We start from the raw sequence: 115,343 nt of genomic DNA, 5'->3' as shown, positions 1-115,343 counted from the left end.
GCCCGCTTCTGTCAGGGCGTTGAACAGGGTGGATTTGCCCACGTTGGGCAGGCCGACGATACCGCAAGTAAAGCCCATGGTCTGGTTCCTGTTTGCTCGTTCAGCGATGGGTCGCGGTTGCGCCCATACGGTGTATTGTTTCCGGGAAAGCGATCGGGCGATCTATTTTGCCGCCGCTCTGGCGGAGTGGAGTTCCTTCATGGCTGCACCCCAGTCACCGGCGGCGGCCATGGGGGTAACGTCCACGGCCCGGTCGATGGCGTCTGCCAGTTGCTCCTGCTCGGTGCGCGGGGCCCGCTGCAGGACGAACTTGACCACTTCGCGGGCGCTGCCCGGGTGACCGATGCCCAGGCGCAGGCGCATGAAATCGCGGCTGTTGCCCAGGGCGGAGATGATATCCCGCAGCCCGTTGTGGCCGCCATGGCCGCCGCCGGCCTTCAGGCGCGCGGTGCCCGGTGGCAGGTCCAGCTCATCGTGAGCGACCAGGATCGCTTGCGGGGGAATCTTGAAAAAGTTCGCCAGCGGGCCGACGGACTGGCCGCTGCGATTCATGTAGGTGGTGGGGATCAGCAGGCGAATGTCCTGCCCACCGATGCGTACCCGGCCGGAGAGACCGTGGTACTTGCTGTCTGACGCGAGCTGGACGCCGTGGCGGCGTGCCAGCTCGGTGACATAGTCGGCACCGGCATTGTGGCGCGTCCGGTCGTACTCGGGACCCGGGTTGCCGAGTCCCACGATCAACTGGATGGGCGTGTCCGGTGCCTTCGACAAAGCGCTTACTCTTCGCCGCTTTCGCCTTCGGCAGCTTCGCCTTCGCCTTCTTCGGCTTCAGCTTCAACAGCGCCGCGGGGCTTGTGCACGGAAGCGACAACCAGGTCGTGGTCTTCGCCGTGGCTCAGGTCCACAGACTCGACGCCGGAAGGCAGCTTGATGTCGGAGATGTGCACGGTCTGGTCCAGCTCCAGGTCGGCCAGGTCTACCTCGATGAACTCGGGCAGCTTGGAGGCCGGCGCGCTGATGTCCAGCTCGGTCAGGGTGTGGGAGACGATGCCGCCTGCCTTGACGCCCTTGCAGCTGTCTTCGTTCAGGAAGTGCAGCGGCACTTTCAGGTGAACCTTGGTGTTGGCGGACACGCGCTGGAAGTCGGCGTGCAGCAGGATCTGCTGGGCCGGGTGGCGCTGCAGGTCACGCAGGATCACGGTCTCTTTCTTGCCTTCGATATCGAGGGTCAGTACGGAAGAGAAGAAAGACTCGCTCTCCAGGGCCTTCCACATCTGGCGGGCTTCAATGGAGATGGAGGCAGGCTTGGCCTTGCCGCCGTAAACGATGGCGGGTACACGGCCTTCCTCGCGACGCAGGCGGCGGCTCGCACCTTTCCCTTCGTCGCTGCGGACGGTGGCGTTCAGGGTGAAATCAGACATGGGGTAAACCTCTGGTTGTCTGTCCAGGGCGACCTGCGACCGGACCGCTCTGGCATTGCTGTAAACGGGTCCCGGGTACCCCGGGCCCAATAGTAAACGCCCGGTGGGGCCGGGCGGGCGCGTATTCTAAGGGAATCGCAGCGGCGGCGCCAGTGGCGCCTGCCGTTTTTCCGGACTTCGGGTCCGCCCCGGCGTCAGGACCGGAACATCGCCGACAGGGATTCCTCGTTGCTGATGCGGCGCACTGACTCGGCCAGCATGGCGGACAGGGTCAGCTGGCGGATTTTGGGCGCCTTCTGCATCTTGTCGCCCAGCGGGATGGAGTCGGTGACTACCAGTTCATCCAGCACGGAGTTGTTCAGGTTGTCGATGGCCGCACCGGAGAGCACCGGGTGGGTACAGTAGGCGACAACTTTCTTGGCGCCGTGCTCTTTCAGGGCGTTGGCGGCATTGCACAGGGTGCCGGCGGTGTCGACCATGTCGTCCACCAGCAGGCAGGTGCGACCGTTGATTTCGCCGATGATATTCATCACCTCGGCGACATTGGCGGCCGGGCGGCGCTTGTCGATGATGGCCAGGTCGCACTCGAGGCTCTTGGCCACGGCGCGGGCGCGCACGACGCCGCCGATGTCCGGGGAGACGACAACCAGGTCTTCATAATTCTGGCGCTCGATATCGTCCAGCAGCACGGAGGAGCCGTAGACGTTGTCCACCGGTACGTCGAAAAAGCCCTGGATTTGCTCGGCGTGCAGGTCCACGGTCAGTACCCGGTCAATACCGACGCTGACCATCATGTCAGCTACGACCTTGGCGGAGATGGGTACGCGCTGGGAGCGCACGCGGCGATCCTGGCGGGCATAGCCGAAGTAGGGCACAACTGCGGTGATGCGGCCGGCAGAGGCACGGCGCAGGGCGTCGACCAGCAGGATCAGTTCCATCAGGTTGCGGTTGGTGGGCTGGCAGGTGGACTGGACCACAAAAACGTCGCGGCCGCGTACGTTATCGGTGATTTCCACCGCAATCTCGCCATCCGAAAAGCGTTTTACCACGGCCTCGCCGAGGGGGATTGCCATCTGGTCAACAATTTTCTGCGCCAGTTCCGGGTTGGCATTGCCGGTAAAGACCATTAAGTCAGCCACTGCGTGTACCTTTTGATCCGATGAAGTTGATGTCGTTGAAGTTTAGATGCCTGCGGTTGTGAAAGCTTGTAGCGCGCAGTAGCGTCACCTTTTGCTGTGGCGGCACAGGCGCCGCGGAGGAAGTTGAACATCAGTTCTCTGTGGCACCGGGGAGTGCCGGGAGCGGCTTGCGGACATGTGCCGCAAACTGCGCTTTTCATCGAAAACACGGACGTTTTCGCTGAAACTTAAAAGTGGCTGGGGCGGTAGGATTCGAACCTACGCATGACGGGATCAAAACCCGCTGCCTTACCGCTTGGCTACGCCCCAGTGGATTGCGACTGTTTATTGAGTCGCCTTCGCGAGTCGCTCGTGGGCAGGGGAAATGTTCACGCCTGCCGCGACAAAGCCCTCCCACTTGGCCGGTAGTTGTCGCAGAACCTGTTGCGCTTCATAGGCGCTGTCGAATGCTGCGAAAACACAGGCCCCGGTGCCGGTCAGTTGCGCCCTGGCAAACTGTTGCAGCCACTGCCTGGCTGCACGCACCGCGGGGTAGAGGTCTTCCACCAGCGGCTGGCAATCGTTGCTGGAATGTCTTTCCAGCCAGTCTGTGTCCAGCCGCCCGTCGCGAAGGTGCGGTAATGTAATTGCGCCGGAATCTCTTGTCAAACGGGGGTGGCCGAAAACGGCAGCTGTGCTCACTGAGCAGCCAGGTACCACCACGATAAAGTGGCGTGTCGCTGTCTGCACCGGGACCAGTTCCTCTCCCACCCCTTCGGCCCAGGCAGTGTGGCCGCGCACGAAAACAGGGACGTCGGCGCCCAGTTGTCGTCCCAGTTCCGCCAGGGTGTCGACAGGCAGGTCGCATTGCCAGAGATGGTTGAGGCCCAGCAGAGTGGTGGCGGCATCGCTGCTACCGCCGCCGATTCCACCGCCCAGGGGCAGATGCTTGTGGAGGTGGATATGTGCACCATGGCTGCTGTTGCTGTGCTCCTGCAGCAGCCGTGCAGCCCGGTAAACCAGGTTGTCGGTAAGCGGGATGCCGGCGGCATCGCCGTCGGATGCCAGGGTAATGTCCTTTGCATCGGTTCGGGTAAGTGCCAGCTCATCCCCGAAATCCAGTAACTGGAACAGGGTCTGGAGTTCGTGGTAGCCGTCGGGCCTGCGGCCGAGAATGCGTAACAGCAGGTTAAGCTTGGCGGGGGCCGGCAGCACCAGGTCTGCCGGCGGCCGGTGTGTGTGTGGCTCTTCCAGGGGCATAGGGAATGGGCAATACGTGCGTCGTAAAAGGCGCAATCATAGCGCCTCCCGGCCCCCTGTGCATGGGCCGGGCGCCTGCACCCTTCCTAGGTCTGCCATTCCTTGATGACGAGGGTTACCTTCACCGGACCCGCCGCCTGGTTGGTGCGGGCCTTGATACGGGTGGGGAGGGTATAGCGGCCTACCCGCTGGTAGTCGCTGAACTCCAGTTGCCAGCCAGCCTGCTGCAGTGCCTGTAGCTGGCCGGCGGAATTGCGCTTTTCACCGGCAGTACCTCCCGGTGCCGGCAGGCCACGAACCCAGTAAAACATCTCCCGTACCGGCAGCGGCCAGCCCAGCATCTGCTGGGTGAGCTGGGCCGGGTTGGCGGCGCGCATGGGGGGCTCGCTGCCCCGCTTCAAGCTGACGCCACCGGAGTTACCGGTGATGATTGTGGCGCCGGCCCCCAGGGGACCGCTCAGGTGAATGCGGTAGTTGGCGGCGGCTTGCTGCTCCCAGTTGATGTTGGCGCTGCCATTGTCTGTGGGTGAGCGCACACCCAGCTTGCCGGCAATGGTAAAGCTCTGCAGTTGCTCCACCGAATGCCCACCAGTCCCGGGTACCGGTACGGGCAGTGGATTCTTTTGCTGCCCGGCGCAGGCGCCGAGCAGCAGTGCCACAAGTGCGATGGTTAGGTGGTTGAACCGGGCCCGATGCCAGTCAGCTATCCGAAACATGCTGCTCCATGGTGTCTCTGATCCGCAGCCGCTCCATGGCAGCCGGGATAATCTTGCTTTCCGGGTTGATCTCGAGCCCGCGTTTCCAGACCTTAACGGCCTGTTCACGATTGCCCTGCATCCACAGCACCTCACCCAGGTGGGCGGCGATCTCGTGGTCGGGCAGTTTTTCCAGTGCCTGTTCCAGGTACTTCACGGCCTCGGTGTGATTGCCCTGACGGTACTCTACCCAGCCCATGCTGTCGATAATGGCGGGGTCGTCCGGGCGCAGCTCCAGCGCCTTCTCGATCAGTTCCCGGGCCTCGTCGAGGCGGTCGTCATAGTCCGTCAGCTTGTACCCCAGTGCGTTGAGGAGGGTGGCATTGTCGGGATCCCGGGCAATCAGCTTGCGCATGCCCTGCTCGAATTCGGTCGCGTTACCCAGTTGTTCGTTCACCAGCGCCTGGGTATAGAGCAGCCGGCCGCTGTCGTTATGGTCCTCGACCGCGCGATCCAGCAGCTGCAGGGCTTCCTCCGGCCGGTCGTGGCGGCGCAGCAGGTCGGCCTCCACCAGGTAGAAATGCTCGGCCTGGTCCGGGTGACGCTGGCGCAGCTCGGCGAACCAGTCCCGGTTGTCGTTGGAGAGGCCGTTGGTTGCCAGCAGCTCGGTGCCGCGCTTGATGGCGTTGAGATAGTCGTTGCCCGGGCCCACCTGGCGATAGTGGGTCACTGCCTGCTCGAAACGCTGCTCATCCTCGGCAATACCGCCGAGGTAAAAATGCGCAGCGGACTCATGCTCTTCGAGTTCCAGCAGCCTTTCGAACAGGGGCTTGGCGGCGGCCAGGTCTTCGGTTTCGAAGCGGATCAGTGCCAGGGACAGGATCAGGTTGCCATCCCTGGGGCGTTGCCGCACCAGTTCGGTGAACTGCGTCTGCGCCCGCTCCAGATCTTCGCTCACCAGAAGCCGTGCATACTGCAGGCGCAGGCGGCTCTCCTGTGGGTAGAGTTCCACCAGCTTTTCCAGCATGGCGATGGCTTCCGCCTCCTTGCCCTGGTCAACCAGCAGGTGGGATTCCAGCAGGGGAGGATCCAGGAGGTCCGGGTGGCGCTCCTGGACCCGCTGCACAATGGCCAGGGCCTCGGCATAGTTCTCGGTGGCGCGCAGGGTCATGGCGTGGGCCAGGGCGGCCTCGGGATTTTCCGGGTATTTGTCCGCCAGGCGCTGGAAGGTGGGCTGGACCGACTCCGTCAGTTCGCGATTGGACACCGCGGTGGCAGCCAGGGATTGCAGCGGGGCATCGCCGCCCAGCGCCAGGGCCAGCTCGGCATGCTCGAGGGCGGTATCCAGTTCCCCGGCGAGGGTCAGTTCGGCAGTGACTGCCAGTTGTGCCTCGGCACTGTCCGGTTCCAGCTCCGCCCACAGGCGCGCAGATTCCAGCGCCGCGCGGCGGGCGTTGAGAAACCGGGCGATACGGGTGGCCCGGGCCGCGATGCCGGCATCCCGGGTGCTCGCCGCCTGGTGGTAGTAATTGGCCAGGGCGACATCATACTGCTCGCGATTGCCCGCCACTTCCGCCACCAGCAGTGTGTAGAAAGTCTCGATGGGGAAGGCGCGTGTTTCAGCCACATCCGCTCCAGCGGTCGCGGCCCCGGTGCCGGCTTCCCTGGCGGTGGACATTTCCGCCGCCTGCTGCGGCGCCTGGACGCAGGCCACCAGCAGGCATGAGGCGGTGAGGAGGCAGGCCAGGGGGTGAATCCGGGGGTTGCGGGAGAGGGGCGAAAGCCGAAGTGCTGGCATAGGGCGTATCCATACGTTGTCGCCGCGCCGGGAGGGCGTGGAAAGCGTGATCCGTGTGTCGGTAGCCGTATAATTCTAGTCGCGAATTGCCCGCCGGGCTTTGCTTCCGCCGCCATCCGCGGTGACGCGCAGAGCCCCGGCGCTTGCAAGGCGGGCTGCGGGGCCTGAAAATGCGCCACCCTGACAGCCCTTGCGACCCGGGCCGGTACGACTGTGGAATAAGACAGTCCGGCGGCCCGACTTGTTTCATTGCCAGCGAGAATTTATGCCGATCCTTGCCCTGGGTATCAATCACGACAGTGCACCAATCGAGGTGCGCGAGCGGGTGGCGTTTGCCCCGGAGGTGATGCCAGCGGCCCTGGAGGAGGCTCGCGCCGCGCTCGACTGTCCGGAGCTGGCCATCCTGTCTACCTGCAATCGCACCGAGATCTACGCCGACACGGATCCCGACCGGCTGCTGGGGTGGCTGGCGGAGTACCACGGCGTTGCGCTCGACCAGTTGCTGGGCTGTACCTACCGCCATACCGGCGAGGAAGCGGTGCGCCATATGATGCGTGTCGCCTGTGGCCTGGACTCGCTGGTGCTGGGGGAGCCCCAGATCCTCGGGCAGATCAAGTCGGCTTACGCCGTTGCGCAGGAGTCGGGCAGTGTCGGCAGCCTGCTGCACAGTGTGTTCCAGCAGGTGTTCGCGGTGGCCAAGCGGGTGCGCACGGAAACTGCAATCGGTGAGAATCCCGTGTCCGTGGCCTATGCCGCGGTGTCCCTGGCCTCGCGTATCTTCACCGACCTCACCCGGCAGACCGCGCTGCTGATCGGTGCCGGCGAGACCATCGAACTGGTGGCCCGCCACCTGCGGGAGCAGGGTATCGACAGGCTGATCGTGGCCAACCGGACCCTCAGTCGCGCCGAGCAGCTGGCGCAGGAGCTGGGCGCCGAGCCGATCCTGCTGGCGGATATTCCCGAGTACCTGCCGCGGGCCGACATTGTGATCAGTTCCACTGCCAGCCAGTTGCCGATCCTCGGCAAGGGCGCGGTGGAAACCGCCCTCAAGCAGCGCCGGCACCGGCCGGTCTTTATGGTGGATATCGCCGTGCCGCGGGATATCGAGCCGCAGGTGGAGCAGTTGGACGACGTCTACCTGTACACCGTTGACGACCTGCGCGGGGTGATTGATGAGGGGCGCCGCTCGCGCGAGGCGGCCGCCCGCGCCGCCTATGAAATTGTCGAGCAGGCGGCGACAGAATTTATGCGCCAGTACCGCTCGCTGGGTGCTGTGGACACGATCCGCACCTATCGCCAGCAGGCGCAGGAAATTGGCGATGCAGAGCTTGAGAAGGTGTTGCAGCTGCTGGACAAGGGCGGCGACCCGCGCCGCCTGATGCAGCAGCTGGCACGCTCCCTGACCAATAAACTGATCCATGCACCCACGGTGAACCTGAAGCGCGCCGCCGGAGGGGATCCGCAGCGCCTGCGTATCGCGCGGGAGATCATCGGCCTGGAGGCACCGGCCAAGCCGGGGCCGGAGAGCCGCAAACTGGAAGGCACCAAGAAGAACGGATGAAAGACTCGTTACTGAATAAACTGGAAAACCTCGTCGAGCGTCACGAGGAAGTTTCCGCCCTGCTCGGCGATGCCGATATCATCAGCGACCAGGCGCAGTTCCGCGATCTCTCGCGCGAGTTTTCCGAGCTGGAAGAGGTGGTGCAATGTTATGGCCGCTACCGGCAGGTGCGCGAGGATATGGACGCGGCCCGGGAAATGCTCGACGAGAGCGATGCCGAGATGCGCGAGATGGCGCAGGAAGAACTGCGCGAGGCAGAGGGCCAGCTGGAGCCCCTGGAACGGCAGCTGCAGACACTGTTGCTGCCGCGCGATCCCAACGACCGTAAGAATGTCTTCCTCGAAATCCGTGCCGGTACCGGCGGCGACGAGGCGGCGATATTCTCCGGTGACCTGTTCCGTATGTATTCGCGCTATGCCGAAAAGCAGGGCTGGCGTATTGAAATCATCAGTGAAAACCCCGGTGAGCACGGCGGCTACAAGGAGATCATCTCCCGTGTCAGCGGCGACGATGTATACGCGCGGCTCAAATTCGAGTCCGGCGCCCACCGGGTGCAGCGGGTGCCGGAAACCGAGTCCCAGGGCCGGATTCACACCTCCGCCTGTACGGTGGCGGTGATGCCGGAGCCGGACGAGCAGGATGCGATCGAGATCAACAAGGCCGACTTGCGCGTGGACACCTACCGTGCGTCGGGTGCCGGCGGCCAGCACGTCAACAAGACTGATTCCGCGGTCCGCCTGACCCACATTCCCACCGGGATTGTGGTGGAGTGCCAGGACGAGCGCTCACAGCACAAGAACCGCGCCAAGGCCATGGCGCTGCTGCAGGCGCGGCTCAGCAGTGAGCAGGAAGCGGCCGCCGCCCGGGAGATTTCCGACGCACGGCGCAACCTGGTGGGCAGTGGCGATCGCTCCGAGCGCATTCGCACCTACAACTTCCCACAGGGACGGGTCACCGATCACCGCATCGGGCTGACCCTCTACAAGCTGGATGAGATCATGCAGGGTGGCCTGGCCGAGGTCATCGAGCCCCTGCGCACCGAGCACCAGGCCGACCAGCTGGCGGCGCTGGGGCAGTAAGCCCGGTCCCGCCCGAACAGGCGGGCCGGGTTTGCCACAGGAATCCCGCGGACATTACGAGAAAACCGGCCATGGCCACCATCAAGCAGAATCTCGCCCGCAGTGGTGAACTGGAGCACAGTGACAGCGCGCGGCTGGATGCCGAGGTGCTGCTGGCGCACCTGCTGGGGAAAACCCGCACCTGGCTCTATACCTGGCCCGAATACGAGCTGGGCACAGAAGAACAGCAGCTGTTTGACCAGCTGCTGGCGCGCCGGGCGGCGGGCGAGCCGGTGGCTCATATCGTCGGCCGGCGGGAATTCTGGTCGCTGGACCTGAAAGTCGATACCTCCACCCTGATCCCCCGCCCGGAGACCGAGCTGCTGGTGGAGACCGCGCTGGAACTCTGTCCGCAGGAGCAACTGCGCGCGCTCGACCTGGGTACCGGCAGCGGGGCCATTGCCCTGGCGCTGGCCACCGAGCGCCCGGGGTGGCACCTGCTGGCGGTGGACAGGTCTGCCGCTGCGGTGGCTCTCGCGGACGAGAACCGCCGGGCGCTGGGGCTGGAGAATGTCGAGGTGCGACAGAGCGACTGGTTCAGCGATGTTCCCCGCGGGAAGTTCGGCCTGATCGTCAGCAACCCGCCGTATATCGACGCCGCTGACCCGCACCTGCAACAGGGCGATGTGCGCTTCGAACCGCGCTCGGCGCTGGTGGCTGAGAGAGGTGGATTTGCCGATATTGAGCGCATCGCCACCGCCTGTGGCGACTACCTGGAAAACGGTGGCTGGCTGGTGGTGGAGCATGGTTGGCAACAGGCCGCCGGCGCGCGCAGAATATTTACCGCGGCAGGGCTGCACGAGGTATCCAGCCGCAACGATTACAGCGGCCGGGAGCGGCTCACGCTGGGCCGGAAGTAGCCCGCGCGGCGCCCCCGCAATAATTTGAAGCCATCCAGGGAAGCAGCGGCGATGCACGAACACTCACACCATCATCACGGCAGCGGGCACCTGCGTCCCCTGGTCTGGGGGCTGGTGGTCACCTTCGCCTTCGCGCTGGTGGAGGCTGTGGGTGGCTGGCTCTCCGGGTCGCTGGCGCTGCTGGGTGACGCCGGCCATATGGCCACGGATGCCCTGGCCCTGGCCCTGGGCGCGGTGGCGGCCCTGCTGGCGCAGAAACCCGCCGACCGGCAGTTGTCCTATGGCTGGGGTCGCGCCGAGGTGCTGGCGGCGGTGGCCAACGCGGTCTTCATGCTGGTGATCATCATTGCCATCGGCGTGGCGGCCATCGACCGGCTGCGTTCACCGCAACCGGTGCAGGGGGGCATGGTGATGCTGATTGCGGCCATCGGCCTGCTGGTGAACCTGTTGGTGGCGTGGATCCTGCACCGCGGTGAGCAGACGCTGAATATCCGCGGTGCCCTGCTGCACGTGATGGGTGACCTGCTGGGTTCCGTGGCCGCGCTGGTGGCGGGGGCGGTGATTCACTTCACCGGCTGGACGCCGATCGATCCCCTGCTGTCCCTGCTTATCTGCCTGCTGATCCTGGTATCCAGCCTGCGCCTGCTGCGGGATTCTGTCGATGTGCTGATGGAGCGGGTGCCGCGGGAGCTGAGCCTGCCGGTGGTGGGCAAGGCGCTGGTGGCAGTGGAGGGGGTACGCTCGGTGCACGACCTGCATATCTGGCGACTGGATTCGCGCACGGTGTCGCTGTCGGCACATATTGTCGTCGATGACCTGGAGGCCTGGCCCGCTGTGCTGGAGCGGCTGCGGGATACATTGGTACGGCGCTTTGACATCGACCATATCACCCTGCAACCAGAGCCGCTGGGCGAACACCATATCCATATCATCGACCGGGTATCCGGCCAGCCCCGCGAGTGATCGCCGGGCCAGCCGTCAGAAACCGGGGGCCGGTAGTTACCTAGTCGTCCTCACCCTCGGGGCTGACCGCCTGGGGTTTGGCCATCTTTTCGGAAATCGGGCCCGGATCGGCGGACTCCTCTTCCAGTCCCTCTTCCTCCCCGGCGGCCTCCGCAGGCTGGGTCGCGGTTTCCTGCTGGCTGGATTCCAGCCCGGCAGCACTTTTCTCCGCAGTATCGGCGGTCACTTCCTCCGGCGGGCTGATCTGCTCCTGCGGTGCCTGGATGCCGATGTGATAGGCGGCAAAGCCGGGCTGCACCACCTGGTTCAGGGCCATACCCAGTATGCGGCCGTTGTGCTCCGAGCGAATTTCCTTGCGCACGTTGGTGATGGGGTTGGTGACGGTGCCCAGCAGGTCGCCTTTGCTGACCGTCTCCCCCAGTTCCACTTCACTGAAAATAATCCCGCCGGTAGTGGCGCGCTGCCAGGTGGAGTTGTAGTACACCGGTTCCGGGTCGCCCCAGAGGCGGAATTTGCTCACCATGCCCAACTGGTTCAGCAGGGTGCGGATGCCCTTTACGCTGTGACTGACCGAGGTCTCGTCCAGCACCATGGGGGCGCCGGCCTCCAGGGTGACGGTGGGGATGCCGGCCTCTACGGCCGCGCGACGCAGGGTGCCCTCGGCACCGTCACTGTGCAGAACCACGGTGGAGCCGAAGCCCCTGGTCATCTTCACCACCTTCGGGTTGCGGAGGTCACCGCGCAGCTGGGGCAGGTTGGTACGGTAGAAGGAACCGGTATGCAGGTCGACCACGGCATCGCAGTTGACAATGACCTCGTTGAAGAACGAGTGGGCGATACGGGACGCCGAAGAACCGTGCGGGTGACCGGGGAAGTGGCGGTTCAGGTCGCGGCGGTCGGTCAGGTAGCGCGAGCCGCGATGGAAACCCTGCAGGTTGACGATCGGCACACCGATCACGGCGCCACTGAGGCTGGCCGGCTCGAGGTTGTACAGCACCCGGCGAACGGTCTCGATGCCGTTCAGCTCATCGCCGTGGACGGCGGCGGTCAGGCACAGGGTAGGGCCGGGCTTGGCACCGTTTACCACCAGCACGGCGGTATTGCTGTAGACGCCCTCGAAATGCTGGCTGGGTGACCAGGCGAGCCGCGTGGCGGTGGCCGGCGGCACCTCGGACCCCAGCAGGCGCAGCGGCTTGGCAGCCACGGGCTCTGCTTCGGTCTCTTCCCCGGCTTCGCTGTTGTCGCCAGCGGCCGGCTTGTCTTCTGCTGGCTTTGCGGGTTCGGGGGCCGGGGCCTGCTGCGCGTCCCCGTCGTCACCAGGTTCCTGTTCCCGTGGCTTGTTCAGGGCCTCCTCGGTGGTGGGCTCGTCCAGCTTCAGGTTTTCAGCCTTGGGCAGGGGCACCTCCTGGGGATCGTCCGGGTCCTCGGTCAGGCCGAGGGCAAGGGTCGATGCCAGGGCGGTGGCGAGGAATAAAGCGTGGCGGGAATGGCGCATTGTCGAGCGCAGGGGCATGCAGTAACTCCGGTTGTTGGCATGTTGATGACCGGGCGTCGCGTAGAGGTTGCCGGCCTGTAATAAATTGGAGCGCGAGTATAGCGAAAGCGTTCCCTCAGGTTTGCGCGCCACTTGGCGAAATGCCCAGCCGGCCCCGGTGTTTGATCGCCATGCCACTGGTGCGCCAGAGGCGCGCCCCCAGCAGCACCGAGGCGACCCCGAGACCGATGCAGATGCCTGCCCAGTAACCGTAGACACCCCAGAAGCCCTCACCCAGCCAGCGGGCACTGGTGAGCCCCACCAGCCAGTAGGAGAGTATCTGCATATACATGGGTACCCGCGTATCTTTATAGCCACGCAGTGCGCCCCAGGCCATGGCCTGGGCCACATCCACCAGCTGGAAGGCCGCGCATAGCAGCAGCAGGTTGGTGGCTACCGCGATGATGTCCGCATCGCTGGTGTATACGGACACGAACGGATGGCGCAGGACGATCAGTACCAGCCCGGTGGCCAGGGCGTACAGGAGTCCGCCGGAAACCCCCACCGTGCTGCTAAAGCGTGCCCGTTTCGGCCGCCCCTGGCCCAGCAACTGGGCCACGCGGATACTCAGGGCCTGGGCCAGTGCCAGGGCCACCAGGTAGAAAATGGAGCCGATGTTCATGCCGATCTGGTGGGCGGCCACGATGGTGGCGCCATAGGGAGCCAGCAGCACCGTGAGGCTGGCAAAAAAGGTGACCTCGCTGCCGGCGCCGATACAGATAGGCAGGCCCAGGGCCAGCTGGTGGCGCAGTGTGGGCCAGTGGGGTTTCGGCAGCGCGAAGCGCAGGTCGAGGGCGCGATAGGTTCGGTCGTTGTTGGCATGCCAGAACAGCGCCAGGGCGATGGCCCAGCTCACCAGGCTGGTGGCCCAGCCACAGCCGGCCCCGCCCAGGGCCGGGAGTGGTCCCCAGCCGAAGACCAGCGCCATATCCAGGGGAATATTCAGCACTGCTGCGGCCAGGTAGATACGCATTACCGCCCGCACCTGGGCCATGCCCTCGCAGTAGCCGCGCAACGCGGTGCCGAGCGCAAACGGCAGGGTGGAGGTGGCCAGTGCCAGCAGGTAGTGCTGCATCACGCGGCGCACCGGTTCCTCGGTATCGATCCACTGGCTCCACCAGGGCACCGCCAGCAATGCGGCCACCACCACCAGCCCGCCGGCGAGTGCGATCCAGAACGCCTGTTGCAGCTCTGCCGCCGCGCCGACTTCATTGCGTGCGCCACGGAGGTGGGCCACCACCGGCGATACCGCTGCCAGCAGGCCCATCAGGGTTACTGCGCAAACGGCCCAGATGCTGGAACCCAGCGCCAGTCCCGCCAGGTCCACCTCGCCGGCGCGACCGGCAACGATGGTATCGGTGACCCCCATACTGATGACCGCCAGGTTGCTGATGACCAGCGGGCCGCCGAGGGTGGTAATGCGGGAGAGTTCGGTGGCGGTGGCCCGCTTGTAGATCTTGAACATGGCAGAGCGCCGCTGGGCTACCTTAATTCGGTGTGTAACAGGTGGGCCGGTTGACCGACCTACAGTGGACCATACGGACAACAGGTGACAGTCCGCGTCTCCCGAACACCCGGCCGGGGTGAGAAAACCTGGAATAGCACTGCTATGCCCGCGTTTTCCCGTCTTTTACCGGAGTGCCCCGAATGCGTTCGCCTGTTGGCGACGAGTCACCAGACTGCCCGTGCGGCCCACCAGCACAAACAATCGTAGAGGAGGGAGGGATTATGGAGCGCTCATCGGGTTGGTTCAATCGCCTGTACGGCAGCTTCCTGCGCCTGGCCAGTGCCACCGACTGGTTGGGGCCACTGGCCCTGCGACTGTTCCTGGCGCCGATCTTTATCCTGGCGGGAATAAACAAGCTGGGCCATATCGGTGACGTGGCGGCCTGGTTCGGCAATCCCGACTGGGGGCTGGGCCTGCCGGCACCGCAGTTGCTGGCCTGGATGGCTGCGCTGACCGAATTGCTCGGTGGTGTTGCGCTGCTACTGGGGCTGGGGGTGCGGCTGGCAACCGTCCCGCTGATGTTTGTGATGGTGGTGGCAGCAGCTACCGCCCACTGGCAGTACGGCTGGCACGCGCTTCCCGAGCAGACGCTGACCATGCCCTGGGAGTGGCGCGAGGACCTGATTGCGGAGGCCGTGGCGCGTAAGGACAAAGCGGTGGAACTGCTTAAGGCCCATGGCAATTACAGCTGGCTTACGGAGGCGGGCAGCTTCACCGTGCTCAAGAACGGGATCGAGTTCGCAGCCACCTACTTCGTAATGCTGCTGGCCCTGCTGGGAACCGGTGGGGGGCGCTATGCCAGCCTGGATTACTGGATTTGCCGGCGCTCTCACGGTCGCGGCCAGCCGCCGCAAGACGCTAACAGGTAGTCTTCGCCCATAGATGATATACTCGCCGATTATTTGAGCATGTAAGCGAGTATTTCACTTGATAGGAAAGTTGTTTCGCCGTTCATCTGCCGACGCGGCAGATGCCAGCAATGAAACTGACAATAGTCAGGACAGCAGCCGCCAGCGCGGAGATGCCGACAAGCCTGCCCGTGGCCAGCGGAATACCGGCAGCAAGGGCAGCGGTGAGTCGCGCGAGGCCAGCAGTTCCGCCAAGGGCAAGACTCGGGATAAGCCTCAAGGCAAGGGTCCCGGCCGGGGCAGGGATGAAGATGGCTCGCGGGGCGGGAAAGGCGGCAATAAGCGCCGCCAGTCACGCCCGGCGACCAAATGGTCGCTGGACCAGTTCCAGGTGCCGGAGCAGGAGGGCAAGGTCCGCTTCCACGACCTGGACCTGCCGCTGGACCTGATGCATGGGATTCACGACCTGGGCTTCGAATATTGTTCGCCGATCCAGGGCCGCTCGCTGCCCCACACCCTCAATGGCCACGACCTGGTGGGCAAGGCGCAGACCGGTACCGGCAAGACCGCGGCCTTCCTGATCACCATAATCGACGACCTGCTCAAGAACCCGTTCGAGGGCGAGCGCTACGCCGGTGAGGCCCGCTCACTGATCATTGCCCCGACCCGTGAGCTGGTAATGCAGATCGCCGACGATGCCAAGGCCCTGTGTAAATATACGGACCTGGAGATCCACACCCTCGTGGGGGGAATGGACTACGGCAAGCAGCAGCGCAACCTGAACGAGCGCCTTGTGGATATCCTGGTGGCCACGCCGGGCCGCCTGCTGGATTTCGCCAGCAACCGCGACTGCTACCTCGACCAGGTGGAAGTCCTGGTGATCGATGAGGCGGACCGGATGCTGGACATGGGCTTTATCCCCCAGGTGCGCCGGATCGTGCGCCAGACCCCGCGCAAGACCCATCGCCAGACCATGTTCTTCTCCGCCACCTTTACCCCGGAAGTGGATTCCCTGGTGGAGCAGTGGACTGACGAGCCGGTGATCGTGGAAATCGAGCCGGAGCGGGTTGCTACCGATTCCGTCGACCAGCGCGTTTACCTGGCTGCCAGCGAGGAGAAATACACCCTGCTGTATAACATCCTGCAGAGTGACGAGGTGGAAAGCCTGATTGTCTTTGCCAACCGTCGCGACCAGTGCCGTCGCCTGCACGAGAACCTGGAGGCGCACGGTTTCAAGGCGGGCCTGTTATCCGGTGAGGTGGCGCAGAACAAGCGCGTACGCACGCTGGAGGATTTCAAGACGGGCAAGACCCGGGTACTGGTGGCCACCGACGTGGCCGGCCGCGGTATCCATATCGATGGCATCAGCCACGTGGTCAACTTCACCCTGCCGGAAGAGCCCGAGGACTACGTCCACCGCATCGGCCGTACCGGTCGCGCCGGCAAGACAGGCACCTCGATCAGTTTTGCCTGTGAGGACGATGCCATGCGCCTGGAGCCAATCGAGGCGCTGCTGGGTCAGAAGCTGAACTGCGAACAGCCGCCCCTGGAGCTGCTGGAAGAGCCGCCCAAGGTCAAGGTTAAACGCAGCAGCGGCGGCGATGGCCGCGGCGCGCGTGGTGGCCGGGACAGCCGGGATGGTCGCGGAGGCGGCCGTCGCGGCGGCGGGAGCCGCGGGCCGCGTCGCTGACAGACTGTAATCCCGGTCGAACTCCTGCGGGAGTATCGCCGGGAGCCTGAAGGCCGGTAAGACCGGCCTTTTTTATTGGTGACATCCTTGTTGGTGACGTTTTACTGATCAAAAACGGGCGGGGAAGCCGGCACCGGCCCGGCCGGTAAACTCTGTTCCCCTGGTAAAGAATAATAATGCGTACTCTCTACCTGCATATCGGTTTCCACAAGACCGGCTCCAGCTCATTGCAACTGGCCCTGCACCGCTGCCGCGCGGCATTGCTGGATCGCGGGGTGGAGTTTGCGGCCCTCGGCAAGAAGGGCAATTCATCGGGAGCCATCGACGTGGAGGCGCGGGACACTGGCCTGCACTTTCACCTGAATGATCGCTTCCGCCAGCTGCTGGCAGCCACTCGCAACGATACCGTCATTGTCTCCGCCGAGCACTTCTCCTTTCTGTACCGGCCCGTGGATATCGAGCGGGTGCGGGACATCTGCGCGGAACATTTCGACCGCACTGTGGTGGTCGCCTACCTGCGCCGCCAGGACCTGCACGCCCGCTCTTTCAAGCAGCAGGGTGCGCGGGGCTGTGAGCGTGGGCGCAGCTCCTCAAGCAAGTTGCTGGGCCACGAGGCAGGCGCGCTGCCGCAACTGACGCCGGCGGTGCGCACTTATTACGATTACTTCAGCAAGCTGCGGCAGTGGGAGGCAAGTTTCGGGCGGGACGCGCTGCAGGTGCGCGAGTTCAGGCCTGCACGGCTGCAGGGGGGCGATATCGTCACCGACTTCGCGAGCCTGCTTGGCGATGGACTGGATATTCCCCCGTGTCGTGTCAACGAGGGCGTGGGGCGCCGGGAATTCCTGCTCACCCACAAGTTGATCGAGCTGGGTGCAGCGCCCGGCGATATCCGCCGGTTGAAACCCGGGATGCGCGGCGACAGCAGCCGTGTGACGCCGGGCCGGGACAACGCCCGGGCCTTTTTCGAGGCGTTTGCCGAGTCGAACCGCCAGTTGAGCGAGCGCTATCTCCAGCATGAATCCGGCCTGGCATTCAGTGATGATTTCTCCACCTACCCGGAAACGGGCAATGACCTGCTGTCCTGCGCCGATCTTGCGGAGTGGTCGGCAGATCTTCTGGGCTCGGGCATAGAGAATCCCCGCGGGCTGAGGGATGCGCTGCTGGACGATTGCATTCGCTCCCTGCTGGAAGACCCGGTGGCGGCAGGAACCCTGTCGCAGGGTGTGGCCGGGGAGTTGCAGGGTATCCGGCAGTGCCTTGCCTGCACCGCGGCCATCGCGCCGGCAAGGACTCCCTGGTGGAGTCGCCTCAGGAGGAAAAAACGCAGCGGCCGGTAAGATACCGGCGGCAACCGCAGGGACTGCATCGGGGGATCCACACAGGGATCCGCAAGTAACGAGCCAATCTGGATAACGATGACAGTGAACAGTGGTTACCGCCGGGATATCGACGGGTTACGGGCGCTGGCGGTGCTGCCAGTGGTTTTTGCCCACGCGGGCCTGCCGGGCTTTTCCGGCGGCTTTGTCGGGGTCGATGTTTTCTTTGTCATTTCAGGCTACCTGATTACCGGCATCCTGGTGCGGGAAATCCGCCAGGGGCGTTTCTCCCTGGCAGATTTTTACGAGCGCCGGGCGCGGCGGATCCTGCCGGCCCTTTTCACTGTACTGTCCGCCACCACCCTGGCCAGCTGGTTGGTGCTGCCGCCCGACCTGCTTGAGGGCTATGCACGATCGGTGCTGGCCACGGTGTTCTTTGTCTCCAATTTCTGGTTCTGGCGCAGTAGCGGTGACTACTTTGGCGCTTCGGCGGAATGGGAACCACTGCTGCACACCTGGTCGCTGGCAGTGGAAGAGCAGTTTTATGTGTTTTTCCCTCTGCTGTTGTGCCTGCTGGCGAGGCGATCCGGCTGGATGCTGGCGGTGGTCGCGCTGCTCTCCCTTGTTTCACTCTGTGCCTCGATGTGGGCCACGCAGGCCCAGCCATTCGCAAATTATTTCCTCACGCCCACGCGTATCTGGGAGCTGGGCCTGGGCGCCCTGCTGGCACTGGGCGCAGTGCCCCGTTGCGGGCGCCGTATCGTGGTGGAGGTGGTGGCCGCCGCCGGATTGCTGGCTATCGCCTGCAGCGTGGTTGCCTATGACAGCGCCACGCCATTTCCGGGACTCGCGGCACTACTACCCTGCGGCGGGGCGGTGGCCCTGATCTGGGCGGGCGCGCAGCGGCCGGTGTTTGCCACCCGCCTGCTGTCCCTGCCGGTTTTTGTCGGTGTGGGGCTGGTTTCCTATTCCCTGTACCTGTGGCACTGGCCGGTGCTGGTATTTGCGCGCCTTATCCACGGCGCGGCGGAATTACCGCTGCTCTCCGCCCTGCTGGCGGTGGTGGTGGCCGGAGGGCTGGCGTACGCCAGCTGGCGCTGGGTGGAGGGGCCCTTTCGCCGTCGCGGCGGTCGTTGGGGTTCACGCCCGGCGATTGTGCGGGCCGGGAGTGTGGCGGCAGTGGCGCTGGTGCTGGTGGCGGTGATTATCAACAGCGGCAAGGGGTTTCCCGGCCGGCTGCCGCCGGAGCTGCTGGCGATATATACCGAGGCGGTGGAGCGTACGCCGCGGCAGGAGCGCTGCATGGGGCGTTTGCCGGACGAGGGGTTGTGCCGCTTTGGTGACACGGCGGCGGACGGGCTTGCGGATGTGCTGATCTGGGGCGATTCCCATGCCGGAGCCTTCCTGCCCGGGTTTGATCTCTGGGTACGGGGACGGGGCCAGGCAGGGCTGGCGGCGGTCAAGTCTGCCTGCCCCCCATTGCTGGGGCTGGTGCGGGCTGATAAGGGTGAGTCCCATCGCTGTGACTTGTTCAACCGGCAGGTGATGGAATTTCTCGAGGCTCGGGATGACCTGGATACCGTTATCCTGGTGGCCCGCTGGGCACAGGCGGTGGAAGGTACACCGGCACCGGGAGAGGGCGGTGACAATGCGGTACTGCAACGCTCGGCTGATGCAGGGAATGATGGCCTGGTGGCCGGCGATGACCATCGCGAGACTAACGCGGAGCTGGTGCGGGGCAGCCTTGCCGACACCGTCCGGCGTATCCGGGCCACCGGGCGCCGGGTGTTGATTGTGAAGGGGGTGCCTGAAGTGGGTTTCTCTGTACCCCTGGCAGTGATCAACGCGGAATTTATCGGTACGTCGCTGGAGCACGCACCCACACGCAAAGAGGTCGAGCGTCGCAACCGTCGTGCCAACCACATTATCGACACCATTGCCGCGGAGCTGGGGGCGGACCAGGTCAGCCCGGTGCCGGAGCTCTGTTCGTCCGCCTGCCGAATCGAGGAGCGCGGGGTGCCGCTCTATCGCGACGATGACCACCTGAGTGCCTATGGTGCACGCATGCTGGTGCCGGGACTGCTCGACCTGGCACTGCTCGATAGCACCAGCCGGGGCTGAGCCTGCGGGAGAGATCCCGCATCCGTTTCCCGGCCCCAATCGCGGACGCTGGCAGGCGGTAAAACCGATATAATCGCGCCCATGCCGGAACTACCGATCAACGCCGCCCTGCCGGACCTCCTCGCAGCACTGGCGGGCCACAACAATGTCGTTCTGCAGGCGCCCCCCGGTGCCGGCAAGACAACCGCCGTCCCCCTGGCGCTGCTGGAGTGCGGCTGGCTGGCGGGGCGCAATATCATCATGCTGGAACCCCGCCGGCTGGCGGCGCGCACCGCGGCCAGGCGTATGGCTTCGCTGCTCGGTGAGCCGGTGGGCCAGACCGTCGGCTACCAGGTTCGCGGTGAGCGACAGGCCGGGGCAGGCACGCGCATCCTGGTCGTTACCGAGGGCATACTCACCCGCCTGCTGCAGTCGGATCCGGAGCTTGCCCGGACGGCCCTGGTCATCTTCGATGAATTCCATGAGCGCAACCTGCAGGCGGACCTGTCACTGGCGCTCTGCCTGCAATCCCAGGAAGTCCTGCGCGAGGACCTCAAGCTACTGGTGATGTCCGCCACACTCGATGCGGCGGGCGTGGCAAGCCTGCTCGGCGGTGCGCCGGTGGTGAGCAGCGAGGGGCGCAGCTATCCGGTGGAGACCCGTTACCTCGCCCCCCGGGAAGTGGTGGAAGACGCGCGCCAGTTGCCGGCGCTGATGGCGCGCAAGATCGGCGAACTGCTCGCTGAGGCCGGCGGCAGCCTGCTGGCTTTCCTGCCTGGTGTAGGCGAGATCCGCAGGGTGGGGGAGCTGCTGGCGGAAAGGGCCGGGGATGAGGTTTTCAACGATGTCGATATCGCCCCCCTGTACGGGGACCTGGGCCGGGAACAGCAGGACGCAGCCATTGCGCCCGCCCCGCAGGGGCGCCGCAAAGTAGTGCTGGCTACCAACGTGGCGGAAACCAGCCTGACCATTGAGGGGATTTCACTGGTGGTGGATTCCGGCCTGATGCGCGAATCCCGTTTCGACCCCAACACCGGTATGAACCGGCTCGAGACCACCACTATTTCCCGGGCGTCCGCCACCCAGCGTTGTGGCCGCGCCGGGCGACTGGGGCCCGGCACCTGCCTGCGCCTGTGGACCGAGTCGCGCCACGGGGGGCTGCCAGCCAAGAACACGCCGGAAATCCTCAACAGTGACCTGGCCCCGCTGGTGCTTGAGCTGGCGCAGTGGGGCGTGAGCGACCCGGATGAGTTGCAGTGGCTGGACCTGCCGCCGCCGGGGCCGCTGGGCCAGGCCCGCGACCTGCTGCAGCGTCTGGAGGCCCTCGACGCCGAACTGCGCATTACCGCACATGGTGCTGCGATGCTGGCACTGGGGACCCACCCGCGGCTCGCCCATATGATGCTGCACAGTTGCGACTGGGGCCTGCAGCGGGAAGCCTGCCTGCTGGCGGCGCTGCTGTCGGAGCGGGATATCTTTCGCGGCGAGCGACGCCTGGACCGGGACCTGCACCGGCGCATGGAATTGTTACTCGAGGGGGGCAAAGGGGACGGCACTGTAGATCGCGGTGCGGTGCAGAGAATCCGGCAGCAGGCCAGGACCTGGCAGGCACAGCTCGCCCGGATGGATGGATCCACTGCTGGTTCCGGGGGAAGCGCCATCGATACGGCCGACCGCACCGGACTGTTGCTGGCACTGGCATACCCGGACCGCATTGCCCGGAATCGCCATGACCGCGGCCGCCGCTTCCTGCTTGCCAGTGGCCGCGGGGCGCACTTCTCCCACGATGATGAACTGGCTGTAGCCGATTACCTGGTAGTGGCAGAGCTGGACGGGCAGGGGCGCGACGCGCGTATTCTGCTGGCTGCGCAGATCCCCGGTGAGTTATTGCCGGAATATTTCCCCCACCTGATTGAACAGGAAGAACAGGTCCGCTGGGATGACCGGGTGGGCCGGGCCGTTGCCAGCGTGCGCACCTGTCTCGGCCGGATCGTACTGGATGAAAGAGCGGCCGAAAATATTTCCCCGGATGCACTCAGCCGTGCATTGCTCGATGCGGTCCGGCAGAAGGGACTGGGGGTATTGCCCTGGACACGCGAGGCGAATGCGCTGCGCGCACGGGTGGGGTTCCTGCGGGCCCAGGCCGACAATTATCCCGACCTGCTGGCGGGCCTGTCACTGCCCCGGTGGAATGATGACTGCCTGCTGGAGAGCCTGGAAGACTGGCTGTTGCCACACCTGGCGGGGATGCGTAGCCTCGAGCAATTGTCCGGGCTCAACATGCACGGCATTTTGCAGGGGCAGCTGGAATGGGCGGACCTGCAGCAGATTGATGAGTTTGCACCCACGCATATTGTCGTGCCCAGTGGCTCGCGCATGCCGATCGATTACGGGGAGGATATCCCGGTGCTGGCAGTGCGCCTGCAGGAGTTGTTCGGGCTGGCACAGACACCGGCGATCCTGCAGGGCCGGTTCGAACTAATGATTCACCTCTTGTCGCCAGCACAGCGGCCGGTACAGGTTACCCGCGACCTGGCAAGCTTCTGGCAGAATACGTACACGGAAGTCAAAAAGGAATTGCGCATCCGTTACCAGAAACATTACTGGCCCGATGATCCGCTCAGTGCACAGGCCACCAGTAAAACCAGGAAACGCATGTGACCCGGTCATTGCCCGGTTGGTCCGGGGGAGGCCAATCAGGCTGCAGAGGGAGGAATGGGCGATGAACAGTGGTACTGGCACCATTGTCACCTGGGACGACGCACGGGGGTTTGGCTTTATCGAACCGTCCGGTGGCGGCAGGCAACTGTTCCTGCATATCCGCGATTTCAGCCGGCAGCATCGGCGGCCAGAGCAAGGATTGATCGTGAGCTTCGCTGTTTCGGCTGACGACCGGGGGCGGCCACGCGCCATCCGGGTGAGGCCCCGACGGGGACATCACCGCCCTGTCGTTGCGGGCGGCCGGGGCGGTCGTGCAGTTCTATTCTGCCTGGTTTTCTACACGGTACTGGCCGCATTGGTGCTGGCGGGGCGGTTTCCGCCACTGGTGCCACTATGGTTCCTGGCACTGGGCCTGCTGACTTTTGTGCTCTACGCGAAAGACAAGTCGGCGGCACGTAACGGCCGCTGGCGCACGCCGGAGAACACCCTGCACCTGTTTTCAATCACCGGCGGCTGGACCGGCGCGCTCGTGGGCCGGGAAATATTCCGGCACAAGACATCCAAGGCGTCTTTCCGGATGCTGTTCTGGTTAACCGTGCTTGGCAACCTGGGGGCGCTGGTATGGCTGCTGTCGCCCGCCGGCAGCGGTACACTGGCCTACCTGTGGGCGCTCTGGCAGGACGTCCAGTATTTTACCGGCTGGGGGTAGGCTGCGTGCCGGCCGGGTGTAATTGCCTGGGACCGGCGAAACTTGCACTGCGTGCAGAAATTGGTTTCTGCTTGGGGCACAAACCAGCAGGCCTGCGATTCCCGCGTCAATCAGGAAGTATCCCAAAATTTAGAACAACGGGTGCTTGCCATGCAAAATCCTGCTACTCCTGCGGCTGCCGTCGGGCCGCTAACGTCCAGGCCCGCTGCGGAGGCCTCTGATACCCGGGCCGGGCGGCTGGTGTCGGTGGACTTTGCCCGGGGCCTGGTGATGGTCATCATGGCCCTGGATCACGTCCGCGACTTCACCACCGCAGCGCGCTTCGCCCCTGAGGAGCTGGGGGAGACCTCTCCCGCCTACTTCTTTACCCGCTGGATTACCCATTTCTGTGCGCCATTGTTCGTACTCCTGGCGGGAATGGGAGCCGGGTTTATGCGGGCCAGCCGCTCACCGCGGGAGTTGAGCCTGTTTCTGCTCTCCCGGGGATTCTGGTTGATCCTGATCGAGCAGACGGTAATGTCATTTGGCTGGAGTTTTGTGCAGCCACAGGGCTACGCACTGGTGTTGACGACCCTGTCGATGATCGGTTTCTGCATGATCTTCATGGCGCTTTTCATTCACCTGCCGCGATATCCCCTGCTGGTGCTTAGCGTCGTCATTATTGCCGGGCACAACCTGCTTGATGGTCGCCTTGTGATGCCGGAAGAGGGGCCACCGCCGGTCTGGTATGCGCTGCACGAGGATATCTTTACCCGTATTGCCGGCCTCCCGCTGGTGGTGGTCTACCCGCTGCTGCCCTGGTTGGCGGTGATGCCGCTGGGTTACCTGCTGGCCGGCCTATACCGAGAGCCCGCGGTGCGCCGCAGGAGGGTACTGCTGGCCCTCGGTTTCGGCGCAGTGGTGTTGTTCCTGGTTCTGCGCGTGGGCAATTTTTACGGTGACCCGGTTCCCTGGATGTCGCAGGCGAGCTATGGCATGACCCTGGTGTCTTTCTTCAATGTCGATAAATACCCGCCATCACTACTGTATCTACTCATGACCCTGGGGCCGGGGCTGCTGTTGCTGGCCTGGTCCGAGCGCCTGCGGGGCCCGCTGGTGGATATCATCAATACCTTCGGGCGCGTGCCTTTTGCCTATTACATCCTGCATATCTACCTGGCCCACCTGCTGGCGCTGGCCATCGCCCAGTGGCAGGGATTTGGCTGGCGTGCCGCAGCGGGAGGCTGGTGGGGGCTGCCGGACGGTTACGGGGTTTCCCTGCCAGCGGTCTATGTAACCTGGCTGGCGGTCGTCGCACTGCTGTATCCATTCTGCCGCTGGCTAGCAGGGGTCAAGGCGCGGCGCAGCGACTGGTGGTTGAGTTATCTGTGAACACACCCGTTTTTACGGGGTTAACGCACGTCTCGTCCCAGCCCGAGAGGCAAGATCACATCCGGAGGCTCCCTTGTTCCCAAGCAGACGTCCCGCCCTCTTGTTGCTTGCATTGATAGTCGCACTTCCCGGATGTGCGCCGACAAGGATTCACCTGCACACGAAGTATTTACCTGAAGACCGGGTCCTCCAGGTAACCCAATCCCTGGAATCGTCAGGTTTTGAAGTCATTGCCCGCGATAACCGCCATCCCGCCACGTTGCTTGGCAGTATCCTGGTATACCAGCCGGGCAGGTTTTCGGAGAGGCATGTTGCCAAAGTGACTGAAGCTGTCGCAAAAAGCGGTTTTTCCCTGAATGGGGCCTATCCTGCAGAAGTCAGCGGCCATCGCTACACCGAGGGTAATATGGGGTTATACCTGGTGGATAGCGCGATGACCCGGGTTGACTGGGATGGTCCGCGACAGGGGGAGGTTGAGTTCTCCATTACGGACTTCGAGCTGAAAAGCACGGACTGCGAGCGTCGCTACCTGTTCCGCTTCAAGGAGAGTGGCGAGCTGGCACTGAACGAGCTGACGGCAGGGAAAAGCGCGAGGGAAGGCTTGCGATGGGAACAGGAATCCCCCGCGTCGATCGCTGTTTATGATGGCCATGATAAATACCTGTTCCGCTACCTCCGTTACCAGCGGGAGAGGACCAGCGGGAACAGGGAAGCCCGGGACTATTTTGTAGAGCTGGAGCCGGAAGGGTTTTATCCACTGCCGTATGCCTGCAGTTTTCGTGCAAAGCTGGGTGCACTGGTTTATTAGCGCTAGCGAGAGCCTTGAGAATTACTTCAGGGGCAGCGCGGGAAATGAAACCGGACCCGGGTCGTGTGCCCTGGTGATTCACGGGTGACGATACCGCAAAAAAAATGGCGAGCTGTTTGGCTCGCCATTTTTATTGTTCCCCTTATTTGCGCGGGGTCAGTCCATGTAGCTCTCTACCGGCGGGCAGGAGCAGATCAGGTTGCGGTCACCGTAGACATTGTCGATGCGGTTGGAAGCCGGCCACACCTTGTGTTCCTTCAGCCACGCTGCCGGGCGCCCCGCTACATCGCGGGAATAGCCGTGGGCCCACTCGTCGACCATCACGTCCTCGAGAGTGTGGGGGGCATTGTGCAGCGGGTTGTCCTCTGCGCTGTACTTGCCATTGGCTACATCTTCCACTTCCTGGCGAATGGTGGCCATGGCGGTGACAAAGCGATCCAGCTCCTCGCGGGACTCACTTTCCGTGGGCTCGATCATCAGGGTGCCGGCCACCGGGAAAGACATGGTGGGCGCGTGGAAACCGAAATCCATCAGGCGCTTGGCGATATCTTCCTCGGAGATGCCTGCCGATTCCTTGAGCGGCCGCAGGTCCACCAGGCATTCGTGGGCAATAAAGCCATTGGTGCCGGTATACAGCAGGGAATAGTGCTCGCTCAGGCGCTTGGCCACATAGTTGGCATTGAGGATCGCCACCTCGGTAGCACGCTTCATGCCGGTCTTGCCCATCATGCGGATATACATCCAGCTGATCGGCAGGATGCTGGCAGAGCCCCAGGGTGCCGCGGAAATGGTGCCATTGGCCGTATCGGTCTCCGGTACCTCGCTGACCGGGTGGCCCGCCAGGTAGGGCTTCAGGTGTTCGCCGACGGCAATCGGGCCCATGCCGGGACCGCCACCACCGTGGGGGATACAGAAGGTCTTGTGCAGGTTCAGGTGCGAGACATCACCACCGAACTTGCCCGGTGCGGCGACACCAATCAGTGCGTTCATGTTGGCGCCGTCGATATACACCTGGCCGCCGGCATTGTGGATCAGCTCGCAGACATCGCGGATGCCTTCCTCGAACACGCCGTGAGTGGACGGGTAGGTGACCATCAGCGCGGCGATGCGATCGCCGTGTTCTTCCACCTTGGCCCTGAGGTCATCCATGTCCACGTTGCCCTTGTTGTCGCAGGCAACTACCACCACCTTCATGCTCACCATCATGGCGGAAGCCGGGTTGGTGCCATGGGCAGAGGCGGGAATCAGGCATATATCGCGCTGGGTCTCGCCCCTGGCCTCGAAATACTTCTTGATCGCTACCAGGCCGGCATATTCACCCTGGGAGCCGGCATTGGGCTGCAGGCTGACGGCGTCGTAGCCAGTACAGGCGGCCAGCATCTGCTGCAGCTGGCGGAACATCTCGGCATAGCCCTGGGCCTGGTCAGCGGGGGCAAACGGGTGCAGCTTGCCGAATTCCGGCCAGGTCACCGGAATCATCTCCGCAGTGGCGTTCAGCTTCATGGTGCAGGAGCCGAGCGGGATCATGGAGTGATTCAGTGCGATGTCCTTGGACTCCAGCATCTTCAGGTAACGCAGCATCTCCGTTTCGGAGTGGTAGGTATTGAAGACCGGGTGGGTCAGGAACTCGCTTTCGCGAACCAGGGCCGCGGGGACGCCCAGGGGGCCCTTGGCGGCGATCTCACTGTCGAGCTCGTGCAGGTCCAGGCCGTGCTCGCCACCGGTGAAGGCCTGCAGGATGTCGGACACATCAGCGAGGCTGGCGGTCTCGTGCAGGCTGACACCCAGCGCGTCCTCACCCACCTTGCGCAGGTTGATCTCCGCATCCAGGGCGCGCTGGTAAATGGCATCGCGCTGGTCACCGGCAGTGATGGTCAGGGTGTCGAACCAGCTGTCGTGTGCCAGGTCGAAACCCTGCTTTTTCAGTCCGGCGGCGAGGATGTCGGCCAGGCGCTGGATGCGCGTGGCGATGGTCTTCAGGCCCTCGGGGCCATGGTAGACAGCGTAGAAGGCGCTCATCACCGCCAGCAGTACCTGGGAGGTACAGATATTGGAGTTCGCTTTCTCGCGGCGGATATGCTGCTCGCGGGTCTGCATGGCCATGCGCAGGGCGCGTTTGCCCTTGCTGTCCACGGAAACGCCGATGATCCGGCCGGGGGCGGAGCGCTTGTAGGCCTCGCGGAAGGCGAAGAAGCCTGCGTGCGGGCCACCGTAGCCCATGGGAATGCCGAACCGCTGGTTGCAGCCAACCACTACATCGGCGCCCATTTCACCGGGTGCTTTCAGCGCCACCAGGCTCATCAGGTCGGCGGCCACGGTTACCAGGCCATTGGCCTCGTGCACCTTGTCGATGATGCCGGTCAGGTCGCGCACCACGCCGGTGGAGCCAGGGTATTGCAGCAGCGCGCCGAACAGCTCGGCCGGCAGGTCCTGCTCCGGGTTGCCTACCACAATCTCAAAGCCGAAGTGCTCTGCGCGGGTCTTCACCACCGCGATCGTCTGCGGGTGGCAGTCCCCGTCCACGAAGAAGATGTTGGACTTGTTGCGCTTGGCCTGGCGCTTGCACATCGCCATGGCCTCGGCGGCGGCGGTGCCCTCGTCGAGCATGGAGGCGTTGGCCAGCTCCATCCCGGTGAGGTCCATGATCATCTGCTGGAAGTTCAGCAGGCCCTCAAGCCGGCCCTGGGCAATCTCCGGCTGGTAGGGGGTGTAGGCGGTGTACCAGCCCGGATTCTCCAGCACATTGCGCAGGATGACATTGGGTGTAATCGTGTCGTGGTAGCCCATACCGATAAAAGTGCGGTAAATTTTATTCCGCTGGGCCAGCTGGCGAAGCTCACCGAGAGCCTCTTCCTCATTAACCGCGTCGTCCAGGGCCAGTTCGTCCTGTTTGCGAATGGAGGCGGGGACGGTTTTCTCGATCAGTTCATCTAGGCTGGCCACGCCGAGCGTTTCCAGCATCTCTTTGATCTGCGCCTCGTCGGGTCCGATATGGCGGTGAATGAAGGCGTCGTGTTGTTCCAACTGCAGCAGAGATGGCTGGGTCATAAACGTCGTTTCCTGTATCGCAGGGATAGGTCGCTGGAATTGCGCCCGCCGGCGGGGTCTGGCACCGGTTAAAAAAATAGCAGAGCGGCCCGGGCGCCATTTGCGTACCGGGGTTGCCGGCACGGACGCGGGATCGCTGCGCGGCGGGATGGCCGCGGTGCCACGGGGAGTGGCAGCCTGCTGCTCGGGGCGCTTGTGGGCCTCGTGAGCCGCGCGCATCTTAGCAATCGCCGGGCTGCCGGGCAATCGGCGGATCTGCAGCGCTGGAAAAGCTATTTTGCGCTGATTTTTGTGATTTAAATCCAGAAACGACCGAGTTGGCGCTATTTTAAACTGCTATGGGCCGCCTCGCGGGAATCACGGCAGGGTGGCTTGATCATACTTGGTATACCCGGAGGGAGCCGGCTCCTGCCCCGGGGCAGGTTGCCCACCGGTGCGATTTGGGTAATGGGCAAGGGCATCCCCGGGCTGAAAGACCACAACAGAGAATAAATGACCGGTTAGGGAATGGCCGGTGGGAGCCGCGGGGCTCCGTATCCAATCAGGGCAGAGGCGGGAGTTGCGAGGGATATGCAATTACACAGTCTGCGGTTCAGGGTCGGCATATTTTCCCTGGCACTGGTCATCGCCATGTGCCTGTTCTTTATTTGGCTGGATCACCGCAGCCTGCACTCCCTGCTGGAAAAGAACCGCGAGGGTCGTTACCTCACCTACCAGTACCAGATTTCCGGCCTGCTGAAACAGTCGCGCGAAGACCTGAACCAGCTCACCGACCTGTTTGTGCTGTGGCGCGGTGGGCTGGCACCCAATTCCGATATCCTCCACAAACTGTTTGACCAGCAGTGGGAGCATCTGCGCGACAGCTGGGGGCTGGAGTCCCTCAAGCTATACAGCCCGGGCCAGAGACCGCCGAGGGTATGGGGCGCGACCACCCGGCGCCTGACGCCGGAACAGGTCCGGGATGTGATCGTCAGCGGCGAAACACGGGAGTCGGTCTATTGTGCCGAGTCCTGTGTACAGAGCCTGGTAATGGGTATTACCGCCGGCGACCTGTCAGAGGAATATGTCCTGCAGGTGGACCGCTCCCTCGCCGATGAGCTGCTGGCATTCCGCCAGATCACCGGCTCCGATATCGGCATCCTGTCGGCGACCGGTGACGAAGGGGACAAGGTGGTCGATGCCTACCTGGATGGCTGGAGCCGGTCTGTTATCGCCCTGACTTCGCACGAGCGGATGATGCCGCTGTTGCGGGAGGTGGCAGCGCAGGGGGCGCAGGTGCCGGAACTGCGGTTCTCGGGCAGTTATGACTTTGGTCCGGCCAGTTACGATGTCCGCACCTTCCCGTTGCAGGACGGCAACCCCGGTGGGGCCCGCTTTGTCATCATTGACGATGTAACCACACAGGTGCGCCATATCGAGGACTCACTCAAGCTGCTGTTCTGGTTTGCGGCACTGGGTTCGGCCACGTTTATCGCCGCACTGGTGGGAATGTTATGGAGCCCGATTTTCCGGCTGCGTCGCCTGGCCGAAGCGCTGCCGCTGCTCAGTGATGGCAATTTCGACCGCGCGCGGCAACTGATTCGCCCGGTGCGCAAACCCCGGACCCACTTCGATGAGATAGACGTACTGGACTATACCGGCCTGGCGGTCTGCGACCAGCTGGAGGTGATGAAGGAAATCGTTGCGCAGAATACCGCCGAGCTGGAGCATATCGCCATGCACGACACGCTTACCGGCCTCGCCAACCGCCATGCACTGGTCGACAAGCTCGAGCAATACCTGCACAGCGAGTCCCACCTGCAGAACACGGGGTATGTCTTTTTTATCGACCTGGATGATTTCAAGCGTGTCAACGATTCCCTGGGGCACCAGCGTGGCGACGACCTCCTGCGGGTGCTGGCCCAGCGACTGGTAAGCGTGGTGCGCCAGGGCGATACGGTGGCCCGACTCGGCGGTGATGAGTTCTGCGTGTTTGTGCCCTCTGCCGGCGGCGATGATGCCTGCCGTGTGCTGGCGGAGAAGCTGCTTGGTGTGGTGGCACAACCGGTGAAAATTGGCGACCAGGTGCTGCGGGTGACTCTCAGTATCGGCATTGTTGCCATTCCGGAACATGGGCACACGCTCGAGGCGATCCTGCAGCGGGCCGATGTGGCCATGTATCACGCAAAGTATCGCGGCAAGAACAATTACCAGATCTATTCCGACCGCTTATCCTGTATCGAACACCTTTCCACTGGTCGGCGCCGGGGGCAGGTACCTACGGCCATAGCCGGCAACGATGATAAATCCTGAGGCCTGTGCCTCTCGCCGGGCATCGCCGGTAACTGCCTGAACCTGGGCGCCGCTTTATCCGGGCGCGCTTTTTACTGCCAGTTGGCGCCACTCCCCTCCAGCGCCTGTCGCGCCATATTCTCCTGTCGTCTATGTTTTAAGTTAACGGAAAGTGAATTCCTGCCCCCGCAGGGATTCCACAAGCATAAAGACGACTCCCTGCCAGTGAACGGTGGGAAGAAGAATATCGACGGAACGTAAGCCATGGCCTGCAGGATCTACTTCGCCAGCGACCAGCTGCTGGTGAGCCACCTCTACACCCTCCTGGAGAAATCGGGAATCCGGGCGCTCACCCAGCAGGCGGCGGTGGATGTGCCGCAGGAGGAATCGGGTCCCGTAGCCTGGTACTCGGAACTGTGGATTATGCAGGATGGCCAGTTGGCCAACGCCCAGGAAGTATTGCGCAAGGTGCTCGACGGTGAGACTGTCGCGCCCGCTGTACCAGTGGCGCGGCACCGTGCAGCCGATTCGCGGCCAGTTACCGGCGCCTGAGATTACGGAAAACTGTCCCGGATGCCCGGGGTACCCCTGCCAGTTCCCACGATCCCCCCTCCAGTAAATCAGCCTCCCGCCGGGCTTACCCTGATTCCACAGGCTCTTCGTGCAGCGGTCGCAGCACGCTCGCCAGTTGCTGTGGCAGTGGGGGACCGCCGCGAATTCCCAGCGCCAGCAGGCGCGCCTTGTCCAGCTGGCAGTTCTGGGGCCGCGGCTCGACGAAGTGCGGGGCACTATCGGCGCTGATATGGCGGCAGTCCAGTTGCAGCAGGTCCGCAATCATCATCGCAAGCTCAAAACGGGTACAGGCGGTATCACCACTCCAGTGGTAGATACCCGACAGGATCTCGCCCCCGGCCTTTAGCCTCAGGCACTGCTCCAGGACGCTGGCAACTTCCTCCACACTGGTGGGGTAGCGGATGGCCCAGTGATCCAGTGCCATGGGTTCCCGTGTGCGGATAGTGTCCAGCAGTGCCGTCACGCCCGATTCCCGGGGTTCCTCCACCGGCCCGAACAGCAGTGGCAGGCGCAGCACCCAGTGCCCGTGGCAGGCGAGTACCGCCTCCTCGCCGGCGCGCTTGCTGCGGCCATAGAAGTTGATCGGGGCGGGACGGGCGTCGGCGCTGTAGGGTGGGGCAGTGCCATCAAACACATAGTCGGTGGAGATATATACCAGCTGTGCGCCCAGCTCCTCGCAGGCGCCTGCCAGCAGGGCGGTGGCATCCACGTTCAGGGCCCAGGCCGCGTCGGGCTGGTTCGCGCAGCGGTCGGGCCAGCGCTCCGCGGCGCAGTGGATCACCACATCCGGCTGCAGCTGTTCCAGGGCATTGCGGATTTGCCCGGGCTCACTGAGATCCAGTGGCAGCAGCCCGGGCCCGGAGCGCGAGTGGCAGGTGCCAGTCACCTGCCAGTCCGGGTTGGCGGCCAGTTGCCGGAATACGCTGCGACCCAGCAGGCCGGTTGCGCCGGTCACAAGGATGTTCATTATTTCAGTCCTGTCGAGAGGAAACCGGGAGCCCGCATCCGCTGCGGGCTGGACAGGCGGGGCGGCAGGCCCCGCCCGGAAGGGGATCACATCTTTTCCAGGACCTCGATACCCAGCAGGTCGAGGCCGCAGGCGATCGTGCGGGCAACCAGGTTGCACAGCTGCAGGCGACTGTTGCGCTGGGCTTCCGGCACGCCTTCCCTGAGTACCGGGCAGGCCTCGTAAAAAGCCATGTAGGCGCTGGCCAGGTCGTAGAGGTAGCTGCACAGTACGTGCGGGAAGGTATCCCGGGCCACCTGGTCCAGCACCTCGCCGAACTGGCTCAGCTTGACCGCCAGTGCCCGCTCCTCCGGCGTTTCCAGCAGGATGTCACCGGTGAGGGATTGCGGCTCGACCCCGGCACGGCGGAAGATGCTGCGCACACGGGTGTAGGCATACTGGAGGTAGGGGGCAGTATTGCCCTCGAAGGCCAGCATGGCGTCCCAGTTGAAGACGTAGTCGTTGGTGCGGGTCTTGCTCAGGTCGGCGTACTTGACCGCGCCGATACCCACGGTCCGGCCGATCTCGGCGCACTCCTGCGGGCCCAGGTCCGGGTTCTTCTCCGCCACCAGTTTCTCTGCGCGTTCCACTGCCTCGTCCAGCAGTGCCGCCAGTTTCACGGTGCCACCGGTCCGGGTTTTGAAGGGCTTGCCGTCATCGCCCATCATGGTGCCGAAGGCGCAGTGCTCCAGGGTGACCGATTCGTCGACAAACCCGGCCTTGCGCGCTGCGGTGAAAGCCTGCTGCAGGTGCAGGGACTGGCGTGCGTCCACTACGTACAGGATCCGGTCGGCACCGAGCTTGCCTGCGCGGTAGCGGATCGCGGCCAGGTCAGTGGTGGAGTAGAGGTAACCACCGCCCTTTTTCTGGATGATCATCGGGCTGGGATTGCCCTCCTTGTCCGCCATCTCCTGCAGGAATACGACCACTGCGCCCTGGTCCCTGACAGCGATTCCGCTATCCAGCAGTTCCTCGACCAGTACCGGCAAGTCCTCGTTGTACTGGCTCTCGCCGTAGACATCGCTGCGCTTCAGCGTCACGTTCAGCTTGTCGTAGATTTCCTCGCTGTGACTGATGGAGATGTCGATAAACTGTTGCCACAGCTTCAGGCAATCGGCGTCGCCGCCCTGCAGGCGCACCACATACTCCCGCGCGCGGTCGTCGAAACCCTCCTCCTCGTCGAAGCGCACCTTGGCCTCGCGGTAGAAGGTTTCCAGGTCCGCCAGTGCTACCTCGGCATCGTTGTTTTCCAGCTTGTCGGCCAGGTGTGCCAGCAGCATACCGAACTGGGTGCCCCAGTCGCCCATATGGTTCTGGCGGATGACCCGGTGGCCCTGGAATTCCAGCAGGCGAGCCAGGGCGTCGCCAATGATGGTGGAGCGCAGGTGCCCCACGTGCATCTCCTTGGCCAGGTTGGGGTGGGAGTAGTCGATCACCACTGTTTGCGGGTTCTCTACCTCCGCGATATTCAGTCGCGGATCGCGGCCTGCCACTGCCACCTGGTCAGCCAGCCACTGCTCGCTCAGGTGCAGGTTGATAAAGCCGGGGCCGGCCACCTCGGCGCTGGCAATCATATCGCCGCGGTCCAGCTGCTCGACGATCTGGCTGGCCAGCTCGCGGGGATTGGTGCCCATGCGCTTGGCGGCGGCCATGGCGCCATTGGCCTGGTAGTCGCCGAAGCCGGCTTTCTTGGCCTGCGCCACCACCGGGCCGCATTCGGCGGGGATGCCGGCGGCCAGCATGGCGGCCTGGACTTTGTCGGAAAGGAGCTGGCGAATATTCATAGGGTGATTGGACTTCTGCTGTGTAATGTAGGGAAACGCGCGATTTTAATGGGCGGGGCCGGCTTTGCAACTGAACCCCGCTCCCGGCCGGGCAGCGCTGCTGTAATGGTAGCGGTTCCGGGCATGGTGCCGGGGGGACTGCGGCTGATGATATGATGCCGGCAGACCGAGAGGGGGGAACAGGTGAGCAAAAACACACTCTACTGGCACGACTATGAAACCTGGGGCACCGACCCGGGCGCGGACAAGCCATCCCAGTTTGCGGGTATCCGCACGGACGAGGAACTGAATATCGTCGGCGAGCCGCTGATGCTCTATTGCCGACCTGCCAGCGACTGCCTGCCGCAGCCCATGGCCAGCCTGGTCACCGGGATCAGCCCGCAGCGGGCGCTTGCAGAGGGTGTGCCGGAGATCGACTTTATCCGCCGGATCCTGGCCGAGCTGGGCGCCCCGGGCACCTGTGGGGTGGGCTATAACAGCCTGCGCTTCGATGACGAGGTGACCCGCCACACCCTCTACCGCAACCTGCTGGACCCCTATGAGCGCGAGTGGCGTAGCGGCAACAGTCGCTGGGACATCATCGACATGGTGCGGCTCGCCTACGCCCTGCGGCCGGAAGGTATCGAGTGGCCGCGGCGCGAAGATGGCGCGCCCTCCTTTCGCCTGGAGGAACTGACCGCCGCCAACGGGATTGCCCACGAGGGCGCCCACGATGCCCTGTCGGATGTGCGCGCCACCATTGACATGGCGCGCCTGGTGCGCGAGCGCCAGCCCCGGCTGTACGATTACGTCTTCCGCCTGCGTCGCAAGCAGGAGGCGGCAAAGCTGGTTGACCTGCGGGCGCGCAAGCCACTGTTGCATGTATCCGGCAAGGTCCCTGCCAGCCAGGGACACATCACCTATGTACTGCCGCTGGCGAGCCACCCGGTCAATCGCAATGCCATTATCGTCGCCAACCTGGCCATGGACCCGGGGCCGATCCTGGAACTGGATGCGGACGCCCTCCGCGAGCGCCTGTATACGGGCCGGGACAACCTGGGCGAGGGGGAATTGCCGGCGGGCCTCAAGCTGGTACACCTGAACCGCTGCCCGGTGCTGGCACCCGCCAATATGCTCGACGACCGTCGCGCCGCAGAGCTGGGCCTGGACAAGGCTGCCTGCGAGAGGCACTGGCAGCAGTTGCGGGATACGGAGCTGACCGACAAGCTCCACCGGGTATACCTGGACAGTGAATTTCCGCCCCGCGATGTGGAGGCCAGCCTGTACGATGGCTTCCTGGACGACGGTGACCGCGACCTCTGCCGGGAGCTCCACCGTGCGCTCGGGGAGCGCGGGCCGGAGGCATTGGCCGGCGAGGTGCCGTTCGCCGACCGACGCCTGCCGGAGCTGCTGTTCCGGTTGCGGGCCCGGAACTTCCCGGACACCCTGTCAGCTGACGAGCAGCAGCGCTGGGAGGAGTGGCGCTACCGCCGCCTGACCGACCCGGCCGCAGGTGCCAGCATCACCCTGGAGCCGTATTTCGAGGAGGTTGCCGCGCTGCGCCAGCAGTACCCGGAGCGCGCCGGGCTGCTCGACCAGCTGGAGGCCTGGGGTGATGGCCTGCTTACCTGAGGGCTGATACCCGGGGTGCCCGCCGGGCGGGCCCTGTAAAAGACCGCCGCCGGCAGCCCGCGGCTATGCTCCGGGGCGCCGCGCCGCTAGAATACGGCCCCGGTAAAGACTCGCGCCCACAAGGCGCAGCAAGTGGAGTAACAATGGACTTTATCGGAGCCAACATTCTCTCTGTCAGCCAGTTCGAGCGCGCGGATATCGACCGTGTTTTCTCAGTGGCTGACAGCATGGGTCCCTACGCACGGCGGGAAAAAGTCACCCGTGTGCTGGAAGGGGCTATTCTCGGCAATATGTTCCTGGAGCCAAGCACCCGCACCCGCCTCAGTTTTGGCGCGGCTTTCAATCTGCTGGGTGGCATGGTGCGGGAGACGGTGGGAATTACCGCCAGTGCCATGGCCAAGGGCGAGTCCCTGTATGACACCGCACGGGTATTGTCCGGCTACAGCGACATCATTTGCATGCGCCACCCGCAGGCCGGGTCGGTGGCCGAGTTTGCTGCCGCCAGCCGGGTGCCGGTGGTCAATGGCGGGGACGGTGCCAACGAGCATCCCACCCAGGCGCTGCTCGACCTGTATACCATCCGCAAGGAGCTGGCGGGCAAGGGGCGTACCCTCGACGATGTTCGTATTGCCATGATTGGCGACCTGAAGCATGGCCGCACGGTGCACTCCCTGTGCAAACTGTTGTGCCTGTTCGACAAGGTGCAGCTGACGTTTATCTCCCCGCCGGAACTGGCGATGCCGGAGGCGGTGGTGGAGCAGCTGCGGGCCGCCGGCCACCAGGTGACGGTCACTGACCAATTGGAGGAGTCGATCGGGCACGTCGATATCGTCTACTCCACCCGCATCCAGGAGGAGCGCTTTGCCTCCCAGGAAGAGGCCAACCTTTATCGCGGTCGCTTCCGCCTGAACCGGGAAATTTTTACCCGCCACTGTGAGCCCAACACCGTGATCATGCACCCGCTGCCGCGGGACTCCCGTGCGGAAGCCAATGAGCTGGATACGGATCTCAACGAACACCCCAGCCTGGCAATTTTCCGCCAGACCGACAATGGCCTGCTGGTGCGCATGGCCCTGTTTGCCATGCTGCTGGGTGTTGAGGGGGATGTGGACAAGTACTCCCGCCCGGTGCGCTGGCACAGCCGCCGCAGCCCCATCTGACCGCCTTAAGCCGGTGGGCATGGGGCCCGCCGGTTGCCCTTCCCGTATAGCCACACTCCCCCGCTGCCCCTCTCCAAAATGCTGCCGTCACGTCCCCTTGTTCCCGCTGGTTCCAGGCGGAAAGGCGGGGCTGCACCGACGCACGACGGCGGGCCGATATTTCTGTTAACCTGCAGGTATAACAACTCTCGCATCCAGGATTGATGCCATGCTGAAGCGGTTCACAGGAGGTTTGCGCAGCCTGCCCCTGCGGTCGGTGTTGCTGTTGTTACTTTCGCTGTTCGCCCCCCTGGTGGCGGCACAGGAGGAAGTGGGAGAGATCGTGGAGGGGCCCCATGTTGCCCGCTTCACCATCGAGGGCGCCATCGGCCCCGCCACGACAGATTACCTCATCAGGGCCATGGAGGAAGCACAGGAAAACGGTGCCCAGCTGTTCCTGATCCGCATGGACACCCCCGGCGGCCTCGACGCCGCCACCCGGGATATCATCAAGCATATCCTGGCTTCGCCAATCCCCGTCGCGACCTATGTGCACCCCTCCGGCGCGCGCGCCGCCAGTGCCGGCACCTATATCCTCTACGCCAGCCATATCGCCGCCATGACCCCTGCCACCACCCTGGGAGCGGCGACACCGGTACAGATGGGCGGCGCCCCGGGGCAGCCGCAACCCGGCCAGCAACCCGGTGGAGGGGGCGACCAGCCCGCTGGTGATACTGGGGAAACGGAAAAAAAGGATGGCGACAGGGAAGAAGGGGCGGGGACGGCGCCAGAACCTGGCAGCGCCATGGAGCGCAAGGTGATCAACGATTCGGTGGCCTATATCCGTGGTCTCGCCAACCGGCATGGCCGCAATGCGGACTGGGCCGAGAAGGCAGTGCGCGATGCCGCCACGCTGACCGCCGGTGAGGCCCTCGAGCAGAATGTGGTGGATATTGTGGCCACCGATACCGATGACCTGTTGCAGCAGCTGGGCGGGCGCAAGGTGAAGCTGGAATCCGGCGAGGTCACCATCGATGAGAAGATCGAGGATGTCCGCGTGCAGGAGTATGAGCCCGACTGGCGCAACAAGCTGCTCGCCCTGATTACCAATCCGCAGGTGGCCTATATCCTGCTGTTGGTGGGAATCTACGGCCTGATTTTCGAGGGCTATAACCCGGGCGCGCTGGTGCCCGGCATTGTCGGGGTCATCTGCCTGCTGCTGGCCTTCTATGCACTGCAGGTGTTGCCGATCAATTACGCCGGCCTGGCACTGATTATCCTCGGCGCATTGCTGATTGTGGCAGAGGTGTTTATGCCCAGTTTCGGCGCCCTGGGTATCGGTGGCGTCATCGCGCTGGTAATCGGCTCGGTGATGCTGATCGATACGGATGTCCCTGGTATGCAGGTTTCGCGCAAGCTGATCGGTGCGATCGCCGGGGTGAGCGGCCTGATGCTGCTGGGGTTATTGATGGCTGTCGGGCGCAGCCTGCGCAGACCCCGGGTCGCCAGCGACCAGGCGCTGGTGGGGCGCACCGCCACGGTGGACAGGGTAGAGGATGACGAAATCCTGGTACACGTGGGTGGCGAGATCTGGACTGCGCACAGCGATGACCCGGTGTCGCCGGGCCAGCAGGTAATCATTACTGAACAGCATGGCCTGCGGCTGCGGGTCCGGCCGGAATAAGATAACAACGCGATAGAGACAGGAGTCCGAAATGGTCAGTTATTTTATGGGGTTGTTGATTGCCGCGGTGGCACTCATCCTGATGTATGCCATCCGCATCCTGCGCGAGTACGAGCGCGCGGTGGTGTTTTTCCTGGGCCGTTTCCAGTCGGTCAAGGGGCCGGGCCTGATCATCATCATCCCGGTGATCCAGACCATGGAGCGGGTAGACCTGCGCACGGTGGTAATGGATGTACCCACGCAGGATGTGATCAGCCGTGACAACGTGTCCGTGAAGGTCAATGCAGTTGTGTATTACCGGGTGATTGACCCGCAGTCCGCGATCATCAATGTGGAGAACTACCACGAGGCTGTGAGCCAGCTGTCGCAGACCACCCTGCGCTCTGTGCTGGGTAAGCACGAGCTGGACGAGATGCTGTCCGAGCGGGACAAGCTCAATGTGGATATCCAGAAGATTCTCGACGAGCAGACCGATGCCTGGGGTGTCAAGGTAACCAATGTCGAGATCAAGCATATAGACCTGGATGAGAGCATGATCCGCGCCATCGCCCGGCAGGCAGAGGCAGAGCGCTCCCGTCGCGCCAAGGTCATCCATGCCGAGGGTGAAGCCCAGGCAGCGATGAAGCTCACCGAGGCAGCCGACCAGCTGTCGCGTAACTCAAACGCCATCACCCTGCGTTACATGCAGACGCTGATTGATATTGCCGGCGAGCAGAATTCCACCATCGTTTTCCCGCTGCCCATGGACCTGATCCAGCCGTTGATGAAAAACATGATGGCCGGGCAGCAGAAAGCTGAGTCATAACCGGGCCGCGCCGACAGCAGCGACCAACCCCGGCGCTGCTGTGAGCCGGCAGGATCAAGGGAAGTGGCGGAGGTAACATGGTTGAGCTGGATTTTTTACAGTTCAGTAATGCTTTCTTGCTGCTGCTGGTATTGCTGAACCCCTTCGTTCTCAGTGTCTACCTGCTCGACCTGATCCGCGGGCTGGACCTGAGGATGTTCTCCAGCCTGCTGATGCGGGCATTCCTGATCAGCCTGTCGGTATTCCTGGCGTTTGCCTGGTTTGGCGAGAAGATATTTGACAGTGTGCTGCAGGTCCGCTTTCTCGCCTTTATGATTTTTGGCGGCATTATTTTCCTGATTGTGGGAATCCGGTTGACCCTGGGGATGGGGAGCCCGATGCAGAGTATCAACCTGCATTCGCATGAAGTCGCCGGCGCCATTGCCATGCCGTTTATTGTCGGTCCCGGTACCATCAGCGCCGCTGTGCTGGCGGGTAGCCGGCTGGGTGCAGTGGGAGGGGCTTTATCGATTACCCTGGCGATGGCGGTAGCACTGGCGTCCCTGATCCTGCTGAAAATGCTTTACGACTGGGTACAGACGCGCCACGAGCGTTACGTGCGCAAGTATATCGAGGTGGCGGGCAGGGCGACTGCCCTGTTCACCGGTTCATTTGGTGTGGACATGATCCTCAAGGGGATCGAGCGATGGTGGGAGTGGATGGCCTGAGCCCACCATCGCGGCGAGGCACTGTGGGGTTAGCCGGGGATTTCCTGGAACAGCAGCTCCAGCAGTTTTTTGCTGGACCCGTCCCAGCCCTCGGTCGAGCCGCCACCGGCTGCCTCGTGCACCGCATTGCCGAGTAACTTGCCGAGTTCCACTCCCCACTGGTCGAACGGGTTGATCCCCAGCAGGCAGCCGCCGACGAAGACTTTGTGTTCGTAGAGTGCCAGCAGGGCGCCCAGGTGATAGGGGTCCAGCTTTTCCACCACCAGGGTATTGCTGGGGCGATTGCCGGGAACCACCTTGTGCGGGGCCAGCGCATGTGCCTCGCGGTGGGTGTAACCCTGGTCTTCCAGTTCCCGCCGGGCCTCGTGCAGGCTTTTGCCCTGCAGCAGTGCCTGGCTCTGGCTGATGCAGCAGGAAAGCAGCCAGCGATGCTGTTCCACCAGGCCGGATGTCGGTTCCCGGATGGCGATAAAGTCTGCCGGGATTAAATCGGTACCCTGGTGCAGCAGCTGGTGGAAAGAATGCTGCCCATTACTGCCTTCGGTTCCCCAGATGACGCTGCCGCTGGGGTAGTGCAGGGGCTGGCCGTCCCGGTCAACCCCTTTGCCCAGGCTCTCCATGTCCAGTTGCTGCAGCCACGCGGGAAACTTGGCCATGCGCTGGGCATAGGGCAGTACCACCTGGCTGCCAGCGCCCCAGCATTGCCGGTACCAGAAATGAATCAGGGCCATCAGTACCGGCAGGTTCTCCGCCAGCGGCGCCGTCGCAAAATGGCGATCCATGGCGTGTGCGCCAGACAGGAGGGCCTCGTAGGTTTCGTAGCCACAGGCCAGCGCGATGGGAAGCCCGATGGCCGACCAGAGTGAGTAGCGGCCCCCCACCCAGCTCCACATGGGGAAGATGTTTTCCGCAGCGATGCCGAAGTCCTGGGCGGCCACGATGTTGCTGCTTACCGCAACGAAGTGCCTGGCAAGCTGTGCCTCATCGCATCCGGCGTCCAGCATCCACTGGCGTGCGGCCAGGGCATTCTCGCGCGTCTCCAGGGTCGAGAAGGATTTTGAGGCAACGATAAACAGGGTATTGGCGGGCGGCAGGCCAGCGAGTGTATCGCTCAGGTCCGCCCCGTCGATATTGGCTACAAAATGTGTCTTGAGTCCTTCCTTCTGCCACGGACGCAGGGCCTCGACTACCATGCGTGGACCCAGGTCAGAGCCGCCGATGCCGATATTCACCACATGGCGGATCGGTTCGCCGGTAAAGCCACGCCAGTCGCCACTGTGTACCCGGCGGGTAAAGTCGCGCATTTGCGCACGGCAATCGGCCACCGCCTGCTCGTGCTCATTGGTCGGTTCCCCCTGGAAACGCAGCGCTGTATGCAATGCGGGGCGGTGCTCGGTGTTGTTGATGTTTGCGCCGGAGAATAATGCCCCGATCTGCTCCTTCAGTCCGCACAGGTCGGCGTAATCCAGCAGATGCCCGAGGGTCTGGTCCTGCAGGTGATTCTTGCTGTAATCGAGGTAAATTCCGGCGGCGCTGCTGCTGTATCGCGCGGCGCGATTGGCGTTGGTTTCAAATAGCTCCCGCAGTGACCATCTCTGTTCGCGCTGGTGTGATTGCAGCTGGGCGATGGCGGCGGAGCGGCTTGCCGTTGCGGTTTCGGCTGTCATGTTATCCCCGGATTACTGGCTTGTATTTTATTGCTGTTGGAGGTGTTCCGGCGCAATGGGAGTGGCGCTGCCCAGTCGACAACCTGGAGAGGCGACGGGTGCTGCGACGGAGTTTTTCGCGTCAATGCTAGCGCTAAATGGGAATTACAGCCAGTGCCGGGTGGTGGCTGCCGCGGTCAGTCGAAGATCGGGGAGGGGCAGGCAGTTGTACCTGAAAAGCAAACGGTTGTACCGGAAAAGCAAATGCCGCTTCGAAAAGCGGCATTGCTATGTTTGCCGAAAAGTGGATTTACTTGACCACTTTCATGCAGCGAACATTGTCGGAAGCCATCCAACAATCGGCATCCGCCGGGCAAGCCATTGAAAGCGGGATTTGCTCAGAGCCCGGAGGGCAGGATGCCGGTGGCGCAGGTGCCGCACAGCAGCCCGCCAAAACCAGTGCACTGATAATTCCCATTAGGTACTTGGCTGGAGTGAAATTCATCCCCTTACTCCTTTCCGTTGATGTCAGCCATTAGCATAGCCAATAAAACGTCACCTGTTTGGTCTGCTTTGTAAAATGATGTTCTACAAAGAGCCGCCCTTTGGAGTGTAATAGGCGGGCGGGAAAAATAGCTGCCAGCCGTTAACTCAGGATAAACCAGGCGCCAGTTTGGCGCTTTAAAATACCTATATTTAAAGTCTTTCCTGCCATTTGGTGGCGTAAGCTGTTGCGGGGCGCATCGACTTATTTTTTGAAACTTGAAAAAAACTTTTTCCCAGTGGGTCTCGACAAAATTTTCCGCGCCAATTGCCCGGTGGCACTCCCTGTTTCAGGGCGTAAAGTGTGGCCGATACTGGGGGTATGCCGCCGATCCGGATTTCTCCCGATCACCGGCCTATTTTAGTCGTGCGCATCGCCGCATTGTGGAAGGTGGGGTGAGAGCGGGAGGAGGAGGGCGCACCGGGGTGCGCAATCAGTGTGTCGGTTGCGGCCCGTGGAGAAACACGCCGAATGCGCGTGCCAGGGCTTCCGGCCGTTCCGGCGAACGCAGGGCATCCAGCAGTGCTGTGCGGGTTGCCGGGAGGAACATCAGGTCGGCCAGCAGCAGGTTGAAGGTTTCCTGTTTCTGGCTCTCGGCCAGCGCCGTGAGCCAGAGCGCGGCCAGGGCCGGTTCCTGGAGGTCCTCCGGGCAGCGGCTGCCCATAGCGGCGAGGGTTTCCCCCGCCCGGGCCCTGTCGCTGTGCAGCAGCCGCTGCAGGAATTCGTGCCGCAGGCCCCGGGCCGGGGAGAAGGAAATGCCGCGCACCGCCGCAGCAAGGATGGCGGCTTCCGGTTGTTGTTGCTGCAGCTCGGCGTCTGCCCGGCGGATAATGGCAGCGGCCAGGCGGTGGTCGATCGCCTCACTTTCCAGGCACTGGCAGAGGCTGACGAATACCGGCGCAGCGATTTGTGGCAAAGCCTCGTCTATGAGCTGCCGGTGCTCTTCCCAGCGCGCGCTGACATCGGCGATCCCCTGCAGGCCCAGGTGACCCCAGGTGCCGGAATCCGGCGCACGGAGGTAGGCCAGGACGTTTTCGTAATGGGCACTGGGGGCACGCCGTAGCAGTCGGGCTGCGTGGGCGTGAAAAGTTGCCTGGCGCTCGGGCGGGGGGGAATACACCAGGCCGCTCTCGCTGAGCGCGCTGCCGAGCTGCTCGCCGGCGTCGCTGCCATCTCCGGCGACGAGCTTGCGGTTCAGGAGCGCAAGGAAGTTGTCCCGCGCCGCAAACTGTAGTTTGCCCTGCTCATCGAGAGGCAGGCGCAGGAACCAGACGGCGGGCTCGCCACCTTCCTCCGGCCACAGCAGTAGCCCGACCCAGGCCTCGCGCAGGTAGGGGTGTGGCCAGGGCGCATCGCCGGCCTCGAATGCATCGGCAGCGCTGCGGGGCACCGAGCGGACGCGCCGGCCAAGGTCGAACCAGCGCAATTTGAAGCGGGCCTGGCTGATCAGGTCACTCAGCGTGCCAGGATTACTGTTGTCGGTCATGCCGGGTTGGTCTCGCGCGAAAGTGCATTCATTTTGCGGCTTGTGCCGTTGGTGCCGCATCCAGCGGCAGTTGCTTGAAGTGTGTCCAGCCGTAGGCAATGGCCAGCAACGGGCAAAGGATATTGAACAACGCGAACGGTGCGTAGGTAAAAGTAGCGATGCCCAGGGTCGCGCTCATGTAGGCCCCACAGGTATTCCAGGGGATCAGTACCGAAGTGATGGTGCCGGAGTCCTCGAGGGTCCGCGACAGGTTGAGCCCATGCAGGCCTTTTTCGGTAAACGCCTCGCGGAACATGCGGCCGGGGATAATGATGGCCATGTACTGGTCGCCGGCAGCGGCGTTCATGCCGAAGCAGGTCAGTACGGTGGATGTCACCAGCCCGCCCACGGTCTTCACCCGCGACAGGGTCCAGTTGACGATTCGCTCGAGGAACCCGGCGCGCTCCATGGCACCGCCGAAAGCCATGGCGGATACGATCAGCCAGATCGTGTTGAGCATGCTGCTCATGCCCCCCTTGGAGAGCAGGGCGGCCACATCCTCGTTACTGGAGGTGGACTTGTAGCCGTCAAACAGGCTGTACCAGGCGCCCTTGATGGCTGCCAGGGGGCCATCACCACCCAGGCGGCGGGCAGTTTCCGGCTCGAATACCAGGGCAATCGCGCAGCCCACCAGGGCGCCGATCATCAGCGTCGGGTAGGCAGGTATTTTGCGCCAGGCCATAAACAGCAGCAGGGCCAGGGGCAGCATGCTGACGATGGAGATGTTGAACTCCTCCTGCAGGGCACCCAGTAGCAACTGGATGTCTTCCGCCGAGGCCCCGGACGCATCGGTGCGCAGGCCGATGATGGAGAACACCACCAGCGCGATGATAAAGGCGGGCATGGTGGTCCAGAGCATATTGCGGATATGCAGGAACAGGTCATTGGACGTCACCGCTGCCGCCACATTGGTGGTGTCGGACAGGGGCGACATCTTGTCACCAAAATAGGCGCCGGAGATTACCGCACCGGCGGTTACCGCCGGTGACAGGCCCAGCGCGCCGGCGATGCCCATCAGGGCCACACCCAGGGTGCCGGCAGTGGTCCAGCTGGAGCCGATGCTCAACCCCACAATCGCGCAGATGATGCAGGAGGCGGCATAGAACCACTGTGGCGACAGTATCTGTACGCCGTAATAGATCATCGAGGGCACAGTGCCAGCGAGGATCCAGCTGCCGATCAGGGCGCCCACCGCCAGCAGGATCAGGATCGCGCCGAACACCAGCCCGATACCGTGCAGCATGCCGCCCTCCATCTCGTCCCAGCTGTGGCCGTTTTTCATTCCCATCAGGGCGGCGATGCCGGCGCACAGTAGCAGGGCAATCTGGTTGGGGCCATAAGATGAGTCGGCACCGTAGAAGAAGACCGACAGGGACAGCAGGGCTATCAGGATCAGCAAGGGGATCAGCGCGTCCAGCAGGCTGGGCTGCTTGGCGGCGGGGGAGGAACTGGGCTCGGTCAAGGTAGGGCTCCTAAATCTGCTTCTCGGGCCTGGTCAGCGGCCATTCTCGTTATCGTTGTCGGGGCGCCGGCCGGCGCGAAGCGCTCTATTCTCACGGCTGCGGTGCGAGCTGTCCACACCGGCTGGTCGCGGGCGGTGCTGGCAGTTCGGCGGCGGTTCCGGTATGTTCTGCGCCGGCCGGGCTTTACCGGCCCCCCGGACCGATCGTCCCCGGCCCGTGAGCCGGTCTAGCATCAATAAGAATGAGCCCGATGGCACCGATATCCGGTGGCGTCAGGTGGCAGGTAGTGATTTCATGAGAGCAAGTGAACTGGATCCCTCGCAGTTCGAGGATATTCGCCCCTACCGCGACGACGAGGTGCGCGATGCCCTCAAGCGCCTGATCAGCGACCCGGAAATGTCCCACGCAGCTGCGCATTTCCTGGTGCCAAAGCTGGCGAAGCTTGAGGGACCCATTGCCTGGCTGGTGCGCCAGTTCCTGCGCTTCGAGTTCCGCAATGCGCGCGACGTGCGGGGCGTACAGGAAGTGGTGGCCAAGTACCTGGAGATGGCGGTCAACCGTACCAGTGACGGGCTGACCATCTCGGGCCTGGATACCCTGCCCAAGGATCGTGCCTGCCTGTTCGTCAGCAACCATCGCGATATTGCCATGGATCCGGCCCTGTCCATCCTCGCCATGTACAAGGAGGGACATGAGACTGCCCGTATCGCCATCGGTGACAACCTGCTGACGAAGCAGTTTGCCACGGACATCATGAAGCTCAACAAGTGCTTTACGGTGAAGCGCAAGGCCAGCACCCGCCGGGAAAAGCTGGAGTCCGCCACCAAGCTGTCGAATTACATCTACCACTCTGTGGTCAATGAGAATGAACATGTCTGGATCGCGCAGCGGTCCGGCCGTGCCAAGGATGGGCTGGACCGCACCAACCCGGCGCTGGCGGCCATGTTTGCCATGACCAAGGACCGGGATACCCCGTTTGCCGAGTTCTGGCGCAAGCTGCACATCGTGCCGCTGGCCATCTCCTACGAGTGGGACCCCTGCGACCGGCAGAAGGCCCGCGAGCTGTATTTCGCCGAGCACCCGGAAGGCTATCGCAAGGCCCGCCACGAAGACCTGAACTCCATCGCCAAGGGGGTGGTGGGCCAGAAAGGGCATGTCCATGCGGCTTTCGGCACCCCGATCGAGGGTGATTACCACGATGTGGGGGCACTGGCGGAGGAGATCGATCGCCAGGTGATCGGCAATTATGTGCTCCACCCGACCAACCTCATTGCCTACCAGATGATCTACGGCGAGACCCCGGACCTGCCGGTATCCTGGCCTGCCAGGCAGTGGAACCCGGACGAGTACAGGGAGACGCGGGAGAAGTTCGAGGCCCGCATGCAGCGCATCGACGAGCGCTGGCGCGAGCGGGCGATTCGAGGCTACGCCAACCCGGTAGTCTCCAAGCTGGCCTACCTGTGATCGCTGGCGGCGATGGTGGAGTGCGGCGGGCGCTTGCGCGATAATGCCGGCCCCTGACCATTCACCAGCAGCCGGCGCTCCCACACTGTGTTAAGCAAACAAGACAAACAGGCCATTCAGGCCGCCTACAGCGAATTCCTGGCCGGGCGCGAGCTTCGTGCCCGCTATGGGCAGAAGCTGATGGTGGCGGCTATCGCGCGCTCGCTGGGAGCCATCGAGCAGGATGCCAGTGGCGAGCGCGACAGCAGCAAGACCGACGGTGAACATATCTGCGTGGTGGAGGCCGGCACCGGGACCGGCAAGACAGTGGCCTACCTGCTGGCCGCGATTCCGCTGGCGCAGGCACAGGACAAGAAGCTGGTTATCTCCACCGCGACCGTCGCGCTGCAGGAGCAGATTATCCACAAGGACCTGCCGGAGGTTGCGCGCCACAGTGGCCTGAAATTTGACTTCAGCCTTGCCAAGGGCCGCGGCCGGTACCTGTGCCTGAGCAAACTCGACCAGCTGCTGGCCGAATTCAGCGGCAGCGGTGTGGGCACCAGCATGGGGCTCTACGAGGACGAGCTGCCAAAGGTTGACGAGACCGGGGTGCAGCTGTACCGGGATATGGCAGAGAGCCTAGCCAGCGGTCGCTGGGACGGTGACCGGGACAACTGGCCGGACACCATCGAGGTGGCCGACTGGAGCCGCGTGACCACTGACCATCGCCAATGCAGTGGTCGGCGCTGCCCCCATGTGGGCAACTGCAGCTTCTTCCGCGCCCGGGAAAACCTGGGCAAGACCCAGGTAATCGTGGCCAATCACGATCTCCTGCTGGCCGACCTGGCCCTGGGGGGCGGTGCCATTCTGCCGCCGCCGGAAGAGACCATTTATGTGCTCGACGAGGCGCATCACCTTCCGGACAAGGCGCTCAACCACTTTTCCCACCACAGCCGGGTGGGGGCTTCCACCGGCTGGCTCGACCAGGCCAACAAGAATCTCGGCCAGATGCTGGGCGAGATCGGCGATGGCGCCGAACTGGATCGCCATGGTGAGGAGTTGCCGGGGTTGCTGGCCTCCGCCAAGCAGTCACTGGAGCAGATGTGGCCGTTGCTCGAGGAGACCTGTGAGTTTGAGGACGAGCGCGGCAATACCGTCCGTCACCGCTTTGAGGGTGGGGTGGTCCCGGAGGCGCTGATGCACCTGGCTGAGACCCTGCGCGATGACTTCGACGAGCTGGAAGCCGTATTGGGCAAGATGGTGCAGGCCGCGCAGAAGCTGCTGGAGGATCCGCACAGCCCCGTCCCGGCGGTGGACCTGGAGCGCTGGTATCCCCTGCTGGGGAGTTGGTACGGCCGCGCCGAGGCCAACCTGCAGTTGTGGGCCAATTATGCCCGCCCGGATGCCCGGGACGCTTTGCCGCAGGCCCGCTGGGTGACCCTGGTGGACTGGGGTGGCTCATTCGATTTCGAGGTGTGCAGCTCGCCGATCCTGGCGGGCAAGACACTGGAGTACAGCCTCTGGCGGCGCTGCTACGGCGCGGTGCTGACCTCGGCGACCCTGACCGCACTGGGGCGCTTTGACCGTTTCCGGATGCGCGCCGGTACCCCCGATAACGCCACCTACGAGGTGGTGCCCAGCCCGTTCGATTTCTCCCGCGCCACGCTCCAGGTGCCGGCGAGCGCCGTGGATGCGGGTAACGCGGACCAGCATACGGATGCAGTCATCGCTGCCCTGCCGGAACTGCTCGGTGACAGGGGTGGCGCCCTGGTGCTGTTTTCGTCCCGTCGCCAGATGGAGACGGTCTATGAGTCGCTGCCGGGGACCTGGCGCAACCGTATCCAGATGCAGGGCCAGCGTTCGCGCCAGCAGTTGCTGGAAATTCACCGCGAGACCGTTGATGGCGGCGGGGCCAGCGTGCTGTTCGGGCTTGCCAGCTTTGCCGAGGGGCTTGACCTTCCCGGGGATTACTGCCGCCACGTGGTGATCGCCAAGTTGCCGTTCGCGGTGCCCGATGACCCTATCGAGGCGGCCCTGGCGGAATGGGTGGAGGCCCGCGGTGGCAACCCGTTCATGCAGATTACCGTCCCCGATGCGGCCGTGCGGCTGGTGCAGGCCTGTGGGCGCCTTCTGCGCACCGAACGGGACGAGGGCACTGTCACCCTGCTGGACCGGCGTGTCGTCACGCGCCGCTATGGTCGCGCGATGCTGGATTCCCTGCCGCCGTTCCGGCGCGACATAAACTAGTGGGCGGTTACCGATCACACCGCAACCGAACAGACGGAGTCCCTATGAGCAGTATTTACCTCGACGTAGCGGACCAGCTGCTGCAGCTGGAAGCGGAACTGCGGCGGCTGGATCTCTGGCAGGCGGAATCTCCGTCCGCCGAGGACCTGGCCAGCAGCCAGCCGTTCTGCGTCGATACCCTGACCCTGCCCCAGTGGCTGCAGTTCATCTTTATCCCGCGTATGGCGCAGCTGGTGGAGGCCGGCGGTCCGCTGCCGCAGAAATGCGGCACCGCACCCATTGCGGAGGAGTTTTTCCGCGAGCGCAATGACGGTGGCCGCCTGATCGCCCTGCTGGGTGAAATAGATGCACGCCTGGAGCGGGGCTGAGTGCCTTGCAGCTGTTATCCCGGGGTAATGGTTTTCCACCTAGAGCATGAGAACAGAGGCGCGAATCTGTTCAGCTCAGGGGCGGATGCGGTAGTATGTTTCGTTTATACCAAGCCGGGCATGGATTCTCCGGCCAAATAAGAAACAGGGACAGGAAATTGCGATCGTCGCACAGGTTGGCCGAAAGGCCCTAAGGTAGTAAGCAAAAATGCGGTTTTTTCCCATTTTATGTCTGTTGCTGGCCTCACAATTAATCGTGGGATGCGAGTCCTTCACACTGCGCGGGCCCTGGTCGGAAGAGCCCGGGGCGGTGATGCCGGAGCAGCCCCCGGAGGGGACCGTCCCGCCGGCAGGGGCGGCTGCCCAGTGCCCGGAGCCGCAGGAAGTGGTGTGCGCCGAGCCGGAAGTGAAGGTTGTCGAGCGGGTGATCGAACGGACCTACGAGAAAGTAGTCGAAGTGCCCGTCGCCAAGGACAAGCTGGTGTTGGGGGAAGTGGAAATCGTGGCACTGGAGCCCGGTGGCGTAACCCTCAAGGCCCTGATTGATACGGGGGCACCGACCTCCTCCCTCAGCGTCAAGGAACTCAAGCCGTTCGAGCGTGATGGCAAGGACTGGGTTCGCTTCCTGGTGTCTACGCCCGGGGATGACGAGCCGGTTACCGTGGAGTTGCCGATCAAGCGCCAGGTGCGGGTGGAAAGGCCCGGCTTTGGCAGCCAGCGGCGGCCGATTGTCAATATGAGCCTTACCGTCGGCGATGTGACCCACATGGTCGAGGTCAACCTGACCGAGCGCAGCGGGATGGACCACCCACTGTTGGTGGGCCGTAACTTCCTCAAGGATGCCGCTGTCGTTGATGTCAGCCGCCGCGAGGTCCAGGGTGAGCCCCGGCTTCCCGTCGCAAAATAACACTGGCTATCAATCTGGCGGCTGCCGCGCACGAACCGGCGCCGTCCAATCATGAATATGGGGATTGGCGAATGTCGCCACGCGCTCAGGTATATATTCTCGCTGCTTTATTCGCGCTGATGGGCGCGGCCCTTACCATCTACAAGAACCGTGAACTGGGCTTCCCGTTGCTGCCGGGGGAGTATCGGACCGTCTGGACCATCGAGGCGAAGGTACGCTTCAATGCTGATGGCGGCCCGGTGAAGGCTTCGCTCACCCTGCCGCGCGAACAGCGCAATATGGAAGTTCTGGGAGAAACCTTCAGTTCATCCGGGTTCGGTTTCAACGTCATCCGTGACAACGATGAGTATCGCGCGGTCTGGTCACGGCGTGACGCCAGCGGTAGCCAGTCCCTGTTCTACCAGCTGGATGTGCACCAGACGCCGGGCGCGGCGCTGGAGCAACCGCTGGACCTGAGTACCGAGGTGGACAAGCCGTTCCTGGGGGCGCGGGAGCAGGAGGCGGTCCGCCAGGCCATTTACTCCATGGTGGACAGCGCCCGTGAGCGCTCCTCCGATACCGAGACCTTCACCACCCAGCTGCTGACCTCCCTGGGGGATACCCGCAACCAGGACCGCAACCTGATTTTCGGCTATTACAAGGACCGCTCGCTGGTAGATGTGGCACTGCTGATGCTTTCGGCAGCGGAGATCCCGGCCCACCGGATTCGCGGGCTCTACCTTGAGGACGATCGCCGCAGGCTGGACCCCGAGGACCTGCTGGAGGTTTTCGATGGCAAGCGCTGGGTGGTGTTCGAGCCCCGCAGCGGTTCCCCGGGCGTGCCCAGGAACTTCTTTATCTGGCAGCGGGGTGGCAAGAGCCTGCTGGACGTTGAGGGCGGCAGTGATTCACGCGTTACTTTCTCGGTCATCTCCAACGATGTCCCCGCCCGCGATGTGGCGATGCTGAGTACCAGCATGGAAAAAGAGGCGCTGGTGGACTTCTCCATTTACAGCCTGCCCATCGAGCAGCAGAGTATCTTCAAGCTGATCCTGCTGGTTCCGGTGGGGGCATTGGTAGTGGTTTTGCTGCGGGTGTTTGTGGGCCTGCGGACCTCGGGCACTTTTATGCCGGTGCTGCTGGCCATTGCCTTTATCGAAACGCGCCTGATGACGGGGCTGGCAATTTTTGTGCTGATCCTGGTGCTGGGACTCTGGGTCCGCTTCTACCTGAGCAGGCTTAACCTGTTACTTGTGGCGAGGATCGCTGCCGTGGTGGTCACGGTGGTGATCTTGATGGCTGCGATCAGCGTGGTGAGCTACAAGTTGGGTATCGAGCAGGCGCTGACGGTAACCTTCTTCCCGATGATTATCCTCGCCTGGACAATCGAGCGGATGTCGATCGTCTGGGAGGAGGATGGTCCCTACGAGGTGGTGGTCCAGGCGGGCGGCAGCCTGCTGGTGGCGGTGCTGGCTTTCTGGGTGATGACCAACCGCTATATCGAGCACTGGACGTTCAACTTCCCGGAGCTGCTGCTGGTACTGCTGAGCCTGATCCTGATCGTCGGCAATTACACCGGTTTCCGCCTCGGTGAGCTGATGCGCTTCCGGCAGCTGGTGCGATAAATGAACACTTTTTCCCTTGCCCGGATCGGCGCCAAGTTGCGCGGTGGCCTGGTTTCTCCCTCTGCACTGCGGCGGATGGGAGTGCTGGGGATGAATGCGCGCAACGTGAACTACATTGCACGCTATAACGATCGTAATCTCTATCCCGTTGTCGATGACAAACTCAATACCAAGCGTGCCGCCCGGCGCGCGGGTATCGCGGTGCCGGAGCTGATTGCAGCCTTCGAGACCCAGCCCAGTCGTGCCCGTGTGATGGAAGTCATCGAGCCCCTGTGGAAGTTTGTGATCAAGCCGGCGCGCGGCTCCGGGGGCAAGGGCATCCTGGTGATCGTGGGGCGCGAGGGGGATGAGTACATCAAGCCTTCCGGCGCCAGGGTTACAGCACTGGATATCCTGCGCCACGTCAGCAACATCCACAGTGGCCTGTACAGCCTGGGTGGCAAGCCCGACCGCGTGATGATCGAGGCGCTGGTGGATTTCGACCCGGTCTTCGACAACTACTCCTTCGAGGGCGTGCCGGATATCCGCGTTATTGTATTTCGCGGCTTCCCGGTAATGGCGATGCTGCGCTGCTCCACCCATTCTTCTGACGGCAAGGCCAACCTGCACCAGGGCGCCGTCGGGGTGGGTATCGACCTGGCCACTGGTCGCAGTTCCCATGCGGTGCAGAATGGACTGCGCATCAACCAGCACCCGGATACGGAGATGCCCTTCGACAAACTACAGGTGCCGGGATGGCGTGACCTGCTGCGCCTGGCATCCAGTTGCTACGAAATGACCGGGCTCGGCTACCTGGGGTGTGACATCGTGCTTGACCGCAAGCGCGGCCCGTTGCTGCTCGAGGCGAATGCGAGGCCGGGGCTGGCAATCCAGATTGCCAATGGAGTGGGGCTGCGTAACCGCCTGCGACTGATTGAAAACATGGACCTGGAAGAGCTGGAGCGCAATGTGGAAGAGCGCGTTGCATACTCGGTGCAACAGTTCGCGGCGTCCAGGGCAGATTAAGCCGGGCGCGACCGTGATACGCCCGCCGGACTGGCGCAGGGTACAGTAATAAAAAAAGGGCGATCCGAGGATCGCCCTTTTTTGTCTGCGCCGGTTGCCCGGTCAGGCAGTGGCGGGACAGAGATGGAACTGTTCCATCATGATCTGCAGGCGCTTGCGCTGCATCTTCATGCTGTATTCCAGCTCCTTGACGCGGGTGCGGATGGCCGCGCTTTCCCACTTGGCCAGCAGGCGTTCGCGGGCATTCTCATAGCGGCGTGACTGCAGTTCTTTCCACTCCCCAAGGGCTGCGGAAAATTCCTGGGCTTCCTTTTCCAGCAGCTCGCGCCAGCTCTCCTTGTGCGTGGATTCCTGCAGTTTCTGCTCGGCGCGCTTGAATTGCATGGTGAGCATGGCGCGGTGGATACGCATATCCGGCACTTTCTTCAGGTTGCTCGCCAGGCCGAACCAGCTGGCGGTGCGGATCAGCCACTTGGTGGGATCCCAGTGATACCAGCGAATGCCGTTGCGGTAGTCCGTCTGGAAGATATGGTGGTAGTTGTGGTACCCCTCGCCAAAGGTAAAGAACGCCAGCAGGTCATTATCGCGGGCGGTGTTCTCGTCCGTGTAGGGGCGGCGGCCCCAGATATGGGCGAGTGAATTGATGAAGAACGTGGTGTGGTGATTGACCACGATCCGCAGGATACCCGCCAGCAGCATCATGCCGATGATGTCGCCAGTGACCCAGCCAAGCAGGAAGGTCAGGCCCACGTTCATGGCCAGGGTGATGGCAATATAGTGGTTGTGTTGCCACATCACGATCTTGTCGCGCTGCAGGTCCTTGGCATTCTCGAAATTCTCGCGACCACTGGGGTAATCGCGCAACATCCAGCCGATATGGGAAAACCAGAAACCGCGGCGGGCGGAGTAGGGGTCCTGGTCGTTGTCATCCACATGGCGGTGGTGCCTGCGGTGACTGGAGCCCCATACCAGCACGCTGTTCTGCAGCGCGGCGGCACCGAACAGCGCAAACAGCAGGCGCAGGGACCAGTGGGCCTCGTAGGTGCGGTGGGACCACAGGCGGTGGTAGCCGGCGGTGATGGACAGGCCGCACAGGGCGCCGTAAACAGCAAAGGCCAGCCACTGGTACCAGTGGTAACCGACCATCAGGCCGTACAGCGGCACCAGGATGAGGGCCGCCAGCGCGGTGCTGGCAAAAAGAATTGTGGTGACCCAGACACGCGGGGCCTCGGATACTGCATTCATAGAACAACCTTAAATTGTGCGCTACATCCAGCGACACCCTGATTGAACCGGTAGTTGGGGGCACCCGGTAGTGGCTAATTGCCAGTCGGTGCGAGGATGTCGCTGCTGGTTTGATCCTACCCGATCCCGGGGGCCAAGGCACGCCCGACACGGCCTGTTTGCGAAATGTGGCAGCTATGGGGTCGTGCGTGCGTGATTTTGGTGCGTTAGCACCAGTTTCCGGGCTGAATTGGTTCAGGATAGCGTGGGGGAGGTGAAAATTGAGCGTACTGATCACGCCATCCGGCTTCGCAGCGGGCTTTGCCCTCTGTTCCAACCCCGCGCCATGCCGTCCGTGGATGGAAATCCGTAAAAAAACCAAAGTTGGCATACCGGTTGCATTATCTAGATTGCGAGCGGCCGAAAGGTCCTCGCTACGGGAACCCATCACGGGGTTTATGGCAAAGCTTTTACTGCGTGACTTCCCGTTTTCTCTCATCATCGCTGATTCAGGCCCCGCATTGCGGGGCCTTTTTTTTGCCCAGGCGACAGGTGGTGGCACTCCTGCCTGCCTGCGGGTCGCGGTACTTGCCATCGATCAGGCTTTTCTTGGAGGCGGATAAGTGATTCACTTCCGGTAAAGCCCCAATAACAACCAATGCTGTGACCCAGCCATGCCTGTCGAAGTGACCGATTTCCCCCTGCAGCTGTCCCCGCCCGGGGCTGATACGACTGCACCGCCATGGCTGGTGCGGCGACAAATCCTGCATATGCGCCAGCTGCTACGCGATGTGGACTGTGGCCTGTGGGAATGGCACCCGAATAGTGGCCAGTGTAGCGCTTTCGGCGATATCTGGGCGTTGTTCGGCGAGGATGGTGCCACGGCGGTGCAAAACCTCTGGGCGGGGGAGGAACTCACCCCTGTCCACAGTGAAGATCGTGAGAAACTGCTTGTTGCCCGGCGCAGGGTCAGCGCAGGGGGCGGGGCCTTTGATATCACTGTGCGCGCTTTTGCCCGTGACGGCCGGCAACTCTGGTTGCGTTGGTGGGGACGGAGTGTGCCAGGTGACGAAAATGGCAATGTGGTGATTATTGGTGGCTGCGCCGACTTCACTGACCAGCTGGCCATGCGCGACCAGTCGGGGCTGCAGGGCGAGCGGGCCCTCTGGACCCTGGGCGCGGTGGGCGATGGCCTGTGGGAGTGGGACCTGCTCGCGGACGAGGTGGTGATGGACCTGGCATGCTGGTCCATGCTGGGTTACGACAGCGACCACATAGACCGGGATGCCCGCAGTGCCCTGAAACTCTGGAAGTCGCGCATCCTGCCAGAAGACCTGCCCCGCGCTGAACGCGCTTTTCACGACCATATCTCGGAACAGTTGCCCCTGGACGTGGAATTCCGGCTCTGGCATCGCGATGGGGGAATCATCTGGGTGCGTTGCCGGGGGCAATTGCAGAAGAACAGCGAAGGCAGGCCGGTTCGCGTGCTCGGACTGGCCCAGGACGTCACCGGGTACCGGGAGGCCCAGCAGCGCCTGGAGCGCGAGCTGGATAGCGAGCGCAAGGAGAGTACCGTGCGGGCGGAATTGCTGCTCAGCCTGAGCCACGAACTCCGCACTCCCCTGAATTCGATCCTGGGTTACAGCCAGATGGTCGAACTGGAAATGAGCCTCAACCCGGACCAGCGCCAGCGCCTCGGTGAAATTCGCCGTGCCGGCCAGCACCTGTTGCACCTGGTAGGGGATGTGCTCGAGCTGGCCCGTATTGACAGCCAGCGCCTGGCGCCCTCCATGGAGCCGATCAAGCCCGCGGCGCTGGTTGAGGACTGTAAGCGGTTGCTGGAACCCCTGGCCGAGACCCGTAAAGTGAGTGTGATCTTCGAGCCGCTGGGGTGGGAGTCTGCGTATATTTGTGCTGACCCGGTGCGCTTCAAGCAGGTCGTCCTGAATCTTGCCGGTAACGCGGTCAAGTACAACCGGGAAAACGGCCGGGTAGTGATCAACTTTTCCCCGCAAGCGGAGGGCTGGTTGCGCCTGAGCATCCTGGATACCGGTAAGGGAATTGCGGAGAGTCGGCGTGCCGAGGTGTTCGAGCCGTTCAATCGCCTCGGTGCGGAACGTGGTCAAATAGAGGGGACGGGCGTGGGCCTGGCGATTGCCAAGCGCCTGACAGAGGCGATGGGCGGGCGAATTGACTTCGACAGTCACGAGGACCAGGGGTCAATATTCTGGATCGACTTTCCGTTGATCGACGCAGCGCCGGAAGTGATCCAGATGCCAGCCCATGCCGGTACGCCCGTGCAGCTGCCCCCGTGCCAGCTGATGCTGGTGGATAACCGTCCCTCCGAACTCGAGCGGTTGCGAGTGCTCCTGGGAGATTCCGAGCAGGTGCAACTGGTTGCCGCGACCGATGCGGTTGAGGCGATTTTTATGGCGCGGACCCGTAAAGTGGATGCAGTGTTGTTTGAGTCCGGTATGCCAGGCATGTCCGCCGACGATATGCGACGTATCCTGCGGGAAGACCCGCTGACCGGTAGTGTTGCGTTTATCCGGGTAGGGGAGCCGGGAGAGGGCGGCGGCCCCGATCACCTGCCTGCAGCTTTTGACCTGGTGCAGCTGGCACGACAACTCAAGCGCCTGCTGCAGGCCTGAAATGACGGTGTGTGGCGCGGGGAAAGGCTATCAGTCAGGATTCAGCCGTTATTGGCGGCTACCAGGATAATAGGGCGGGAAACCATTGTTTTCTTCAATTCGGCAAGATGACCGGTTAAGCCGCAGAGCGCATTCTTCCGCGCTCTGGGAAAGTGCTCTGGCGCTCGCGATGCTCAGTGCGGCTCTGATTGTCTTCTGCAAAAAAGCGCTGAGCGCAGACGATGGTGCGGCTTTCCTGTGGCTGGCTGATGCTGTAGCTATCGCCTATCTCTATCGGCACCCGGTGCGGCACTGGCCAGTGTTGTTTGCCTCTTTCTTTACCGCGTCATTTTTCGCCGTGCTGTGGCTGGGGCTCGAGTGGTTGTCAGCTGTTGAATATACCCTCGCCAGCCTTGCGGAAATCGCGGTTGCGGCTGTCCTGCTGAGAAAATTCTGCCCGCGGCATGATTATTTCTCCGGTATACGGCATTGGCTGCGATTCGTCGTGGTCTCGGCCATTGTGCCGCCGCTCTCCAGTGCCAGTATCGGCTCTTACTTTGTCGTCCTGAATACCGGCGCGGCGTTCACGGAGGTCTTCCCGCTCTGGTATGCCGCCGATGCCATGGGCATCCTGATCCTGTTGCCAGTTCTGTTGTTGTATGAGGATGCGAATGGCTTTCGCGGTAACTGGGCCGGATGGGGACACTGCACCCTGGTTACCATCGCCGTCACCGCGCTGACCCTCGTCCTGCTGGAATACAAGTCCTATCCATTCGTTTTTATTTCCCTGGCACTGGTCTGGGCGGCAACGGTGTTGAACCTGCTTGCCAGCCTTGTGGTGATCTGTGTGGTGACCATTGCCATGGCGGGCCATCTCACTGGTATTTCCGGTTGGCCGAAGCCTGCCGGCCCGGGTGTCGAAATACCCCAGTTTGGCCTCGTGCTGGCCACATTTGCTGCGGTAATGCCGGCCTACCTGGTTGCGGTTTTCACCAATATTGAGCGCCGGCGCAGTGCCCGTGCCGTGGAGATGGAAAGCAGTTTTCGCGACGCTGTGGAAAGTTCGCGCATCGGTGTCCTGGTGGTTTCACTGGAGGGGCGAGTCCGGCAGGTAAACCGGAGTTTCTGCGACTTCCTCGGATACCCGGAAGGAGAGATTCTTGGCCGGAGCGTGCTTGACTTCACCCACCCGGAGGATATGGAGCGCAGTCGTGACCTGCTGGAAAAATTTTCCGCGAACAGTGGCCAGTCACTCTGCCTGGAAAAGCGTTATTCCCATCGCGAAGGCCATCCGGTGTGGGGCGAGCTGCGGGCATCGGTAGCCCGCAATATCCGCGGGGAAGCCCTTTATATTCTGGCCCAGGTCGAAGATATAGACTGGCGCAAGCGCAGTGAACAGGGACTGTTGGAAGCGAAGGAGCGCCTGCAGGTGACGCTGGCGTCGATTACCGATGCGGTGATTTCCACCGATGCGCAGATGCGTGTCAACTACATGAACCCGATGGCCGAGAACCTTACCGGCTGGCTGGGCCGGGACGCCGAAGGCAGGCCGTTGGATGCAGTCTGCCATGTGGAAGGTGATGAGGACGGTCCCGACCTCAGCACTGCCGTTGCCAGTTGCCTGGGGCAGTCGCGGGTTATTTTCGGTAGTGGCGATGCCAGCCTGACGAGCCTCAGCGGGCACCGCTATGACATTACCTGGTCGGTATCCCCCTTGCGGAGACATGAAGGTGACCTGCTGGGGACGGTGCTGGTCATCCAGGATGTCAGCCAGCAGCGTGAGCTGATTCGCCAGTTGAGTTACAAGGCGTCTCACGACGACCTCACCGGCCTGCCCAATCGCGATGCATTCAAGCGGGCGCTGCAGGAGGCTACCCGCGAGGCGTTGGAAGATAATGCCTGCCACTCGCTCGTCTACCTCGACCTGGATCGCTTCAAGCTGGTCAATGACAGCGCCGGCCATATCGCCGGAGACGACCTGTTGCGCCAGGTCAGCAAATGCCTCCGTGGACACTTGCAGAAGGCGGACAGTGTCGCCCGTCTCGGTGGCGACGAATTCGGCCTGTTACTGCGTTACTGTGATCGAGAGCGGGCGCGGGAGCGTTGCCAGGCCCTGCTGGGCCAGATTGCCGCCCTGCGGTTCCCGTGGAACAACCGGGTGTACGATGTCGGCGCGAGTGCCGGTATTACCGAAATCAACAGCCGCAACCACCACCCCGGGGACCTGCTAAGCCAGGCTGACGTGGCTTGCTTCTCCGCCAAGCGAGCCAGGCGCGGTTCTGTCATGACCTATGACCTGGGCAAGAGCGCTGCCGCCGACCAGCACCGGGAAATCATGATGGCTTCGGTAATCCGGGATGCCATCGACAGTGGGCGGTTCTCCCTCCACATGCAACCGATTGCCGAGGCCGCAAATACCGGTCGCGTCAGTCATTACGAGTTCTTATTGAGGATGTATGACGACTCGGGGCAGTTGTTGATGCCCGATTCATTCGTGCCGGCGGCCGAGCGTTATGGACTGATGCTGGCAATTGATCGCTGGGTGGTGGATGAGACACTGGTAAAGAACGGCGGGGCAATAGCCGCTGCGGGCTTCAGTTTTGCGTTAAATATCTCGGCTGATGCCCTCGGCGATGAGGGCTTCCAGTTCTACCTGCTCGGGGTGCTGGAGCGAACGCCGGTGCCGCGCGGCAGGATCAGTTTCGAAATTACAGAGACGGCGATTATCAGCCATATGGACAGCGCCAGCCGCTTTGTAACCGAGTTGCGCAGGCTCGGTTGCCGCATCGCCCTGGATGACTTCGGTAACGGATTGAGTTCGTTCGGCTACCTGAAATCTTTCACGATTGATTACATCAAGATCGATGGCAGCTTTGTCCGCCAGGTGGAGGAGAACTTTGTCGACCTGATTATCGTCGAGTCCATTCACCAGATTGCCCAGCGTCTCGGCGCGCGGACGGTGGCGGAGTATGTGGAGGATGAGGCGACACTGCGGCGCATGGCATCGCTGGGTGTGAACCTGGTGCAGGGCTACCATGTCGGCCACCCCCGGCCGCTCGAGGAGTTCCTGCGCGATCGCCTTCCCGGCAGAGAAGGGTACACGACAGAAACAGCCTGAGTTTCGGGGGCTGGTGTGGGACTACCGGGCCCCCGGGGAAGTGATCAGCGAACCCCGCCCAGGTGACGCCCCACGATCTGCAGCAGGGGCTTGAACACCTTGGGGCTGGCGCACACCAGGTGACCGCTGTCCAGGTAATCATCACCACCGCGGAAATCGCTGATCAGTCCGCCGGCTTCCTTGACCAGCAGTGAGCCTGCGGCGATATCCCAGGTGTTCAGGTACATTTCCCAGAAGCCGTCAAACCGGCCCGCGGCCACATAGGCCAGGTCGAGTGCGGCAGCGCCGGGGCGGCGAATACCGGAAGTCTGGCCGGCAATTTCCTTCAGGGCGGCAAGGTAGGGGTCGATATTGTCGAGTGCCGGACCGTTAAAGGGGATACCGGTGCCGATCAGTGCGCCGCGCAGGTTCTGGCGGTTGGTGACGCGGATACGGCGTCCATTCAGCGCTGCGCCGCGACCACGGCTGGCAGTGAATTCCTCGCGCTTGATCGGGTCCAGGACCACTGCGTGCTCGATGCGCCCGCGGTAACGGCAGGCAATGGAGACCGCAAACTGAGGGATACCGTGAATGAAATTGGTGGTGCCGTCGAGCGGGTCGATGATCCACTCGTACTCGGGTTCGGCGCCCTCGTGAAAGCCGCTCTCTTCAGCGCGGATGCTGTGCTTGGGGTAAGCCTTGCGCAGGTGATAGATGATTTCCTGCTCGCTGGCGCGGTCCACTTCAGTGACGAAATCGTTGCGCCCCTTTTCCTCGAACCTGGTCACGTCGCGCTCCCAGGCGCGCTCGATCAGTTCACCGGCCTTGCGCGCCGCGCGCAGGGCGATATTCAGCATGGGTTCCATAACTTGTCCGCACTAAGTGGTTGAGAGGTTAAAAAGCGGGAGATGCATGACTGGGAAGTCCCAGGATCTCCGGGGCCGGGCTGGCCGGCCGCGGCGATTGTAGGGATTCTTGGCCAGATTTGCTACACTCGCGCGCCCGTAATCGCCCGGACTATTTCTACAGTATGGCCAAGTCTCCTATCGATACCGCTCCGCCCAGTGCGCTCGACAACGTGCGCGTGGTGCTGGTGAATAGCGCCCACCCGGGCAATATTGGCGGTGCCGCGCGCGCGCTCAAGAACATGGGGCTGAAGCAGTTGTACCTGGTGGCACCGCGCGAGTTTCCCGCCGCCAATGCCATCTGGCGCGCCGCCGGCGCCGCCGACCTGCTGGAAACCGCGGTGGTGGTGGATACCCTCGAGGAGGCAGTGGCGGACTGTGGCCTGGTGGTGGCTACCAGCGCCCGTGAACGCCGGATTCCCTGGCCCCTGCTGACCCCGCGGCAGTGTGGTGAGCGGACGGTGGCGGAAGCGGCCACCCACCCGGTGGCGCTGGTATTCGGGCGCGAGGACCGTGGCCTCACCAACGAGGAACTGCAGGCCTGTAACTTCCATGTGCATATCCCTGCCAACCCGGAATACAGCTCCCTCAACCTGGCCACCGCGGTGCAGGTGCTCGCTTACGAGGTACGTGTGGCAGCACTGGAGGCGGAGAAAGGGGAGCCCCTCAGCTATGCCGACTGGGACCGGCCGCCGGCCAAGGCGAGCGATATGGAGCTTTATTTCGAGCACCTGCAGCAGTCCCTGGGTGAGCTTGGCTTTATCGACCCCGACAATCCCCGCCAGACCATGACCCGGTTGCGTCGACTGTTCAGTCGGGTCCGTCCGGATGATATGGAGCTGGGCATATTGCGGGGCATGCTGACGGCAATCCAGAACTATATTTACCGCACCGGTGGCAAAGGGCGCCCGGACAGCCAGTCCGACAGCGAATCGACGGAAAAATAGGGCCGGAGCCCGCGGGCGGGCTGTCGCTGAATACCCGACTGGCATGCGGGGTTATATACTTGACTGAGATAGTTGGTTATTCCATACTCGCGCCCCGTCGATAGGGCGATGGACCAGTCAGGAGCTGACATGCGTTTGACAACCAAAGGCCGCTACGCGGTCACAGCGATGCTGGATCTGGCGTTACACGCCGATCGTGGCCCGATCAGCCTGGCGGACATATCCAAGCGCCAGGGGATTTCCCTGTCATACCTTGAACAGCTCTTCTCCCGGCTGCGCCAGTCGGGGCTGGTTTCCAGCGTGCGCGGCCCGGGCGGCGGCTATCGCCTTGCGCGCACCGGTGACGACATTTATGTCGCCCAGATCGTCGACGCGGTCAACGAGTCGGTGGATGCCACCAGTTGTGGTGGCAACAGTGATTGTGCCGGTGGCGAACAGTGTCTCACCCACTATCTGTGGTGTGACCTGAGCGAACAGATTCACGGCTTCCTGAGCGGTATCAGCCTGGCGCACCTGGTGGCGCGGGCCGAAGTTCAGGAAGTGGCGCGCCGCCAGGATATGCGGGAGGCGGCGCCGGAAGAGAAAGTGGCGGTTATTGGCAGCCTGCAGTGACAGCAGCCTGCCAGGCCCCCGGATTTAAACCCGAGAGCACACGCGAATAGACAGACCAGTGCGCGGAGAGAATTGAATATGAAGCTTCCCATTTACCTGGATTATGCCGCTACCTGCCCGGTGGACCCGCGGGTCGCCGCCAAGATGGCGGAGCAGCTGACGATGGAGGGTAACTTCGGTAACCCGGCCTCCCGCTCGCACCTGTTCGGCTGGAAAGCGGAAGAGGCGGTGGAAGACGCACGTCGCCATGTCGCCGAACTGGTGAATGCAGACCCCCGTGAAATTGTTTGGACCAGCGGCGCCACCGAGTCAGACAACCTGGCCATCAAGGGCGCTGCGCACTTCTACCAGGGGCGCGGTAAGCACATCATCACCTCCAAGATCGAGCACAAAGCGGTGCTGGATGCCTGCCGCCAGCTGGAGCGCGAGGGTTTTGAAGTGACCTACCTGAATCCCCGTGCAGACGGCATTGTCTACCCGGAGCAGGTCGAGGAGGCACTGCGTGAGGACACCATCCTGGTGAGCCTGATGCACGTCAACAACGAGATTGGCGTGATCAATGACATCGCCGCAATCGGTGAAATATGCCGGGCGCGTAAGGTGATTTTCCATGTGGATGCGGCCCAGAGCGCCGGCAAGCTGCCGATTGACCTGGGCGAGATGAAAGTGGACCTGATGTCCTTCTCCGGCCACAAGATATACGGACCCAAGGGTATCGGTGCCCTCTTTGTGCGCCGCAAGCCGCGTGTGCGGATTGAGGCTCAGATCCACGGTGGCGGTCACGAGCGCGGCATGCGTTCCGGTACCCTGCCGACCCACCAGATCGTGGGCATGGGTGAGGCGTTCCGCATCGCCAAAGAAGAGATGGCGGCAGAGAACGAGCGCCTGCTGATGTTGCGCAACCGGTTCTGGGACGCCATCAAGGACATGGAGGAAGTCCACGTCAACGGATCTTTCGAGCAGCGGATTCCGGGCAACCTGAATGTCAGTTTTGCCTTTGTCGAGGGTGAGAGCCTGATCATGTCACTGAAAGACCTGGCAATTTCCTCCGGCTCTGCCTGTACCTCCGCGAGCCTGGAGCCCAGTTACGTGCTGCGTGCCCTGGGCGTGAACGACGAGCTGGCCCACAGCTCCCTGCGGTTCAGTTTTGGACGTTTTACCAGCGAGCAGGACGTGGACAACGCCGCGGCCGAGGTCCGCAAGGCGGTGGAGAAACTGCGTGAGCTGTCACCGCTGTGGGATATGTATAAAGACGGTATCGACCTCAATTCTATTGAATGGGCCGCCCATTAACGCACGTGAATGATCCAGGAGAATAGTCATGGCCTATAGCGACAAAGTAATCGATCACTATGAGCATCCGCGTAACGTCGGCCGTATGGACGACAAGTCTGACAATGTCGGTACCGGCATGGTCGGTGCGCCCGCCTGTGGCGACGTGATGCGCCTGCAGATCCAGGTGAATGACGACGGCATTATCGAGGATGCCAAGTTCAAGACCTACGGCTGTGGTTCAGCCATTGCCTCCAGCTCCCTGCTGACCGAGTGGGTGAAAGGCAAGAGCATCGATGAGGCGGAGCAGATCAAAAACACTGCCATCGCTGAAGAGCTGGCCCTGCCGCCGGTAAAAATTCACTGTTCCGTACTGGCCGAAGACGCAATCAAGGCCGCGGTGCGCGATATCCGTGAAAAGCGTACCAGCAAGGTGAATGAGAGCGCGGCCAGCTAAGCAGTAAGGCGATTTTATGGCAATTACCATGACAGAGGCGGCCCGGGCGCACATCGAGCGCCAGCTCGCCAGCCGCGGCAAGGGCATCGGCATCCGCGTGGGTGTCAGGACTGCCGGCTGCTCGGGTATGCAGTACGTACTCGAGTTCGTGGATGAGGCCAGTGCCGAGGATGAGGTTTTTGACCACGGTGGGGTAAAGCTGGTCGTGGATCCCAAAAGCCTGGTGTACCTCGACGGCACCGAGCTGGACTTCGTCAAGGAAGGGTTGAATGAGGGCTTTGCCTTTTCCAACCCGAATGTGAAGAACGAGTGCGGTTGCGGCGAAAGTTTTCACGTGTGAGCCTGGCATGGCCGGGTTGGGAGGCCGGGTGCGTCACTGCACGCCGGCCTTTTTTGTAAGGACAGGGTGGGAACCGGAAATTCGATGAGTGAGCAACACAATTATTTCGAGATTTTTGGCCTGAAACCGGGGTTCAGCGTGGACCGCGAGGCGCTGGCGCAGCGCTACCGCGAGCTGCAGCGGGAATTCCACCCGGACAAGTACGCTGCCCGCTCTGACCGCGAGCAGATGCTGGCCATGCAGTACGCGGCGCAGATCAACGAGGCGCACAACACCCTGCGCGAACCGGTTGCCCGTGCCGGCTACCTGCTGGAGTTGGCCGGAGTAGAGATCAGCCCCGAGCAGACCACGGCAGATGCGGAATTCCTGATGCAGCAGATGATGCTGCGCGAGCGCCTCGAGGAGGTGCGCAGTGAGGCGGACCCGGCCGCCGCACTGGATGCGCTGGAAGACGAGGTTTCCCGGTTGTTCTCCTCGGAGCAGGAGCGTTTTGCCCAGCGATTTGCCGATGGCGAGCTGGAACCGGCGAAAGACTCCCTGCTCAAGCTGCAGTTCCTGCGCAAATTGCAGCATCAGGTTGAGGAACTGGAAGAGGATCTGCTGGGCGATTTCTGATCCCGGCGGATTGCTGAGAATTCGAAGACTGGTGAGCGGCTGCAATTCGGCCGGCTGTCCCGGCAGGAATGCTTTTCCCCGGGCTGGAAGCCGGGTTGGCGCCCACACCAGATGAAGTGACCGATAGCGAGAACGAGTTAGCTGATGGCATTACTGCAGATATCCGAGCCCGGACAGACTCCCGAGCCCCACCAGCGCAAGCGTGCGGTGGGTATCGACCTGGGTACCACCAACTCGCTGGTTGCGACTGTCCGCAGTGGCAGTGCTGCGGCGATAGAGGGTGAGGATGGCAGTGTCATCCTGCCGTCGGCGGTCCACTACAGTGAGGGCGGTGCAGTTACGGTGGGCTCTGCGGCGCGGCAATGCGCGGGTGCCGACCCCTACAACACCATGCTGTCCATCAAGCGCTTTATGGGCCGTGGCATCGGGGACGTGAAGAGCTTCGGTGAGCAGCTGCCATATCATTTTGTCCAGTCCAGTGATGAGGCGGACAAGGGCGGTATGGTATCGATCGAGACAGTTGCCGGTCCGGTCAACCCGGTACAGGTTTCCGCCGAAATCCTGAAAGTGCTGGCATCCCGGGGCAGCGGGGCGCTGGGCGGCGAACTCGATGGCGCGGTGATCACCGTGCCTGCCTATTTTGACGACGCCCAGCGACAGGCCACCAAGGATGCCGCGCAACTGGCGGGCCTGCACGTGCTGCGGCTGCTCAACGAGCCTACTGCGGCGGCCGTTGCCTACGGCCTGGACCAGGGAGAGGAGGGCGTCATCGCCGTCTACGACCTGGGTGGCGGTACCTTTGATATATCCATCCTGCGCCTGTCCCGTGGCGTGTTTGAAGTGCTGTCCACCGGCGGCGACTCCGCCCTGGGCGGCGACGATTTCGACCGGGCCATTGCCGGCTGGATTGCAGAGCAGGCCGGACTGGGGACCAATCACGATGTGGCGACCCAGCGGGCACTGCTCGATCGCGCCTGCGCCGCCAAGGAGGCGCTGTCCGCACAGGATGCGGTCGAGGTGGAGTACGGCGACTGGCGTGGCACCCTCGATCGCGAGGGAATGGCGGCACTGCTGGACCCGATGATCGACAAGACCCTGCGCGCTTGCAAGCGCGCCCTGCGTGACGCCGGTGTGACAGCCGAGGACGTGCAGGAAGTGGTGCTGGTGGGCGGTTCCACCCGCACCCTGCGGGTCCGCGAGCGGGTCGAGTCATTTTTTGGTCGCGCTCCCCACGCGGACATCGACCCGGACCAGGTGGTTGCGATCGGTGCCGCCCTGCAGGCGGACGTGCTGGTGGGCAACAAGTCCGGCGACGACCTGTTGTTGCTGGATGTGATTCCGTTGTCGCTGGGCATCGAGACCATGGGCGGTCTAACGGAGAAGCTGATTGCCCGTAACACCACCATACCGGTGGCCAAGGCGCAGGAGTTCACCACCTTCCGGGATGGCCAGACCGCGATGGCGATTCATGTGGTACAGGGCGAGCGGGAGCTGGTGCAGGACTGCCGCTCGCTGGCCCGCTTCGAGCTGCGGGGAATCCCTCCCATGACCGCCGGCGCGGCCCATATCCGGGTGACCTTCCAGGTGGATGCGGATGGGCTGCTGTCGGTTACGGCGATGGAAAAGAGTAGTGGCGTGAGTGCCGATATCACCGTCAAGCCGTCATACGGCCTCGAGGACGCTGATATCACCCGTATGCTGCAGGACTCCTACGAGCACGCCGAAGAGGATGTTGCCGCGCGCGCAGTGCGCGAGGCGCGGGTCGAGGCAGAGCGCAGCCTGGAGGCGCTGCTGGTGGCGCTGCAGGAAAATGGCGCCGAACTCCTGGACGAGGGTGAGCTGAACGAACTGGAGAAGGCCATGGAGGCCCTGCGGCTGGCCCATAACGGTGGTGACGCCGACGAGATACGCCGGAGGATCGAGACCCTCAACGAGGTTTCCGGACCGTTTGCGGCCCGGCGGATGGATGCTTCCATCCGGCGCGCCATGCAGGGCCATACCCTGGACGAATTCGATCAATAACAGCCTTTGACCCGGTTCTCAGTAAGAGGAGCCGGCGATCGGGCGGGGCGGGCGAGACCGCCCGGAATTGAGACCATAGCGAGTTATCCAACTATGCCGAAAATCGTATTTTTGCCCCACGAGGAGATCTGTCCGGAGGGCAAGGTGGTGGAAGTGGAAAGTGGTGTCAGTGTCTGCGATGCGGCGCTGGCCAACGGTGTGGAAATCGAGCACGCCTGCGAAAAATCCTGTGCCTGCACTACCTGCCACGTCATTGTCCGTGAGGGCTTCGACTCCCTGGGTGAGCCGGACGAGCTGGAAGAGGACCTGCTGGACAAGGCCTGGGGCCTGGAGCCCGAGTCGCGCCTGTCCTGCCAGGCCATCGTCGACGACGAGGATCTCGTGGTCGAGATTCCCAAGTACACTATCAACCAGGTATCTGAGAAGCACTGACCCCGAGGTCGGTCTTTGAATACAGGAGCGGAGACGCGCACATGAAGTGGACGGATATCAATGACATCGCCATCGAGCTGGTCGAGGCCCATCCGGAGGTGGACCCCCTGCGGGTGAACTTTGTCGACCTGCGTAACTGGGTAATCGAGCTGCCGGGTTTCGATGACGATCCGGCGCGCTGCGGTGAGAAGATCCTCGAGGCCATCCAGGCCGCCTGGATCGAGGAAGCCGACTGAGCAGTCTACCTGGCCGGGTTTCGGCCCCGCTGGCACATAGAAATAGTACAAACTTCATGCAGTTACGCGTATAATCCGCCCGCCGCGATAGGTGGGGTCGGCATTGCCGGGCCCCGGTTCGCGGCGTCGGCGGCCGGCCACTGGCCCGGTCGCGACTGTAAGGAATTCAGGGAAGAGCAGCTGCGGTTGCTCTTTTTGCTTTTTAAACACTGTTAACTGGAGAACAACATGGCCCTGGAGCGCACTCTTTCCATCATCAAGCCGGACGCGGTAGCAAAGAATGTTATCGGCGAAATCGAAAGCCGTTTCGAGAAGGCCGGCCTGCGCATTGTCGCGATGAAAATGCTGCACCTGAGCCGCGAAAAGGCCGAGGGCTTCTACGCCGAGCACAAGGAGCGTCCCTTCTTCAAGGATCTGGTGGACTTCATGACTTCCGGTCCGGTTGTCGTTCAGGTACTGGAAGGTGAGAACGCCGTACTGGCCAACCGCGACCTGATGGGTGCCACCAACCCGAAGGAAGCCGAAGCCGGCACCATCCGTGCGGATTTTGCCAACAGCATCGACGCCAACGCCGTGCACGGCTCCGACTCCACCGAGTCCGCCGCCCGCGAAGTAAGCTACTTTTTCGCCGACGACGAAATCTGCCCGCGCGCCTAAGGCCGCACTCGCGCCGGCCCGTCCGGGCCGGCGCAATCCACTCCCCGAGGTGAACCCATGACCCAGGCACAAACCGAAAAAGTGAATCTGCTCGGCCTATCGGTCGAAAAGCTGACCGCGTTCTTCGAGTCGCTGGGTGAAAAGCGCTTTCGCGCCGTGCAGGTGCTGAAGTGGATTCACCAGAGTGGCGTGGATGACTTTTCCCAGATGACCAATGTCAGCAAGGCCCTGCGCGAGAAACTGGCCGAGGTGGCCGAGATTCGCGCACCGGAGGTGCTGGGGCAGTGGGACTCGTCGGACGGCACGCGCAAGTGGCTGATCAAGGTGGATGGTGGCAGCGCCATTGAGACGGTTTATATCCCCGACGGCGAGCGTGGCACCCTGTGTGTGTCCAGCCAGGTGGGTTGCTCACTGGACTGCAGCTTCTGCGCCACGGGCAAGCAGGGCTTCAATCGGGACCTGACTGCGGCGGAGATCATCGCCCAGGTCTGGATCGCCTGTAAGTCTTTCGGCCAGTTGGAGCCCAGGGGGCCGCGCAAGGTGACCAACGTCGTGATGATGGGCATGGGTGAACCGCTGCTCAACTTCGATAACGTGGTGGACGCAATGAACCTGATGATGGAGGACAATGCCTATGGCATCTCCAAGCGTCGCGTCACCCTGAGTACCTCCGGCGTGGTGCCTGCACTGGATAAGCTGGCAGACGTGACTGACGTGAGCCTGGCGATTTCCCTCCATGCGCCCAACGATGAGCTCCGCAACGAGCTGGTCCCCATCAACAGGAAATACCCCATCGCCATGCTGCTCGACAGCGCCAAGCGCTATATCGAGCGGATGCCGGATACCCACCGGAAAATGACCATCGAGTACACCCTGATGCGGGAGGTCAATGACCGCCCCGAGCACGCCGAACAGCTGGCGGAGCTGCTGCGCGATGTGCCGGTCAAGATAAATCTGATACCCTTTAACCCGTTTGAGCTGTCTGACTACCAGCGCGTGAGCAACAACGCTTTGCGACGCTTTCAGCAGATTTTGCTCGACAAAGGCTTTACCGTTACCGTGCGCACGACCCGTGGCGACGATATTGCGGCAGCCTGCGGCCAGCTGGCCGGCACGGTAAACGACCGTACCCGTCGCGCCGAACGCTATCGCAACGCTGCGCAGGCCGTACGCATCGTGGGTTGATGGGAGCTGTCGGCTCCTGCGCCCGGCTAACCGGCGGATCCCGGCGCGAACACTATAAAAACTACAGGTGATGTTGTGTTGTCTAAATCCTTTGCCCTGCCTTTGGCGGGGATGATCCTCAGTGTCTGGCTCAGCGGCTGCGTTACTACCGGCCTGCCTGACCGCAGTGAGGTAAACCTGGACAAGGCGCTGGAAACGCACGTGCAGCTGGGGCTGCGCTACCTGAAGACCGGGGAAAACCGGGACCTGGCCCGCTATCACTTCAACAAGGCCCTGGAACTGGGGCGCCGCGATCCCCGCGCCCATCACGGCCTGGCACTGCTCTACCAGGCCGATCAGGAACTAGAGGTGGCGGAGGACCATTTCCGCAAGGCGCTGAGATACGGCGACAGCTTCTCCATGGCCCACACCAATTACGGTGTATTCCTCTACCAGCAGGAGCGCTATGAGGAGGCCCTGGAGCAATTCCGCATCGCCTCTGAGGACCTCACCTACCGCCGTCGCTCCTACGCCCTGGCAAACCTGGGCCTCTGTGCCCGCAAGCTCGGCCACGAGGAAGAGGCGGAGAAGGCCTACACCCGCGCGTTGGCACTGAATGACGACCTGCCCCAGGCGCTGCTGGAGATGGCGGAACTCAGGTTTGACGCTGGTGCCTATACAGAGGCGAAGCACTACCTGGATCGTTACAGTGCGGATAACCGGCAGATACCCCAGTCCCTGTGGCTCGGTATCCGCCTGGAAAAGATATTTGGCAACCGCGACAAGGAACGCAGTTACGCCCTTGCCCTGAAGAACCTCTATCCTTATTCGGCGGAAACGCTCAAATACCAGAAGATGAAGGCCAATGACGGTTAACCAGCCCGAAACTGATAACACCACCGAGGTATCCGGTGGCGCCCAGCAGGTGTCCGGTGATACACCGGGCACCCTGATTCGCCGCGCCCGCGAGGAGGCGGGTCTCACGCGCGATGAGCTCTCCGAGCGCATGTGCTTTATCGGCGACAAGCTTTCCCTGCTCGAAAACGATGATTACGATCGCCTGCCGGCGGCACTTTACGTCAAGGGCTATATCCGCAATATCGCCAAAGAGCTGAAGATCGATGAGGCTCCGATCCTGAAGGCCTATGCCGGTTACTACGGTGAGGAAGAGGAGAGCCGGGCGATCCTGGATCATGTGCAGCGTGATTCCCTTTCGGAGGGCGGTGGTCGCAGCAGGTTGCCAGGCCTGGCAGTGTTGCCGCTGATCGCTGTTGCCGGGGTCTTCTGGTGGATGAACGGCCGGGACTTTACCCCACCGGCCATGATGTCAGGTGGCATGTCCAGTTCCGCAGCCGAGACCGCCGCGGTGGTCGCACCGGCGGATGACACTGCGGCCGAAACCGCCGACATGGAACCGGTGGCCGATGTGCAGTCGACGGCCGGGGCGGCCGTTGGCGGAGAGGAGAGTGCCGGGAAGCCCGGTACGGGCGCGGAAGCGGCTGCCGATATGACAGCGGTCGATGAGCCGGTCCTTGAGGCTGGTGAAGCAATGGGCGGTGCGGTCGATGAGGCTGCGCCGGCAGTGGTGGAAGGTGATGCGGCGCCATCGGGACTGGCCGCAGGGCCCGATCCCCGGACTGCAGAGTCACAGGCAGGGGAAATGCCCGAGCCGACCGCAGAGCCCGTGCGGGAAGAAGTGGCCGATGCGACGCCCGCTCCGGCGTCAGTCGAGGGCCCAGCGGCAGAAACTGCCCCGACTCCTGCTGCCCGGGCCGCCGAGACGGCAGCTGTCGAAGCGGCGGCCGCGCAAGCGCGCCTGCAGCTCAAGTTTGCCGAGGAAGCCTGGATTGAAGTGAAGGATGGCAGCGGCAGCGTGCTGATGGCTAAATTGCAGCCTGCCGGGGCTGATGTGGACCTGCGGGGCGAGCCGCCATTCCGACTGATGCTGGGCAATGCCGCAGCCACGGAAGTCCGTTTCCAGGGGGAGCTGGTCAACAGCGATCCGCTGGGCAACCGCCGCACCCGCCGGATCACCGTCGGCGAGTAAGTTCAAACGCACCGCATACGCGCAGCCGCCAGGCTTGCGCCTTGCGGTGTGAGTCCACGCCGGGCGAATCCACGCCGGGCGAATCCACGCCGGGCGAGTCTACGCTGTTCCAGGTCACTGCGTTGCGGTCACATGAGCGCCCCGACGCTGCCATCGAATTTCGCGTGAACAGGCCCTATAATTCCCCCCTCTGTTTTTTACTCTGCGAAACTGGCAGGTCAGCCCTATGCAATTCGAGTCATCCATTGTCCGCCGCGTGTCACGCCAGATCATGGTCGGCAATGTGCCCGTCGGGGGCGGAGCGCCAATATCCGTACAGAGTATGACCAATACCGATACCTGTGATGTCGATGCCACAGTGGCGCAGGTGCAACGGCTGGAGCAGGCCGGGGCGGATATCGTGCGGGTCTCCGTGCCCAGCATGGACGCCGCGGAGGCTTTTGGTGAGATCAAGAAGCAGGTGGGCGTGCCGCTGGTGGCGGATATCCACTTCGACTACCGCATTGCCCTGCGGGTGGCGGACCTGGGCGTGGACTGCCTGCGTATCAACCCGGGCAATATCGGCCGCGAGAAGCGGATCCGCGCGGTGGTGGACAAGGCTCGTGACCTCAACATCCCGATCCGGATCGGTGTGAACGCCGGTTCCCTGGAGAAGGACCTGCAGAAGAAATACGGCGAGCCGACCCCCGATGCGCTGGTGGAGTCCGCGCTGCGCCATGTAGACATCCTCGACAGCCTGGATTTCCAGGATTTCAAGGTGAGCGTCAAGGCCTCCGATATCTTTATGGCCACTGCCGCCTACCGCAAGCTGGCGCAGCAGATTGAGCAGCCCCTGCACCTGGGCATTACCGAGGCCGGTGGCTTGCGCTCCGGCACGGTCAAGTCGGCAATCGGCCTGGGGGCGCTGCTGCTGGACGGTATCGGCGATACCCTGCGGGTTTCGCTTGCGGCGGACCCGGTGGAAGAGGTCAAGGTGGGCTGGGACCTGCTGAAGAGCCTGCGCCTGCGCACCAAGGGGATCAACTTTATCGCCTGTCCCAGCTGCTCCCGCCAGAATTTCGACGTGGTGAAGACCATGAATGAGCTGGAGACGCGCCTGGAGGATATCACCACACCGCTGGACGTGGCGGTGATCGGCTGTATCGTCAACGGGCCGGGCGAGGCCAAGGAGGCGGATATCGGCCTCACCGGCGGCACCCCGAGCCATGCCATCTACGTGGACGGCCAGCCGGACCGCAAGTTCAAGAATGACAACCTGGTGGATGACCTGGAGCGCCTGATCCGGGAAAAAGCCGCGGCCAAGGAAGCGCGCGAGGCGGACATCATCGCCAAGTCCTGACAGGGGCCGGCAATTGGCCCGCGGGAACGGGCACGGTGCGCTCCCGCCGCCAGGAAAGACAAACCCGAGATAACCAGTTAAGGAATACCGTTGAAACAGCTTCGCGCAATTCGCGGCATGAACGACCTTTTGCCGGTGGATTCGCCCACCTGGCAGTACGTGGAATCAACCCTGAGTGAGCTGTTCGGCCGTTACGGCTACAGCGAAATCCGCACGCCATTGCTGGAAGTGACCCAGCTGTTCAGCCGCGCGGTGGGTGAGGCCACCGACATTGTCGAGAAGGAAATGTACACCTTTGACGACAAGAGCGGGGACAGCGTAACCCTGCGCCCGGAGGGCACCGCCGGCACCGTTCGCGCGGCAATCCAGAACAACCTGCTGACCACGCCCCAGCGCCTGTGGTATTTCGGCCCCATGTTCCGCTATGAGCGTCCGCAGAAGGGCCGCCTGCGGCAGTTCCACCAGTTTGGCGTGGAGGTGTTTGGCATCGAGGGACCGGATATCGATGCCGAGATCCTGATCATGACAGCGCGCCTGTGGCGCCAGCTGGGAGTCGCCGACCAGGTGACGCTGCAGCTGAATTCGCTGGGTAACAGCGATAGCCGTGCCGCCTATCGCGAGGCCCTGGTGGCCTACCTGGGCCGCCACCGCGACCAGCTCGATGAAGACAGCCTGCGCCGCCTGGAGCGCAATCCCCTGCGTATCCTGGACAGCAAGAACGCCCAGACGCAGGAACTGCTGGCAGGCGCGCCGTGTCTACTGGACTTCCTTGACGAGGAATCCGCGGCGCATTTTGACAGCCTGCGGGCCATGCTCGATGCTGCCGGCGTGACCTATGAGGTCAACCCGAAGCTGGTGCGGGGGCTGGACTACTACGGCAAGACCGTGTTCGAGTGGGTGACCGACAGCCTCGGGGCCCAGGGCACCGTCTGTGCCGGCGGCCGTTACGATGGGCTCGTGGAGCAGATGGGTGGCAAGCCCACCCCGGCGATTGGCTTTGGCCTGGGCGTCGAGCGCCTGGTGCTGTTGCTGCAGACGCTGGAGGCCCTGCCCGATGCCCTGGCGCAACAGGTGGATGCGTACCTGGTTGCGGTGGGTGATGTACAATCGGCCGCCCTGGCGGCGGCAGAGCAGGTGCGTGACAGCCTCCCGTGGTTGCGCCTGCAGACCCACTGCGGCGGTGGCAGCTTCAAGAGCCAGATGAAAAAGGCGGATCGCAGCAATGCGGATTTTGCCCTGATCATCGGTGAGGACGAGGCCGCGGCAGGGCAGGTGACGGTGAAGTTCCTGCGCGCGGAGGAGCCACAGCAGACGGTACCGGTTGCTGAACTGGCGTCCGTGCTGCAGGGCTGAGTGAACGAACCAGGCAGAATTTAGCAGGAAGGCCCCGGGGCCACTCCTGCAGGAAGACCCTAACAATCACAGGAAAGACGAGTTACCCGATGGCTGACCATATTACCGAAGAAGAACAAATAGAATCGCTGAAACGCTGGTGGGCAGAGAACGGCAAGGGCATTGTCACCGGCGTGGTGCTGGCCCTGGCGGGTTACTTCGGTTACCAGTTCTGGCAGAGCAATGAGCGCACCACTGCCGAGGAAGCTTCCAACCTCTACCAGAGCTTCCTGCAGGCTGCCACAGCCAATGACGGCAACCCGGACAACAAGCAGCTGACCACGGCCAGGAGCCTGGGTCGCCAGCTGCAGGACGAATTCGGCAACCGTATCTATGCCTCCCAGGCGGCACTGCACCTGGCTGCCATCGCGGCCCAGGGCAATGACCTGGAAGCGGCGGAAAAGCAGCTGCAGTGGGTCCTCGACAACACCCCGGACACTTCGCTGGAACTGGTCGCCAAGCGCCGCCTGGCAGCGGTCAAGGCTGCCCGTGGCACACCGGATGAGGCCATGAAGCTGCTGGAGGGCAAGGTGCCCGAGGCTTTCGCTGCACTCTATGCCGAGACCCGCGGTGACATCCTGCTCCAGCAGGGCGACGAAGCGGGTGCCAAAGCCGCCTATGAGTCGGCCCTGGCCCAGCTGTTGCCGGAGCAGGCGAGCAGCGCCCAGTTGCTACGCCTCAAGGCCGACAGCATTGGCGCCGCGGCCCCCGCGGAGACCGCGGAAGATGACGCAGCTGCACCGGAAGCGACTGACACCCAGCCGGCACAGGAGAGTGACGAGCAATGAGACACCTTTCCCGCGCACTGAACCGCGCAGCAGCGGTGGCGCTGGCCGCTACCCTGGCCGCCTGCGCCTCCAATGAAGAGAAAGAGGACACCGATCCGCTGGAACTCACCGAGATCAATGAAACGGTGGAGCTGCGCGAGGTCTGGTCCCGCAATATTGGCGATATCGACGTCAAGCGCTATGCAATGCTGAAGCCCGCCATCGGCGACGGCCGCATCGTTGCAGCCAGCAGTGACGGTGAAGTGAGCGCGTTCACCCGCGAGACGGGCGACCGCCTGTGGGAGGCCGACCTCGATGTCCCGCTGAGCGGCGGCGTGGGTGTGGGCCTGGGCCTGGCGGTGGTCTCCGACTACCGCGGCCGCGTTGTGGCCCTGAACCTCAATGACGGCTCGGCCCTCTGGGAGCGCCAGCTTTCCGGGGAAGTAGTGGCCGCGCCAGCGGTTGGCTCCGGTGCGGTGGTGCTGCAGACTGTGGATGGCAAACTGTATGGCCTCGATGCTGGCAGTGGTGATGAGATCTGGCAGCACAGTACCTCCCTGCCGGTGCTGACGTTGCGTGGCACCGCAGCCCCGGTCATCTCCGGCGGCCTGGTCTATGCCGGCCTGGACAACGGCAAGATGATCGCCCTGGATGCCCGTGACGGTATTCCCCGCTGGGAGCAGCGGGTAGCGATCCCGCAGGGCTCCGCGGAACTGGACCGGGTAGTGGACATCGATGGTTCGCCGCTGGTTCGCGGCGACCTGGTATTCGCCGCCAGTTACCAGGGGCGGGTTGTGGCCCTGTCGCGCCAGGACGGCCGCGGTCTCTGGGCGCGCGATGCCTCCACCCACCACAGCGTCGACGTCGGGGCGGGCAATGTATACTTGAGCGATGCCTCCGGCAGTGTCTACGCCTACAATGTGGGCAATGGGCAGATTGCCTGGGGCAATGACAAGCTGCTGCGACGCGAGCTGAGTGGACCAGCGTATTTCGGCGACACGGTGGTGGTCGGTGACCTGGAGGGCTACCTCCATGTGCTGGAACCCACCAGCGGTGAGCTGATCGGGCGCGAAGAAATTGACGGTGACGCCGTGCGCATCCCGTTGCTGGTGGATGGTGACCTCCTTTTCGCCCTCTCCGATGGCGGCGAGCTGGTGGCCCTGCGTCTCGAGCGCCGCTAATCGCCGGGGGAGTTCTGGCCGGGTCCGCCCGGTCTCTGCCCCGGGTTTTGAACACGCCTGCATGCGGGCGAACCGATCCTCGCCCGCGTCCCGCGGGCGTTTGCATTTTCATATCAGGCTGAAGCCGGAATCAGTATGCTGCCAGTAATTGCCCTGGTCGGGCGCCCCAATGTGGGCAAATCCACCCTTTTCAATCGGCTCACCAAGAGCCGCGATGCCCTGGTGGCGAACTACGCCGGCCTGACGCGCGATCGCAAGTACGGTGAGGCGGAGTTCGATGGCCACAAGATGATCCTGGTCGACACCGGCGGTATCAGCGGTGATGAGGAGGGCATCGATGCGGCAATGGCAGAGCAGTCCATGCAGGCCATCGAGGAAGCGGACTTCGTGCTGTTCCTGGTGGACTGCCGGGCCGGGCTGACACCCGCGGACGAAATGATTGCGGAACAGCTGCGTACGCGATCCAAGCCCACCCTGCTGGTGGCCAACAAGGTCGATGGCGTCAATCCGGATATCGCCCTGGCGCCGTTCTACGAGCTGGGGATCGGTGAGCTCTTCCCTACCACCGCCACCCATGGCCGCGGTGTGCGCAGCCTGATGGAGCGCGTGGTCGAGGGGCTGCCCGAGCAGGAAGCGCCGGAGGAGGAAGACGAGGCGAAGGGGATCAAGATTGCCATTGTGGGCCGCCCGAACGTGGGCAAGTCGACCCTGGTCAATCGCCTGCTGGGTGAGGACCGGGTGGTGGTCTACGACCAGCCCGGCACCACCCGCGACAGTGTTTATATCAATTACGAGCGTGACGACCGGCCCTACACCCTGATCGACACCGCCGGTATCCGCCGGCGCAAGAATATCCGCGAATCGGTGGAGAAGTTCTCGATCGTCAAGACCCTGCAGGCAGTGGAAGATGCCAACGTAGTGGTACTGGTGGTGGATGCCCGCGAGGGACTGGTGGACCAGGACCTGCACCTGATGGGCAGCGTGATCCAGGCCGGGCGGGCCTTGGTTGTGGCACTGAACAAGTGGGACGGGCTGGAACCGGAGCATCGCGACTTTATCAAGACGGAACTGGAGCGGCGCCTGCGTTTTGTGGACTTTGCCGACATCCATTTTATTTCTGCACTGCACGGCACTGGTGTGGGTCACCTCTACGAGTCCATCGAGGCCGCCTACCAGTCCGCCACGGACAAGCTGTCCACCAATCACCTGACACGAATCCTGCAGTGGGCTGTTAGTGAGCACCAACCCCCGCTGGTGCACGGCCATCGCATCAAGTTACGCTATGCCCACGCAGGCGGGCAGAACCCACCAGTGATCGTGATTCACGGCAACCAGACCGAGCATGTACCGTCACACTATGTGCGCTACCTTGAGAAGACTTTCCGCAAGGCACTGGACCTGCACGGTACTCCGGTCAAGATCGAGTTCCGCACCGGCGATAATCCCTACGCCGGCAAGAAGAACAAGCTGACCGATCGCCAGAAAGCCAAGAAGCGCCGCCTGATGAAGTTTGTGAAAAAGAAGAAATAGGCCATCGCAGGGTGGCCGCAATGCAGTTGAAATAACGCCCGCCGGCCGCAGGTTTAGATACGGATAGGGCAATCGATAAGGAGAACACCATGCTGGACCTGAAGAACCCCGCACTGTTGCGCAAGAAGTCCTTTGTGGGCGGCGAGTGGATCGATGCGGATTCCGGCTCGACCCTCGACGTCACCAACCCGGCCAACGGCGAGGTTGTCGCCAGCATCGCCGATTGCGGCGCCGCAGAAACCCGCCGGGCCATCGAGGCTGCCAGTGATGCCTGGCCCTCATGGCGCGATACCACGGTCAAGGAGCGGGCAAAGGTCCTGCGCCGCTGGTACGACCTGATTGTGGATAACGCGGACGACCTGGCAAAGATCCTCACCACCGAACAGGGCAAGCCCCTGGCTGAGGCCCGTACCGAAGTCATTTATGGAGCCAACTACCTGGAGTGGTTCTCCGAGGAGGCCAAGCGGATCTATGGCGACGTAATCGCGCCACCTGCCAACGACAAGCGAATCGTGGTGATCAAGCAATCAGTCGGTGTCACTGCTTCGGTCACCCCATGGAACTTCCCCAGCGCCATGATCGCCCGCAAGATGGCCCCGGCGCTGGCCGCGGGCTGCCCGTTCGTGGCCAAGCCCGCTTCGGAGACCCCCCTCTCTGCCCTCGCGCTGGCGGTGCTGGCGGAAGAGGCCGGGGTACCCGCGGGTGTATTCAACGTGGTAGTGGGCAAGAGCTCGCGGGAAATCGGCGCGGAGATGACGTCCAACCCGCTGGTGCGCAAGTTCACCTTCACCGGCTCCACGGCGGTAGGCAAGAAATTGCAGGCGCAGTGCGCCGAGACCATCAAGAAGACATCCATGGAGCTGGGCGGCAACGCGCCGTTTATCGTTTTTGACGACGCCGACCTGGATGCCGCGGTCAAGGGTGCGATCATCTGCAAGTACCGCAATGCCGGCCAGACCTGCGTCTGTGCCAACCGTATTTTCGTGCAGGAAGGCGTTTATGATGCCTTTGCGGAAAAATTTGCCGCCGCCGTGCAGGCCCTGAAAATGGGGGATGGAGCGGAAGAGGGCGTTGATGTCGGCCCGATGATCAATCCCAAGGCAGTCAAGGATGTCCAGGCGCTGGTGGAGGATGCCACTGCCAAGGGCGCCCAGGCGGTCGTCGAGGGCGGGCCCAGCGAAATGGGTGCCTGCTTCTATGCGCCCACCGTGCTTACGGGCGCCAATGACGAGATGAAGCTTTTCAAGGAGGAGATCTTCGGCCCGGTGGCACCACTGTTCAAGTTCTCCACCGAGGAGGAGGCCATCAAGCTTGCCAATGACACCGAGTTCGGCCTCGCCTCCTACTTCTACTCCCGCGACATCGGCCGCATCTGGCGTGTCAGTGAAGGGCTTGAATACGGCATGGTAGGCATCAATGAGGGGATTATCTCCAACGAGATGGCCCCCTTCGGTGGCGTCAAGGAGTCCGGCATGGGCCGCGAGGGCTCCAAGTACGGTATTGATGACTATATCGAGATCAAGTACCTGTGCATGGGCGGCATTGACCAGTAATCATCCAGGCATTCCCCTGTCCCTGTTCCGCGGGTGGATTCAATCCGTGCGGATGGGGCAGGGGAGCCGACGGTAGCCGACTGCAAGGGAATACCGCAATCGACGCGTCCATCCAGCTCAATCCCATCGCCACTGTCCACTCCTGTTTCGGCGAGAAATTCGGTGTGCCACGCCAGCCCCTGCTCGCTGATGCCAGCCGTGCGGCCATCGAGCTGTTGCCGCCCTTAAACACTCCCGATGCCGTGGCAGGGCTGGAGGATAATACCCATATCTGGGTGGTATTCCAGTTCCACCAGGCCGCCGGGCAATGGTCGACCAAGGTGCGCCCGCCGCGCCTGGGGGGCAACAAAAAACTCGGTGTACTCGCCACTCGCTCGCCGTTTCGCCCGAATAATATCGGCCTGTCGGTGGTGCGGCTGCTGGAAGTGCGTACCTCGCCGAAAGTGGAGTTGATCGTCGGCGGTGCCGACCTGGTGGACGGTACCCCGATACTGGATATCAAACCCTACATTCCCTATGCCGATGTACTGGTAGAGGCGCAGAGCGCCTTTGCCGGTGATGCCCCCGCTCCGGTGACGGTGGATATTCCCCGGGAGGTTCTCCAGGTAGCCAGTGATTACCGGGATTGCTGGGGTACCGACCTGCCACTGCTGATTCGGCAGGTGCTGGCGCAGGATCCCAAACCGGCTTACCAGAAACCGGAACCGGATCGCATCTACGGAATGAAATTGTGTGGCTTTGACCTGCGCTGGCACTACTCGGGGGAAGGGAAGATTGAAGTGCTTGCCCTGGAGCCCGGTGGCGACAGCTGACTTGCAGCTCTTGGGCCAATCCATTTCAATGGGGTTGCCGTAGGTAAAACCCATGAAATCCGCGTTAAGCGGTCCGTCGATCGGGAGAGCGTCGCCCGTGCGATTCCTGCGCAGTATCGCAATAATTCTTGTATCGGTTGCCCTGTCAGCAATCGCTTCCCCCGCGTTCGCCCAGGATACCGCCAGTGGCGATCACGTACGCGTGCGCTGGCTGGCGCCCGATACCTTCGCCGCCGGTGAGACCACTACCATCGGTTTCTACTTTGAAGTGGACCCCGAGTGGCATGTCTACTGGCGCAATGCCGGGGACTCCGGCGCCGCACCGCGCTTCGATACCCGCTCCGAGCGTGCGACTCTCGGCCCGATCCAGTGGCCCTTCCCGGTCCGGCTCCCCATTGAACACCTCACCAACCTCGGCTATGCGGGTGATGTAGCCTATCTCTTTGAAGTGACGCCCGTCGCGGACGCTGGGCGTGTGGATCTCCGTGCGGACCTCGAATGGCTGGTGTGCAAAATCGATTGCATACCCGGTTTCGGTTCCATGACCCTGGACCGGCCGGTGGCCGAATACGCGCAATGGGACGAGCGGGACCTGGCCCTGCGCGACCAGTTCCTGGACCGGGTGCCCGCCAACGCCGCCCTTAGCCCCTGGCGCGCAGAACGACTGGCCGAGTTACCCGCGGGTGGGCTTCAGCTGACACTGCGCGATACCCGTGGCGGGGAGGCGCCGCCACCGGCTGTGTTCCCCCTGGACGGTGGTTTGTTGACCGCCCGGGCGCCTCAGGTGGAGGCCGATGGCAACCGGGTGCACTACCGCTTTGCCCGGGTTCCCGGTGCCCCGCTGCCGGAGGCGACCGGATTCGTGGTCGCGGACGGTAAGCGCGCCTGGCAGTTTAACCGTGTGCCGCTGGGGGCCGCGGTGCCCGCGGCCCCGCCACAGGCCCTGTGGCTGTTGGTGCTGGCGGCATTTGCCGGCGGGGTAGTCCTGAACCTGATGCCGTGTGTTTTCCCGGTGCTGTCGATCAAGCTGTTTGGGCTGGTGAATGCCGGCGCCGGTGCGCCCCACCGGCTGCGCGAGGGACTGCTGTACAGTGCCGGCGTGATGGTGACATTCGCCGCCCTGGGGGCCCTGCTGCTGGCACTGCGCGCCGGAGGCGCGGCAATTGGCTGGGGCTTCCAGCTGCAGTCCCCGTCGGTGGTACTGGGCCTGATCCTGCTGTTCTGGCTCATGGCGCTGTCATTCAGCGGCGTGCTTGAATTTGGCCACCGGCTGATGGACCTGGCCGGGAGTACCCGCGGCGGCTCCTTTGCCACCGGCGTGCTGGCGGTATTCGTCGCTGCGCCCTGCACCGGGCCCTTTATGGGAGCGGCGCTGGGCGCCGCCTCGGTGCTGCCAGCCGTGTCCGCCATGGCAATCTTCCTCGGCCTGGGCGCCGGGCTGGCGGCACCGTTCCTGCTGCTCTGTGCCAGTCCTGCGCTGTTGAGGTGCCTGCCGGGACCCGGCCCGTGGATGGACACGTTGCGACAGTTCCTGGCTTTTCCGCTCTACCTCACGGTGATCTGGCTGCTCTGGGTCCTGGGGCGGCTGCTGGGAGACAGCGGCTGGCTGATCGGCTCGCTGCTGCTGGTGGCGGTGGTTTTCGCCCTGTGGCTGGGGCGGCGTTTTACACTGTTCGGCCCGGGCACCGGACGGTTCGCCGGCTATGCAATATTTGCCGTGGCTACAATCATCGCCTTCGCGGCCCTGCGGGCCCCGCAGCACGCCACACCGGAACTCGCCGGGAGTGAATGGCAGCCCTATGATCGCGCAGCCATCGAGGAAGCGCGTGCCGACAACCGCCCGGTGTTTATCGACTATACCGCCGCCTGGTGTATTACCTGCCAGGTGAACAAGAAGCTGGTACTGGAGTCGGAAAGAGTCATGGAGCTGTTCCGCACCAATGGTGTGATGCTGGTGCGCGCCGACTGGACCAACCACGATCCGGAAATCACCGCGGCACTGGGTGAACTGGGCCGCAATTCGGTGCCGGTCTACGCCTGGTATACCCCCGGCGCAAGCGAGCCGGAGCTGTTACCACAGATTCTGCAGGAGCGCATGATCACGGCGCTCTTCAATAATGGTGAATCACTGACCCAAACCAAAGAGGACGACACACCATGAACGGTAAGCGCATTGGCGGTAAGACGTTTGGCAAGGCACTGTTGTCGATGTTCCTGGCGGCCCCGGCACTGGCCCTGGCAGTAGCCGTACCGGGCGAGAAAGCACCGGATTTTTCCGAAATGGATGCCAGTGGCACGAAGCATTCACTGGCGGATTACAAGGGTGAATGGCTGGTGATCGAGTGGTTCAACAAGGACTGCCCTTATGTCCGCAAGCACTATGGCAGTGGCAACATGCAGGCCCTGCAGAAAAAATATACCGGTGAGGAAATCAAGTGGCTTACGGTAATCTCGTCGGCAAGGGGCAAGCAGGGTTACCTGGAGCCCGCGGCGGCACTGGAGGTAGCGGAGAGCCACAACCTCAATGCCTCCGCCCCCTTCCTGCTGGACAGTGACGGCAGCATGGGCCGTGCCTACGGTGCCAAGACCACGCCGCATATGTTTATCATCAATCCCGAGGGCGAAGTGGTTTACGCCGGGGCCATTGACGACAACGATTCCGCAAACCCGGCCGTGATCCCGCAATCGAAGAATTTTGTGGCTGCAGCACTCGATGCATCGATGAAGGGAGAGGGGGTCGAGGTTGCTTCCTCCCGCGCCTACGGCTGCTCGGTGAAGTACTGAAGGGCTGGCCTTTGATAATTTTGGCGTGCAGCTTGTGAAGGGCGCTTTCACCCGGATTGTTACAGCCTTTCGCGGCCTGGCGGGGTTTGCACTGCTGGCGATACTTGCGGTGTCTGCAGTCGGCCTGTACCAGCAGCGCGATATTCCCCGGGAGCAGGCGCCGCCACTGGCGGGGCAATCCATTGGCGGGCAGGTACTGGACCTGCAGCAAATGGCTTCCGATGGCCCGGTGCTGGTGTATTTCTGGGCCACCTGGTGCGGCTATTGCCGTGTAGTGTCGCCGGCCATTGCCGACCTGGCCGGTGAACACCGGGTAATCACTGTGGCATTGCAGTCCGGCTCCGCGGAAACGGTCTCTCACTACCTGCGGGAGAATGACCTGCAGTTTCCAACCATCAATGACCCCTCTGGCACAATCAGCGCAGCGTGGGGGGTGCGCGTCACACCCACCATCGTGATTGTCGACAGCCGCGGCGAGGTGGCCTGGGTGACATCCGGCACTACCACCAAATGGGGCTTGCAGTGGCGCCTGGCGATGACTGACTAGGCAATGGACCTTGTGAACGTCATGTAACGTTTCGCGTCTCGCACCAGGAAATGTCAATGCGGTTAGCGGGATCGGCACTTCCGGGCATGTGTATTGGCGTCCAGAATGGAGGTCGTTGTGCTGGCCTGGCCCCTGATTCATTGGCCCTGTTGGGGCCATCTGGTGCCGGCCGGCAAAAAGACACAGAAGCAGGAAAGGGTGCCCGGTGTCCGTCAGAGAAAGTTTCCGCTATTGCGATCTCGATGCCATTCGCGTGGGGCGTTTCAACCTGGGGGTGAATACCACCTTTGTGGTGTACCGGCTGGGCGGCACGGTGATCGATACCGGCCCCAGTAACCAGTGGCGCCATGTACGGCCCTTTATCCGCCAGCGGCCGCTGGAGCAGCTACTGCTTACCCACCACCATGAGGATCACAGCGGCAATGCCGGTGCGATCCAGCAACTCACCGGCGTGCAGCCGCTGGCCCCGGCAGCAACGGTGGAAATCCTGCAGCGTGGTTTCCGTATCCCGCCAATCCAGAAACTATTCTGGGGCTCGGCGGGTCGGGTACAGGCTCGCCAGCTGCCGGACAATCTCTCCATCAACGGTGAGACGGTAGAAACGTTGTACACGCCGGGTCACGCCCGGGACATGGTCTGTTACCTGTTACCCGAGCGTGGCTGGCTCTTCAGTGCCGACCTCTATATTGCGAATTACCTGAAATTCTTGCGCAGCGACGAGCATATCCCTACTTTGCTGGCCAGTATTCACCATGTCCTGGCGCAGCAGTTCGATGTCATTCTCTGCCCGCATCGCGGCGTGGTGGAAAACGGCAGGCAGCGATTGCGGGAAAAATACCAGTACCTGCTTGACCTGGCCGCGGACGCGCAGCGTTTACAGGCAAAAGGTTTGGCGCTGGATGCCATTACCAGTGAGTTGCTGGGCGAGGAAAGCCTGGTGGGTATCATCAGCCGCTACAATTTCAGCAAGCGCAACCTGGTTGCCTCTGCGCTCGAGGTTGACCTGGACCTTTACCATTGACTGGCAGGTCCGGAAGTGTGAGCGAGCTCCCGTTCAATGGTTGAAATGCCTGTGTCCTCTGTGTTCATCTTGGCCTGTACTCACAAGCAAAAGTCAGGGAGAGGACGATGAAAATACTGGTATCAATGTTTCCAGTTGCCGTTACATCTGTATTGCTGCTGGGCTGCACCGGCACGGTGAAGCCCAGCAACCTGTACGCTTCGACAGAACAGTATCCCCAGAAGGAAAGTTCAGCCTGGTGTGCCGAGCACTACTCATCAGCATCGGTGGGTGCGAACCAGCGGCAGGGGAGGGCAAAGCACTGTGATCCGGAAGCGCGCCAGGCCTACCTGGAGGGACAACGGCAACGCCGCGAGAGACTGGCACCATAACTGCTGTACCACCACCTGTGCCGGGTCTCTCTTATTACGGGCTGATAAAGATGGCCCGTTTGTAGAGCCATCGCAGGACCAGCCACTGCAGCAGGATCACACCAGAGGCGATGACCAGAGTGCCCCATGCCTCTGGCAGCACTCTGGCAATACCACCAAGCAGACCCTCGCTGGTATACCCCCAGTTCACCAGGCTGGTGCCCAGGTAAACCAGGATTGCATTCATACCGATTACGGAAAAAAAGACCGTAAATGCGTGCCACCGTAAAACATCCACCAGCAGGTAAAAGATTGCCAGCAGTAGCAGGCTGCAGCCGACGGTGATGAACACGAAGGAGCCGGTCCAGAGTTCCTTGTTTACCGGGTATATCCAGTGCCAGAGATAGCCTGCCAGCAGCAGGGCAACACCTCCGATGACCAGCCCTTTCAGGATCTGGCGGTGATTACCGGCATGCTTTTTCAGCCAGCGCCCGGCGAAAACACCGGCGAGGGCATTGACCACTGCGGGAATCGTGGACAGCAGGCCCTCCGGGTCATAAGCGCGATTCTGGTAGGTAATGCCGGGCAGGCAGCACTGGTCAATCCATGCATTGATGGAACCTTCCGGGGTCATGGAACCAGAGGTGGCCTGGAGCAGCCAGTAACCCAGTAATATGGCCGCAGCCACAACGTACTGGGTCCGTGGTATACAGTGCCAGGCGATAATGGCGGCAAAAAACCAGGCAAAACCGATCCGGGCCAGCACGCTGGCATAGCGGATTTCTCCCGGATCGGCGGGAATGCCAGTGCCCCAGCCGTGGTTGTAGATAACGCCCAGTATTACCAGCACTAGCAGGCGCTTTAGCGCCTTGCGGTACAGCGGGCGGCGCTCATGCAGTGGAAGCCCTCGCAGGGACTTCCCGGCCAGGCCCAGCGTAACGCCGGACAGGAAGATAAACAGGGGAAAGATCAGGTCATAAAAGGTAAAGCCGTGCCACTGGGAGTGCTTCATCTGGGCATCACCAAAAGCGAACAGCGACCAGCCGGTGATGGCCAGCAGTGGCAGGAACAGGGCCTCGCCACCGATAATCCAGAACATGTCAAATCCGCGCAGGGCATCCACCGAGGCGAGGCGTTGTTTTTTGGTTGTCATGGGTACTGCTTCGAAAGTTACTTCATTTTTCTGTAGGAGCGGCCCATGGCCGCGAATATACCGGAAAATACCAGGTCGAATCTCGCCGCGATGCACTGACCCTACAGGGTGTGATAGAAATTTTTACAGTCCGCAGGGGGAATCCAGCTCCGGTGTCCATGGCGGTACGGTATCCCGGTAGGCGACCTGCTGTGAGCGCATCTCGCCCACTGCCTGTTCCACTTCTGCCGGGCTCAGGACCCGGTCGGCGATATGGTAGACCCAGTCCACGTCCTGCTGGTAAACCCGCCATTCGCTGGAATCGATCAGGCCTTCCTGGGTGAACCAGAGATTGAAATTGACCGACATGGGTTCTTCCGGGTACACGTGCTCGCTGTGCTCTGCGAATTGCCTGCCGTCGACAAAATAGCGTACGCGCTCATCTGCTACCTGCAACACCAGGGTATGCCAGCCGGCAAAGCTGCCCTGTTTTACCGTGTACTCATTGTCCTTGACGAAGGGATCCAGCTTGAAGGTCTCCCAGCTGGTGGCGAACAGGCCGTGGTCCTCCTCCCCCCAGCCACCGTTGGCCAGGTACTCGAAGTCCATTTCACTGTAGTCGGGGTCCATGGGGGCTTCGAGGGGGCTGATGGTGTAGAAAGTCTCGATAATCTGGTCTCCATCCGGCCCGCTGGTTGGCTCATCACGGAAGAAAACCCTGGCAGCGTAAGTACCCTCGCGGTATTTGCGCTGGTGGCAGAACTGGGTGTGCCGGGTATTCTCGCCGGTGCCATCGGTAAAGGAAGTCATGCGCAGTAATGTGTTGTCGGCGTTGTCGGGATCGGCAAAGAATGAGATTCCGTCGCCGGACCAGCGTGCGCCGTTCACACCCGGGTGACCGCGCTGGGTGCGGAAACGCCATCCGTTTTCGAGCAGGCTGTCTACAGTATCGTAACTAAAGTCGTCGAAAAGAATCCCGGGTTCCCGGGGAGGTTCCGGTGTACACGCAGTCAGCAGGGCTAGTAGTGGAAGATAACGCAGCTTCATCTTTATTTTCTTTCCTTCCATTCTGTTTATCGTTTTATCCAGCTTTCTACCGCGCGTCCCGCGCTCCAGGAACGAGCATCGATCAGCGCAATGAAAAAAGCCCCGGCTGGCCGGGGCAAAGATAGGAGATGAGTCCTATACAACAACCACAGAGAGAATATCAGTCGGCCATTGGGGAAGTTATGTCACAGTTCGCGTCCGCAATACGCCGGGCTCCCCTGTGACCGAACTTCCCACACGGCCCTTTATTGGGGCGGTGAGTCGCCCCCTGCCAATCAGTTCAGGTTACAGAGGTAAGTCCAGCTTCCGTCCGCCGTGCCGGGTTCGGAATTAGTCCACCAGTTTGCCTCGTAAACACTGTCGTTATGAATGATCCGGTCACCGCCATTGGCATGGTCACTGTCCGGCCAATCCGGGTAGGTCACCAGCCCGCTGGTGGCCACACCGGCATCGGCGCAGCTGTCACCGCCACTGCCGCCATCGTCACTACTGCCACCGCTACTGACAGTGCCCAGCGGCAGGTCCGGGTACTCGAAGGCCAGTGCGTAGGTAGTGCCGTTGACCGTCGCGGTGTACGCCTGGGGCCCGGATACCGGCAGGTAATAATTCAGGGTGAGCTCCCAGCTCTCACCATCGGCCAGGCTCTGCCAGCTGGGTAGTGAAAAACGCACACGGTGGAACTCGTTTTCCAGCCCGCCCACATTACCGCCACCGGGGTTCGCGCCGTCCTCGATAACCTCCAGGCCGGCACCACTCTGGTCGGTGATGATGTTGGAGGTTGCCGTGGGCATATCGAACTCGAATACGGTGCCACCTGGGAGGGTTCCGCCCGTGTTGTTGGTGATCACCAGCTGTGGGTTCAGCGGGTAGTTCTGGTCACCCAGCTTGAAGCCGGTGACTTCCATACTGATATCCAGTGCTTCCGCAGGCAGCGGGCGATCGCTGCGCAGTTCCCGGTAGGGAGCCGCGTTGGCAAAGCGGTCGTAGGCGAGGGTGGTGAGGGTGTCGCCCATAAAGTACTCGCCAGTGGCCGCATCCCAGTCATAGTCACCAGCCAGCTCCCAGAACATTATGCCGCCGACACCCTGGTCGATCACATACTGCACCTTGGCTTCCATGGATTCCTCGTCCTCGGTGGAGAGGAATACATCCTTGGTGTCGTTCCACAGCCAGGGTGCCTCGGACACACTGTCATAATTGCGCACGTAGGTGCCCACCAGCGCGTCTGCCGGATTGTTGGCGGGATCCAGGCCGTAGTCGTCGAGGTAACTGCCCTGGATACCGTTTTCCAGGTTCCTGGCATGCCACATGGGGTTGGAGCCGGCGCCCATCTCGTTGCCGTTCTCGTCCAGGTCATGCCAGAGGTTATCGATACCCAGTGCACCGTAACCGCAATCGGCCGCACCACCGGTTCCCTCGGGACATTGCGTCTGGTCGGGCAGTGCCGCTGTGCCGCCCAGGCCATTGTTGCCACCGGTGACACCCTGCCAGCCACGGGTGTAGTAGGGGATACCGATATTGATCCGTCCCGGCGACATGGAGCCGCGGAAGTATTTCACCGCCCAGTCGATATTCAGGTAGCCGATCCCGCCATACTGCGAGGTACTGTATACACTGGCAGCGGCCAGTTCCGGGTCATTGCCGTTATCGAACAGCGCAGAATTGTGGCCCACGTACTCGTTCCAGGCCCCGTGCAGGTCATAGGTCATGATATTGACGTAATCCAGGTACTGGGTGATCGGCATGGTTTCCATACCGCGCAGCAGGTAGCCGGACGAGGGTGAGGCGATAGTCAGCAGGTAGTGGGTGTCATCCTGTTCTCCGGCGATATCCAGCTTCTGCCTGAGTACACGCATCAGCTCCACATAGGATTCCATCAGTGAGCCGCGCAGGGGGTTGGCCACGCCGAAATCCAGCGGGTTGCCGGCGTCGTTCATGGATGTGGGATACTCGTAATCGATATCCACGCCGTCGAAGCCATACTCGCGGATAAACTCCACCGCCGAGTTGGCAAAGGTCTCAATACCGGCGTGGTTGATGGTCCCGTCCGCATTGGTGGTCATGGTATAGAATCCACCGTTGTCGACCCGGTCGCCGAACTCATTGAAATAGCCACCGGTCTCGGCCCAGCCACCGACGGAGATCAGGGTTTTCACCTGCGGGTGCTGCTTCTTGAACTTGCTCAGCAGGTTGAAATGGCCCTGGTAGGCAAACTCCGGATCCATCTCAGCGCCCTCGACACCCGGCCAGGTCATGCCGGTCGCGGGATTGTCCGGGTTGGCTGTGTTGCCCACGGATACCTGGTTATTGTCATCGATGTGGGCGAACGCATAGTTGATATGGGTGATCTTGTCCCATGGGATATCGTCCACCAGGTAGCTGGGCTGGCCATTGGCGCCGTTTCGCCAGCTGGTGAAGTAGCCGATGATCCGGCGCGGGTGATCGGTACCCATGGCTTCGTGGCCGGTTGCGGTGTAAACATCGCAGTAGTCCGGTGCGGTGCCGGGAGTGGTGAAGAGCCCATCGGGTCGGCAGGGATGGTCAGTAACCACCGGCTCGCCGTTGACGGTAATGGAGACCGGGGCGGAATCGGTCCACTGGCCGGCGCTGTCGTATGCCCGGGCATAGACCGACGCGGTGCCGGCAACTGCGGTCCATTCCACGGCGAAGGGAGCGCTGCTGTCCTCGCCCACTTCCTGGCCGGCGACAAAGAACTCCACCCGCGCAACATCGCCCTCGGCGTCACTGGCGGTAGCGGCCAGGCTAACTATCACCCCTTCATCAAACGTACTGCCCGCGGCGGGCGAGTCCAGCGTGACGGTGGGCTTGTAGTCTGCGTCGGTTGCGCTGATGGTGACCGGCGCCGAGTCGCTGGACTGGCCATCATTATCGGTGGCGGTAGCCGTAATGGTGTGGCTGCCGGCAGTGGCGGTCCAGCTGGCGGAGAATGGGGCGCTGGTGTCGCTGCCGATGCTGTTGCCATCGACGAAGAACTCCACGGCACTGACGGAACCATCGCTGTCTGAGGCCGAGGCGGCAATGGTGACGCTGTCGCCGGTGGTAAAGCTGCTGCCATCCAGCGGCTCACTCAGGCTGACTGAGGGCGGTTGCGGGTCGCCGCTCTCGACTGTGATGACGACATCGTCGGTGAGAATGTCCTGCCCGGCATTGTCCTCGATGCGGGCGCTGAGTACCGGCGAGCCTGCCACCGCGGACCAGGTGGTGGAGTAGGGGGCGCTGGTATCCGATGCCACCAGGCTGCCATCCACATAGAACTCCACCACGACCACCTGTTGGTCATCGCTGGCATCCACGGAAATGATAACGCTGTCATTTTCGCTGAAGACAGAACCGGTCGTCGGCGAGGTTATCGAACCCACCGGCAGGGGATCGATGGTGCCGTCACAGGCCCCGAGCAGCGACCATTCCTGGTAGGCGTCAGAGAAGATTTCGGGATCCTGGTTCCGGGTCCACCAGTTGGCCTCGTAGGCATTGCTGTTGTGCTGAACCTGGTCGCCACCCACGTAGGCAGTGGCGGCATCCCAGTCGGGGAGGCTGGAACAGTCCACGGCATGGGCGTGTCCCGCCCCGAGCATGGCTGCGGCGAGGGCGCCGAGCGCGATTGGCTTGTGCATGATTTTCACCTTGAGATCTTATTTTTATTACTTCTTCCAATGAATCACTGGCTGGTCGATGCTGCTGCCGCCGAATGACACCGCTGTCAAAATAACAATCGCAACCGCGAGTGGCAACGATGAATTGTCAGATAACTGCAATAGTCGCGGATTCTGCCGCCTTATGGAGCTTAATGAGAGTTGGGTCACACCCGGGCGGACCAGATTAGGCGCGTTGGTCAATACAATGATCCATTGATGTGCAAGCTGGCCTGGGTAATTGGCCGGGCGCCCTGACCTGGAGCGTGGCGGGTGTTCGGTACAGAGGCCTGGACTCTAGCGAAGCCGGGTGCAGGCAACAGTTGCCGGCCAGCCTCGGAAACTCCATTAGTTGAACCGGGAGGTACACAAGAAACAGGCACTATCGGATGGGTATCCATCGGGTCCCCAAGGAAAGGGATCGGTGACGGAACTGAAAGAGTTGAACCGGGATAAAACCGATGGCAACAGAGAGCAGGGGGCGCTTTCCAGAGGCATATCGGATGTGCGCAACTGTGATGAATTGTCATGCTTTTTGCATTTGCCATTGGCGGACTCTCACGCGATGCGCCGGGGCGCATTGTCCACAATAAAAACTTACGGAAGCTCCTATGAACAAGACCACAAACCTGAGTACCCCTACCCTGCTGGCAGCCGCCATTGCCGCCGCGAGCAGTCCCGTTTTCGCCCAGCAATCGGACACGCGGGTGATGGAAGAGGTGATTACCATCGGTACCCGTGTAGAGGGGCGCACCGCGACCGACTCGGCGGTACCCATCGATATCATCAGTGGCGATGACTTTATGAAGCAGGGTGATTCAGACCTGAATTCGCTGCTCCGCAACGTGGTTCCCTCATACAACGTCAATACCCAGCCCATCAGTGACGCCGCCAGCCTGGTACGCCCGGCCAACCTGCGTGGACTGGCTCCCGACCACACCCTGGTCCTGGTAAACGGCAAACGCCGTCACCGTGCAGCCGTGATCGCCTGGCTGGGCAACGGTGTTTCCGATGGTGCCCAGGGCCCGGATATCTCCCAGATTCCCGCCATTGCCCTGCAGCAGGTAGAAGTACTGCGTGACGGCGCAGCCGCCCAGTACGGCTCGGATGCCATTGCCGGTGTGATCAACTTCGAGCTCAAGGATTCGCCCGATGGGGGCAGCGTCGAGGTCAAGGCGGGCCAGTTCTATGAGGGCGATGGCCGCCAGTATACGGTCTCCGGCAATTACGGTATGCCGTTTACATCCCAGGGTTTTGCCAATGTGAGTTTCGAGTTCGGTGCCCAGGAGGATACCGATCGCAGTGTCCAGCGCGATGACGCCGCGGCCTTGATCGCCGCAGGTAATACGGAGGTGGCAGACCCGGCACAGGTTTGGGGTCGCCCGGAAATCAGCGATGACCTGAAAACCGTAGTCAACATGGGTGTCGAGCTGGGCGGTGGCAAGGAATTCTATGCGTTCGGTAATTATGGCACCAAGACAGTTGACGGCGGCTTCTATTTCCGGAACCCCGAGACCCGTAGCGCGGTCTTCGCCAATGGTGCTGACCCGTTGATCGGTGACCTGGATCCCAGTAACGGCCTGGACAGCTGTGCGGACTTCAGTCATGCGGATGCGCTCTCCAGCGCCGAGTGCTTCTCCTTCCAGGAGATTTTCCCGGGCGGCTTCACCCCGCGTTTTGGCGGTGAAGTGACTGACCTGTCCGGGGTTACCGGCGTGCGCGGTGAACTGGCCAATGGCTGGGCGTACGATGTCAGCGCCGGCCTCGGTTATAACGATGTGGACTTCTTTATCTACAACACGGTAAATGCTTCCCTGGGTCCGCAGACACCGACGGCTTTCAATCCGGGTGCCTATACCCAGCTGGAAAAGAACTTTAACCTGGACTTCGTCAAGGGGTATGACGTGGGCTTCGCCTCCGAGCTGAGTGTGGCCACCGGCCTCGAATGGCGCGATGAGACCTTTGAAATTACCACCGGTGACCAGCCTTCTTATGAAATCGGTCCGCTGGCATCACAGGGCTTCAGTGCTGCATCCAACGGCTTCCCCGGCTTTGGTCCGCTGGCCGGCGGGCAGTGGAGCCGCTCCAACTACGCCACTTATGTTGACCTGGAAGCAGATGTTACCGAGGGCTGGCTGGTGGGCCTGGCGCTGCGGGTCGAGGACTTCGAGGACTTCGGCACCACTACCAACGGCAAGCTGGCGACCAACCTTGATATCACCGACAGCTTTGCCCTGCGCGGTTCCTGGAGCACAGGTTTCCGGGCGCCCACGCCGGGGCAGTCAAACGCGTTCAATGTTTCCACAGAGTTCGACCTGGCCCTGAATGACCTGGTGAACAACGGCACCATCCCCTCCACCAACCCGGTGGCACTGCTGCGTGGTGGTGAGGCGCTGGATCCGGAGAAGTCCACCAACTGGACACTGGGCGCCGTCTTTACGGTCGGGGCCATCGATATCACGGTGGATTACTTCAACATTGAGGTTGAGGACCGCATTGCCCCGTCCCAGTTGTACTCCCTGACTGAGGCAGAAGTGGATAGCCTGGTGGCATCCGGTGTGACCAGTGCAGCCAACCTGCAGAACTTCCGTTTCTTCACCAATGATTTCGATACCACCACCACTGGTGTGGACATTGTCGCGACCTACAGCACTGACATGGTTGGTGACAATACCGATATCAGCCTGGCCTACAACCAGACCCAGACCGAGGTGGACCAGTTCTCTCCTGAAACCATTGATGCAACACGCATCCGTGAACTTGAGGAGGGCCTGCCGGAAAGCCGCTGGACACTGTCTAGCAATACCGCTGTGGGTAGCTGGGGCTTCCTTGCGCGGGTGAGTTCGTATGACGACTGGTTCGATTCCGAGGACGGACAGGTTTACAGTGGCGAGGTGCTGATGGATGCCGAGGTATCCTACGCCTTTACCGACCAGGCTTCCGTCATACTTGGTGCCCAGAACCTGCTTGACCAGTACCCGGAGGAGAACCCCGGTGCAGCAGGTGGCGTTGGCAACCAGTACAGCCAGTTCTCACCGTTCGGGTTTGAGGGTGGTTTCTACTACCTGCGGACACGCTATGAGTTCTGATAGCCATTATTAGCCCGCATATAAAAAACCCGCTGCTTGCAGCGGGTTTTTTGGTTCAGCGGTACCGGGGTTAATTACATATCCCAGAGTGAATTGGTTGCCATGGAGAGTGTGATACGTTCCTTGTCCTGGATCTGCTTCAGGTCTTCAAATACTTCCTTGACCTCTGCAGACTCGATAGCACCGTAAACCGCCTGGTATAGCTCGGAAAAGTAGCGGTCCACTTCGCGCCCCAGGTTGTTGATCTCACGGATATCCGGCGGGTCGCTCAGGTTCAGGCTCCTGACAAAATCCCGGGCAGTTTCCTCATGCGTGTATTGCAGCCAGGTCTTCATCACTTTGTGCTTGGCAACTTCGCCGTAATTGGCCAGGTTCTTTGCCATGCGCTGCTCGTGCTCGAGCATGTGCTTCAGCAGCAGCTGGGTGCGGTTATCTTCGGCTTTCTCCAGCATACTGCGATAGAGGTCGGCCATCTCCAGGTGGAACTTCTCGGCGTCCTTGAGTACTTCGTACGCCTGTTTGAATGTTTTCATAGGCTCGCCTTCGTCAATCTTGGTATTGTTATCGGTTTACGGCAACATCAGGTTGCAGCTGACCCTCCTGGCCTGCCCGTCCCTGAACCTTTCTCCTCATGTACCTTTATAGTGCATTTATCCAGTTGATCAAGAGCTGGGGAAAAATGCCGAACAGAAGCAGTATCGCGGTCAGGGTCCCCACCAGCACTTGTCCTGACACAGCCACCTGGATTGCCCCGGGCTCCAGGTCTCGGGATTCGCTGTCGCGTTGCAACATGGTCAGCAACAGGCGCAGGTAATAGTAGAGGCCGAGCGCACTACCAATGACCACCGCTGCCAGCAGTAGCCACATCTGTCCCTGTACACCGGCGGCAAACACGTAAAATTTCCCAATAAAGCCGATGGTCAGGGGAATTCCGGCCAGTGATAACAGCATCAGGCCAAAGCAGCAGGCAAGCCCGGGAGAGCGCCAGAACAGGCCGCGATAAAATTCGACCTGGAACGGGTCTTCACCTGCGTTACCGATTGGCTGGGGCCCACCCGGGATCGAAGGCTGTGCGGCGTCGGCCACCAGGCTGACCACAGCAAAGGCCCCGGTAGTTGTGAGTACATATGCAACCAGGTAGTAAATAACGGCCTCCTGGCCGAAGGCACTGGCACCGATCAGGAAGGCCACTATCAGGTAGCCGATGTGGGCGATGGACGAGTAGGCAAGCAGCCGTTTTACGTTACCCTGCTGCAAAGCAAGCAGGTTGCCCACCAGCATACTGGCTGCAGCCATCACCGCCAGCATCGTGGACAGGACCGGTAGTGAAAACAGGTCGACCTGGGTGAAAAACCTCAGGGTCAGTGCCACGACGGCGCCCTTGCTGACCGTCGCGATCAGTGTTGTCACCGGCGTGGGCGCACCCTGGTAAACGTCCGGGGTCCAGATATGGAAGGGGACAAGGGACAGCTTGAACGCCACCCCGATCAGCAGCAGGGTCAGCCCGGCAGTCAGTATTCCTGCGCTGGGACCGGTTGACCGCAGAGCCGCTGCCGCGGCACTGAAGTCCAGCGCTCCACTGGCGGCAAATACCAGTGCAATACCAAACAGGCTGAGGGCTGTGGAGAGGGCCGACAGCAACAGGTATTTCATTGCCGATTCCAGTGACAATAGCTGGTCGCGCTGCGGCGACTGGTCGCCCACGACCGTAAATCCCAGCAGCGGATACAGTGCCAGCCCCATCAATTCCAGGGACAGGAACAGGCTGGCGAAATGACTGGCAGTGACCAGGCAGCAGGCGCCCAGTATTACCAGTAACAGCAGGATGTAAAACTCTTCCGGATAACTGCCCACAGCCCGGCTGGCACCGCGCGACTCCAGGTGGTGAAATGCCAGGATTGCCACCGCCAGGGCGGCCATTACCATCAGCACACAGAAGAACAGCGCTGTGTGGTCGACACTGAACAGCCCGGTTGCGGCCACTGTGCCGCTGGTTGGCAGGGCTGCGCCGACCGAGAAGCAGGCCCAGAGTGTTGCCGCCAGTATTGCCAGCGTCGTCACCAGCGCGGCGCGGTGCCCGCGGTGAAAAGAAACCTGCAGCATCAGCAGGACGATACCGGCGGTCAGCACCAGCAGTGGCAGGATGGCGAAGAGTTCCTCTCTGGTCATGGCGTCTCACCTCTGTGCGTGGCGGCAGGCCAGTTGGCGGCGGTAGTGGGGCGGTCGGTACTGTTGCTTGTGACGGCAGCTTCCACCGCGGTGACCGGGGCCAGCGAGCGGGCGATGGCCGGTGCTGCAGTATCGAAGACCGGCTGTGGCCGCAGCCCCAGGAAAACCAGGAAAGCGGCCAAAACCAGCATTGCCAGTGTTTCGCGCAGGTCCAGGTCAACCAGGCCCTTCTGGTCCGCTGCCGTGGTGGTACGGCGCGATTCGCCAAAAAAGGCCCGCTGCATCATTGCCAGCGCATAGAGCGCGGCGCCGACCATGCCCAGGGCCGCGAACGCAGTGATCCAGTGATCCACGCCGAAGCTGCCGAGCAGCACCAGGAACTCGGCAACGAAATTGCCCAGCCCGGGTAGCCCCAGCGATGCCACGGCAAAGAACAGGGCAATGGCGGACAGCCGGGGCAGTTCGGTCCAGAGGCCTCCCATTTGCTCCATATTGCGCGTGTGCAACCGATGTTGCAGTGCACCGACAATCGCGAACAGGGCGGCTGTGCTGAGTCCGTGGGCAACCATCTGCATGACCGCACCCTGGATGGCGACGGTATTCAGCGCGTACAGGCCCAACAGCACAAATCCCATATGGCTCACACTGGAATAGGCTACCAGGCGTTTCATATCCCGTTGGGCGAAAGCCAGTATCGCACCGTAAACAACACTGATGGCACCGATGGCCATGGCGACCGGAGCAAACTGGATCGAGGCGTCTGGGAACAGGGGCAGGGTGAAACGGAGCAACCCGTAAGCCCCGGTTTTCAACAGGATGGCGGCCAGCAGGATACTACCGGCAGTGGGCGCCTGGGTGTGGGCATCGGGCAGCCAGGTGTGCAGCGGAACCGCGGGCAGTTTGACCGCGAAAGCGACAAAGAACCCGAGCATCAGCCACCAGGCACTGACCGGTGACAGCTGCGCATCGAGCAGCTCGAGGTAATTGAAAGTCACCTGGCCACTGGCATTAAAGTGGATATACACCAGTGCGACGATGGCAATCAGCATCAGCAGACTGCTTGCCTGGGTAAAAATAAAGAACTTGATTGCAGCGAAGGTGCGTTCCTCGTGACCCCACACTGCGATCAGCATCAGCATGGGAATCAACATCACTTCCCAGAAAAAGAAAAACAGGAACAGGTCCAGTGCGGTGAAGACTCCGACCACGCCGGCCAGGGTCCACAGGTAATTGAAATAGAAGAAGCCGCGGCGAAAGCGGATATCGCTCCATGTCATCACCAGCCCGAACAGTCCCATGAAGAGGGTCAGCGCCAGCATCAGGAACCCCAGCCCGTCCACCGCCAGGAAGAAGCTGATACCAAACCTGGGGATCCAGGCGACTTCCACGCTCTGCCACCAATGGTGTGCGGAACCCGGCGTGGCGCTGGCCCACAACTGTGCCAGTAGTACCAGGCTGACAACCAGGCTCGCCAGTGTCGCCCAGCGGCTGGCTCCCGGCCGGTATCGCTCTACCAGCCAGGCCGCCACCCCACCGAGAAAAAGTACCGCGATGATTGCTGCGAGAGTCATAGCGCCACCAGGATTGCGAGGAACAGGATGGATCCGCCCACCAGGGAAGCCATATACCAGCGCACCTGGCCATTCTGTGTCTGGCTTGCGAGCAGGTGTAATTGGCGGCTGAGGGACGCCGAGCCGCGGTAGGCGGCATCGACGATGTCATTGCGGTTGATGTTTGCCAGCGTTACCAGCGGTTTTACCAGCAACCGGTCGTAAAGCCAGTCGAACCCCCAGCCGCTGAACAGGAAGCGCTCCACCGGGGTAATGGGCGCTTCCGCACGCTGGCCACGGGAGAACATGGTCCAGGCCACCAGGATACCCAGCAGCGGCATGGCAATGGCGACCGCTTCAATAAGCATCGACGGGTGTCCACCCTCTGCTGTCGGGAAAACATCCTGCAGTGGCGGTGCCAGCAGGCCGCCACCGAGTGCCAGCAGCGCCAGCGCGACCAGTGGTATGCTCATGACGCGGGAATTGGCATCGCCACAATGGGCAGAGGCCCGGCCTTCGTCGCCGAAAAATACCAGGAACAACAGGCGGAAACTGTAAATGCCGGTCACCAGTGCCCCAATAATTCCCGCCAGCCACAGCAGGTTGAAACCGTCGGAGGCCTCCCACGCCTGCAGGAGAATCTGGTCCTTGCTGTAGAAGCCGGAAGTAAATGGCAGTGCAGCGAGGCAAGCGCTGCCGACGGCGAAGCAGGCAAATGTCAGCGGAATTTTCCGGCGCAGCCCGCCCATTGCGGAAATATCCTGTTCGTGATGCAGGCTGAGAATCACCGAGCCGGCAGCGAGGAACAGCAGCGCCTTGAAGAAGGCGTGGGTCATCAGGTGGAAGATGGCCCCGGACCAGGCCCCCACGCCCAGGGCCAGGAACATGTAGCCGATCTGGCTGATGGTGGAGTAGGCCAGGACCCGCTTGATGTCGGTCTGTACCAGTGCACTGAAACCGGCTATCAGCAATGTCAGCGCGCCGACCCAGCCCACCGCCAGCATAGCGGTGTCAGAGACCGCGAACAGGGGATGCATGCGCGCGACCAGGTAAACCCCGGCGGTGACCATGGTGGCGGCATGGATCAACGCACTCACCGGGGTGGGGCCCGCCATGGCATCGGGCAACCAGGTCTGCAGTGGTACCTGCGCCGATTTCCCCACGGCGCCGCCGAGCAGCAGCAGGGCTGCCAGAGTCAGTAGATAGCTATCACCCGCACTTCCGGCAGAGGTATTCAGGCTCGCGATATCCAGGGTGGCGAATTCCCGGAACAAGAGGAAAAGCCCCAGGGCCATTGCGGTATCACCCACGCGGGTAACGACAAATGCCTTGCGCGCTGCCGCGCCATTTTCCGGGTTCCGATACCAGAAGCCAATCAACAGGTAGCTGCACAGGCCCACCCCCTCCCAGCCGAGGTAGAGCAACACCAGGTTGTCCGCCAACACCAGCAGCAACATGGCGCAGACAAACAGGTTCAGGTAGGCGAAATAGCGTCGATAGCCGGCGTCACCTCGCATATAGCCGGCGGAATAAAGATGAATCAGGAAACCGACACCGGTAATCACCAGCAACATGACCTGCGTTAGCCAGTCCACATGGAAGTTAAACCCCAGTGAGAGTCCCCCGGTGGCCATCCAGGTCCACCCGGTTACCTGTATGCTTGCGGCGGGATTGCCGATAAACACCGTAAACAGGAGGGCCAGGGATAGCAGCGCGGCGATTCCCACACTGCCAACGCCAATACTGGCAACGAGCCCCGCGGGCATTTCCTGGCGCACGACCAGCGGAGCCAGTACCAGAACCAGGAAGCCCAGCAGGGGAAACAGCGGGATCAGGCCGACGGTCTCAGTCATGGTTAACCCCGCATCCAGTTAAGCTGGTCGATATCCACCGTGTGCCGGCGACGATAAAGCTGCAACACCAGGGACAGGGCGATGGCGACCTCGGCCGCCGCCAGGGTGATCACGAAGATAAACATGACCTGGCCGTCCGCGATTCCCCAGTGGGCACCGGCGACTACAAATGCCAGCGCCGCAGCGTTGGTGCAGATTTCAATGCACATCAGCATGAACAGGATGTTACGCCGTACCAGCATCCCGGCCAGTCCCAGGCAGAACAGGATGGCAGCCAGTGCCAGGCCGTGATACATGCCGCCCTGTGAGAGCATTTCACTCATCATGGCCCGCCTCCAGGTCTGCGGTGGATTTTTGCCGCGCCAGGTGGAAGGCGCCTACAAGACCTGCCAGCAGCAGCATGGAGGCCAGTTCCACCGCCAGCAGGTAGCGGCTGAACAGTGAAATACCCACCTCCCTGGCACCCACATAGCTGATTTCGGCGGCCCCGCCCCCAGCTGTACTTACACCCTGGCCGCCCAGCATCAGTATCAGCTGTAGCAGTAGCACGCCCGACAGGATGCCGGGTGCCACCCAGCTCCCGGGCTGCAGCCAGGTGTTCTCCTGTTCCACGGCAGCGTCACCCTGGTTGAGCATCATGATGACGAAAACCATCAGCACCATGATTGCCCCGGCGTAGACAATCACCTCCAGCGCCGCCGCCAGTGGCGCGCCCAGCTGGAAAAAAATCACTGCGACGGCGAGGAGGGAAACAATCAGGTGCAGCAGCGCGTGCACAGCATTGCGGCTGAAGATCACCATCGCGGTAGCGATAATGGCAACTGCGGCAGTGAGGTAAAAATAGACTGGATACATGTCTTTTCCCTCGGTTAGGGTTGTTATCTTTATCGGCCTTCCCAACGGGAAGTTCACCGCCAGTGACTGTCAAAGGTTCAGGCTGCGCACATCCACGGGGTCCGCCTCATTGATCGCCTCGCCCTTGTCCTTGCCGGAAATGGACATGCCGGCGACCCGGTAAAAGCTGTAATCATGGTACTTGCCCGGACCGCTGATCAGCAGGTCCTCTTTTTCATACACCATGCTTTGCCGGTCGTACTCGCACATCTCGAAATCCGGTGTGAGCTGGATCGCGTAGGTGGGGCAGGCGTCTTCACAGAGGCCGCACATAATGCAGCGGGAAAAATTGATGCGGAAATATTCCGGTCGCCAGCGCCCGTCTTCATCTTCGGTTTTCTGTAACGATATGCAGTCCGGTGGACAGGCGACGGCGCAGAGGTTGCAAGCGACACAGCGTTCTTCACCATCCGGGTCCCGGGTCAGGACAATGCGCCCGCGATAGCGCGGTGCCAGGTAGGGTTTTTCATCCGGGTACTGGACCGTGGCATTGCGGCTGAACAGGTGACGGAAGACCAGCCACATGCTCCGCAGTTGACTTGCAATCATCGCTCCTGCCTCCTTGCCGCGGCCTGCTCCAGCGACCTGTAGTGGTGAATTATCCGAGCCATAGCAAAACGCCCCCGGTTGCCAGCAGGTTTGCCAGTGCCAGTGGCAGCATGATTTTCCAGCCAAACTGCATCAGCTGGTCATAGCGCGGCCGCGGTATAGCAGCGCGCAGCAGGACAAAAATCATTACCAGGAAACCGGTCTTGAGGAAGAACCAGACCATTGGCGGCAGCCACGGCCCGAGCCACCCGCCCAGGAACAGGGTGGTGATCAGGGCGGAAATCAGGATCACCGAGAGGTACTCCCCGACGAAGAACATACCGAACTTCATGCTGGAGTACTCGGTATGGAAACCCGCTGTCAGCTCGTGCTCGGCCTCCGGCAGGTCGAAGGGCAGGCGATGGCTCTCGGCGATACCGGCAATAAAGAAAACCAGGAAGCCAATGGCCTGGGGCAAGATAAACCAGCCACCCTGTTGGGCCAGCACGATCTCCCGCAGGTTAAAGCTACCGGCCATCATCACCACGCCCATCAGGGAGAGGCCCATGAATACTTCATAGGAAACCGTCTGCGCTGCCGCACGCAGGCCGCCCAGCAAGGCATACTTGTTGTTGGAGGCGTAAGCGCCGAGGATGACGCTGTATACCGCCATCGACGACATGGCGAGGAAAAACAGCAGGCCCACATTGAGGTCGATCACGCCCACCATGGGTGCCACGGGAATCACTGCAAAGCCCAGTAACATCGATGCCATAACGATCGTGGGGGCGAGGATGAACACCGGCCGGTCCGCGAAGCGCGGGATGAAGTCCTCCTTGAAGAACAGCTTGATCATATCCGCCACTACCTGGAACAGGCCGAACGGTCCCACCCGGTTGGGTCCCGGGCGGTCCTGCCAGAAGCCCAGCAGGCGGCGTTCGCCCCAGGTCAGCAATGCGGCCAGCAAGACTGCCGCGACCAGCACGCCGAAGATATTGGCCAGCGATATCCAGATCGTGGTGCTCATACACTCTCTCCAGGTTCGACCGGCTCAGGATTTTCGATGCGCGCGATTTCCGCCGCTGCCGGTAGCAGGGCAGCCAGGTCCGGAGCTTCCCGTAGACCCACCGGGACAGCGATTACCCCTGGTGCGATATGGTCCGAAACTGACGCGGGCAGGGTGATTTCGCCACCGGGCAGGCGTAGCTGTAACCGCGCGCCCGGCGCCACGCCAAGGGCGCCGGCATCGGCGGCACTGAGCTGTGCACAGGGGGCATCCGTGAGTCCGGCTATGGCTTCGCTGTAATTGCTTAACTCTCCCGAGCCGAACAATTGCCAGGTGGGCGCCAGGTACATTTGACCGGGCTCCTGGACCAGTTTTTCTCGCGCGAGCCAGGCCGGCATGGGTGCCGGCTCACGCTGCAGGCGAGGGATCGGCTCGCGCCCCCTGCGCGGCCCGCCGACACCCTGCTGGAATTTGTGGATTGCCTGGTTGGAGTTCCAGCCTGGCGACCAGATATTGGCCTGCAGCGGTGAGGCGCCAGCGTACTGCACTCCCTCCATGGTGAAAGTGAAGGGCGAGTCGGGATCTGTCAGCGGCGCCTGCTCGGCGACATGCAAGTGGGCGCGGTTGGCAGTGCGGCCGCTGACGCGGTGGCTCTGCCGGGCCAGCTTCATGCCCTCGATGCGGAAATTCTCGTCCGGGCCAGCCTCTGTCAGGTTCCGGAAACAGGGCAGGGCAGCGGCGATCGCTGCTGTTACCTCGTGGCAGTGCTGCCATTGCCGCAGCAGGGCAGGTGAAGTATCTATACCAGCTTCGCGGCAGGCGGGGTCATTGACGGCGTCCACCAGCCAGCGCCAGCTTTCCTGGATATAGCCGCTGCCTTCGTAGACCATGTAATGACGTTGCAGCATGCCCGCGCTGTTGACCAGCGTTCCCTGGGATTCGGGCGTGGCGGCAGCGGGAAAAACCAGGTCGGCGCGACGGCTGCAGGGCTGTAACAGTGAGTCGAACAATAAAACTTCAGCGGCGCGGTCAAAAAGTGCTTCCACCGCAGCGGTGGGCAGTCGCCGGTACAGATCGTTTTCCAGTACCAGCAGGGTCACCGGTGGATCCACCGAATCGCGCTCGCGCAGGTCCTCCAGTAATTGCTCGAGGGTGCCCTCACCGGGCTCGAAGAACTGTGCCAGCCCCAGGCTGTTGGCCTCCGGGCAGGCGAGATAGGTGGCACAGGGGGAGCCTTGTTTGTCGGCGAGCGCGGTCGCCAGCTTCCCTGCTGCGGCCAGGATATCCGGTTCCCCACTACCGCAGCCCGAAATTACCAGTGGCCGCCTGGCGGAGAGCAGGGTATCCGCCACGCCCCGAAGCAGTTTCTCCAGGTCTTCCGGCAGCGGTGTTCGCCCACTACCTGCTTCATCGCCGGTTGTGGGCCCGTTTGCGGCAGTGATCAACTCGGCGAGACGCCCGGCAAAGCTGGCGATTGCGGCCGGCGATGCTAGTCGTTGCTCTCTGGCGATATCCTCCAGCGATGTGGATGCACTTGAGCCGAGCACAAAGATCGGGGTGTTTTCACCGCGCAACTGTCGCACCGAGGCATCCTGCCACAGCGGGATCTTGAGTTCCCGGGCATGATCGCGCTGCTGATTGCGGGCAGCCTGGCGCACCGCGAGTGCGACCCGCGGTGCAGTACGGCCGATCTCCTCATCGAGTACCAGTATCGCGTCGGCGTCCTCGATGTCCGGCATTGTAGGGATAGAGATTCTCGGGTCGCGCTGGATGCGGTCCAGGGTGTGAAGCAGTTCCAGGTCACGCGCACCCAGGCCGGCGAAGAAGTTGCCGGGGTCCACCAGCTGGCGCAGGGCAAAATTGTTTTCCAGCGATGTGCGTGGGGAACCGACGCCGACCAGGCGGCGACGCCCCCGCTGGGCATCGACGATGGCGGAGGCCAGCAGCTCCAGGGCCGCCGGCGGCTCTATTTCCCGGTGCAGCTTGTCTTTGCGCCTGCCGGTGGTCTCGATTACCTGCTCGCGGCGGGCGATCAGCACGTTCTTGATGCGCAGGTCGCTGTTGGCATATTCGTAGCCAAAGCGCCCGCGGTCACAGATAAAGTAACCATTAATATCGCGGTTGTAGAGGTTGACCACCCGCCGCAGGTTCTCGTCGCGACTGCTGAAATCCATGCGAGCTCCGGGCGCGGTATTACAGCCGACACCGCAGTGCTCACACACAGACGGTGCAGTCTGCAGGTCCCACTTGCGCACGAAGTGACGGCTGAAGGTCTGGTCGGTAAAGACGCCGGTGGGGCAAACCTCCACCAGGTTGCCACTGAAGCCGTTTTCCAGCTTGCCGTCGCACTGGCGCCCGAAATAGACCTGGTTGTTGCGTCCCAAAGCCTCCAGGTCATCGCCACCGGCATAATCGCGATAGAAGCGCACGCAGCGATAGCAGGCAATGCAGCGGTTCATTTCGTGGTTGATGAATGGACCCAGGTACTGGTTGCGATGGGTACGCTTGAGGCCGCGAAAGCGGCGATAGGTATGCCCGGACATCTCTGTCATATCCTGCAGGTGGCACTCACCACCTTCCTCACAGACGGGGCAATCATGGGGGTGGTTGGTCATCAGGTCCTCGATGACTGCACCGCGGAATTCCTGCGCCGGCTGGGCAGCCAGGCTGTAGATTCCTCCGTCGCGAACCTGTGTCATACAGCCCATCACCAGCTTGCCCTGCTCGTCATCGCTGTCCTTGTACTCGATGATGGCGCACTGGCGGCAGGCACCGACCGAGCCCATGGCCGGATGCCAGCAGAAGTAGGGCAGGTTCAGCCCCTGTGACAGGCAGCTGGCCAGCAGGTTCTGGCCCTCTTCCACCTCATACTGCCTGCCGTCTATGGTTATGGTTGTCATGGATCGCAATTCCCCGGTTTGGGCCTAGACGGCCAGCGGAATGTGCTGCCGCTCCTGGTCGTAAGGGCAGCAGCCGCGGGCAATATGGTCATTGAAGTCCTGCTCGAAGAGCTTCAGCGCGCTCAGGATCGGCGCTGCCGCACCCGGTGCCAGGGCACAGAAGGTATTGCCCGGGCCCATCCTCCGGGCCTGCTCCCGCAGCAGTTCCAGGTCTTCGGGTTGCGCCTCACCACACTCGATCCGCATGAGGAGTTTTACCGCCCAGGGCAGGCCGTCCCGGCACGGTGTGCACCAGCCACAGGACTCGCGGGCAAAGAAACGGGTGAGGTTGAGCACCAGCCCCACCGGGCAGGTGTGGTCATCGAGTACGGTGATGGTGCCGGTGCCCATGCGGCTGCCGGCCTTGCCCACGGCGTCGTAGTCCATGGGCAGGTCCAGCTGGTCCGGGCCGAGGAAATCTGTCGAGCCCCCACCTGGCAGGAATGCGCGCAGTTTGAGTCCGTCCTGCATACCGCCGGCGTGTTGCTCAAGGATTTCGCGGATGGGTGTGCCCATTGGCAGTTCCCAGGCCCCGGGATTTTTCACCCGGCCACTGGCGCCAAAGATCTTGGTGCCGCCGTCTTCGCCGCGTCCGAGCTTTTTGTACCAGTCCACACCCAGCTCAATCAGGTGCGGAATATTGCAGAGGGTCTCGACATTATTCACCACTGTGGGTTTCCCCCACAGGCCACTGACCTGCGGAAACGGCGGCTTGGCACGGGGGATCGCGCGCTGGCCCTCCAGGGCATTGATCAGGGCGGTCTCCTCGCCGCAGATATAGTTGCCGGCGCTGCGGTGCACATGAAAATCGAGCTGGAAGTCGGAGCCGGTTATGTGTGTGCCGATGAGGTTTTCCCCGCGCGCTTCCTCTATCGCGGTTTCCAGCCGCGCTGCCGCCAGGTGATATTCTCCGCGGATAAATATGTAAGCCCGGCGGGCACCGATGGCAAATGCGGCAATGGCCATGCCCTCCAGCAGCAGGTGGGGGTCGTGCTCCATCAACAGCCGGTCCTTGAAGGTGCCCGGTTCCATCTCATCGGCATTGCATACCAGGTAGCGGGTTGGCGGGGCATTCTTCCCGCGGGGAACGAAGCTCCATTTCAGCCCGGTGTTGAAGCCGGCACCGCCGCGCCCCCGGACGCCGGCATCCTTCACCGTCTGGATGATCTCGTCAGGCGCCATATGTAGTGCCTTGCGCCAGCCACGGTACCCACCGTTTTCGAGATAGCGCTCGAGCGTGGTGACGATACCCGGTTCGCCGATATTCTTAGTCAGCGGATTGGTCAGCATGATGTTTTTTCTTTTCCTGAATGAACTCGTCCAGCTTGTCTGCCGATAGGTGGCGGTGCATCTCCTCGCCCACCAGCATCACCGGGGCCTTGTCGCAATCGCCCAGGCAGGGTGTTTCCAGCAGGGTGAAGAGCCCGTCGGGGGTGGTCTGGCCGGGGCGTATGCCGAGTTGCTGCTCCAGGTGGCGCTGCAGCTTTTCGCATCCCATGATCCAGCAGCTGGAGCTTTTGCACAGGAGTATCACTTCCTCACCCACAGGCTGGCGGAATATCAACTGGTAACAGGTGGCAATACTTTCCAGTTGCGTGGGGGAGACACCCAGGTAATCGGCTATGGCGTACAGGGTGTCGTCGGAGATCCAGCCACGGTGTTTCTGCACCACCCGCAGTGCCTCCAGGGCCACCGAGCCCCGGTCCTCGTAATGGGAGAATTCGCGATCGATATCCCGTTTTTCCTCGGCGTTAAGGCTGCGCCCTGCAGAGCGAGGGCCGGTATCTTGTTGCTCCATTACTTCAATTGTGTCCGCTGCGATGGTGCTCGACATTGTGTTTCCTCTACCGGTCTCTAACGATCGACATCCGCCATGACAAAGTCGATGCTGGCGATAATGGCAATCAGGTCCGCCACCAGCAGTCCGCGCGACATCAGTGGGATCATCTGCAGGTGCGGAAACGAGGGCGTTCTTATTCTCGTACGGTAGGCGTTGGTGCCGCCGTCGCTGATAATCTGGTAACTGTTCAGTCCCTTGGTGGCCTCCACCGGGAAGCAGGTCTCCCCTGGCGGCATCACCGGACCCCAGCTGTTATTGACGAAGTGCTGGATCAGGGTCTCGATATCCTGCATGGTGCGTCCCTTGACCGGCGGCGTGGTGAGCCGGTGGTCAGACTTGTAGGGGCCGCCGGGCATATTGTCGAGGCATTGCCGGATGATACGCAGGCTCTGGCGTATCTCCTCCACCCGCACGCGGCAGCGGTCGAAGCAGTCGCCGCCGTCAAAGGTGGGGATATCGAATTCAAACTGGTCATAGCCGCAGTAAGGGCGCTGTTTGCGCAGGTCCCACTCATATCCTGTGGCCCGCAACCCTGGCCCGGTAATACCCCACTCTATGGCCTCTTCGCGGTTATACACACCGATGCCTCTGGTGCGTTTCTGTAGCAGTTTGTTGTCGATCACCATGCCGTCGTATTCACGCAGGCGTGCCGGCATGTAGTCGAGGAATTCGCGGATCATTTTGTCCCAGCCCTCGGGCAGGTCCTGGGCCACGCCGCCGATACGGAACCAGGCGGGGTGCATGCGTCCACCGGTAATCGCTTCAACAATGCCAAACAACTTTTCCCGGTCGACAAACATGTAGAAGACCGGAGACATCTGCCCCACGTCCTGGGCAAAAGTGCCGTAGAAAACCAGGTGACTGGCAATACGGAATAGCTCGCACATCATGACCCGTATTACCTGCGCCCGTGGCGGGACCTGGATACCAGCCAGCTGCTCCAGTGCCAGCACATAGGGCAGGTTGTTCATCACTCCGCCCAGGTAGTCGACGCGGTCGGTGTAGGGGACGTAGGTATGCCACGCCTGGCGCTCGGCCATTTTCTCGGCACCGCGGTGGTGGTAACCGATGTCCGGTACCGCATCGACGATCTTTTCCCCATCCAATTGCAGGGCGACGCGGAAAACACCGTGGACACTCGGGTGGTTGGGGCCGAGGTTAAGGAACATGAACTCCGAACTGTCGCTGGCGCGGGCCATTCCCCACTCTTCAGGCTTGAACAGCAATGCATCCTGCTCGCGTCGCTGCTTCTCCGCCGACAGGGTGAAGGGGTCAACCTCAGTGGCACGCGCGTAATGGTCCTTGCGCAATGGGTGCCCCTCCCACGTCTGTGGCATCATGATGCGTCGCAGGTTGGGGTGGCCGGCAAACTCGATCCCGAACAGGTCCCAGGCTTCCCGCTCATACCAGTTGGCATTGGCCCAGATGGATGACACCGAGGGTGCGCACAGGCGCGATTCAGGCAGTGCCAGCTTTACCCGGATAAACAGGTCGCGGGAGAAAGAGAGCAGGTGGTAGACAACGGTAAAATCACTTTCCGGCTGCCTGTTCCCGCCATCAGCCCTGTGGCGCCGCAGGCGTTCGTCAATGGCGCTTAGATCGTAGAGCATGTCGAAAGGACGGGAAATTTCCTGCTTCAGGAAGCGCAGGAACGGCAGCAGGTTTTCCTGACCCACCCAGAGTGTGGGCAGGTCGGGGCAATCCGGTTGCAACCAGTAGCTGTGCAGGCTGTGTTCGCGCTCCAGGTCGGCGACAAATGCCTCCGCCGCCTCCCGGTAGGGACTGGCCCGGTGAACACTTTTTGCTATTACGCCGTCCATACGGTCTCTCTGTTGTTATCGTTTTTCCGTGCCCTCGCGGCAAGGATCACTTGCTCCCCAGCCAGTTGAACCCGACTACTGCCAATAGCGGTTCAGACGGTATCCGGTGTCCTCAGTTTTTCCGCCCGCATACGTTCCTCGCGGTGTTTGTCCCGCTGGCTGGGCCTTGGGGCCGGACGCGGTCCCTGTTCGTCAATCACCCAGCTGACTGGGCGCCGTTGGGTCTTGATGGATTCCTGTAACAGGGTCAGACCCTGCATCAATGCCTCTGGTCGAGGTGGGCAGCCGGGCACATAGACATCCACGGGAAGGAAGCGATCGACACCCTGCACCACACTGTAAATGTCGTACATGCCGCCGGAATTTGCACAGGAGCCCATGGAAATCACCCAGCGGGGTTCCATCATCTGCTCATAGAGACGCTGGATTACTGGTGCCATCTTGATAAACACCGTGCCGGATATCACGATCAGGTCGGCCTGGCGTGGTGTTGCGCGGATTACCTCGGAGCCGAAGCGTGAAATATCGTGGCGGCTGGTAAAGGCGGTAGCCATTTCCACATAGCAGCAGGACAGCCCGAAATTGAATGGCCAGAGTGAATTGGCCCGGCCCCAGGCCACCAGGTCCTCGAGACGGGTTAGGAGTACATTCTTGCGCACCTCCTCAGAAATCAACTCGCCCTCAGTACGCCCGCTGTCGGCGGCGATCAGGTCGCCATCCTGTTGTGCCTTGGTCAGCTTCCAGCGCATAGCCCGTCCTCAAACGATAGGTTTTGTGGCGTCCCGGGGTTCACGTTGCTGCAGGCTGAGTTGCTTGCCGCCCCAGTCCAGCGCGCCCAGCCGCCACAGGTAGACCAGGCCCACCGCCAGGATCAGGATGAATACCGCCGCCTCGATAAACCCGGTCAGGCCGGTCTCCCGGAAAGCGATGGCCCAGCTGAAAAGATAGATTGCCTCCAGGTCGAAGACGATAAACAGGATCGCGACCAGGTAATAGGAAACCGAGATGCGCAGGCGGGCACTGCCCTGGGAGACGATGCCGGATTCGTAGGGCTCGTCAGTGGCATTGTCCCGGCGTCGCTGGCCGAGCACATGGGAAAGGCCCAGCATGACCCCGATCAGGGCGACGACCGCGAAGCCATAAACGAACAGTGTCCAGATTTGGGGGTCGGTCTGGTTTGCAGGGTTCAACTGATTTCTCCCCGTTTCTCTGGCGGGCACGACTGGGCCCGCGGTTCATCGCTGAGACCACCTGATGACTACTGCGTAACCTCGGAGACAAGTGGAAATAAATGGCGCTGCCAGTGGCGGTTCATTGCCAGGTATGGGCGCCCATTATTGTTTGTTTACGGGCATCCCGACTGATACGGCGCCTTTCGTCGCTGTTTTTTTTCAGCGCTGCCAGTTATATAAATGCTGGAGAGGATTAGCGCCAGTAAAACGCTGGAACGATTGATTATCAGTGATTCGCTTTTTATACATTTGGATTCTGTATATTTACGTGACAATCAGTTCTCAGCGGTTGTCCGCCTGGCGATTGGCCGTGGTTTGACGCTTGAAGAAAGGAATGTGATTCGCTGTAACGAGAGGATATTCTGAGCCGTCGGGGCAGGCCAACCGTCTTGCGCTGTCCGCCTGAAAAGCTGTGGCGCACGGGCCTGTACAGAGCTTCCACTGGCCACAGTGGAACAATATCAGCAGTTCGCTGGAGCCGGCTTGCGAAGAAGGGTGGGCAGGTTGCTTTCCTGGTGAGGTAGAAAAAACGGCGCCTGCTGGCGCCGTTTTCAATCGTGTCAGAGCTTGCTGATTTCCTCCAGCTGCTGCTCCAGGCGCTGGCGTGCGCCCTGCATCTCTTCCATCTTGCCGCGCTCCTTTTCGACGACGGCCGCCGGTGCCTTGTCGACGAATTTGGGATTGTTCAGCTTGCCCTCGACACGCTGCAGTTCTTTTGCCAGCTTGTCGATCTCCTTCTGCAGGCGTGCACTTTCTGCCTGCACATCGATCAGTCCGGCCATGGGCACCAGCAGCTCAATATCGCCGGCCAGCGCAGTGGCTGATGCCGGTGCGGTTTCGCCGGGGTTGATCCAGCTGATGGACTCCAGGCTGGCCAGCTTGGCCAGCAGTGCGCGGGCGGAATCCAGGCGTTCGCGGTCATCGCTGCTGCCGCCGCGCAGGATCAGCGGGATCTTCTTGGCCGGGGAAATATTCATCTCGCCACGAATGTTGCGTACCCCCTCGATCACCTGCTTGAGGGCCGCGATAGCTGCTTCCGCCTCACCGTCGATGCGGTTTTCTTCCGCCTCGGGATAAGGTTGCAGCATGATGGTTTCACCACTTTTACCGGCCAGGTCCCTGACCCGCTGCCAGATTTCCTCGGTGATAAACGGCATCAGCGGATGGGCCAGGCGCAGGATCGTCTCCAGCACCCGGATCAGGGTCCGGCGGGTGCCTTTCTTGATCGCATCCGAGGCATTGTCATCCCAGAGGACCGGCTTGGACAGCTCCAGGTACCAGCTGCAGTACTCACCCCAGGTAAAGTCGTAGAGCGCCTGTGAGGCCAGGTCGAGGCGATAGGTATCCATGGCCTCGCGCACTGCCTGTTCGGTACGCTGCAGCTGCGAGATGATCCAGCGATCCGCCAGGGACAGCTCGAAATCGCTGCTGTTGTCCTGGCCGCAATCGTAACCCTCGCAGTTTTGCAGCACGTAGCGCGATGCGTTCCAGATTTTGTTACAGAAGTTGCGGAAGCCCTCGATACGGCCCACATCAAACTTGATATCGCGGCCGGTGGAGGCGAGCGAGTAGTAGGTGTAGCGCAGGGCATCGGTGCCGTAGGCGGCGATGCCCTCGGGGAACTCCTTGCGGGTCTGCTTCTCGATCTTGTCACGCAAGTGCGGCTGCATCATGCCGGTGGTGCGCTTCTGCACCAGGCTCTCGAGGTCAATGCCATCGATCAGGTCGATGGGATCGAGCACATTGCCCTTGGACTTGGACATCTTCTGCCCGTGGCTGTCCCGCACCAGGCCGTGTACATACACCGTATGGAAGGGCACCTCTTTCTTGAAATACAGGGTCAGCATCATCATCCGGGCCACCCAGAAGAAGATGATGTCGAAGCCGGTTACCAGCACCGAGGTGGGGTGGAATGTCTTCAGCTCCTCGGTATCTTCCGGCCAGCCCAGGGTGCCAAAGGTCCACAGGCCGGAAGAGAACCAGGTGTCGAGCACATCGTCGTCCTGGCGCAGGGTTACGTCACTGCCCAGTCCGTGTTTCTGGCGTACTTCGGCTTCATCGCGGCCAACGTAAACCTTGCCGTCGTTGTCATACCAGGCCGGGATACGGTGCCCCCACCACAGCTGCCGGGAGATGCACCAGTCCTGGATATCGCGCATCCAGGAGAAGTACATGTTCTCGTAGTTTTTCGGCACAAAATTGACGCTGCCGTCCTCTACCGCCTTGATGGCTTCATCGGCCAGCGGCTGGGTGCGCACATACCACTGGTCGGTCAGCCAGGGCTCGATCACCACGCCGGAGCGGTCGCCGCGCGGTACTTTCAGGGTATGCGGTTCGACTTTTTCCAGCAGGCCCAGCGCGTCCAGGTCGTCCACCACCTGCTGGCGCGCGGCGAAACGCTCCATGCCGCGGTACTTTTCCGGCACGCTGTCGTTGAGGTTGGCGTCGGCATCGAGGATGTTGATCATCTCGAGATTGTGTCGCTGGCCCATCTCGTAGTCATTGAAGTCGTGGGCCGGGGTGATCTTCACACAGCCGGTGCCGAATTCCCGGTCGACATAGTCATCGGCGATGATCGGGATTTCGCGTTCCGCCAGCGGTAGTCGGATACTCTTGCCGATCAGGTCCCTGTAGCGCTCGTCTTCCGGGTGCACCGCCACGGCGGTATCGCCCAGCATGGTCTCGGGGCGGGTGGTGGCCACCACCAGGTGGCCGGAACCGTCTGCCAGCGGGTAACGGAAGTGCCACAGGTGGCCCTGTTCTTCCTCGTTGAGGACCTCCAGGTCGGAGATGGCAGTGTGCAGTTTCGGGTCCCAGTTCACCAGGCGTTTGCCGCGGTAAATCAGGTCGTCCTCATACAGGCGGATAAATACCTCCTGTACCGCCTTGTAGAAACCGTCATCCATGGTAAAGCGCTCGCGCGACCAGTCCGGGCTGGCGCCCAGGCGGCGCAGCTGGCGGGTGATATTGCCACCGGACTGCTCCTTCCACTCCCAGACTTTCTCGATGAACTTCTCCCGCCCCAGCTCGTGGCGGCTCTTACCCTCGGCGGCCAGCAGGCGCTCGACCACCATCTGGGTGGCAATACCGGCATGGTCGGTGCCCACCTGCCACAGGGTGTTGTCACCCTGCATGCGGTGATAGCGGATCAGCGCGTCCATGATGGATTCCTGGAAGCCGTGGCCCATATGCAGGCTGCCGGTGACGTTGGGCGGCGGGATCATGATGCAGTAGGGATCGGCGCTGGTGTCGCCGGAAGGCTTGAAGTAGCCGTTCTCCTCCCAGGTCTGGTACCACTGCTGTTCGATGGCGTTGGGCTGGTATGTCTTGTCCATGCGCGAGGGGGAACCTTCTGTTGACTGACGGCGGGCGCCGGTACCGGGCCGGGATAGTCCCGCCCCTGGCCGTTATTGTGGCAGACAGGGGGGCGGCGCCAAAAAGGCGGGAATTATACCGCTGGGGCCCGGGCCGGCAAAGTTGCAGGCCCGCCGATGGTATAAAACCGGTGGAGTGCTGCTTGGAACAGCAGCGCAAAAGCAGGTACTCGTGAGGCGGCTTCAGCGCCGGCGCATCAATTCGTCCACCATTATCTCGATGCGCGCGCGCAGTTGGCGCTCCAGCTCGGGTAATTGCCGGGCCACGAGTTTTTCGACCAGCTGCTGGCGTTGCTCCTCCCGCGCCAGGCGCTCGGCGCCAGTTTCACGCCCCGTTGGGTGTTCGGCAGTGCCATCGGGACCCGGCCCGTGCTGGCCAGGTTCGGCGGGGTCTGCCGGGGCTTCATCTGCCACGGGTCGCGCGGCAGTGCTGTCGGCGAGAGATGCGGAAGTCGCGGCCGGCTCGTCCTCCGGGATGCTGGCTGCGTCCACAGGCTGGTCGGTGGCTGGCTCGGGGGCGGTGTCTTCCGATCGCGGCACCCGGCCTCCGGTCAGGCGGGCACGGATATGCGCGGGCAGGAAAGGATTTTCCCTGGCCGGGGTCGCGGTATCCTCGCCGAACAGCTCCTGCTGCTGTTCGCTGCCGGCAGACTTTGCCCGGGGCGGGGTTGTGTCAAGTCCGGACGGTAATGACTCGAGGGGGCGCAGGAGGGCCCGCTCGGTCTCGCTGAGTTCGGTTGAAATGCCCGGCACCGGAGAGGGCGGCACAGCACTACCGGCCGGTTCCTGCCCTTCAGGCTGCGCATCATCTTCAGCCGGTTCTTCGTCCTCCGGAGAGAATAGGGTGGGGAGGTCCGTATCTTCCAGAGGCTGTATCCGGGCGTGGGAACTGGCCGCCGGCCCAGCTGGTGGGGTTACCGGTGCCGGAGCTACAGGTGCAGGGTCTGCAACCTGGTCCAGTAGCGGGATATCGCCGAGCTCTTCACTACCCAGCAGGTCGCGGATGGAGTTGAGCTCGTCCAGCAGTTCCGTGGACTTGCCGCCTTCCCCCTGGTTGCGCTGATGCTGGTGTCGCTGCCCGCGCTGCCTGTTTTTGTTCTTTCGACCGGACATGGTGTGGCGCTGTTGCTTTGGTTAGTTGCTGCCGATTCGGTGGGATTGTAACGGATATCCACGGTCGCGAAAGTGACTGAATCGGGATCGTGAGCGCGCCAGTGAATCCGGTTGCTGCACAACGATTTCTGCCAGGCGTTCGAAGCGGCTGAACCAGGCCGGCACTTCTGTACAAAGATTGATCAGGAGGCCGTGGTGGAGGCCCGGGTCCTCACCGCAATTGATTTCCACTGCGGCCTGCTGCTCACCGGACTGTGGTGCGTGGGGCAGGAAACTGTCCTCGCGGAAGGTCCACAACAGTTCATCCAGCTGTTCGGCCCGGGTGCGGTCATCCACGGCAAGCAGTACCCGCATGCCTGCGCGGAACGCTTTTTCCGCCAGGCGGCAGGCGAACAGGTCGCCCTGCCCGGGCCGGTCGGTAGAGAGGACGTAAAAATCGATGCGGGTCATTACTTTCCGGTTGTCGGGATGGTGCAGGATCTGGGGTTATGGCAACAGGCGGGGGCGTCCCGCCCGGGGACGCTCCCGCCTTTCTGGGCCGGGCTTACTTGCCCAGCAGGTATTCCAGCAGCAGTGGCACCGGGCGGCCAGTGGCCCCCTTGCTGGCGCCGGAGTTCCAGGCGCTGCCGGCGATATCCAGGTGCGCCCAGGTGTAGTCCTCGGCGAAACGGGACAGGAAGCAGGCCGCGGTTACCGAGCCCGCCTCGCGGCCGCCGATATTCTGCATGTCGGCGAAATTGGAATCCAGCATCGACTGGTACTCGTCCCACAGGGGCATCTGCCAGGCGCGGTCGCCGGCGCGCTCCCCGGCCGCGACCAGGGCATCCGCCAGCTCTTCCTTGTTGGCGTACAGGCCGGTGGCGTGGTTGCCCAGTGCGATAACGCAGGCACCGGTCAGGGTGGCGATGTCGATGACCACTTCCGGCTTGAACTTGGCCGCATAGGTCAGCGCGTCACATAGGACCAGGCGCCCCTCGGCGTCGGTATTGAGGATCTCGATGGTCTTTCCGGACATGGAAGTGACCACATCGCCGGGCTTGCTGGCGCGGCCGCTGGGCATATTCTCCGCCGCCGCCACCAGGCCCACCACGTTGATCGATGGCTGCAGCTCCGCGAGGGCATTCATCACGCCGAAGACACTGGCCGCTCCGCACATGTCGAATTTCATTTCATCCATGGCCATGCCGGGCTTGAGGCTGATACCGCCGGTATCGAAGGTAATGCCCTTGCCCACCAGCACGACAGGCTTGTCGCTGGCCTTGCCGCCCTTGTAGTTCATGGCGATCAAGGCTGGTGGTTCGTCACTGCCCTTGGCCACGCTCATAAATGCGCCCATACCCAGGGACTGCATCTTTTTGGCATCCACCACACTGGTGGTGATTTTTGCGTGTTTTTTCGCCAGTTCCTTGGCCTGCCCGGCCAGGTACATGGGGGTACAGATATTGCCCGGCAG

92 protein-coding genes and 1 tRNA gene (2 of these 93 cut by a window edge) are annotated in these 115,343 nt (G+C 62.3%); 54 read left to right on the top strand and 39 right to left on the bottom strand.

Annotated elements, in window-relative coordinates:
• The 8 genes from ychF to ACH6CX_RS10155 all read right to left on the bottom strand — a co-directional run.
• Positions 1 to 78: the beginning of a redox-regulated ATPase YchF gene (gene ychF / locus ACH6CX_RS10190; RefSeq protein ID WP_237064002.1), read on the bottom strand. Its footprint begins 1,014 nt before the window's first position; 78 of the gene's 1,092 nt are visible here — the first part of the coding sequence; the start codon lies at positions 76 to 78; its stop codon lies beyond the left edge, outside the window.
• 84 nt (positions 79 to 162) lie between these two features.
• Positions 163 to 771: an aminoacyl-tRNA hydrolase gene (gene pth / locus ACH6CX_RS10185; RefSeq protein ID WP_233005985.1), complete on the bottom strand. Its 609-nt coding sequence runs from the start codon at positions 769 to 771 to the stop codon at positions 163 to 165.
• Between the two features lie 5 nt (positions 772 to 776).
• On the bottom strand, positions 777 to 1,421 hold the full coding sequence (locus tag ACH6CX_RS10180) for a 50S ribosomal protein L25/general stress protein Ctc (protein WP_233005984.1): 645 nt from the start codon (positions 1,419 to 1,421) through the stop codon (positions 777 to 779).
• A 194-nt stretch (positions 1,422 to 1,615) separates the two neighbouring features.
• Positions 1,616 to 2,548 (bottom strand): ribose-phosphate pyrophosphokinase, encoded by a 933-nt coding sequence (locus ACH6CX_RS10175; RefSeq protein ID WP_255774742.1) that lies wholly within the window; start codon positions 2,546 to 2,548, stop codon positions 1,616 to 1,618.
• Positions 2,549 to 2,794: 246 nt separating this feature from the next.
• Positions 2,795 to 2,869 (bottom strand) — tRNA-Gln (locus ACH6CX_RS10170).
• Positions 2,870 to 2,884: 15 nt separating this feature from the next.
• Entirely contained in the window at positions 2,885 to 3,799 is a 915-nt protein-coding gene (gene ispE, locus ACH6CX_RS10165) for a 4-(cytidine 5'-diphospho)-2-C-methyl-D-erythritol kinase (RefSeq protein ID WP_233005982.1), read from the bottom strand.
• Between the two features lie 86 nt (positions 3,800 to 3,885).
• Positions 3,886 to 4,515 (bottom strand): lipoprotein insertase outer membrane protein LolB, encoded by a 630-nt coding sequence (gene lolB / locus ACH6CX_RS10160; protein WP_233005981.1) that lies wholly within the window; start codon positions 4,513 to 4,515, stop codon positions 3,886 to 3,888.
• Complete coding sequence (locus ACH6CX_RS10155; RefSeq protein ID WP_233005980.1) at positions 4,499 to 6,292, bottom strand: tetratricopeptide repeat protein; 1,794 nt, start codon at positions 6,290 to 6,292, stop codon at positions 4,499 to 4,501. The genes lolB and ACH6CX_RS10155 overlap by 17 nt, the downstream gene beginning before the upstream one ends.
• Before the next feature lie 265 nt (positions 6,293 to 6,557).
• On the opposite strand from ACH6CX_RS10155, the gene hemA reads away from it, so the two are divergent.
• From hemA to ACH6CX_RS10135, 4 genes are all read left to right on the top strand, one after another.
• A complete protein-coding gene (gene hemA / locus ACH6CX_RS10150) occupies positions 6,558 to 7,853 on the top strand; it encodes a glutamyl-tRNA reductase (protein ID WP_233005979.1) in 1,296 nt (431 codons plus the stop codon).
• On the top strand, positions 7,850 to 8,932 hold the full coding sequence (prfA, locus tag ACH6CX_RS10145; protein ID WP_233005978.1) for a peptide chain release factor 1: 1,083 nt from the start codon (positions 7,850 to 7,852) through the stop codon (positions 8,930 to 8,932). Before hemA ends, prfA begins: the two co-directional genes overlap by 4 nt.
• A 71-nt stretch (positions 8,933 to 9,003) precedes the next feature.
• Complete coding sequence (gene prmC / locus ACH6CX_RS10140) at positions 9,004 to 9,831, top strand: peptide chain release factor N(5)-glutamine methyltransferase (RefSeq protein ID WP_233005977.1); 828 nt, start codon at positions 9,004 to 9,006, stop codon at positions 9,829 to 9,831.
• Between the two features lie 51 nt (positions 9,832 to 9,882).
• Entirely contained in the window at positions 9,883 to 10,794 is a 912-nt protein-coding gene (locus tag ACH6CX_RS10135) for a cation diffusion facilitator family transporter (RefSeq protein ID WP_233005976.1), read from the top strand.
• A gap of 40 nt (positions 10,795 to 10,834) precedes the next feature.
• Here the strand turns inward: ACH6CX_RS10135 and ACH6CX_RS10130 are convergent, their stop codons facing one another.
• Together ACH6CX_RS10130 and ACH6CX_RS10125 are read right to left on the bottom strand one after the other, a co-directional pair.
• Positions 10,835 to 12,307 carry a succinylglutamate desuccinylase/aspartoacylase family protein gene (locus ACH6CX_RS10130; protein ID WP_396675376.1) on the bottom strand — a complete coding sequence of 491 codons (1,473 nt, stop codon included), beginning with the start codon at positions 12,305 to 12,307 and terminating at the stop codon, positions 10,835 to 10,837.
• 97 nt (positions 12,308 to 12,404) lie between these two features.
• Positions 12,405 to 13,793: an MATE family efflux transporter gene (locus ACH6CX_RS10125; RefSeq protein WP_396675375.1), complete on the bottom strand. Its 1,389-nt coding sequence runs from the start codon at positions 13,791 to 13,793 to the stop codon at positions 12,405 to 12,407.
• A gap of 263 nt (positions 13,794 to 14,056) precedes the next feature.
• Here ACH6CX_RS10125 and ACH6CX_RS10120 point away from each other — a divergent pair, with 263 nt between their 5' ends.
• From ACH6CX_RS10120 to ACH6CX_RS10085, 8 genes are all read left to right on the top strand, one after another.
• Positions 14,057 to 14,704 carry a DoxX family protein gene (locus ACH6CX_RS10120; protein ID WP_233005973.1) on the top strand — a complete coding sequence of 216 codons (648 nt, stop codon included), beginning with the start codon at positions 14,057 to 14,059 and terminating at the stop codon, positions 14,702 to 14,704.
• A 70-nt stretch (positions 14,705 to 14,774) separates the two neighbouring features.
• Entirely contained in the window at positions 14,775 to 16,373 is a 1,599-nt protein-coding gene (gene rhlB, locus ACH6CX_RS10115) for an ATP-dependent RNA helicase RhlB (RefSeq protein WP_237063992.1), read from the top strand.
• 176 nt (positions 16,374 to 16,549) lie between these two features.
• Positions 16,550 to 17,710 (top strand): hypothetical protein, encoded by a 1,161-nt coding sequence (locus tag ACH6CX_RS10110; RefSeq protein ID WP_396675374.1) that lies wholly within the window; start codon positions 16,550 to 16,552, stop codon positions 17,708 to 17,710.
• A 78-nt stretch (positions 17,711 to 17,788) separates the two neighbouring features.
• Positions 17,789 to 19,810 (top strand): acyltransferase family protein, encoded by a 2,022-nt coding sequence (locus tag ACH6CX_RS10105; RefSeq protein WP_396675373.1) that lies wholly within the window; start codon positions 17,789 to 17,791, stop codon positions 19,808 to 19,810.
• 81 nt (positions 19,811 to 19,891) lie between these two features.
• Positions 19,892 to 22,450 carry an ATP-dependent helicase HrpB gene (gene hrpB / locus ACH6CX_RS10100; protein ID WP_396675372.1) on the top strand — a complete coding sequence of 853 codons (2,559 nt, stop codon included), beginning with the start codon at positions 19,892 to 19,894 and terminating at the stop codon, positions 22,448 to 22,450.
• Between the two features lie 61 nt (positions 22,451 to 22,511).
• Positions 22,512 to 23,159: a DUF1294 domain-containing protein gene (locus ACH6CX_RS10095; protein WP_237063986.1), complete on the top strand. Its 648-nt coding sequence runs from the start codon at positions 22,512 to 22,514 to the stop codon at positions 23,157 to 23,159.
• A 150-nt stretch (positions 23,160 to 23,309) separates the two neighbouring features.
• The gene (locus ACH6CX_RS10090; protein ID WP_237063983.1) at positions 23,310 to 24,530 is read left to right on the top strand and encodes a DUF1624 domain-containing protein; all 1,221 of its coding nucleotides are present in this window, start codon (positions 23,310 to 23,312) and stop codon (positions 24,528 to 24,530) included.
• A gap of 319 nt (positions 24,531 to 24,849) precedes the next feature.
• Entirely contained in the window at positions 24,850 to 25,338 is a 489-nt protein-coding gene (locus ACH6CX_RS10085) for a hypothetical protein (protein WP_233005966.1), read from the top strand.
• 156 nt (positions 25,339 to 25,494) lie between these two features.
• Here the strand turns inward: ACH6CX_RS10085 and gcvP are convergent, their stop codons facing one another.
• Positions 25,495 to 28,386: an aminomethyl-transferring glycine dehydrogenase gene (gene gcvP, locus ACH6CX_RS10080; protein ID WP_233005965.1), complete on the bottom strand. Its 2,892-nt coding sequence runs from the start codon at positions 28,384 to 28,386 to the stop codon at positions 25,495 to 25,497.
• A 570-nt stretch (positions 28,387 to 28,956) separates the two neighbouring features.
• On the opposite strand from gcvP, the gene ACH6CX_RS10075 reads away from it, so the two are divergent.
• Together ACH6CX_RS10075 and ACH6CX_RS10070 are read left to right on the top strand one after the other, a co-directional pair.
• A complete protein-coding gene (locus ACH6CX_RS10075; RefSeq protein ID WP_233005964.1) occupies positions 28,957 to 30,678 on the top strand; it encodes a GGDEF domain-containing protein in 1,722 nt (573 codons plus the stop codon).
• A gap of 243 nt (positions 30,679 to 30,921) precedes the next feature.
• Entirely contained in the window at positions 30,922 to 31,209 is a 288-nt protein-coding gene (locus ACH6CX_RS10070) for a hypothetical protein (RefSeq protein WP_233005963.1), read from the top strand.
• A gap of 85 nt (positions 31,210 to 31,294) precedes the next feature.
• On the opposite strand, the gene ACH6CX_RS10065 is transcribed toward ACH6CX_RS10070, so the two are convergent.
• Together ACH6CX_RS10065 and argS are read right to left on the bottom strand one after the other, a co-directional pair.
• The gene (locus tag ACH6CX_RS10065; RefSeq protein WP_396675371.1) at positions 31,295 to 32,197 is read right to left on the bottom strand and encodes a dTDP-4-dehydrorhamnose reductase family protein; all 903 of its coding nucleotides are present in this window, start codon (positions 32,195 to 32,197) and stop codon (positions 31,295 to 31,297) included.
• 86 nt (positions 32,198 to 32,283) lie between these two features.
• Positions 32,284 to 34,020 (bottom strand): arginine--tRNA ligase, encoded by a 1,737-nt coding sequence (gene argS / locus ACH6CX_RS10060; RefSeq protein WP_233005961.1) that lies wholly within the window; start codon positions 34,018 to 34,020, stop codon positions 32,284 to 32,286.
• 183 nt (positions 34,021 to 34,203) lie between these two features.
• Here argS and sbcB point away from each other — a divergent pair, with 183 nt between their 5' ends.
• From sbcB to ACH6CX_RS10035, 5 genes are all read left to right on the top strand, one after another.
• A complete protein-coding gene (gene sbcB / locus ACH6CX_RS10055) occupies positions 34,204 to 35,631 on the top strand; it encodes an exodeoxyribonuclease I (RefSeq protein WP_233005960.1) in 1,428 nt (475 codons plus the stop codon).
• 143 nt (positions 35,632 to 35,774) lie between these two features.
• Positions 35,775 to 36,791 carry an aspartate carbamoyltransferase gene (locus ACH6CX_RS10050; protein ID WP_233005959.1) on the top strand — a complete coding sequence of 339 codons (1,017 nt, stop codon included), beginning with the start codon at positions 35,775 to 35,777 and terminating at the stop codon, positions 36,789 to 36,791.
• Positions 36,792 to 36,999: 208 nt separating this feature from the next.
• On the top strand, positions 37,000 to 38,454 hold the full coding sequence (locus ACH6CX_RS10045; RefSeq protein WP_233005958.1) for a nodulation protein NfeD: 1,455 nt from the start codon (positions 37,000 to 37,002) through the stop codon (positions 38,452 to 38,454).
• Between the two features lie 31 nt (positions 38,455 to 38,485).
• Entirely contained in the window at positions 38,486 to 39,259 is a 774-nt protein-coding gene (locus tag ACH6CX_RS10040; protein WP_233005957.1) for a slipin family protein, read from the top strand.
• A 77-nt stretch (positions 39,260 to 39,336) separates the two neighbouring features.
• Entirely contained in the window at positions 39,337 to 39,966 is a 630-nt protein-coding gene (locus ACH6CX_RS10035) for a MarC family protein (protein ID WP_237063978.1), read from the top strand.
• 29 nt (positions 39,967 to 39,995) lie between these two features.
• On the opposite strand, the gene pgi is transcribed toward ACH6CX_RS10035, so the two are convergent.
• The 3 genes from pgi to nhaC all read right to left on the bottom strand — a co-directional run bounded on the left by pgi (position 39,996) and on the right by nhaC (position 45,143).
• Positions 39,996 to 41,633 carry a glucose-6-phosphate isomerase gene (gene pgi, locus ACH6CX_RS10030; RefSeq protein ID WP_396675370.1) on the bottom strand — a complete coding sequence of 546 codons (1,638 nt, stop codon included), beginning with the start codon at positions 41,631 to 41,633 and terminating at the stop codon, positions 39,996 to 39,998.
• A 956-nt stretch (positions 41,634 to 42,589) separates the two neighbouring features.
• Positions 42,590 to 43,642 carry a DUF3549 family protein gene (locus ACH6CX_RS10025; protein WP_233005954.1) on the bottom strand — a complete coding sequence of 351 codons (1,053 nt, stop codon included), beginning with the start codon at positions 43,640 to 43,642 and terminating at the stop codon, positions 42,590 to 42,592.
• Positions 43,643 to 43,670: 28 nt separating this feature from the next.
• Positions 43,671 to 45,143, bottom strand: a complete 1,473-nt coding sequence (nhaC, locus tag ACH6CX_RS10020; RefSeq protein ID WP_233005953.1) for a Na+/H+ antiporter NhaC — start codon at positions 45,141 to 45,143, stop codon at positions 43,671 to 43,673.
• Between the two features lie 295 nt (positions 45,144 to 45,438).
• Between nhaC and ACH6CX_RS10015 the strand changes: the two genes are divergently transcribed.
• From ACH6CX_RS10015 to ACH6CX_RS09990, 6 genes are all read left to right on the top strand, one after another.
• Positions 45,439 to 46,608, top strand: coding sequence for a 1-acyl-sn-glycerol-3-phosphate acyltransferase (locus ACH6CX_RS10015; protein WP_233005952.1), 1,170 nt, complete (start codon positions 45,439 to 45,441; stop codon positions 46,606 to 46,608).
• 87 nt (positions 46,609 to 46,695) lie between these two features.
• Entirely contained in the window at positions 46,696 to 48,834 is a 2,139-nt protein-coding gene (dinG, locus tag ACH6CX_RS10010; protein WP_237063970.1) for an ATP-dependent DNA helicase DinG, read from the top strand.
• Between the two features lie 44 nt (positions 48,835 to 48,878).
• A complete protein-coding gene (locus tag ACH6CX_RS10005) occupies positions 48,879 to 49,202 on the top strand; it encodes a YqcC family protein (RefSeq protein WP_233005950.1) in 324 nt (107 codons plus the stop codon).
• Positions 49,203 to 49,515: 313 nt separating this feature from the next.
• A complete protein-coding gene (locus ACH6CX_RS10000) occupies positions 49,516 to 50,109 on the top strand; it encodes a RimK/LysX family protein (RefSeq protein WP_233005949.1) in 594 nt (197 codons plus the stop codon).
• A 71-nt stretch (positions 50,110 to 50,180) separates the two neighbouring features.
• Positions 50,181 to 51,713 (top strand): UUP1 family membrane protein, encoded by a 1,533-nt coding sequence (locus ACH6CX_RS09995; protein WP_233005948.1) that lies wholly within the window; start codon positions 50,181 to 50,183, stop codon positions 51,711 to 51,713.
• Positions 51,714 to 52,718 carry an alpha-L-glutamate ligase-like protein gene (locus ACH6CX_RS09990; RefSeq protein ID WP_233005947.1) on the top strand — a complete coding sequence of 335 codons (1,005 nt, stop codon included), beginning with the start codon at positions 51,714 to 51,716 and terminating at the stop codon, positions 52,716 to 52,718.
• A gap of 102 nt (positions 52,719 to 52,820) precedes the next feature.
• On the opposite strand, the gene ACH6CX_RS09985 is transcribed toward ACH6CX_RS09990, so the two are convergent.
• On the bottom strand, positions 52,821 to 53,963 hold the full coding sequence (locus ACH6CX_RS09985) for a fatty acid desaturase (RefSeq protein WP_233005946.1): 1,143 nt from the start codon (positions 53,961 to 53,963) through the stop codon (positions 52,821 to 52,823).
• Positions 53,964 to 54,223: 260 nt separating this feature from the next.
• On the opposite strand from ACH6CX_RS09985, the gene ACH6CX_RS09980 reads away from it, so the two are divergent.
• The 3 genes from ACH6CX_RS09980 (at position 54,224) to ACH6CX_RS09970 (ending at position 59,690) form a co-directional block, all read left to right on the top strand.
• Positions 54,224 to 54,565, top strand: a complete 342-nt coding sequence (locus tag ACH6CX_RS09980) for a hypothetical protein (RefSeq protein WP_233005945.1) — start codon at positions 54,224 to 54,226, stop codon at positions 54,563 to 54,565.
• 51 nt (positions 54,566 to 54,616) lie between these two features.
• Positions 54,617 to 56,593, top strand: a complete 1,977-nt coding sequence (locus ACH6CX_RS09975; RefSeq protein WP_396675369.1) for an ATP-binding protein — start codon at positions 54,617 to 54,619, stop codon at positions 56,591 to 56,593.
• Between the two features lie 169 nt (positions 56,594 to 56,762).
• Positions 56,763 to 59,690, top strand: a complete 2,928-nt coding sequence (locus tag ACH6CX_RS09970) for an EAL domain-containing protein (RefSeq protein WP_233005943.1) — start codon at positions 56,763 to 56,765, stop codon at positions 59,688 to 59,690.
• 44 nt (positions 59,691 to 59,734) lie between these two features.
• Here ACH6CX_RS09970 and ACH6CX_RS09965 read toward each other — a convergent pair whose 3' ends face one another.
• Entirely contained in the window at positions 59,735 to 60,535 is an 801-nt protein-coding gene (locus tag ACH6CX_RS09965; RefSeq protein WP_233005942.1) for an inositol monophosphatase family protein, read from the bottom strand.
• Positions 60,536 to 60,699: 164 nt separating this feature from the next.
• Between ACH6CX_RS09965 and trmJ the strand changes: the two genes are divergently transcribed.
• The 25 genes from trmJ to ACH6CX_RS09840 all read left to right on the top strand — a co-directional run bounded on the left by trmJ (position 60,700) and on the right by ACH6CX_RS09840 (position 84,672).
• The gene (gene trmJ / locus ACH6CX_RS09960; RefSeq protein ID WP_233005941.1) at positions 60,700 to 61,521 is read left to right on the top strand and encodes a tRNA (cytosine(32)/uridine(32)-2'-O)-methyltransferase TrmJ; all 822 of its coding nucleotides are present in this window, start codon (positions 60,700 to 60,702) and stop codon (positions 61,519 to 61,521) included.
• A gap of 129 nt (positions 61,522 to 61,650) precedes the next feature.
• Entirely contained in the window at positions 61,651 to 62,133 is a 483-nt protein-coding gene (iscR, locus tag ACH6CX_RS09955; protein WP_233005940.1) for a Fe-S cluster assembly transcriptional regulator IscR, read from the top strand.
• Positions 62,134 to 62,211: 78 nt separating this feature from the next.
• On the top strand, positions 62,212 to 63,426 hold the full coding sequence (locus tag ACH6CX_RS09950) for an IscS subfamily cysteine desulfurase (protein WP_233005939.1): 1,215 nt from the start codon (positions 62,212 to 62,214) through the stop codon (positions 63,424 to 63,426).
• A 28-nt stretch (positions 63,427 to 63,454) separates the two neighbouring features.
• Positions 63,455 to 63,862, top strand: a complete 408-nt coding sequence (iscU, locus tag ACH6CX_RS09945) for a Fe-S cluster assembly scaffold IscU (RefSeq protein WP_233005938.1) — start codon at positions 63,455 to 63,457, stop codon at positions 63,860 to 63,862.
• A 16-nt stretch (positions 63,863 to 63,878) separates the two neighbouring features.
• Complete coding sequence (iscA, locus tag ACH6CX_RS09940) at positions 63,879 to 64,202, top strand: iron-sulfur cluster assembly protein IscA (RefSeq protein WP_233005937.1); 324 nt, start codon at positions 63,879 to 63,881, stop codon at positions 64,200 to 64,202.
• 84 nt (positions 64,203 to 64,286) lie between these two features.
• Positions 64,287 to 64,817, top strand: coding sequence for a co-chaperone HscB (hscB, locus tag ACH6CX_RS09935; RefSeq protein WP_237063964.1), 531 nt, complete (start codon positions 64,287 to 64,289; stop codon positions 64,815 to 64,817).
• A gap of 144 nt (positions 64,818 to 64,961) precedes the next feature.
• Entirely contained in the window at positions 64,962 to 66,839 is a 1,878-nt protein-coding gene (gene hscA / locus ACH6CX_RS09930) for a Fe-S protein assembly chaperone HscA (protein WP_233005935.1), read from the top strand.
• A gap of 93 nt (positions 66,840 to 66,932) precedes the next feature.
• Positions 66,933 to 67,271, top strand: a complete 339-nt coding sequence (gene fdx, locus ACH6CX_RS09925; RefSeq protein ID WP_091509122.1) for an ISC system 2Fe-2S type ferredoxin — start codon at positions 66,933 to 66,935, stop codon at positions 67,269 to 67,271.
• Positions 67,272 to 67,312: 41 nt separating this feature from the next.
• Positions 67,313 to 67,507, top strand: a complete 195-nt coding sequence (gene iscX / locus ACH6CX_RS09920; protein WP_237063963.1) for a Fe-S cluster assembly protein IscX — start codon at positions 67,313 to 67,315, stop codon at positions 67,505 to 67,507.
• Between the two features lie 228 nt (positions 67,508 to 67,735).
• Positions 67,736 to 68,164, top strand: coding sequence for a nucleoside-diphosphate kinase (gene ndk, locus ACH6CX_RS09915; protein ID WP_233005933.1), 429 nt, complete (start codon positions 67,736 to 67,738; stop codon positions 68,162 to 68,164).
• 57 nt (positions 68,165 to 68,221) lie between these two features.
• Complete coding sequence (rlmN, locus tag ACH6CX_RS09910) at positions 68,222 to 69,349, top strand: 23S rRNA (adenine(2503)-C(2))-methyltransferase RlmN (protein WP_233005932.1); 1,128 nt, start codon at positions 68,222 to 68,224, stop codon at positions 69,347 to 69,349.
• Between the two features lie 75 nt (positions 69,350 to 69,424).
• Complete coding sequence (pilW, locus tag ACH6CX_RS09905; protein WP_233005931.1) at positions 69,425 to 70,204, top strand: type IV pilus biogenesis/stability protein PilW; 780 nt, start codon at positions 69,425 to 69,427, stop codon at positions 70,202 to 70,204.
• The gene (locus ACH6CX_RS09900; RefSeq protein ID WP_396675368.1) at positions 70,194 to 71,375 is read left to right on the top strand and encodes a RodZ domain-containing protein; all 1,182 of its coding nucleotides are present in this window, start codon (positions 70,194 to 70,196) and stop codon (positions 71,373 to 71,375) included. The genes pilW and ACH6CX_RS09900 overlap by 11 nt, the downstream gene beginning before the upstream one ends.
• A 226-nt stretch (positions 71,376 to 71,601) precedes the next feature.
• Entirely contained in the window at positions 71,602 to 72,714 is a 1,113-nt protein-coding gene (ispG, locus tag ACH6CX_RS09895; RefSeq protein ID WP_233005929.1) for a flavodoxin-dependent (E)-4-hydroxy-3-methylbut-2-enyl-diphosphate synthase, read from the top strand.
• A 90-nt stretch (positions 72,715 to 72,804) separates the two neighbouring features.
• Positions 72,805 to 74,067 carry a histidine--tRNA ligase gene (gene hisS / locus ACH6CX_RS09890; protein WP_233005928.1) on the top strand — a complete coding sequence of 421 codons (1,263 nt, stop codon included), beginning with the start codon at positions 72,805 to 72,807 and terminating at the stop codon, positions 74,065 to 74,067.
• 89 nt (positions 74,068 to 74,156) lie between these two features.
• Positions 74,157 to 74,894 (top strand): tetratricopeptide repeat protein, encoded by a 738-nt coding sequence (locus ACH6CX_RS09885; protein ID WP_233005927.1) that lies wholly within the window; start codon positions 74,157 to 74,159, stop codon positions 74,892 to 74,894.
• Complete coding sequence (gene bamB, locus ACH6CX_RS09880; RefSeq protein ID WP_233005926.1) at positions 74,891 to 76,054, top strand: outer membrane protein assembly factor BamB; 1,164 nt, start codon at positions 74,891 to 74,893, stop codon at positions 76,052 to 76,054. The genes ACH6CX_RS09885 and bamB overlap by 4 nt, the downstream gene beginning before the upstream one ends.
• Positions 76,055 to 76,189: 135 nt before the next feature.
• The gene (der, locus tag ACH6CX_RS09875) at positions 76,190 to 77,584 is read left to right on the top strand and encodes a ribosome biogenesis GTPase Der (protein WP_233005925.1); all 1,395 of its coding nucleotides are present in this window, start codon (positions 76,190 to 76,192) and stop codon (positions 77,582 to 77,584) included.
• An 89-nt stretch (positions 77,585 to 77,673) separates the two neighbouring features.
• The gene (locus ACH6CX_RS09870; RefSeq protein WP_255774727.1) at positions 77,674 to 79,137 is read left to right on the top strand and encodes an NAD-dependent succinate-semialdehyde dehydrogenase; all 1,464 of its coding nucleotides are present in this window, start codon (positions 77,674 to 77,676) and stop codon (positions 79,135 to 79,137) included.
• Positions 79,137 to 79,949, top strand: coding sequence for a tRNA (N6-threonylcarbamoyladenosine(37)-N6)-methyltransferase TrmO (tsaA, locus tag ACH6CX_RS09865; protein WP_396675391.1), 813 nt, complete (start codon positions 79,137 to 79,139; stop codon positions 79,947 to 79,949). The genes ACH6CX_RS09870 and tsaA overlap by 1 nt, the downstream gene beginning before the upstream one ends.
• Positions 79,950 to 80,001: 52 nt before the next feature.
• Complete coding sequence (locus ACH6CX_RS09860) at positions 80,002 to 82,110, top strand: protein-disulfide reductase DsbD (RefSeq protein WP_233005923.1); 2,109 nt, start codon at positions 80,002 to 80,004, stop codon at positions 82,108 to 82,110.
• Positions 82,107 to 82,733, top strand: coding sequence for a thioredoxin family protein (locus ACH6CX_RS09855; RefSeq protein WP_233005922.1), 627 nt, complete (start codon positions 82,107 to 82,109; stop codon positions 82,731 to 82,733). Before ACH6CX_RS09860 ends, ACH6CX_RS09855 begins: the two co-directional genes overlap by 4 nt.
• A 25-nt stretch (positions 82,734 to 82,758) precedes the next feature.
• Positions 82,759 to 83,280 carry a protein disulfide oxidoreductase gene (locus ACH6CX_RS09850; RefSeq protein WP_233005921.1) on the top strand — a complete coding sequence of 174 codons (522 nt, stop codon included), beginning with the start codon at positions 82,759 to 82,761 and terminating at the stop codon, positions 83,278 to 83,280.
• Positions 83,281 to 83,485: 205 nt separating this feature from the next.
• On the top strand, positions 83,486 to 84,301 hold the full coding sequence (locus ACH6CX_RS09845) for an MBL fold metallo-hydrolase (RefSeq protein WP_233005920.1): 816 nt from the start codon (positions 83,486 to 83,488) through the stop codon (positions 84,299 to 84,301).
• A 107-nt stretch (positions 84,302 to 84,408) separates the two neighbouring features.
• Positions 84,409 to 84,672 (top strand): hypothetical protein, encoded by a 264-nt coding sequence (locus ACH6CX_RS09840; RefSeq protein ID WP_233005919.1) that lies wholly within the window; start codon positions 84,409 to 84,411, stop codon positions 84,670 to 84,672.
• Between the two features lie 34 nt (positions 84,673 to 84,706).
• Here ACH6CX_RS09840 and nagX read toward each other — a convergent pair whose 3' ends face one another.
• The 3 genes from nagX to ACH6CX_RS09825 all read right to left on the bottom strand — a co-directional run bounded on the left by nagX (position 84,707) and on the right by ACH6CX_RS09825 (position 90,465).
• Entirely contained in the window at positions 84,707 to 85,804 is a 1,098-nt protein-coding gene (gene nagX / locus ACH6CX_RS09835; RefSeq protein WP_233005918.1) for a transmembrane glucosamine N-acetyltransferase NagX, read from the bottom strand.
• Positions 85,805 to 85,927: 123 nt separating this feature from the next.
• On the bottom strand, positions 85,928 to 86,830 hold the full coding sequence (locus ACH6CX_RS09830; RefSeq protein WP_233005917.1) for a glycoside hydrolase family 16 protein: 903 nt from the start codon (positions 86,828 to 86,830) through the stop codon (positions 85,928 to 85,930).
• 275 nt (positions 86,831 to 87,105) lie between these two features.
• Positions 87,106 to 90,465 (bottom strand): chitinase C-terminal domain-containing protein, encoded by a 3,360-nt coding sequence (locus ACH6CX_RS09825; RefSeq protein WP_396675367.1) that lies wholly within the window; start codon positions 90,463 to 90,465, stop codon positions 87,106 to 87,108.
• 629 nt (positions 90,466 to 91,094) lie between these two features.
• Between ACH6CX_RS09825 and ACH6CX_RS09820 the strand changes: the two genes are divergently transcribed.
• Positions 91,095 to 93,572 (top strand): TonB-dependent receptor plug domain-containing protein, encoded by a 2,478-nt coding sequence (locus tag ACH6CX_RS09820; RefSeq protein ID WP_396675366.1) that lies wholly within the window; start codon positions 91,095 to 91,097, stop codon positions 93,570 to 93,572.
• 74 nt (positions 93,573 to 93,646) lie between these two features.
• Here the strand turns inward: ACH6CX_RS09820 and ACH6CX_RS09815 are convergent, their stop codons facing one another.
• The 18 genes from ACH6CX_RS09815 to ACH6CX_RS09730 all read right to left on the bottom strand — a co-directional run.
• Positions 93,647 to 94,105, bottom strand: a complete 459-nt coding sequence (locus ACH6CX_RS09815; RefSeq protein ID WP_233005914.1) for a hypothetical protein — start codon at positions 94,103 to 94,105, stop codon at positions 93,647 to 93,649.
• Between the two features lie 106 nt (positions 94,106 to 94,211).
• Complete coding sequence (locus ACH6CX_RS09810) at positions 94,212 to 95,741, bottom strand: NADH-quinone oxidoreductase subunit N (RefSeq protein ID WP_233005913.1); 1,530 nt, start codon at positions 95,739 to 95,741, stop codon at positions 94,212 to 94,214.
• Positions 95,738 to 97,312: an NADH-quinone oxidoreductase subunit M gene (nuoM, locus tag ACH6CX_RS09805; RefSeq protein ID WP_237063959.1), complete on the bottom strand. Its 1,575-nt coding sequence runs from the start codon at positions 97,310 to 97,312 to the stop codon at positions 95,738 to 95,740. Before nuoM ends, ACH6CX_RS09810 begins: the two co-directional genes overlap by 4 nt.
• The gene (gene nuoL / locus ACH6CX_RS09800; RefSeq protein ID WP_237063958.1) at positions 97,309 to 99,144 is read right to left on the bottom strand and encodes an NADH-quinone oxidoreductase subunit L; all 1,836 of its coding nucleotides are present in this window, start codon (positions 99,142 to 99,144) and stop codon (positions 97,309 to 97,311) included. Before nuoL ends, nuoM begins: the two co-directional genes overlap by 4 nt.
• A gap of 2 nt (positions 99,145 to 99,146) precedes the next feature.
• Complete coding sequence (gene nuoK / locus ACH6CX_RS09795) at positions 99,147 to 99,440, bottom strand: NADH-quinone oxidoreductase subunit NuoK (RefSeq protein WP_369413286.1); 294 nt, start codon at positions 99,438 to 99,440, stop codon at positions 99,147 to 99,149.
• A 19-nt stretch (positions 99,441 to 99,459) separates the two neighbouring features.
• Positions 99,460 to 99,999 carry an NADH-quinone oxidoreductase subunit J gene (nuoJ, locus tag ACH6CX_RS09790; RefSeq protein ID WP_237063957.1) on the bottom strand — a complete coding sequence of 180 codons (540 nt, stop codon included), beginning with the start codon at positions 99,997 to 99,999 and terminating at the stop codon, positions 99,460 to 99,462.
• Between the two features lie 69 nt (positions 100,000 to 100,068).
• Positions 100,069 to 100,587 carry an NADH-quinone oxidoreductase subunit NuoI gene (gene nuoI, locus ACH6CX_RS09785; protein WP_396675365.1) on the bottom strand — a complete coding sequence of 173 codons (519 nt, stop codon included), beginning with the start codon at positions 100,585 to 100,587 and terminating at the stop codon, positions 100,069 to 100,071.
• Between the two features lie 49 nt (positions 100,588 to 100,636).
• The gene (nuoH, locus tag ACH6CX_RS09780) at positions 100,637 to 101,593 is read right to left on the bottom strand and encodes an NADH-quinone oxidoreductase subunit NuoH (RefSeq protein ID WP_396675364.1); all 957 of its coding nucleotides are present in this window, start codon (positions 101,591 to 101,593) and stop codon (positions 100,637 to 100,639) included.
• Positions 101,590 to 104,472: an NADH-quinone oxidoreductase subunit NuoG gene (gene nuoG / locus ACH6CX_RS09775; protein ID WP_396675363.1), complete on the bottom strand. Its 2,883-nt coding sequence runs from the start codon at positions 104,470 to 104,472 to the stop codon at positions 101,590 to 101,592. The genes nuoH and nuoG overlap by 4 nt, the downstream gene beginning before the upstream one ends.
• 24 nt (positions 104,473 to 104,496) lie before the next feature.
• Positions 104,497 to 105,801 (bottom strand): NADH-quinone oxidoreductase subunit NuoF, encoded by a 1,305-nt coding sequence (nuoF, locus tag ACH6CX_RS09770; RefSeq protein WP_396675362.1) that lies wholly within the window; start codon positions 105,799 to 105,801, stop codon positions 104,497 to 104,499.
• Complete coding sequence (nuoE, locus tag ACH6CX_RS09765) at positions 105,779 to 106,345, bottom strand: NADH-quinone oxidoreductase subunit NuoE (protein WP_233005905.1); 567 nt, start codon at positions 106,343 to 106,345, stop codon at positions 105,779 to 105,781. The genes nuoF and nuoE overlap by 23 nt, the downstream gene beginning before the upstream one ends.
• A 20-nt stretch (positions 106,346 to 106,365) precedes the next feature.
• Positions 106,366 to 108,171 carry an NADH-quinone oxidoreductase subunit C/D gene (gene nuoC, locus ACH6CX_RS09760; protein ID WP_396675361.1) on the bottom strand — a complete coding sequence of 602 codons (1,806 nt, stop codon included), beginning with the start codon at positions 108,169 to 108,171 and terminating at the stop codon, positions 106,366 to 106,368.
• Between the two features lie 92 nt (positions 108,172 to 108,263).
• Positions 108,264 to 108,920 carry an NADH-quinone oxidoreductase subunit B gene (locus ACH6CX_RS09755; protein WP_305080406.1) on the bottom strand — a complete coding sequence of 219 codons (657 nt, stop codon included), beginning with the start codon at positions 108,918 to 108,920 and terminating at the stop codon, positions 108,264 to 108,266.
• Between the two features lie 9 nt (positions 108,921 to 108,929).
• Complete coding sequence (locus ACH6CX_RS09750; protein ID WP_233005903.1) at positions 108,930 to 109,361, bottom strand: NADH-quinone oxidoreductase subunit A; 432 nt, start codon at positions 109,359 to 109,361, stop codon at positions 108,930 to 108,932.
• Positions 109,362 to 109,963: 602 nt separating this feature from the next.
• Positions 109,964 to 112,738, bottom strand: a complete 2,775-nt coding sequence (locus tag ACH6CX_RS09745) for a valine--tRNA ligase (RefSeq protein WP_233005902.1) — start codon at positions 112,736 to 112,738, stop codon at positions 109,964 to 109,966.
• A 222-nt stretch (positions 112,739 to 112,960) separates the two neighbouring features.
• The gene (locus ACH6CX_RS09740; RefSeq protein WP_396675360.1) at positions 112,961 to 113,890 is read right to left on the bottom strand and encodes a hypothetical protein; all 930 of its coding nucleotides are present in this window, start codon (positions 113,888 to 113,890) and stop codon (positions 112,961 to 112,963) included.
• Positions 113,891 to 113,911: 21 nt separating this feature from the next.
• Entirely contained in the window at positions 113,912 to 114,340 is a 429-nt protein-coding gene (locus ACH6CX_RS09735) for a DNA polymerase III subunit chi (RefSeq protein WP_233005900.1), read from the bottom strand.
• Between the two features lie 94 nt (positions 114,341 to 114,434).
• On the bottom strand, positions 114,435 to 115,343 hold the 3' portion of the coding sequence (locus tag ACH6CX_RS09730; RefSeq protein WP_233006671.1) for a leucyl aminopeptidase. 558 nt of this gene lie beyond the right edge of the window; 909 of the gene's 1,467 nt are visible here — the last part of the coding sequence; its start codon lies beyond the right edge, outside the window — the gene reads right to left on this strand; it ends in the stop codon at positions 114,435 to 114,437.

Origin of the sequence: Microbulbifer sp. JSM ZJ756 (genome assembly GCF_044383805.1) — a bacterium.
GTDB lineage: Bacteria > Pseudomonadota > Gammaproteobacteria > Pseudomonadales > Cellvibrionaceae > Microbulbifer > Microbulbifer zhoushanensis.
This window is presented reverse-complemented; position numbering and strand designations above follow the sequence as displayed.

Coding starts and splice junctions, on each gene's coding strand:
- ACH6CX_RS10180 (WP_233005984.1), bottom strand. CDS start 1,421: ATGTCTGATTTCACCCTGAACGCCACCGTCCGCAGCGACGAAGGGAAA.
- ACH6CX_RS10175 (WP_255774742.1), bottom strand. CDS start 2,548: ATGGTCTTTACCGGCAATGCCAACCCGGAACTGGCGCAGAAAATTGTT.
- ispE (WP_233005982.1), bottom strand. CDS start 3,799: ATGCCCCTGGAAGAGCCACACACACACCGGCCGCCGGCAGACCTGGTG.
- lolB (WP_233005981.1), bottom strand. CDS start 4,515: ATGTTTCGGATAGCTGACTGGCATCGGGCCCGGTTCAACCACCTAACC.
- ACH6CX_RS10155 (WP_233005980.1), bottom strand. CDS start 6,292: ATGCCAGCACTTCGGCTTTCGCCCCTCTCCCGCAACCCCCGGATTCAC.
- hemA (WP_233005979.1), top strand. CDS start 6,558: ATGCCGATCCTTGCCCTGGGTATCAATCACGACAGTGCACCAATCGAG.
- prfA (WP_233005978.1), top strand. CDS start 7,850: ATGAAAGACTCGTTACTGAATAAACTGGAAAACCTCGTCGAGCGTCAC.
- prmC (WP_233005977.1), top strand. CDS start 9,004: ATGGCCACCATCAAGCAGAATCTCGCCCGCAGTGGTGAACTGGAGCAC.
- ACH6CX_RS10135 (WP_233005976.1), top strand. CDS start 9,883: ATGCACGAACACTCACACCATCATCACGGCAGCGGGCACCTGCGTCCC.
- ACH6CX_RS10130 (WP_396675376.1), bottom strand. CDS start 12,307: ATGCCCCTGCGCTCGACAATGCGCCATTCCCGCCACGCTTTATTCCTC.
- ACH6CX_RS10125 (WP_396675375.1), bottom strand. CDS start 13,793: ATGTTCAAGATCTACAAGCGGGCCACCGCCACCGAACTCTCCCGCATT.
- ACH6CX_RS10120 (WP_233005973.1), top strand. CDS start 14,057: ATGGAGCGCTCATCGGGTTGGTTCAATCGCCTGTACGGCAGCTTCCTG.
- ACH6CX_RS10110 (WP_396675374.1), top strand. CDS start 16,550: ATGCGTACTCTCTACCTGCATATCGGTTTCCACAAGACCGGCTCCAGC.
- ACH6CX_RS10105 (WP_396675373.1), top strand. CDS start 17,789: ATGACAGTGAACAGTGGTTACCGCCGGGATATCGACGGGTTACGGGCG.
- hrpB (WP_396675372.1), top strand. CDS start 19,892: ATGCCGGAACTACCGATCAACGCCGCCCTGCCGGACCTCCTCGCAGCA.
- ACH6CX_RS10095 (WP_237063986.1), top strand. CDS start 22,512: ATGAACAGTGGTACTGGCACCATTGTCACCTGGGACGACGCACGGGGG.
- ACH6CX_RS10090 (WP_237063983.1), top strand. CDS start 23,310: ATGCAAAATCCTGCTACTCCTGCGGCTGCCGTCGGGCCGCTAACGTCC.
- gcvP (WP_233005965.1), bottom strand. CDS start 28,386: ATGACCCAGCCATCTCTGCTGCAGTTGGAACAACACGACGCCTTCATT.
- ACH6CX_RS10075 (WP_233005964.1), top strand. CDS start 28,957: ATGCAATTACACAGTCTGCGGTTCAGGGTCGGCATATTTTCCCTGGCA.
- ACH6CX_RS10070 (WP_233005963.1), top strand. CDS start 30,922: ATGGCCTGCAGGATCTACTTCGCCAGCGACCAGCTGCTGGTGAGCCAC.
- ACH6CX_RS10065 (WP_396675371.1), bottom strand. CDS start 32,197: ATGAACATCCTTGTGACCGGCGCAACCGGCCTGCTGGGTCGCAGCGTA.
- argS (WP_233005961.1), bottom strand. CDS start 34,020: ATGAATATTCGCCAGCTCCTTTCCGACAAAGTCCAGGCCGCCATGCTG.
- ACH6CX_RS10050 (WP_233005959.1), top strand. CDS start 35,775: ATGGACTTTATCGGAGCCAACATTCTCTCTGTCAGCCAGTTCGAGCGC.
- ACH6CX_RS10045 (WP_233005958.1), top strand. CDS start 37,000: ATGCTGAAGCGGTTCACAGGAGGTTTGCGCAGCCTGCCCCTGCGGTCG.
- ACH6CX_RS10040 (WP_233005957.1), top strand. CDS start 38,486: ATGGTCAGTTATTTTATGGGGTTGTTGATTGCCGCGGTGGCACTCATC.
- ACH6CX_RS10035 (WP_237063978.1), top strand. CDS start 39,337: ATGGTTGAGCTGGATTTTTTACAGTTCAGTAATGCTTTCTTGCTGCTG.
- pgi (WP_396675370.1), bottom strand. CDS start 41,633: ATGACAGCCGAAACCGCAACGGCAAGCCGCTCCGCCGCCATCGCCCAG.
- ACH6CX_RS10025 (WP_233005954.1), bottom strand. CDS start 43,642: ATGACCGACAACAGTAATCCTGGCACGCTGAGTGACCTGATCAGCCAG.
- ACH6CX_RS10015 (WP_233005952.1), top strand. CDS start 45,439: ATGAGAGCAAGTGAACTGGATCCCTCGCAGTTCGAGGATATTCGCCCC.
- ACH6CX_RS10005 (WP_233005950.1), top strand. CDS start 48,879: ATGAGCAGTATTTACCTCGACGTAGCGGACCAGCTGCTGCAGCTGGAA.
- ACH6CX_RS10000 (WP_233005949.1), top strand. CDS start 49,516: ATGCCGGAGCAGCCCCCGGAGGGGACCGTCCCGCCGGCAGGGGCGGCT.
- ACH6CX_RS09995 (WP_233005948.1), top strand. CDS start 50,181: ATGTCGCCACGCGCTCAGGTATATATTCTCGCTGCTTTATTCGCGCTG.
- ACH6CX_RS09990 (WP_233005947.1), top strand. CDS start 51,714: ATGAACACTTTTTCCCTTGCCCGGATCGGCGCCAAGTTGCGCGGTGGC.
- ACH6CX_RS09985 (WP_233005946.1), bottom strand. CDS start 53,963: ATGAATGCAGTATCCGAGGCCCCGCGTGTCTGGGTCACCACAATTCTT.
- ACH6CX_RS09975 (WP_396675369.1), top strand. CDS start 54,617: ATGCCTGTCGAAGTGACCGATTTCCCCCTGCAGCTGTCCCCGCCCGGG.
- ACH6CX_RS09970 (WP_233005943.1), top strand. CDS start 56,763: ATGCTCAGTGCGGCTCTGATTGTCTTCTGCAAAAAAGCGCTGAGCGCA.
- ACH6CX_RS09965 (WP_233005942.1), bottom strand. CDS start 60,535: ATGGAACCCATGCTGAATATCGCCCTGCGCGCGGCGCGCAAGGCCGGT.
- trmJ (WP_233005941.1), top strand. CDS start 60,700: ATGGCCAAGTCTCCTATCGATACCGCTCCGCCCAGTGCGCTCGACAAC.
- iscR (WP_233005940.1), top strand. CDS start 61,651: ATGCGTTTGACAACCAAAGGCCGCTACGCGGTCACAGCGATGCTGGAT.
- ACH6CX_RS09950 (WP_233005939.1), top strand. CDS start 62,212: ATGAAGCTTCCCATTTACCTGGATTATGCCGCTACCTGCCCGGTGGAC.
- iscU (WP_233005938.1), top strand. CDS start 63,455: ATGGCCTATAGCGACAAAGTAATCGATCACTATGAGCATCCGCGTAAC.
- iscA (WP_233005937.1), top strand. CDS start 63,879: ATGGCAATTACCATGACAGAGGCGGCCCGGGCGCACATCGAGCGCCAG.
- hscB (WP_237063964.1), top strand. CDS start 64,287: ATGAGTGAGCAACACAATTATTTCGAGATTTTTGGCCTGAAACCGGGG.
- hscA (WP_233005935.1), top strand. CDS start 64,962: ATGGCATTACTGCAGATATCCGAGCCCGGACAGACTCCCGAGCCCCAC.
- fdx (WP_091509122.1), top strand. CDS start 66,933: ATGCCGAAAATCGTATTTTTGCCCCACGAGGAGATCTGTCCGGAGGGC.
- iscX (WP_237063963.1), top strand. CDS start 67,313: ATGAAGTGGACGGATATCAATGACATCGCCATCGAGCTGGTCGAGGCC.
- ndk (WP_233005933.1), top strand. CDS start 67,736: ATGGCCCTGGAGCGCACTCTTTCCATCATCAAGCCGGACGCGGTAGCA.
- rlmN (WP_233005932.1), top strand. CDS start 68,222: ATGACCCAGGCACAAACCGAAAAAGTGAATCTGCTCGGCCTATCGGTC.
- ACH6CX_RS09900 (WP_396675368.1), top strand. CDS start 70,194: ATGACGGTTAACCAGCCCGAAACTGATAACACCACCGAGGTATCCGGT.
- ispG (WP_233005929.1), top strand. CDS start 71,602: ATGCAATTCGAGTCATCCATTGTCCGCCGCGTGTCACGCCAGATCATG.
- ACH6CX_RS09885 (WP_233005927.1), top strand. CDS start 74,157: ATGGCTGACCATATTACCGAAGAAGAACAAATAGAATCGCTGAAACGC.
- bamB (WP_233005926.1), top strand. CDS start 74,891: ATGAGACACCTTTCCCGCGCACTGAACCGCGCAGCAGCGGTGGCGCTG.
- der (WP_233005925.1), top strand. CDS start 76,190: ATGCTGCCAGTAATTGCCCTGGTCGGGCGCCCCAATGTGGGCAAATCC.
- ACH6CX_RS09870 (WP_255774727.1), top strand. CDS start 77,674: ATGCTGGACCTGAAGAACCCCGCACTGTTGCGCAAGAAGTCCTTTGTG.
- ACH6CX_RS09860 (WP_233005923.1), top strand. CDS start 80,002: ATGAAATCCGCGTTAAGCGGTCCGTCGATCGGGAGAGCGTCGCCCGTG.
- ACH6CX_RS09855 (WP_233005922.1), top strand. CDS start 82,107: ATGAACGGTAAGCGCATTGGCGGTAAGACGTTTGGCAAGGCACTGTTG.
- ACH6CX_RS09840 (WP_233005919.1), top strand. CDS start 84,409: ATGAAAATACTGGTATCAATGTTTCCAGTTGCCGTTACATCTGTATTG.
- nagX (WP_233005918.1), bottom strand. CDS start 85,804: ATGACAACCAAAAAACAACGCCTCGCCTCGGTGGATGCCCTGCGCGGA.
- ACH6CX_RS09830 (WP_233005917.1), bottom strand. CDS start 86,830: ATGAAGCTGCGTTATCTTCCACTACTAGCCCTGCTGACTGCGTGTACA.
- ACH6CX_RS09825 (WP_396675367.1), bottom strand. CDS start 90,465: ATGCACAAGCCAATCGCGCTCGGCGCCCTCGCCGCAGCCATGCTCGGG.
- ACH6CX_RS09820 (WP_396675366.1), top strand. CDS start 91,095: ATGAACAAGACCACAAACCTGAGTACCCCTACCCTGCTGGCAGCCGCC.
- ACH6CX_RS09815 (WP_233005914.1), bottom strand. CDS start 94,105: ATGAAAACATTCAAACAGGCGTACGAAGTACTCAAGGACGCCGAGAAG.
- ACH6CX_RS09810 (WP_233005913.1), bottom strand. CDS start 95,741: ATGACCAGAGAGGAACTCTTCGCCATCCTGCCACTGCTGGTGCTGACC.
- nuoM (WP_237063959.1), bottom strand. CDS start 97,312: ATGACTCTCGCAGCAATCATCGCGGTACTTTTTCTCGGTGGGGTGGCG.
- nuoL (WP_237063958.1), bottom strand. CDS start 99,144: ATGACTGAGACCGTCGGCCTGATCCCGCTGTTTCCCCTGCTGGGCTTC.
- nuoK (WP_369413286.1), bottom strand. CDS start 99,440: ATGTATCACGGCCTGGCACTGGCTGCCATCCTGTTCTGCCTGGGACTG.
- nuoJ (WP_237063957.1), bottom strand. CDS start 99,999: ATGTATCCAGTCTATTTTTACCTCACTGCCGCAGTTGCCATTATCGCT.
- nuoI (WP_396675365.1), bottom strand. CDS start 100,587: ATGATTGCAAGTCAACTGCGGAGCATGTGGCTGGTCTTCCGTCACCTG.
- nuoH (WP_396675364.1), bottom strand. CDS start 101,593: ATGAGCACCACGATCTGGATATCGCTGGCCAATATCTTCGGCGTGCTG.
- nuoG (WP_396675363.1), bottom strand. CDS start 104,472: ATGACAACCATAACCATAGACGGCAGGCAGTATGAGGTGGAAGAGGGC.
- nuoF (WP_396675362.1), bottom strand. CDS start 105,801: ATGCTGACCAATCCGCTGACTAAGAATATCGGCGAACCGGGTATCGTC.
- nuoE (WP_233005905.1), bottom strand. CDS start 106,345: ATGTCGAGCACCATCGCAGCGGACACAATTGAAGTAATGGAGCAACAA.
- nuoC (WP_396675361.1), bottom strand. CDS start 108,171: ATGGACGGCGTAATAGCAAAAAGTGTTCACCGGGCCAGTCCCTACCGG.
- ACH6CX_RS09755 (WP_305080406.1), bottom strand. CDS start 108,920: ATGCGCTGGAAGCTGACCAAGGCACAACAGGATGGCGACCTGATCGCC.
- ACH6CX_RS09745 (WP_233005902.1), bottom strand. CDS start 112,738: ATGGACAAGACATACCAGCCCAACGCCATCGAACAGCAGTGGTACCAG.
- ACH6CX_RS09740 (WP_396675360.1), bottom strand. CDS start 113,890: ATGTCCGGTCGAAAGAACAAAAACAGGCAGCGCGGGCAGCGACACCAG.
- ACH6CX_RS09735 (WP_233005900.1), bottom strand. CDS start 114,340: ATGACCCGCATCGATTTTTACGTCCTCTCTACCGACCGGCCCGGGCAG.